The sequence below is a fragment of the Myxococcus sp. CA040A genome (assembly GCF_013336725.1).
Taxonomy (GTDB): domain Bacteria; phylum Myxococcota; class Myxococcia; order Myxococcales; family Myxococcaceae; genus Myxococcus; species Myxococcus llanfairpwllgwyngyllgogerychwyrndrobwllllantysiliogogogochensis.
Genome location: NZ_JABUMR010000003.1, coordinates 976,785 through 1,092,127, shown reverse-complemented (window position 1 = coordinate 1,092,127; position 115,343 = coordinate 976,785). Strand labels below are relative to the sequence as shown.

Here is a 115,343-nt window from a genome sequence, read left to right as displayed (position 1 = left end):
TGGCGCATCACGCCTGCTTGCACCGCGTCGTCACCCGAAGCCGCAAGGCCCTTCACACCTGCATGCGCCACGCCCCCGTCCGTGTGGCGCACCACGTCCGCCCGCACCGCGTCCTCGCCCGAAGTCGCGAAGCCCTTCACACCCGCATGCGCCACGTCCGCATCCGTGTGGCGCATCACCCCTGCGTGCGCCGCGTCATCACCCGAAGCCGCCGAGCCCGTCACGCCCGCCCGCACCGCGTCCTCGCCCGAAGCCGCGTGGAGCATCGCGCTTGCCCGCGCAGCAGCCTCGCCCGTGCCCGCCACCACGACCGTCCGCGCCTCGCCAGCATCCGCGACGCCCTCCACCCGAGCGGCACGCTGCCCGGTCCCCGCGAGAGGAGCGGGCGACTCAGCGAGCACGGATAGGAGGATTCGAGACTGCCGCTCGTAGCGTTCGGAGAGGAAGCGCCGGACGTTGGAGGGAACCTCGGAGGAATCCCAGCGAGTCAGCTCGGACAGGAGGAAGTGGACGTGAGCAAGCTCCGCTTCCAGCTCGGAACGGGGGCGCGAGGTCATCGCCGTACCGCACAAGGCGCACTGGCTGAATTGACCCAGGCGCTCCTGTCGGCAGTCAGGGCAGTACATGAGGTTCCCCCTCTACAACGGACATGCCACCCAGAATGCCTGGGTTCTCCCAGGGGAGGAAACCGGGGCCCCACTTCAGGGTGCGCCGGCTGTGTGCCACCTGTGCAGCCGGGTGCACAACAGGTGCGTGCACCCCGACGCACCCGTCAGCCCCCTGGGTCTCTCTGGCCCTCGGTCCGCATCCATGAAACCGTGTGCCCCGCATGAGTACTGACGAACTGCGACTGCGCCCCATTCAGCCCCAGGACGACAAGCACATCGCCTCCATCATCCGCGCGGTGATGCCGGAGTTCGGCGCGGATGGCCCCGGCTTCGCGCTGCATGACGCGGAGGTCGACACCATGTCCGCCGCCTACGCGCACCCCCGCCACGCCTACTTCGTGGTGGAGCGAGCGGGCCGCATCCTGGGAGGAGGTGGCATCGCACCACTGGAAGGCGGCGACCCCAGCGTGTGCGAGCTGCGCAAGATGTACTTCCTGCCCGAGGCCCGGGGCTTGGGAGTGGGCGAGCGCATGGTGCGCCGCTGCCTCGACTTCGCGCGCGAGGCGTTCTTCCACCGCTGCTACCTGGAGACCCTCGCCTCAATGACCCAGGCCCAGAAGCTCTACCGGCGCCTGGGCTTCACTCCGCTGTGCGCGCCCCTGGGAAGAACCGGGCACTTCGGCTGCGACCACTGGTACGCGCTGGACCTGACGAAGCCGCCCGGCTGACGCGCTCCCCTGCCCTGCCACCGGGCAGGAGGCACCCGCGGACCCGCTCCCGTGAAGGTCCTCATCTTCCCTCGAAACCCAGGGAGGAGAGGGATGGCGACGACACCCCGGAATCGCCGCGCGACAAGCCGTCAGGCCCCGTCCCAGACCAGCACGCGAACCGTGCGAGCACGTCCGGACAACACAGGCGTGGTCACCGAACCCGAGCCGCGCGCCGACAAAGTTCCCTTCGACATCGACGACGTGCTGGCGCGAGTGCGCGAAGCGGTGCGCGGCTTCGCGGACGCGGCGATGTTCGCGCTCGCGGCACGCGGCCACGACAGCCTCTTCGAGCAGCTCGTGGCCTGCATCCTCTCCATCCGCACCCTCGATGAAGTGAGCCTGCCCGCCGCGCTCGCGTTGCTCCAGCGCGCCTCCACCCCCGAAGCGCTCGCGAGCATGCGCCCCGACGACCTCGACGCCCTCATCCGCCCCGTCACCTTCCACGAGGCCAAGGCGCACCAACTCCACGCCATCGCCGTGCGCACCCGGGACGAGTTCGGCGGAAAGCTGCCCTGTGACGCCCAGATGCTCCAGTCCTTCAAGGGCGTGGGGCCCAAGTGCGCGCACCTGGCGCTCGGCATCGCCTGCGGCCACGAGGCCATCAGCGTGGACATCCACGTGCACCGCGTGACGAACCGCTGGGGCTACGTGAAGGCCGGCTCACCCGAGGCGACGATGGCGGCCCTGGAGACGCAGCTCCCGCGCAGGTACTGGGTGGAACTCAATCGCCTGCTGGTGCCCTTCGGCAAACACGTGTGCACCGGCTCGCGGCCCCGGTGCTCCACCTGTCCGGTGCTCGAGTCCTGTCGTCAGGTCGGCGTGACGAACCCGCGCTGACCGTCAGCGGTCATGGCCCACGAGCTGCGTGGCCCTGCGAGCCAACCGTCGCCACGGGTTGGTGCGGCCCCCGTTCTCCAGCGAGATTTCCTTGGAGACACGCAGGTCCTTCGCCCAGCAGCGCTCCATCTTGCGCACGAACTCCGCGTCGTTGATGACGAGCGAGCCCTCACCCAACTTGTTGAGCGACAGCGAGTCCATGTTGGTGGAGCCCACCACGGCGAGCCAGTCATCCACGAGCATCGTCTTCGCGTGCATCATCGACGGTTGGTACTCGTAGATGCGCGCGCCCGCGTCCAACAGTCGCTCGTACGTGGAGCGCTGCGAGGCACGGATGACCTTCACGTCATGGATGGGTCCGGGGCCCAGGATGCGAAGCTCCACGCCCTGCCGGCACTTCTCCTCCAACTGCTCCAGAATCTCGTTGGGCGGAGAGAAGTACGCGTTGGCGATCCACAGGCGCTCACGCGCGGCGGCGATGACCATGCGCACCATGCGCTCCGCATCCGTGATGCCCAGCTTGCCCGAGCTCTCCACGAAGCACGCCTCGGAGTCACCCACCAGCGCGGGCTCCGGGAAGGTGCTCGGAGGCAGCAGTCCGCCGCCCGACTCCTGCCAGTAACGAGAGAAGGAGAGCTGCATCTCGCGCGCGGCGGGGCCCTCGACACGGACGCTCGTGTCGCGCCACTCCTCGGGCGACTGACCGTTGCCCTCCCAGACCTTCCAGAAGCCGAAGCCGCCCGTGTACGCGATGCGTCCGTCGATGATGACCAGCTTCTGGTGCGTGCGCCCCAACAGGCGCCCCATCACCTTGCCCGCGAGCAGCCGGTAGTAGTGAACCTCCACCCCGGCCTCGCAGAGCACCTTCTCCACCTTCTGGTCGAAGTCCTTGTCGCCGCTGAGCTCCTCGCTGCCCACCGGGTCCACCACCACGCGGCACGCGACACCCGCGCGGGAGCGCTCCACCAGCGCCTCGATGATGCGGTCCGACACGTCACACGGCCGCCAGATGTAGACGAGGATGTGGACACTCTCCCGCGCCGCGTGGATGTCCTCCAGCATCCGGTCGAACACCGCGCCGTTGTCGAGCAGCTCCAGCCGGTGCCCCGGCATCAACGCGGCGCCGGTGGACTGATACAGGGAGAACGAGAAGCCCTGGGCCCCGGGGGGCAGCACGAAGGGGCCATGCATCTCGTGCCTGCCGCGCTCCCTGGCGCCGTCAAAGCCGTGGGCGCCCGGCTGGGGCAGAATCTCCGTCTCCGTGAGGTCCTGGGGCTCGTCCATGACGTGGCAAGCTAGGGACACTCTCCGGCCCCGGCATGCAGGGCCCGCCCGCCTGCCCGACAGCCGAGTGCTCTCTCCCATTGCCGCCCGGCGCCATGCTGTCCACACTGCGCCCGTTCCCTCGCCTGCTGGAGTGTCGACTTATGGTGGAAGAGATTCGTCCAACCGCGAAGGAGCTGCTGTCGCTGCCGCGCCTCGCGCCGCTGGTGCCCATGCTGTACGTGGCCTGGACGGACGGAGAGCTGACACCCGCGGAGATACGGATGCTCGGCAACGCGGCCCGCGCCCAGCCCTGGCTGGACCTGCGCTCCACCTCCGTGCTCGCGCGCTGGTTGGACCCGCTGCTGCCGCCCACTTCCAACGAGCTGGCGCTGGTGCGCGAGCACATCCGCGCCGCCGCCACGCGACTGGCCCTCAGCCCCCAGGACAGCCTCGCGGAGCTGGGCGCGAAGCTGGCCGAGCTGGTCTCCGGCACGAAGGAGCTGCCCCCGTCCGTCCCCGAACTGGTGCGCGCGCTGGCCTCTGTCGAGGCCGTGCTGGGGGTCTCCAGCCGGGACGCCGTGCGCGCCCTCGTCCCCTCCGCCGCGCACGAGCCACGCCGCATCGGCCCCACGGAGCCCACGTCCTTCGCCCCGGAGGCACTGCGCGCGGTGCTGGACCGCAAGTACCCAGAGGTCCGCTCGAAGGTGCGCACGTGGCTGGAGGACCCGGCCTTCCGCCAGCAGCCCACGCAGGACACGGCGAAGCAGCGCGAGCAGGTCTTCGACTGGCTCAAGCAACTGGCGGACGAGGGACTGGGCCGCATCGCCTTCCCGGAAGGTGACGAGGCGGGCGCGGACCTGGGCGCCTTCATCGCCGCGTTCGAGACGCTGGCGTTCTTCGACATGAGCCTCGTGGTGAAGGCGGGTGTCCACTTCGGCCTGTTCGGCGCCAGCATCCTCTTCCTCGGCACGGAGCGGCACCACCGCGAGTACCTGCCGAAGGTCGCCACGCTGGAATTGCCCGGCTGCTTCGCCATGAGCGAGCTGGGCCACGGCTCCAACGTGCGCGACGTGGAGACGGTGGCGCGCTACGACGCGGAGGCCGGGAACTTCCTCGTCCACACGCCGTCGGACTCCGCGCGCAAGGAGTGGATTGGCAACGCCGCGGTCCACGGCCGCATCGCCACGGTGTTCGCGCAGCTGGAGGTGGGCGGCAAGGGCCTGGGCGTGCACGCCCTCCTGGTGCCCCTGCGCGATGAGCGCGGCAGGCTGCTTCCCGGAGTGCGCATCGAGGACTGCGGCCGGAAGATGGGGCTCAACGGCGTGGACAACGGCCGCATCTGGTTCGACCACGTGCGGGTGCCTCGGGAGAACCTGCTGGACCGCTTCGGCCAGGTGAGCGCCGACGGCGAGTACACCAGCTCCATCTCCAGCGACGGGCGTCGCTTCTTCACCATGCTGGGCACGCTCGTCGCGGGGCGGGTGAGCGTGGCGTGCGCGTCGCTGAGCGGGGCCAAGAGCGGGCTGACCATCGCCGTGCGCTACGCGGACTTGCGCCGGCAGTTCGGCCCTCCGGGCGCAACGGAAGTCCGGCTGCTCGACCACCAGACGCACCAACTGCGCCTGCTGAGGCCGCTGGCGAAGACGTACGCGCTCGACTTCGCGCTGGAGTACCTGGTGGAGCGCTACGTGAAGCGCACCGAGGAGGACTCCATGGAGGTGGAGGCCCTGGCGGCGGGTCTCAAGGCGTATGCCTCGTGGAACGTGACGGCGGTGCTCCAGGAGGCGCGCGAGGCGTGCGGAGGCCAGGGTTATCTGGAGGCCAACCGGCTGCCAGGATTGAAGGCGGACACGGACATCTTCACGACGTTCGAGGGCGACAACACGGTGCTGATGCAGTTGGTCGCCAAGAGCCTGCTGACGGACTACCGGCAGCGCTTCGAGGATGACCGCGTCTTCGCGGTGCTCAAGCTCATCGCCGACAAGGCGACGTCGGTGACGGACCGAAACCCCATCGCGACGCGGCGCACCGGCAGCGAGCACCTGCGCGACGGCGACTTCCAGCTCCGGCTCCTGCGCTACCGCGAGGAGGACCTGCTGGCCTCGGTGGCGAAGCGGCTGCGCAAGCGGATGTCCGCGGGCGTGGAGGCGTTCAGCGCCTTCAACCAGGTGCAGGCGCACCTGGTCGCGCTGGCGCACGCGCACATCGAGCGGGTGGTGCTGGAGCAGTTCCTCCACGGCGTGGCGACGGTGAAGGACGAGGGGCTCAAGGTCGTCCTGGGACGGCTGTGCGACCTCTATGGCCTGTCGTGCCTGGAGTCGTCGAGCGGCTGGTTCCAGGAGAACGGGCTCATGGAGGGCAACAAGGCCCTGGCCATCCGCAAGGAGGTCGTGAAGCTCTGCACGGAGTTGCGTCCGGACGCGGTGGCGCTGGTGGATGCCTTCGGCATTCCGGACAGCTGCCTCGCCTCGCCTATCGGCCTGGGGCACCTGTCGCCCTGATGTGCGGTGAACACTCGGGGACCTCGGGGGGCTGACGGCCTGGGCGGCGCTGCGCAGCTTCCCAGGCCATGAAAAGCCCCACGACGACGATGTGGCTCTGCGTGCTCGGAATGTTGTCCGCGTGTGCGTCCGTGTCTCCGGTGGAGCGCGCCGCCGCGCTGGAGGAGCAGAACCGCCAGCAGGCGCGACTGCTCACCGAGGAGCTCTACAACCTGCGCAAGCTGGACCGCGTCGCGGAGCTGTTCTCCGAGGACTACGTGGACCACTCCACGGGAGCGCCCACGGACGTGGTGGGCCCGGCCGCCGTGCGCCAGCAGGCCGAGGCAACGTTCCAGGCCTTCCCGGACCTGCGCTTCGACGTCCTCCACGTGGTGGCGGACGGAGACATGGTGCTGGTGCACTGGAAGGCCGAGGGCACGGACGTGAAGCACCCGGACGACACGGGCAAGCCCCGTCCCCTCGCGCTGAACGGCCACTCGCTCTACCGGATGCGCGACGGCAAGGTGGTGGAGTCCTGGGACATCTCCGACCGCCTCGCCCCGCTTCTGCAACGCGGCTACAGAATCGTTCCGCCCCAGCAGTGACGTGGCGTCACTGCAGGACGGCGGGCGCCTGGAAGACCTCGCCGTCGCGGCCCTCCACGCGCAGGCTGGCGCCGTCGGCGGGGCTCACCTTCAGCTCCACGCGAGGCTGACCCCGACGGTCCACCAGCATCAGCCCCGGCGAGCCGTGCTCATCCGCGCCCAGAATCGCGCGAGGCCGCCCGTCCGCGTCCGCCAGCTCCAGCCGCGAGGAGCCGTCCACCTGGAGTCCCACCGCGAACAGGTCCACGCCACCGGGCTTGGACAGCGTCAGGCGCGGCGCTTCATCCGAGTACACGGTGAGTTCGGCCAGGGACTCGCCCCCGGCCGTGGAGAAGCGCAGCCGGGGCGAGCCATCCACCGCCACGCCCAGCAAGGCGCGCGGACGTCCCGCGCCGTCATGGAGCACCAGCCCCGCGGCGCCCGAGTCATCCAGCCCCAGCGAGGCCCGGCGCTGGCCCTGGGCATCGTTGAGCACCAGGCGCGAGGCCACCAGCTCTCCCCCCAGCGTCGGCGCGGGCTTCAACGCCGCGGTGCCCAGCCCCACTCCCGCCAGCGCGAGCGCCGAGAAGGTGAGTCCCTGCAACCGCCGACAGCGGCGCTCCAGTCGCTCCAGCCGCGCATCCACCGAGTCCATCTCGAGCCTCTTTCTGACCGGACCCTGCACGCCCGGAGCCGGGCAGGTTAGCGGAAGAAGGACGGGCGCGCGCCCCACACCCAGAGACAAGGACCATCATCCACCCACCGAGCCCAGGACAGCCGTTGCCCGGGCCCGAAGGGAAGCCACGTCAGATGTCGACGTCGCTCGAGTCGGCGGTGTTGTAGTCCCGCACGTCGCGCCGGATGGAACGACCGCGGCCGAAGAGGAAGCCCAGCTTGAACTGGACGAAGCCTCCCTCGAAGCCCGCGCCCAGCTCCGAGCTGGAATCCGTGGTGTTGAACTCACCGACGATGGGGACGGAGATGCCCACCTCGGGCATCAGGCGGAAACCCTCGGTGACGCGCAGCGCGTAGCCCACCGAGGCACCCACGCTCAGCAGATTCACCGCCGCGTTTTCGGTGGAGCTGCCCGCGGCGATTCGCGTCGCGGACACGCGAGGCCCCAGCACCAGCTCCGAGCCGCCCGCCGTCTTGAAGCCCACCAGCAGGGGCACCGCCAGGTTGACGTAGCTGCCCACGGCGGCGTCATCGTTTCCCACGAAGACACCCATCACCGAGGGCGCCAGGGAGATGGCCAGGTTCGGGTCATCGGGGGTGGTGAGCAGGAACTTCGACTGGAGTTCGGCCAGCGACGAGCCGAAGCGCACGCCCAGGTCCAAGCGCTCCGTCACGCCGAAGCGCGCCGCGAGGTCGATGTGTGGATAGTAGACGCCAGCCGCCCCGCTCTCACCAATGACGGCGGCGCCCCCGACGCCTGGCTCGATGGCGAACTGGAACTTGCCCGCGCCCAGCGTGTCGGCTGTCTGGACATGACTCACCGAAACACAGCCGGTCCCCCCCAAGCCCCCGCACAGCGCGGCGACGACCACGGCACGACGCATCATCTGGATCCGCCCCACGTCCAAACGCCCCCTCATTGGAACGTTGCGAGGGCACCAGACGTTGAGGGGTTCTGAACATTCACCGGGAATATCCAGACACCTTTTTGCCAGAACCTGTCGCCCCCGGGGCTGACAGCGGGGTGTCGGCAACGCGAGAATGAGGCGATGAGACAGCTCGACCAGGAGCGGTTGCTGGGAGCCTACCGGGCGACGCGGTATGTCATTCGCCCCCATGGTTCCACGGAAGGCGTGGAGCAGGTGCTGCGAGTTGGAAGGCTGCACCCCGCCCTCGACGCCGCCCTGGCGGCACGGGGGCATCGGGAGTGGGCCTTCCTGACAGCCTGGAATCCGGGTTCGCGCCCTCGGGGCAAGGACGAGAACCAGCGCGCGCAGGAGCGGCTGACCTCCCAGCTCATCGCGGGCGGCTGGGTGGTGGCGCCCGCCATCGGTGAGGCGGAGGACGGGAGCTGGTCCGAGCAGAGCCTCTTCGTGCCGGGCCTGCCCCGCGCGGAGGCGGAGCGCTTCGGCCGCGCCCACGGACAGGTCGCCGTCCTCGTGGGCCGCACCGGGGGGCCCGCGGAGTTGCTGCTGTGCGGCGGCGAGGCGCCGCCACCCGCTCCTTGAAGCAGGGCGATGAGTCGCAACCCCGTGTCGAGACGAAGTCGAGGCGCGAGCTTCACCGTGCCGCCATGAAGGGCGCGCCATCCTCCACGAACCTGAGTAGGCTCCCCCTCCCCGTTCGTTGGAGTTCCGTCGATGCCTCAAGCCACACCGCGCTCGTCACTTCCGGGAGCGCGCCCCAGCGTCTTCCTGCTCGCCGGAGCGTTTGTCACCGGCATGTTCCTCTTCGCCCATGGCGGCTGCGGAGGTGACGAGTGCCAGGACGCCGCCGACTGCCGTGAAGACAACGGCACACCGGCCGAGGGAAAGGAGTGGGTCTGCGACGACAAGCGCTGCGAGCAACACCCCGTCCTGCAGCCGCCTCCGGACGCGGGGACACCCGACTCGGGGACACCCGACTCGGGGACACCCGACGCGGGGGCGCCCGACGCGGGGAGACCCGACGCGGGGACTCCCGACTCGGGTCCCACCACGGTGAGCGTGCAGGTGCTCGCGTTCAATGACTTCCACGGGCAGCTCGAGGAGCCCGCGAGCCAGATTCTGGCGGGCGTGGCCCCCGACGGTGGGCCGGTGCGGGTGAACGCGGGCGGCGTGACGTACTTCGCCCGGCACATCGCGGCCCTGCGGGCCACCAATCCGAACACGGTGGTGGTGGCGGCGGGAGACCTCATCGGCGCCTCGCCGCTGGTGTCGGCGCTCTTCCACGACGAGCCCACCATCGAGGCGATGAACCTGATTGGTCTTGACCTGGTCGCGGTGGGCAACCACGAGTTCGACGAGGGCAGCACGGAGCTGTTGCGCATGCAGTCGGGCGGCTGCCACCCGGTGGATGGCTGCCTGGACGGGGATGGCTTCCCGGGCGCGAAGTTCAAGTTCCTGGCGGCCAACGTGGCCACGGGCGTGGACCGCACGCTGTTCCCCCGCTACGACGTGCGCGAGTTCGAGGGCGTGAAGGTGGCCTTCATCGGCATGACGTTGGAGAACACGCCGGAAGCCGTCATCCCCACGGGCGTGGCGGGGCTCACCTTCAAGGACGAAGTGCAGACGGTGAACGCGCTGGTGCCGGAGCTGCGGCAGCAGGGCATCGAAGCCATCATCGTGGTGGTGCACCAGGGCGGCAATCCGGCCCCGGGCTCGCTGGTGAACGAATGCAAGGGCGCGGGTGCGGACGGCCTCATCTCAGGTGCCATCGTGGGCATCGCCAAGGGCCTCAACGACGCGGTGGATGTCATCGTCAGCGGCCACACGCATCAGGCCTACAACTGCGTCATCGATGGCAAGGTCGTCACGAGCGCCTCGTCGATGGGGCGGCTCGTCACGGACATCGACCTGACGTTGAGCAAGGCGACGGGCGACGTCGTGGGGGCGCGAGCGAACAACGTCATCGTCACTCGCGACGTGCAGGAGGTCGGCGCGGTGAAGGAGCTGGTGACGAAGTACCAGGGGCTCGTCGAGCAGCGGGCCAACCGGGTCATCGGCTGGGTGGCGCAGACGCTCAGGTCACAGACGGACTCCGCGGGCCAGTCCACCCTGGGCTTCGTCGTCGCGGACTCACAGTTGGAGGCGACGAAGCCCGCGAACCTGGGTGGGGCGCAGGTGGCCTTCATGAACTCGGGCGGCCTGCGCGCGGACATCGGCCAGGGAGAGGTCACCTACGGCGAGGCCTTCACCACGCAGCCGTTCGGCAACAGCCTGGTCACCGTGACGCTGACGGGCGCGCAAATCGAGCAACTGCTGGAGGGGCAGTGGCAGCCGTCGGGAGCCACCATCATGCTGCTTCCGTCGGCGGGCTTCACCTATGCGTTCAGCGCGTCGGCGCCCATCGGAAACCGCGTCGACCCGGCGTCCATCCGGATCAACGGCGTGCCAGTGAGCCCGACGGCGGAGTACCGCGTCACCGCGAACAACTACCTCGCGAGTGGGGGTGATGGCGTCGAGGTGCTCCCCGAGGGGACGAACCGGCTGGGTGGCGCCGTGGACAGCGACGCGATGGAGGCCTACCTGAAGGCGCACAGCAGCGCGGCGAGCCCCTTGCCCGCCCCGGCGTTGAATCGCATCACCGCGCTGCCGTAGCGGCCGGCTCCGGCCGCGTCAGGGGACGGGTCCTCGCCCCTGACCGCCGGAGGGCACGTCCTCTCCCCGTCCGGGGACGTTGTCGGGGGTGGTGGTGGAGCCCGGGAGGATTTCAATCTCCTGGGCGCGCGTCACCCGGCGGGCAATCTCGTCGAACTCCAGCTCCACGCCCCGGCCGGGCTTGTCCTTCAAGCCGAAGCGGATGCGCCAGAGGTTGGGGCGGATCTCCACGGCCTCGCCGGCCTGGGCCAGGACGAAGCTGTTGTTGCGGGCGTATTCCTCACCGGCCTGGATGACGTCGCGCTCGCCCAGCTCCGCCTGCACGGAGGCCGAGGAGGGGGGAACGGGCGGGCGACCGGTAGGCCCCACGCAGCCCACTCCAAGCAGGATGGCGGCGGGTAGCAGGAGGCGACGGAGGGTGCGCGAGCGGGGCCAGGACATGTGTCCAAGTTTGGGCATCGGCCAGGACACTCGCAGCCGAGGGAGCGGGCACGGCGGCGCGCGGATTTCGCGCCTGCTCGGTGCACCAGCGGAGGACCTGCGCGCGGCGGGGGGCGGAATCAACGGGCGGAAGCCAGGGCACCCACCCGGCCCCCGCTCCGCCATGAGAGCGGGGGGCGGTGCGACGACGCGCCGTTACTTCGCGGACGGGGACGGAGAGATGATGCGCTGCTTCTCCACGACTTCGTCGATGAGGCCGTACTGCCGGGCATCCTCGGCGCTCATGAAGTAGTCGCGCTCGGTGTCCTTCTCGATGCGCTCGACGGTGTGGCCCGTGTGCTTGACGATGAGGCCGTTGATGTAGCTGCGCAGGCGGAGGATTTCCTTGGCCTGGATGTCGATGTCCGTGGCCTGGCCCTGAGCGCCGCCGAGCGGCTGGTGAATCATGATGCGGCTGTTGGGCAGGGCGTAGCGCTTGCCCCTGGCACCGGCCAGCAGCAGGAGGGCGCCCATGGAGGCGGCCTGTCCCACGCAGATGGTGGACACCGGACACTTCACGTACTGCATGGTGTCATAGATGGCGAGGCCGGCCGTGACGGAGCCACCGGGCGAGTTGATGTAGAGGTTGATGCCCTTGTCGGGGTCCTCGGACTCGAGGAAGAGCAGCTGGGCGACGATGATGTTGGCCACGTCGTCGTTGACGGGCGTGCCCAGCATGATGATGCGGTCCTTGAGGAGCCGGCTGTACAGGTCATACGCCCGCTCGCCGCGGTGCGTGGTCTCAATGACGAAAGGGACGTTCATGGCTTTCCTACCCTAATCGTCCTGTCGCCCTCGCGCCCGCTCGTTCTTCCCGCAGCGTGAGCTGGCCCACGGTTGGGACGGGGGATGGCCCCCCGGATGCCCCTCGGTGGGGCGTCCAGGCGGGGTGTAGGACACGGGCGGCCTACAGGCCGGTCATCTTCTCCGGGCGGACCCATTGGTCGAACTGCTCGGAGGTGAGCAGGCCCAGCGCCACGGCGACCTCCTTGAGCGTCTTGCCTTCCTTGTGGGCCTGCTTGGCGATTTTCGCGGCGTTGTCGTAGCCGATGTGCGGGTTGAGGGCGGTGACGAGCATGAGGCTGCGCTCCAGGTTCTCCTGGATGCGGGCGCGGTTGGGTTCGATGCCGACAGCGCAGTTGAGCCGGAAGCTGCGCATGCCGTCCGCGAGCAGCCGGCAGCTCTGCAGGACGTTGTGGATGATGAGGGGCTTGAAGACGTTGAGCTCGAAGTTGCCGGAGGCGCCGCCGATGGAGACGGCGACGTCGTTGCCCATGACCTGGGCGCAGAGCATGGTGAGGGCTTCGCTCTGGGTGGGATTGACCTTGCCCGGCATGATGGAGCTGCCCGGCTCGTTCTCCGGGATGGTGATTTCGCCCAGGCCGGAGCGGGGGCCGGAGGACAGCCAGCGGATGTCGTTGGCGATTTTGAAGAGGACGGCGGCCAGGCCCTTGAGGGCGCCGTGGGCCTGGACGAGCGCGTCGTTGGCGGCCAGCGCCTCGAACTTGTTGGGGGCGGTGACGAAGCCGAGGCCGGTGAGGCGGGCAATCTCCTTCGCGACGCGCTCGGCGTAGCCCTTGGGAGCATTGAGGCCCGTGCCGACGGCGGTGCCACCCAGCGCGAGCTCATGCAGGTGCGGCAGCGTCCGCTCCAGGTGGGAACGCGCGAGGTCCAGCTGGGCGACGTAGCCGCTCAGCTCCTGGCCCAGGGTGAGGGGCGTGGCGTCCTGGAGGTGGGTGCGGCCAATCTTCACCACGTCCATGAAGGCGCGGGACTTGTCGGCGAGGACATCGCGCAGGGCCTTCAGTTCGGGGAGGACGTGCTCGACGAGGGAGGTGGCGGCGGCCACGCTCATGGCGGTGGGGAAGACATCGTTGGAGCTCTGGCCCTTGTTGACGTCGTCGTTGGCGTGGACCTTGCGGCCCTCGCCGCGCTCTCCGCCGAGCAGCTCCGAGGCGCGGTTGGCGAGCACCTCGTTGGTGTTCATGTTCGTCTGGGTGCCGCTGCCGGTCTGCCAGACGGACAAGGGGAACTCGGCGTCGTGTTTGCCGGCGAGGACTTCATCGGCGGCGCGGACGATGGCATCGCCCTTCTCGCGAGCCAGGCCGCCGTTCTCCACGTTGACGAGGGCCGCGGCCTTCTTGACGAGGACGAGCGCGCGGATGAGGCCGGGGGGCATGCGCTCGGTGGAGATGGCGAAGTTCTGGAGGCTGCGCTGGGTCTGCGCGCCCCAGAGGCGGTCGGCGGGGACTTCGATGGGGCCGAAGGTGTCCTTCTCGATGCGAACGTTCTGGGTGCTCACGCGCGGGGCTCCTGGCGAAAAGTGTCCGTGAGCCCACGAATAACAGGCTGGAGCCGTTGGCACCCGGAAGGTGTGTGGACCGTCGCTCCGTGAGCAATCCGGGTGTCAGCCGTGAGCCCGGCGGCTGTCGTCGGGGGCCTGCTCGCGCGCGTGGGGTCCGTAGTCGCGAAGGACCGTGGCGACGCGCAGGCGGTAGTCGGCGAAGACGGACTCCCGGCCCCGGGCCTGGGCGGCGCGGTGGGCCTCGAGCTGTCGCCACTGCTGGACGGCGGCCTCGTCCCGCCAGAACGAGAGGGAGAGCAGCCGGTCGGGCGAGGACAGACTCTGGAAGCGCTCGATGGAGATGAAGCCGTCGATGCGAGCCAAGAGCGGCCGGAGCTGGTCGGCCAGGTCCAGGTACTCACGCTGTCCATCGGCGCTGAGCCGGGCCTCGAAGATGACGGCAATCATGGTTGAGCCTCCAGGAGAACAGGAGCAGCGAACACGGGGATGCGAGAGTTGAGCGAGGGCATCCAGGTGGCACCGAGGGCAGCCGCCCGAAGCACGCGAAGGTCCGAAGAGAGCAGCGCCAGGAGCGCGCCGTGGACAATGGACTTCGCGAGCCCATCACCCGGGCAGACATGAGCGCCCGCGCCGAACGCAAGCGCCCGGGGATGCGCCCGGTGGAGGTCGAACCGCTGCGGTTCCGGATGAAGGGCGGGGTCACGGTTGGCGGCGGCGAGGACGACGAGCACGGCATCCCCGGAGGCCATGGCCTGTCCGGCGACAACGGCGTCTTCGGCCAGGAACCGTCGGGTGTTCTGGACGGGGGACTCGAACCGGAGCACCTCGTCGAGAAACGAAGGAAGCAGCGACACGTCGTCCCGCACCTCCATGAGCAGCGAGGAGTCCGTGAGCAGGGCGCGAAGGGCCTGCCCCAGCAACCCCGCCGTGGCGTCATGCGTCTGCAAGAGCAGACCGATGGCATTGGCGACCACCACCTCCGAGGAGTCCTGGGGCCCCAGCGAGGCCGTCTCATGGGCCAGCACAGCCAGGGGGCCGCCGGACGAGCCCGGTGCGAGCTGGGCCTCCAGCGCGGAGCGAAACACCGAGAGCAGAGACCGCGCGGCCAGGGTCGCGGGCCCCAAGGTGTCCGGGTGGGCGCCGGGAACGATGCAGCGCACGAAATCCCGCGTCCAGGAGGCGACCTGGGGGAGCGACTCGGAGGAAAGCCCCAGCAGCTCACCGAGCACGTACACCGGGAGCAGAAAGGTCAGCGTGTGACTCGGAGCCGAAAGCGAAAGCTGTCGGGTCCAGCGCCCGGAGACCTCGATGCCCTGAGGCGGCTCCCACGTGCGCATCAGCGCGACGAGGGCGCGCCGTGCGAAGGCGTGAGAGGAGCCATCGTTCATGCGAGCAAGGCGTCGGAACACCTCGCCGGGAGCCGACCCGAGCAGGGCGCGAGGAACCGGTTCGGAGACAGGACGGACGCGACAGGAGGGGTGGGTGAGCACCGCCTGAACGGCCTCCGAGCTGGAGGCGACCCACAGGCGAAGGGAGTCATCCCAGTACAGGGGTCGTCGGGAGACGAGGTCCGCGTAGAAGGGGTACGGGTCCGGGTGGGTCGCGGCGGCGATGGGGTCCAGAGGGGGTGACATCCGGAGTCCTCGAACCGCCGTGCACGCCGGGATGGAGTGCGAAGCGGTGAGGAGCTTCTACGGGTCCCCGAGGACGAACGTTTCGGTGCGGACCGAAATGAGCCGAAGGGTGTGCACCAGCGCCATGTGACGCAAGGGAGCGGGACGGCCGGCGTGGGGGGCCCCGTCCGCTGACGGGGGGACCCGCGCCGAGCCGAGGGGCCCGCGAGCCGTGTCTACCGTGGCCGCGGGCCCGTGAATCCGCGCCCTCAAACCCGGCGCTCGACCCGAGAAGCTTCCGACTGCCCGAGTCCCGACAGCCACTCCATCGTGCGCTGCAGCGGGGCCTGCCCCACCGGAGACGAAGGAGTGAAGCCCCAGAGGAGCAGATAGACGAGGGGCAGCGTGCCGCCGGAGAACAGGGTGGCGATGACGAGCGCCACGCGGACCAGCGCCACGTCGATGCCCAGCTCGCGAGCCAGCATCGCGCACACGCCCGTCAGCGCCCGTCCTTCCACACCCCGGTGAAGCCGCTCCCCTCGCGTCCCGCAGCGAGGGCACTTCGCCGCTTCCGCCCTCATCTCCTCCGCGCATCCCGAGCACCGCTTCATCGCGTCCATGACCTGTCTCCCCAGAGGGGCAACCCCCTTGGCGTCAAGCACCCTCATCCCTACCTACGCACCCTGGCGTCGCTGATTGCATCCCTTCCGCCCGCCGCCCCCTCCCCGCCAAACCCGCGCCAAGTCTGTTGATTTACAGATTTAATCCGGCGGGTGTTGACAGCATTACAGCCAAGCAGGCACAAATTGACCGACACTTCCTTTCCTCCCTCGGAAGATCCATTTTCCGACCCGTCGAAGCTGATTTACAACGCAGCAAGCCAAGGAGTCGAGATGACCGCGGATGCCCCCTCCTCGAAGACCCCGGCCTTCAGCGCTGGCGTGGCCGTCAAGGGGCCGTGGCACCCCGATTACGCCGAGGTCCTCACCCCGGCCGCCCTCGATTTCGTCGCCCGCCTCGCCCGCGCCTTCGGCGAACGCCGTGAAGCCCTCCTGGAGCGCCGCAAGACGGTCCAGGCGTCCTGGCGCAAGGGCGAGCGTCCCCACTTCCTGCCGGAAACGAAGGCCATCCGGGACGGCCACTGGACGGTGGCTCCCCTGCCTCCGGACCTCCAGGACCGCCGCGTCGAAATCACCGGCCCCGTGGACCGGAAGATGATCATCAACGCGCTCAACTCCGGCGCGAACGTCTTCATGGCGGACTTCGAGGACGCCAACAGCCCCACCTGGGACAACGTCGTCCGCGGCCAGCTCAACCTCCGCGACGCCGTCCGCCGCCGCATCTCCTTCACCGCCGACGGCGGCAAGCACTACGCCCTCAACGAGAAGCCCGCCGTCCTCTTCGTGCGTCCTCGCGGCTGGCACCTGCCCGAGCGCCACGTCGAAATCGACGGCAAGCCCATCTCCGGCTCCCTCTTCGACTTCGGCCTCTTCTTCTTCCACAACGTCCGCGAGCAGCTCGCGCGGAACACCGGCCCCTACTTCTACCTGCCGAAGATGCAGAGCCACCTGGAGGCCCGCCTCTGGAACGACGTGTTCCTGCTCGCCCAGGACACCCTCGGAATCCCCCGCGGCACCATCAAGGCCACCGTCCTCATCGAAACGCTCCCCGCCGCCTTCGAGATGGACGAAATCCTCCACGAGCTGCGCGAGCACTCCGCCGGCCTCAACTGCGGCCGCTGGGACTACATCTTCAGCTTCATCAAGACGCTCCAGTCCGACACCAGCGTCGTCCTCCCGGACCGCGGCCAGGTCACCATGGACAAGGCGTTCCTCAACGCCTACTCCCAACTGCTCATCCAGACCTGCCACCGCCGCAATGTCCACGCCATGGGCGGCATGGCCGCGTTCATCCCCATCAAGGGTGACGCCGCCGCCAACGAGGCCGTCCTCGAGAAGGTCCGCGCCGACAAGCTGCGCGAGGTGAAGAACGGCCACGACGGGACGTGGGTCGCCCACCCCGGCCTCGTCGCCCTCGCTCGCGACATCTTCGACGCGAACATGAAGGGCGAAAACCAGCTCTCCAACAAGCGCGAGGACGTCCGCATCACCGAGGCCGACCTGCTCAAGGTCCCCTCCGGCACGCGCACCGAAGAGGGCCTGCGCCACAACCTCCGCGTCGGCATCCAATACACCGCCGCCTGGCTGGGCGGCCTGGGCTGCGTGCCGCTCTACAACCTGATGGAGGACGCGGCCACCGCCGAAATCTCCCGCGCCCAGGTCTGGCAGTGGATTCACCACGGCGCCCCGCTCGACGACGGCCGCAAGGTGACCACCGCGCTGTTCCAGACGCTGCTCGCCGAGGAGATGGCCGAGCTGGAGCGCGAAGGCGTCCAGCAGCGCTACGGCGCCGACCACGTGACGCGCGCCCGCGAACTCTTCGAGCGCCTGTCCACCGCCTCCACCTTCGAGGACTTCCTCACCCTGCCCGCCTACGCGGCGCTGGATGCCACCCGCTGAAACCTTTCGTTCTTCTTCAACCCTTCACCGCCGCACCGAGGAGCCTGCGATGTACGACGCCACCACGACGACCCCGGATGCCACTCCCCACGCCAAGCTCCACGCTCGACGCTTCGAGGGCATCACCCGCAACTACACCGACAAGGACGTGCTGAAGCTGCGCGGCACCCTGCCCATCAGCTACACGCTGGCGGAAGTCGGCGCGAAGCGGCTGTGGGAGCTGCTCCACACCGAGGACTACATCAACGCGCTCGGCTCGCTCACCGGCAACCAGGCCGTGCAGATGGTCCGCGCGGGCCTGAAGGCCATCTACCTCTCCGGCTGGCAGGTCGCCGCCGACGCCAACTCCGCCGGGCAGATGTACCCGGACCAGAGCCTCTACCCGGTGGACAGCGTCCCCACCGTGGTGAAGAAGATCAACAACGCCCTGCGCCGCGCGGACCAGATCGACCACGCCGAGGGCAAGAGCGACCGCTACTGGTTCGCCCCCATCATCGCCGACGCCGAGGCCGGCTTCGGCGGCCCGCTCAACGCCTTCGAGCTGATGAAGAGCATGATTGAAGCCGGCGCCGCGGGCGTCCACTTCGAGGACCAGCTCGCCAGCGAGAAGAAGTGCGGCCACATGGGCGGCAAGGTCCTGGTGCCCACCAACCACTTCATCCGCACCCTCACCGCCGCGCGCCTCGCCGCCGACGTCATGGGCGTGCCCACCCTGCTCGTCGCCCGCACGGACGCCGACAGCGCCAAGCTGCTGATGAGCGACTCGGACGAGTACGACCACGCCTTCATCGACCGCAAGAACGGCCGCACCTCCGAGGGCTTCTACCGCCTCAACGGCGGCCTCGACTGCGCCATCGCCCGCGGCCTCGCCTACGCGCCCTACGCGGACCTCGTCTGGTGCGAGACCAGCACCCCGGACCTCGCCCAGGCCAAGAAGTTCGCCGAGTCCGTCCGCGCGAAGTTCCCCAACAAGATGCTGGCCTACAACTGCTCGCCGTCCTTCAACTGGAAGAAGAACCTGGACGACGCCACCATCGCCAAGTTCCAGCGTGAGCTGGGCGCCATGGGCTACAAGTTCCAGTTCGTCACCCTGGCCGGCTTCCACGCGCTGAACCACTCGATGTACGAGCTGGCCCGCAAGTACAAGGACCGCGGCATGGCGGCCTACAGCGAGTTCCAGCAGGGCGAGTTCGGCTCGGAGAAGGACGGCTACACCGCCACCCGTCACCAGCGCGAGGTCGGCACCGGCTACTTCGACCAGGTCGCCGAGGTCATCTCCGGCGGCTCCGCCAGCACCCTGGCCCTGCACGAGTCCACCGAGGCCCACCAGTTCTAATCGGGCGCCTTTTTCGCTGATCCATCCGAAGGTCGTGGACCTGGGGCACCCTGCCCGTAAGTCCGCGGCCTTCGGTCGTTTTTCTGGCCAGCGGGCAGGCTCCGCGCGCCCGGACGCAACTTCCCGGGGCTTCGGGCGATAATGTGTGCAGACCTCCGAGAATCGCGCTTCGTGCGCCCTCGGTTTGCCAAGGAGCCCACCATGAGCCGCATCAACAACCTCACCGGTCCTCGGGTCCAGGTCCCCACGCCGCAGGCCAACGCCGCGGCCTCGCGCGCGGGCTTCGGCGCGGTGATGCAGCAGCACAACAACAACATGATGTCGGCGGCGAACCGCCCGGGTGATCCGCTGATGTCCACGGGCGGCCTCGTGGTGCAGTCGGCGCTCAACTCCGTGGGTGGCTCCTCGCACGGCGGGCTGCTGAACTCCTACCTGTCGGCCGTGGGCCGTCCCCCCGTCGCCAAGGACGCCAGCTCCGCGGACGGCGCGCAGGCCGCGTCCACGCCGGCGGCGGGCTCCAAGGAGGCGGAGGAGCAGAAGGTGATGATGGAGTTGGCGGAGCTGTCCGCCGCGACGCTGAGCAACTCCATCTTCCACATGGGCAACCGCACGAAGGTGTCGCTGGATTAGTCGCTAGCGCTTCTTCGTCGTCTTGCGCTCGGCGCGCTTGAGGTACTCGGCGCGCTGGCCCTGCTGGAGGTCCCCGGCGCCATCATACGGATGGCCCACCTCCGTGCGCTGACCGCCGTCCTGCCCCGTGATGTCGTTGAGGAACTCGGCGCGCCCTTCGGCGGGCACCCGGTCTCCATCCGCCTCCGGGTCCTTCTGCTTCTCGGGGTCCAGGGGGATTCCGAGCGGCGTCTGGAGATACTCCTTCGGGTCCATGGGGGTCGCTCCTTCGAGGGTGCACTCAGCCCGTGACTCGAAGGTGGGGACGACGGGCTGCTTCGCGCAGCCAGAGAGCCGGCGAGCAGCCCCCCGTCACCTCAGTTGAGGTACTTCGGGCGAGGCGGCGTCGCGGGCTGCTGGCGCATCATCTCCAGGCCCTGGCGCGTGAGGATGAAGCGCACCACGCCGGAGCCGCGCTCCGTCTCGATGTCCGCCTCGAAGGCAGGCCCGGCGATGCCGCCGAGCGCCACGTCCTTGCGCAGGTTGCGCACCTTGCCGCTCAGCATGTCCCCGGCGACGTCCTTCGCGCCCTCTCCCCGCTCGTGCAGCTCGTACGCCGTCTGGTGCAGCGTCATGGCGAGCGAGGGCGTCAGCGGCTGGGAGCTGAAGAGGACGGAGATGAGCAACCAGTAGGGAGGGGTCTCGTCGGAGGACATCGCGCACCCATCCTAAGCGCCTGAGCGCTCGCGGGCCCGAGGAAGTGACGCGGGCAAGGGACGCTAGCCCGCCCGGGGCCTTCGTCGCGAGGCGATGCCCTCCGCCAGCGCCACCTGCTGCTTCCAGTGGCCATACAGCCGGCCCTGGGAGGCGAGCGTGTCCAGCTTGCGCTGCGTCTCCTCATCCACCCGCCCTGGCGCGGCGTCGCGATAGGGCGTGCCGGGCAGCGGCATGAAGGTGTGTCCGTGGACGCGCGCGCCCAGCTTCCCCAGCTTTTCCATCAGGGAGACCGTGGCCTCCACGTCCTCGGGCGTCTCGCCCGGGAGGCCGAGGATGAAGTCCACGTTGGGGACGAAGCCGCCCTCCACCGCGAGCCGCGTGGCGCGCACCACCGTCTCCACGTCATGGCCGCGGCGCGTGGCCTGGAGGATGCGCTCGGAGCCGGACTGCCCGCCGATGATGAGGTTGTCGTTGTGGACGTAGCGCTTGAGGACCGCGAGCGCCTCCGGTGTGACGTGCTCGGGACGGACCTCCGAGGGGAAGGTGCCGTAGTACACGCGCCCATCGGGAGCCATGGCCTCGCGCACGGCGGCGAGCAGCTCCTCCACGGCGGCCAGGTTCATCGTCTCGTCGGCGGTGCCGTAGGACATGGACGTGGGCGTGATGAAGCGGATGTCCCGCCGCCCCGAGCGCCGCAGCTCGCGGGCCCAGTGCGCGATGTTGGCCACGGAGCGATGGCGGAAGCGCGCCTTGCTCATGAAGGGCGTCTGGCAGAAGCGGCACGCGTAGATGCAGCCGCGCGTAATCTCGATGGCGCCGAACATGGCGTGACGGGCCGCGAAGGGAGGAAAGTCGTCGAGCTTCACGCCCTCGCCCCGGCCGTGCTGCACCAGCTTGCCGTCCTTCAGGTGGGCCACGCCGTGCGTGTCACGCGGGTCTTCTCCGCGCTGCACGCGCCCGAGCAGCTCGCGCAGCGAGTACTCGCCTTCCCCAATCGCGATGAGGTCGAAGCCGGCCTGGAGCGTCTGGACGGGCTCGGCCGTCGCGTGGACTCCGCCCGCGATGCAGAGGACGGAGCGGCCCTCCAGTCGCTCGCGCACCCACGCGAGTTCCTCCGCGGAGACGGCGAAGCTGGCGGAGTAGAAGGACCACGCGGCCACCACCGTGTCGCCCGCGTCGGCGCGCTCCTTCACGGTGGAGAGCAGCGTCTGCCTGTCGCGAGGGAAGAACAGCTTCACGTCCGCGAGCGCGGGGTCGGATTCGACGGCGCCCGCCAGCACGGTGAAGGCGTACTTGCCCGGGTACTGATAGCTGAGGACGAGCGAGATGGGACGGTGCGGCACCATGAGCGTCCACCATGATGCCACATGGCCCCAGCCGCGAGGACTCCGAGAGAGCAGGCGACTCAGCGCGCGGCGGGGGCGGGCCGGACGAGGTCGAGCACCTTGCCGGTGAACTCGGAGAACTCCAGGGCCTCGTCGGGAACGCGCTCATCGGAGTCCGACATGCGCACGGCCACGAGGTCGTACTTCGGCAGCACGAGGACACGCTGTCCGCCCTGGCCAATCGCCGCGAAGCCGCTGGGCGGGCCCTCCACCTTCTGTTTGAAGTTGTAGGGAGCGGACTTCTCCATGAAGTCCGTGAGCAGGGAAGCGTCTCCCAGCTTCTCCACGAACGTGGCCAGGAACACGCCCTGCGGAATGGGGCGGTCCGCGATGTCCCGCAGCCGGGCCAGCGGAGCCTCGGGGAAGCCGTTGCGTCGAGCCTGCTCCAGCATGTCCGTGCCGAGCGTGACGGACATGCCCTGCTCGTAGAGGAGCCACCAGAGCAGTCCCGCCGTGGGCGTGTGCGGCTGAGAAGGAGCACCGCCCAACGCCTGGATGTACGACGCGCTCAGGATGCGCTGGCCCTTCCACGTGCCGCCCTGGAGCAGCATCTGCCCCACCTTGGCGAAGTCCACCGGATGGAGCTGCAGGCCCGCCATGCCCACGGGGTTGCCCGACGGGTCCTTGTCCCAACGGAAGTCGCGGATGCCGAGCGGCGTGAAGAGCTTCCGCGCGAGATACACATCCATCTTCTCGCCCGACGCGCGCTCCACGATGCCCGCGACGAGATTGGTGGCCTTGTTGTTGTACGCGTGCTTGCTGCCGGGCTCGTCCACCACCTCGGAGTCCAGCGCGTAGCGCACGAAGTCCTTGGACTCGTAGATGTCGAAGGCGGTGCGATTCGAGGCCAGTCCCGACGTGTGATTGAGCAGGTGCTTCAGCGTCACCTTGCCCTTGAGGCCGTCCTTCCACTCGGGAAAGAAGGTGGAGACCGGAGTGTCCACGGACGGAATCTTCCCCTCGTCGATGAGCAGGCCGATGGCCAGCGCCACCATGCCCTTGGTAGCGGACATGGCCTCGATGCGATGCGTCTCGCCGCCGAAGTACCACTCCCCCACCAGCTTGCCGTGACGCAGCAGCACGAGTCCCGCGGAGCCCGACTTCTCGGCGGCCTTCAGCAGCTCCTCCAACGCGGGCTCAGACAGTCCGGCCTCGCGCGGAGAGCTTCGCTCCAGACCTTCGCCCACGCCCCAGGTGCGCCGGACCTCCAGCGCGTTCTTCCGGGCGCGCTCCACCAACGCGTCGTAACCCGGCAGTGTGCGCAGCGAGGCCATCGCCTTGGCGTGAAGCAGGCCCGCCGGGTCGGCCAGTCCCTTGTCGAGCGCCCGCTCCAACCAGGTCATGGCCATGGCCGTATCGCCCGAAGCAGCGGCCATGCCCGCGGCGGCGCGAGCCACCTCCTCGAACTGGTGTCCCGCGTCCCACACCTGTCGCAGCTCGGCGTGCCCCTTCGCCGCGTCCCCCGCGTGCTGGGCCATCCAGGCCCGCGTCATCGCGGCGCTGGCCTCTGGAGAAGACACCGTCGAGGCCGCGGCGGCCGCTGGAGGAGAGACCGGCTGGGAGTGGGCGCAAGCCAGCAGCGCGCAGAGCGGCAGGAACAGGGCACGTCGTGACACGAAGGACTCCAGGAGAGCGACGGGGGTGTGGGGTACCGCGACAACCAGTTGCCTGGCTGGCGAGAGAACGCTTCGCCTTCCGTCGCATTTCATTACGCCGTGTAAAGGGACACACGGACGTGTCCCCTGGCGCGCGCCCCTCGGCCGTGTTCCTGGAGGACGTCAGCCGACGGACGACGCGAGAAGTTCCCACGCGGCGCGTACGTGTCGCTCCTGCGTCATCGAGGCCCCGATGGCCATCCGCAGCACGTAGCGAGCAGGCGCCCCCTCCACCGCATGCAGCACGGTGTGTGAGAGGAACACCTTGCCCGAGGCATTCACCCGCTCCAGCAGCTCCCGGTTGCGCGCGTCCGTGGCCTGAGGAGGCTCGCCAGGGAGCGGCTTCAAACGGAAGCACACCAGTGACAATGAGCGGGGCACGGCCACCTCGAAGCGCTCATCCTCGGACACCCACGACTCGAAGCGCTCCCCCAGCCGCACGTGCTCACGGATGTGGGCCCGCAGGCCCTTCGCGCCATAGTGACGCAGCACGAACCACAGCTTCAGCGCACGGAAGCGGCGCCCCAGCGGCACCTGCCAGTCGCGGTAGTCGATGACGGCGCCGCTCGCGCTCGCGGCGTTGCGCAGGTACTCCGGCGTCACGCTGAGCGCATCGAGCAGCGCCTTCCTGTCGCGCGTGTAGAAGGCATTGCAGTCGAAGTTGGTGAGCAGCCACTTGTGCGGATTGAACGCGAGCGAGTCCACCCCGGACATGCCATCGAGCAGGTCCCGGTGCTCGGGGCACACCAGCGCCGCGCCCGCCCAGGCCGCGTCGACATGCAGCCAACCGCCCGACGCACGCATGGGCGTGCGGGCCATCACCTCGCCCACCGCGCGAACCGGGTCCGCGGCGCCCGACGACGTGCTCCCCACGGTGGCGCACACGAAGAAGGGCACGCGCCCCGCATCGAGGTCCTCGCGGATGGTGCGCTCCAGCAGTTCCGGCCGCATCCCGTAGCGGGCACTCGTCTCGATGAGCCGCACATGCGTCGTGTCCTCGGCGCCATGGGCCACTCCGCACAACATGGCCGCCTTGAGCACGGAGGAGTGCGCCTGCGTGGACGCATAGGCCACCCACTCGGAATCAGCGGGAGCGCCGTGACGACGGGCGCGCTCGCGAGCGGCCACCATGGCGACGAGCGTGGCCTCGCTCGCGGTGCCCTGGATGACACTGCCTCCGGTGGCGGAGGTGGAACGGAAGTCCTCGGGCAGGCCCGTCAGCTCCGCGAGCCAGTCGAGCACCCGCGTCTCCAGCTCCGTCGCGGCGGGACTGGTGGACCAGAGCATGCCCTGCACGCCCAGGCCCGCGGACAGCAGCTCTCCGAGCACGGCGGGCCCTGAGGCATTCGCCGGGAAGTACGCGAAGAAGGACGGTGACTGCCAATGCGTGAGCCCCGGCAGGATGATGTCCTCCAGGTCCTTGAAGATGCCTTCCCAGCCGGCCTCGCCCGCGAGCCCCTCCTCGGGAGGATGCTCGGGTAGCTTCGACGCGACGCCACCAGGCGCCACCTGGGAGCGCACCGGGAAGGACTCCAGCCGCGCCTGATAGTCGGCAATCCAGTCCACCATCCGGTGACCGAGCTTCCGGAACTCCTCCGGGCTCAGGTGGGGCACGCCTCCATCACCGCCAGTCGAGTCATCGCGCATGCGCGGTTCCTGACACGGGCCCCGTGAAGCTTCAAGCGACGCACAGCGCCATCCTTTCAGGAAATGCACTTATTCACGTTTTCCCAGCATTGATATGGGAAGAGTCATGGTTTGCTCGGGGGCATGACTCCAGACACCACGAGACGTGCTCCGATGTTTCGAGGGCTCGGCCTGTACGGCGTGCTCGCGCTGACCTTCGCCGCGCTGTGCTGGCCCACGCAGGCCCACGCGCAGGCCTGGTCCCTGACGAGCGCACAGCGGCAGGCGTTCCTCCAGTACTACGCGCCCGTCATCCTCAAGCGCGGCAACGGGAACGATGGGCGGCACGGCTATGACTGGGTGACGAACTTCGACTTCGACCGGGATGGGAACTTCTCGAACAACAAGCTGAACTGGAAGCAGATCCCCCAGTACGTCGACGCGTCTCGTACAGGCCCCAGCGCCTATGACGGTTGGCGCATCCGGCCGACGCTGTACACGTCGCTCATCGAGTTCATGGACGGAGGCAAGAACCTCGTCCTCATCTACCACGTGTATCACGCGCTCGATAAGAACGCGGCCGGGGACTACCAGCTCCACGACTGGGAGCGGGTGGAGCTGCTCGTCCAGAACGTGGTGGGCAACCCGGGCAGTGGTGAGTCCGTTGCTTACGGAGTGGTGACGCAGCACAAGCGCAACGTCGTGCGCCGTGCGGGGCACGTGGACCTGAACTTCATGCAGACGGCCACGGGCAAGCACCTGCTCATCTGGCAGGCGGAGTGGTCCGACAAGCTGGCGGCGGCGCATGGGCAGGAGCTGCGCTTCTGCACGGACCCCTATTCGTTCTTCGCGGGCCGAATGGCGAGCGCGGGCAAGGCGGAGGCCGGGGTCAACAACGATGGTAGGAAGAACGTGCACTACGCCTTCGTGCCGGAGGGCTCGGCGGACGCGGTGGCGGCGTTCGGCGCGCGGGCGCTCACGTATGCGACGGCGGACGCGCTGGCGAGCCGCTACGACAACGGGAAGACCGTCACCTGGCCCAACGTGAAGCGAATCACGTACGAGCTTCAGGACCTCGCGGACATCCTGCCCACGCACTGGCAATACGGCGGCTACACGACGCACTGGAAGGACACGTCCCCCATCGACTTCTGGCTGGAGAGCGCCATCGTCAACGAGGCGGGACAGGCGGAGGTGAGCGCGGGGATGCAGCGGTTCTTCCCGCAGACGCGCGACATCGAGAACGAGGATGACCGCGAGGGCTACATCGCGAAGAAGTGGCTGCTGGGCACGTTCGAGTTGAACGACAGCGCTTCCGACTTCGGCGGGGGTGGCTCGAATGCGTTCCACGACAATGCCTATGCCAGCAGCGTGGCGGACTCTCGCGGCCAGACTCGGGCGAGCGCGAGCGGCTACGGCACATCACCGGGCTCGTTCTGGTGGCAGCACGACTACTTCGTGCACACGGGCTTCACGGACTCGAAGGATGGCGTGGAGCATGGCTTCTGGCTGCCGGGCGCGTGGTACTCGCCAACAAGCGGTGGCTTCGACGGGCGCTGGGTCCAGCTTTTCGAAGACCGGCCCGGCCTGGAATCAGGGCAGCGCTGAGCCGAGCCACTTCACTCGGCCACGACACCCCGCCGCACCAGCTCGCGGAAGAAGCGCGCGGCCGGGTCGGCGTGGGTGCGCTCGTGCCAGCACATCGAGATTCTGACGGAATGTGAGGGGTACGGCGCGTCGACCGTCTGCACCGTGAGACGCGCGCCGTGCTCGAGCACGAGCGACTCTGGCAACGTCGCGACCAGGTCGGTCGCGGAGACGACCGCCGCCGCCGCCGTGAACGTGGGCACCGTCATGACCACCTCCCGCGGGATGCCCGCACGTGCATAGGCGGCTCCGACGGCGTCGCCGAAGCCCTTTCCCGGCACCATCTCCACGCGGACATGCCGGAGTCCCCCCAGCGCCCGTGCCGACTGGCGCTTGCCCAGCACCGGGTGTCCTCGGCGCGCCACGAGCACGGTGCGCTCCGTCAACAACGGCTCGAAGTGCAGACCCGCTCCCTGTCCCGCCACGCCCAGGTGCAAATCCACCTGCCCCGACCCCAGGTCCCCTAGCGAGACGAGGGAATCGATACCGACCACGCCCAGGCGCGCGTTCGGCAGCTCCTTGCGCATCAGCGCCGCGATTCGCGGCACCCACGTGAGCTGTCCCGCATCGGCGATGGCCAGGGTGAAGGTCTGCTTGCACCGCAGCGGCTCGAATGGGACTTCATGGAGCGCGAGCTCCATCTCTCGAAGCCCACGGCCAATGGCGGGGGCCAGCGCGAGCGCTCTCGGCGTGGGGACGATGCCACGTCCCTTCCGCGTCACGAGTGGGTCCCCGAGCAGGGCGCGGAGCCGGGCCAGACTGTTGCTGATGGCCGACGGCGTGACATGGAGCCGCTCGGACGCTCGGACCACGCTGCGCTCGGTGAGCACGGTGTGGAGGACCAGGAGGAGATTGAGGTCGATGGCCCCTATCTGAATGCTCATGGTTCGTGAGGTTACTGCTCACGAATCATCACGGCCAGGAAGGTCTCACCGGCCGCATATTGGGCGCATGCACAGACTGCTCGGCTGGCTCGTCACCGGCACGCTCATCGCGTGCCACACGTCTCCACCTGTCCTCCCCCAGCGCACGCCCATGCCCGCCACCCACCAGGCCCCCGTCCTCGACTCCTTCATCTCCTACCGAGAGGAGGGCACCGGCTCGCCCATCGTGTTCCTCCACGGCAACCCCACGTCTTCGTACGTGTGGCGCAACGTGACTCCACAACTCGCCGACCGGGGCCGCTGCCTCGCGCCCGACCTCATCGGGATGGGGAGCTCCGGCAAACCCGACATCGCCTATCGCTTCGCGGACCACGCGCGGTACCTCGACGCCTGGTTCGACGCGCTCGACCTGCGCGACGTCGTGCTCGTCGGCTACGACTGGGGCGGAGTGCTCGCCCTGGACTGGGCCTCGCGACATCCGGACCGCGTGCGCGGCGTCGTGGTCTTCGAGACATTCTTCCGGTCGATGAACTGGAGCCACTCGACGCCACAGGGTGAGCAACTGTTCCGCGCGCTGCGTACGCCCGGCGTCGGCGAGAAGATGGTGCTGGAGCAGAACGAGTTCCTCGCACGCTCCCTCGCCAATGGCGTCAAGACGGGCCTCACCGAGAGCGCCCGCGAGGCCTACTACGCCCCCTACCCCAATGCCGCGTCACGGCGCCCCATGCTTCAGTGGCCGCGTGAGCTTCCCATCGAAGGAGAACCCGCCGATGTCATCGCCGTCATCGAGCGCTATGACGCGTGGCTTGCCCATCCCTCCGTGAAGCCCGCACTCCTCCTGACGTTCGGGGACACCGGCCTGAGCGCGCCGAAAGTCATCGAGTGGGTGCGCAAGTCCCTCCCGGGCCTCGAAATCGTTCCGCTCCCCCCGGCGGGACACCACGCGCCGGAGGACGCGCCCGACGACATCGCCCGCGCGCTCCGAAGCTGGCTCGACCGTCACGGCTGGTGAGCCCCATCGCGACGTGTGACTCGACTTGCACGCCAGCACCTCGAATGCTGGCGTACACACGCCGCGTCAGCGCAGGTCGAGCAGTCCCGCGTCGGTGACCTTCTCGAGGTTCGTCAACCAAGCCGACTCGTCCGTGTCGTTGTCGTAGACCTTGATGACACCGCCTCTCGCGTACAAGACGAGCGTTCGCCCGTCCTCGCTGATGTCGTGCACCCCCTCCATACCTTGAGCCTTCAGCTCACGGACCTCATCCCCGTCGAGCGAGTACTCATACAGTTGGGAAACGCCGGTGGAGAAGTAGTTGCTCTCGATGAAGTACGCCGTCCTGCGCCGCGCGCTCGCCGCCGCGATTCCGAAGCCGCTGCAGTACGTCTCATGGGTCCGCCAGACCTTCTCCTGACCGGTGCGCAGGTCGAGGCGACGATAGGTGGCCGAGTCCGCACCTTCGCAGTTCATACCCTCGTCCTGCGTCCCCTCGCGGTAGAAGATCATCGAGTCCCCGAGCACCACGGGTGTCAGCAGTCCCTTCCGATTCTGTTTCATGGGGGAGCCCAGCTTCCAGGGCTTCGTGCCCGTGGGGTCCAGCGTGGCGACCCGGACTCCGCCACGCTCGTGCCTCACCACGGTGCGCGACTCCCCCAGGACCAGGTCATTGCTCGCGGTGTCCGTCACATGCGCGGGCAACACGCGAACGCCCTCCGGCTTGGGCCCGAAGCTCCAACTCCACCAGTCCGCGGTGGTCAAGGTCCCGTTAGCGACGAGCACACGAGAGCCGTCTGCCGTGAACAACTCGGGACGCTGCGAGTGCTGGACCTGATTGCTGGTCCACTGCGCCGGGACTCCGGGGGTGATGGCCACGACGCCCTCCAGGTCCCCCATCACGAGCAGGTTGCCCTCCTTGGCGCGACCCGCTTTGTCGGTGGGCACATCGACCTTCCGACCCGACAGCGTCATGCTCACCAGTCGAGTCGTACCGATATCCCCGCTGACCGAAACACCCATCGCCCAGCGTCCCGTGGGTGGATGCACGGCGAGGTACCAGAACGAGCACGGCTCGGTCTCCCGAAACAACTTGCCCTTGTCGGGCCCACCCAACATCCGGTGCTCCTCGACCTGTTCGCAGTCCGCGAGGGTTCGCGAGCCCCGCGAGTCGATATGGAGGACCTTCCCAGGGACCAGGGCAATCAGTGGCACCGGGGACACGGTGGCGGCGGGAGACACAGGGGTTTCGGCCCACGCCGTCGCGGACGTGGCCAACAGTGCGGAGAGCACCGTGCTGCGCAAGATGTCGTGCATACACCTGATGACGGACTCACCTGTGCTGTATTCACCATGCGTGTGATTGTTCCACCGGAGCGGTTGAGCGCCCCGGGGTTCAGCGCACGCCGCGCGGCCCCTTCGGCGGCCGGGGTCGCCGCGCACCGTGCAGGTCCGCGAACAACCGGTCCGCGAGTTGCTTCAGGGTCCGCGGGTCATCGCCACCGAGCCGCAGCCTCAGCCGCGCGGGGTTCTCATCGAACCAGGCATGCACACTGAGCGGCCCCGCCTGCAAACAGGCCACGCGGCCCAGCAATGGCAGGACAGGCACGAACCCGGCGCGCTGCAGCAGCGCCACGGCCCGCGGCAACACCCCGCTTCCCTCGCAGCCCTGGGTCACCACTTCGTGGTGCGCACGGAGGCGCAGCTCGAAGTGGCTGAACACGCTCGTGGTGATGCGTTCGCCGAAGGTCTCGTGGGACTCGACGGGTAATTGCAAGTCGAGCGAAACACCCTGCTCCAGCACCACGAGCGGCACGTCATCATCCTCGGCGCGCCGCAGGTCGAGGTAGTGGTCATACAACGCCACCTGCGACTCGTCGGTTTCGAGGGCCACGGGGAAGAAGCGGCTGGACAGCGCGTCGTCGTCCTCGCCGAGCCGCTCTGCGATGGCGGAGAAGCGGTGGTCCTGCGTGGCGCCAAACGGACAGTAGTCGTTGCTGCTACCCCCCATCCGCCGCAGGAACTCCACATAGAACCCAGGCAGGGTGACGTCCCGTCCGGCGGTCAGGGTCGCGATGGCGGCGTCCGGCACCCCCTCCAGCCGGGACAGGAACACCGGGTCGCGCTGCCGGATGAACTCGAACACCAGGGACCAATCCATGAGAGGGTTTCTCCTGAGCAGCACGCCAACCGGACACGGAGCAACGGTTTCAGGCTTCGCTCGCCACGGCGACGTCCTGCTCCAACGCCTCCCGGACCTCCTGGAGCGCCCCCAGCGCGGTCTTCAGTGACGCCACGGACACCCGGCCTCCCACCTTGTTCGCCCAGGCCAGTTGACGCGCCTCCACCTCGCGCAGTCGCTCGCGCCCCTTCGTCGTCAGGGCGATGAGCTTGGCCCGGCGGTGGTGCGGGTTGTCCTGGTACTCGACCAGCCCGTCGGCCTCCAGCGCGTCCGCCGTCTGCTGCACGCTCTGCCGGGTCAATCCAATGGTGCGCGCCACGTTCGCCACAGGCGTCGGCTCATGGTCCACCACACCCAGCACCTGCCAACGCGCGCTCGTCAGCCCCGACGGCTCGGAGAGGCGCTCACCCGCCGCGAGCAGCAGGCCGTTGTTCCGGAAGATTTCGAGCACCAGGTCCGTGAACGTCGACCCGGCCGTCGTGTATTTCGCCATGGACAGAAGGCTGTCTGATTGACAGATGGCTGTCAATCAACCGCGTCTCCCGCGCTTCCGAAACTCCCGTGAATTTCCGGAGGCCCGTGACGTCCCAGGAGCGCACCCACGCCTCCAGGAGCCCGTGATGCTTCGCGCCCTCGCCGGACTTCTTCCCCTGTGTCTGCTCGCCACCGCCTGCGGAACCTCGGCTCGACAGCAGGCGCTGCTGGAGCGCCGAGAGGCCATCCGCGCTTCCAATGACGCCTTCGCCGCCGAGGAACTCGCCCACTACCGGGGCAAGAGCGGCTTCCAGGAGACCCGCTGGGGCATGTCCCCCGACGAGGTCCGCGCGCTCCATCCCGAGGCCCGGACGACTTCGTCCCAGGGAGACCTTCGCGTCACCACCCGCGTCACGGACCGCCTGGCGACGGTGGACTTCAGATTCACGCTGAACAAGCTCGCCACCGTGTCGCTGCGCTTCGACACCGACGCGCCCCTGCGCGAGGACTTCGGTGCGCTCTCGGAGCTGCTGAGCATGAAGTATGGCGCGCCCACCTCGCGTCGGGACACGGCCGAGGACGCGGACGAGCGCCTGCGCATGGCGGAGTCCCTTAACCTGAGCCTGGGCGAGGGCACGAGTTTCTCCCGGACCACCGGGGACGACCACGCCTATGAGGAGCGGCGGCGCATCGAGGCGCTCGCGGCCAGGACGGACTACCAGTTGGAGAAGACGTGGAAGGACTCGGAGACGAAGCTCCAGCTCTCCGGTTGGCAGCAGCCCGACTCCAAGCGGCTCACCCTGAACTATGTGAGCCGCTACCTCGAGCCCCACCTGAGCAAGCGCTCCGAGACCCAGGACCAGGACCTGGAGCTCAAGCGCGCGCAGGCCCAGGAGCTGTGAGCGCGGACCCCAGAACTCGGGAGCTTCAGCGGCGAGCCCCCGAGTCCGCGTCGATGAGCACAGCGTCCCAGCGCGAGCCTCAAGAGCGCCGGCGACGCACCCAGGCCAGGCCCATCAACCCCAGGAGCGCGAGCCCCGCGAGCGGCCCGCCGGCGCTGTTGCAGCCCGCGGCCTCCCCGTCCGTGCCATCGGGAGTCACACCCGTGGGAGGCAGCACTCCGCCAGGTCCCTCCTCCGGCAACGTGCCCGCATCGCTCCCAGGCGGAGTGCCTGCGTCCGTGGGCTCCTCCGGCTCCGGGTCGACCGGCGGACCCGCGTCCACCGTGGGCGTGCCCGCGTCCGTCGGGGGAGGAGTGCCCGCATCCACCGTGGGCGTCCCCGCATCCGTAGGAGGAGGCGTGCCCGCATCCGGCGTGGGCGTGGGCGTCGTGTCCAGCACGTCCGCCAGCGTCGTCGCCTGGATGAAACCGTCGTGGTACAGCACGCCCACCGGCTTCACCGTGTCGCTGCGATACAGGCCCAGCTTCAGATAGTTGTTCTGGCCCGCGTACATCGTCACGGCGCTCTTCTTCGCCAACACCTTCTCCTTGTTGTGCCAGAGCTCCACGAAGCCCGTGCTCGCCTTGGAGGACCACTTCACGTGCAGGATGAACTCGTGCCACACGCCGCGCTGGAGCTTGCCGCGCCATGGAATGGTGGAGTCGTAGTTGAGCGCCATGCGAATCTCCTCGCCGCGCACGTAGAACTCCAGCGGCGGTGAGCCGCAGCACCCGTCATGGTGCCACTGCGTGAAGAGCTGCCACGTGTCCACGCTGGGGAAGTCCGCCGCGAACATCACCTTCCAGCGGTAGAAATACTCGGAGCCTTCCTTCTCCTTGCCCTGGTACACCAGCTCGTTGCGATTGCCGCTGGAGTTGATGGGGTCGTCGCCCTGCTTCACGGTGACCTTGAGCGCGTACTTGCCCTCCGCCACCGGGTTCGTCACCACCAACAACCGGTCCGAGCTCACCACCTGCTCGCTCGAGTATTGCGAGCGGTTGCCCGTCTCGAAGTCACCGCGCCACACGACTCCGGCGAACGCCAGACTGGGGAGCATCCACATCGCAAGCATTCCAGGAACAAAGACTCTCAATGGCACGTGTCCTTGCGAAGGTTTGAAAGCCAACGGTCGACACACGGTAGCCGAAAGCATTCCACGCTTCATTCCCCCCACCGTTTCTTCCCACTCGCCTGACAACAGGGCGAGCGTCCAGTCAGGGGGTTGAACGTTTGATATATGTTTCACCCCGCGCGAGCCCGTGCGTGGGCCACGCGTGCCTGCCAGGGCGGATAGTTCACCTAATGACTCAGCGCGTCACGCGAGGAAACAAGCGAGCGTGAGCTGACCGCCGGCAGGTGGTGTGGTGTATGGTCCCCACCCCTTCCGGCGCCCATTCCAGGGGCGTCCCGGGTGCACCCATGCTTGTCCTGCGTGACGTCCAGAAGACCGACCTGGCCGGCCTCAAGCGGCTCGCCGCCGTGCTCAACACGGTGAACCTGCCGAACAACGAGGAGACGCTCGAGAACATCATCGACAAGTCGGTGAAGAGCTTCGCCGGGAAGGTGAAGAACCCCTTCGAGCGGGAGTACCTCTTCGTCCTCGAGGACGTGCGCAACGGGCTCATCATCGGCACGTCGATGATCATCGCCCAGCACGGCACGTACGAGGCGCCGCACATCTATTACGAGGTGAGCGAGCGGGAGCACTACTCCGCCTCCCTGGAGCGGCACCTGCGGCACAAGGTGCTGTCCATCGCCTACAACTACGAGGGCCCCACCGAAATCGGCGGCCTCGTGGTGGACCCGCCGTACCGGGCCACGCCGGACAAGCCCGGCAAGCAGTTGTCCTACGTGCGCTTCCTCTTCCTCGCCATGCACCGCCGGCTGTTCCGCCCGCGCGTGCTGGCGGAGCTGCTCCCGCCCCTGCTCCCCGACGGGCGGAGCCTCTTGTGGGAGGCGTGCGGCAAGAAGTTCACCGGCCTGACGTACCTGGAGGCGGACCGCCTCAGCCGGCAGAACAAGGAGTTCATCAAGGAGCTGTTCCCCGCGTCGGACATCTACGCGTCGCTCTTCCCGGACCGCGTGCAGAAGGTGCTGGGCGAAGTGGGCCCGCAGACGCGCGGCGTGCAGCGCATGCTGGAGCGCATCGGCTTCCGGTACGTGGAGCGCATCGACCCGTTCGACGGCGGTCCGCACTTCGAGGCCAACACCTCCGACGTGTCGCTGGTGCGCAAGTACCGCACGGTGAAGCTCGCGGACGAGGACTTCGAGATGGAGGGGGACGACATCCTCGTCGCCTACGAGCGCGAGTCCGGTCGCAACCGCTTCCGCTCGGTGCGCTGCCAGGCCCGGCTCGACAACACGGTGGCCTACCTGCCCGCCCGCGCCAAGGAAATCCTCGGCGCCGACGCGGGCGCGAAGCTGTCCATCATCCCCTTCGAATAACCCGCGCCCATCTCACGGCCGGCGCACCACCCGGTGCGCCCCGCGCAAGAGCGCCAACCACCGCGCACCAGCCTCCAGCGCCGGGCCGCGCGCCTCCGCCAGTGCCAGCGCCAGGTGAGTGTCCGCGCGGACGTCATCCAGCGACGTGGGGTCCAAATCCAGCGTGCCCCCGCCCACCAGCGCCACGCGCACCCAGGCGTGGGGCCGGGCCGGGCCGCCGTCCACCACCAGCAGCCCGTGCACCAGGGCCACCTTCACGCCCTTCTCCCGCGCCCACGCCGCGAAGCGAAGCGCGTGCGCCAGACACCCGCCCGCCTCCCCCGCCCCATCCTCGCTCCAGTCCGCCGCGCCGGGCCCCTTCTCCGGAAACGCCGCGTGTACCCTCGCCGACAGGGCCCGCGCCGCCCCCACCGACCAGGGCGTCATGCCATCCAGTGTCGAGGGAACCTCCAGCGGGGGCGCCAGGGCCAGCGCCCCCGTCTCGCCTTCCACCGGCAGCCCCTTCGCGAAGAAGTCCGGCGGGGCGCGCAGCCGCTCACCCGGCGCCGCCACGGTGAAGCGCGACTCGCCCACCTCCAGCACGTCCATGCGTCCGCCCGCGTCGTAGCGCGCCCGGAAGGGTGTTCCGAGCAGCGTGCCCTCCACCCACGGCGCCCTCCCCCCCGTGACGCAGTGCGGGCCCTCGCGGCCGGACAGCTCCTCGCGTCCCGTCACACAGCCCGGCGCGGGAGGCCCCCGCCACAGCCACAGCGCCTGGGGAACCACGGCCCGGCCCGGGAGCCGACCCGCGGCATCCACCTCCAGCGTCGCCTCGCGCCGACGCTCCCCGTGCTCACGTCCTCGCGTGTGCAGGTGCCGGCTCAGATACGTGAAACGTCCGGCGGCCTGCGTCAACGTCACCGTGCCCACCGGCACCCCGCGCCAGGAGAAGACGAAGCGCGCCTCCTCCCTCCGAGGCGGACCGCCGACACCCTCACTTTCAGGGCTGACGGGATTCACTGGGAGAGCGAGGACAAGGAGGGCGAGCAGGACGGACACGGGGCTCCCCAGTCTGCGGCGTTTTGAGGACCGGCGCGAGAAGGCGGGGTAGCCTCGGTCGGTCCATGGGCGCCAAACGGTATCTCTTCGCGTTCGGCCTGGCGGCCGGCCTGCTGTCCGCGCTCGTGTTGGGGGGCGTCCTTCAGTTGAGCGGCCAGCAACTGGAGTCCTCCTCCTGGCTGGCGCTGCTCCTGGCCACCCCCGCGCTGTACCTGACGGGCGGGTATCTGGCGTGGTTCCGGTGGGCGGCGCTGCGGCGGCTGGCGCGCCGGCGCGTCATGGCCCGGCTGGCGGAGGGCGACCTCACCACGACGGGCGGGCACAAGTACGAGGGGCACGAGGATGTGCGCCGCCTGGTGCTGTCCCTGCGCCGTGCCTTGTCGCAGGTGCAGCGGGTGACGGCGAACCTGCACCGCACCAGCACGGACGTGAGCGAGCAGGCCCGGATGCTGCTGGAGGCCGCGCGGCGTCAGGGTGGCGCGGTGGAGCGCACGCTGCACTCCGTCAGCGGCATGGGCGGCAGCCTCCAGGTGGTGGGCAAGCGGGTGCACCAGTTGGAGGTGTTCGCCGTCGACACCACGGGCGCGCTCCTGGAGATGACCGAGCGGCTGGAGCAGGTGGTGGAGTCGCTGTCGCAGGTGAACGACTTCGCCAATCACACCACCGCGCTGATGCAGGCGATGAGCGAACGGCTGGCCAACATCGCCTCCTCGGGTGACGAGCTGGCGCGCTTCGCGAGCGAGGCGGAGGACTTCGTGGCGCTCGTCGAGGGCGGCATCGACTCCGTGCGCCGCCGCGCCAGCGAGACGAACCAGCTGGCCCTGGCGGTGACGGCGACGGCCGAGCGCGGCGAAGTGCTGGTGGCCGACAGCGTCAAGGGCATGTACCGGGTGGAGGAGACGGTCCGCAAGGCCGCGGAGCTGATGGGCACGCTGGGCTCGCGCTCCGCCGAAATCGGCCGCATCGTCGACGTCATCCAGGAAATCGCGGACCAGACGAACCTGCTCGCGCTCAACGCCGCCATCATCGCGGCGCAGGCCGGCGTGCATGGCCGCCCCTTCGGCGTGGTGGCCAACGAGATTCGCAACCTGGCCGAGCGCACCACGCGCTCCACGCGCGAAATCGCGGCCATGGTGTCCGGCGTCCGCGACGCGGTGCTGACCGCCGTGGCGCTGGTGCACGAGGGCCGCGAGCAGGCCACCGCCGGCGTGGCCCTGGGAGACCGCGCGTCCGAGGCGCTGGTGGAGATTCGCTCGATTACCCGGCGCACCTTCAGCGCCGTGGAAGCCACGGTGACGGAGACGCAGCTCTTGGAGGCGCAGGGCGCCACGGTGGTGGAGGCCAGCCGCCGCGTGGCCCGCCGCGTGGAAGACGTCACGCGCATGGCCATTGAACAGTCCGGCCACGCGCGCGAGCTGGTACGGCAGACGCAGGAGATGGCCCGCGTGGGCCATGGCGCCTCGCAGAAGGCGGAGGACCAGGCGCGCACGGGCCGCGACTTGTCGGAGTCCGTGGTGCGCCTGAGCGCGGCGATTGAAGAGCTGCGCACCGCCAACGTGGTGCTCACCAAGGCGGACTCGTCCATCCGCGAGGAAGTGGCGCAGGTGCGCGAGGACGCGCGCCGGGTCATCCGCATCGGCGACGGGCTGACGCGCACGGTGGACCAGCTGAGCCACGAGGCGCTGGGCCTGGAGACGGAGGTCTTCCGCTTCCGGCTGCCCCAGCCGCGCACGGGCGGAATGCTGCGCGTGGTGCTGCATCAGGCGGCGTCGCTGCGCAACCGCCAGGCGGTGGACCCGCTGTTCAGCGTGGAGAACCAGCTGTCGGAGCTGACCGCGTGCGCCTTCTCCAGCCTCCTGCGACTGGCGGACGGCGGACTGGAACCGGACCTCGCCGAGCGTTGGGACGCGGACCCCTCCGCGCGCCGCTATCGCTTCTATCTGCGCCGGGGCGTCACCTTCCACGACGGCGCGCTCTTGACGGCCAGCGACGTGAAGCGCCACCTGGAGCGCCTGCTGGACCCGGCGGTGCGCTCACCGGACCGCAGCCTCCTGGAGGACGTGGAGGGCGCGTCCGAGTACACGTCCGGCCTCGCGCGCGAGGTGTCGGGCATCGAGGCGCTCGACGACGCCACGCTGGAAATCCGCCTGCGCGAGCCCAAGGCGTTCTTCCTGCACCTGATGGCGCTGACGCCCACGGCGGTGGCGCGGGTGGACTCCAGTGGCAGGCTGGTGGGCACCGGCCCCTTCCGCGTCGTGTCCCTGGAGCCGGAGCGCGTGGTGATGGAGCGCAACCCGTCCTACTGGCGCGCGGGCACGCCGCTGTTGGACCGGCTGGAGTTCCAGTTGGTGAACTCGCGACAGGAGGCCGTGGCGCGGCTGCGCGAGGGCGCCGCGGACCTGGTGTCCTTCCTCTCCGCCGAACACGTGGAGGTGCCGGGCCTGGAGTCCTTCCAGGTGCTCGCCAGCACCACGCCCTCCACGGCCTTCGTGGCCCTCAACCTGCGCGAGCCGCCCTACGACGACGTGCGCGTGCGACGCGCGCTGCGCGCGGGCATGGACATCGTCGGCGCGGTGGAGCAATTCCACCCCGGCGCCCGCGTGGCGCGCACGCTCACCCCACCGGAGCTCATCGGCGGCACGGAGGTGGGGCCCCTGCCCGCGCCCGACGTGGCGCTGGCCGAGCAGTTGTTGCGCGACGCGGGCCTGCGGCGGCTGCGGCTCACCCTGCACCACCCCGCGGGCCGGGACACCTCCGCCGAGGACGCGGTGCTCTTCCGCCCCTTGTTGCAGGCGGGCCTGCTGGAACTCAAGCACGTGGAGATGGCACCGGAGGAGTACTCGGCGCGGCTGCGCGACGGAAAGGTGCCGGCCTTCCGCACGCTATGGCTGGCGGACTTCCCGGACCCGGACACGTTCCTCTACTTCCTGCTGCACTCCAGCGCGCAGACGGTGTACCCGCTGGGCTATCGCAACCCGGAGCTGGACCGCATCACCGCCGAGGCGCGTGTGTCCATCGACCCGGGCCTGCGGCAGCAGCTCTACGTGCGCGCCGAGCACCTCTTCCGCGACGACTGTCCGCTCATCCCGCTGTACCACGAGCGCGTGCACGCGGCGGCCACCTCCACGGTGCAGGGCCTTCGCCTGCACCAGACGCCGCCGCAGGTCCGCTACGAGGACCTGTGGGTGGACCCGAACACGACCGAGTGACTCACGGCGACTCGCGCCGCGTGGCTCCCGGCGTCCCGTGTCGCAGGGGCCAGCCGCGCGCATCCACCTGGATGCCGGGCCCCATGCCGTAGGACTCCAGCTTCCACACGCCGTCGCGCTCCAGCACGACGAGCAGCTTGTCCTCGAAGAAGGACGCCCCCGCCACCACCGTCGGGCGGCCCGGCAGCGGGCACATCATCAGCTTCTGCCCCCGCGCGAAGAGCTGGAGCCACACCTGCCGCCCATCCGGGCGCGCCGCGTCCGAGAGCACCCCCACCGCGCCGCCCTGAATCAGCGTCGCGTCGTGCAGCGAGCCGGGCAGCGCGGTGAAGGGCAGCGCGTCCACCTCCCACGTCACCTGTCCCGTGGCCGAGTCCACCGCGCGAAGCACCGCGCGCTCCTCCTCGGGCGTGCACGGCAGGCCATCCGCGCGGTCGCAGGAATGGGCGAACAGGTAGCCGGGAGTCCCCTCCGCCGCGAGCAGCGCGGGCTCGGCCAGCGGAGTCAAAGTCCGCGTGCCCGCGTCCCAGTCCACCGCCACCTGCGTACCGCCGTCCGTGGACACGAAGGCCTGGGTGCCCACCAGCAGCGTCCCTCCCGCCACCGCCAGCGACGCGCGCCCGCCCGGCACACCCCCGTCGCCGAGCGCGGAGATGATGACTTCCGTGCCACCGTCCAGGTCGAAGTCCGCGCGCTCCAGTCGCCCATCCACCGTGTAGCGATAGGCCGAGCCCTCCACGTCGAGCGCGAGCCGCGCCTCACCGCGCCAGGGCTCCATGGGCCCCGCGCGCACCACCGAACCCGCATCCTCATGCCCCGCGAGCCAGACCCACCGCGCACCCTCCGGCGCCAGCGGCGGTGCCACTCCGCCATCCGCGCCCGCGTCCGGCACAGGGCCCCAGGCCACGTGAGCAACCACGTCTCCGTCTGGTGTCAGCGCGACCTGTCCCGCTTCCACGTGCCCCATCCAGGGCCCCGCATCCGAGGGCGCGCCCAGCGACGTCCAGGGGGCCTCCCACTGCCGCGCGCCCGGACCCCGAGGGGCATAGGACTCCAGTCCTTCCGAGGCGAGCACCACCACGCCCGCATCCGACGCGGCCAGCAGCGTGCGGGTGCCACCGTCGGGAAAGGGCGACTCGTAGCGCAGCAGACCGCCGTGCGTGAAGGAGACGAGCCGGCAGCCCCCGTCACCCCCGCACACCGAGGTGAACAGCGCGCCCTCCTGGACGAGCAGCGCGGGCTGGCCCATGGGTTCCCCTCCCAGGTCCTGGCTGAAGTCGACCGGGAGGTCTCCCGCGTCGGGCTTCTCACACTCGCCATCCTGGCAGGTGCCCTCACCCTGGCATGCGGTGGCGGGCGCGCAGAGCATGCCATCCGGCGTGGGCAATTCCTTGCACGAGCCCCCGAAACACAGGTTGGACTTCCTGCAGTCCACCGGCCCGCACGGGACGAAGTCCTCCGCGTCCACCTCCTCGCAGCCGTCGTCGCGGTCGCACACGCCCACCTTGCATGGGTTCTTCGGCACCGGACACGCGACGGGCGCCGTCACGCAGCCCAGGGTGGGCGAGCACGCATCCACCGTGCACGGGTTGTCGTCGTCACACGAGCGGGGGCTGCCCACGCACGCGCCCGACTCGCAGCGGCCGTTCGCCTGGCAGCGACTGGTGGGGATGCAGGTGGCGCCGTCCTCCAGGGGCCGCTCCACGCAGGCACCGGAGTCCAGGTCGAAGCGCGACTCGTGACAGGGACTGGAGGGGACGCAGTCGAGCGGCCTCACTCCCAGGCCCGTGAGTCGAACGGTCTCCGTGCGTCCCGCGCCCGTCAGCGTCAGCGTGCCCTGCGCCGCGCCGTTGCCCGCGAGGAAGTCCACGTCGACGGTGGCCTGGCCACTGCCCGGCACCGTCACCTCGGCGACGTCCACGGAGAAGGGAGAACCCGAGGAGGCCGTCACGGTGACACTGGAGCGCCCGGTGGCCAGCACCGTCACCTGACGACGCGTGAGGGAGCCCTCCAGCGCCCTGCCGAAGTCGACCTGTTCCTCCTGGGGACGGAAGCCCTGGCGCGCACCGCCCACGCCCGGGTCATCTCCACAGCGGCAGCCCGCCACGGACAACACGAGCGCGACGAGCAACGAAGTCCCTGGATGGATGCGCGAGGCCATGGAGGCGACTCAACCGCGCCGGGCCCTGGCCGCGCAATGTCGGTGTGGGAGGCCGTCCGACTGAAGACTCAGGGTTCGGAGGCGGGCGCGCGTCGCCGAGCGAACATGCGCACCAGCACCGCCACCACGCCCACCACCACCAACCCCAGCACCGCGTACTGGTAGCGGCTCATCAACGCCGACAACTTCTCGAGGTTTCCGCCCACCGCGGCGCCCAGCGCGAGCACCAGCCCGGTGTGCGCCATGGCAGACAGCGCGCCCAGGCCCAGCGCGTTGACGCGAGGCATGCGCGCGGCGCCCGCGGCGATGAAGATGAGGCCTCGGATGCCTGGAAGGAAGCGGTTGGCGAGCAGCAGCCACGGCCCGTTGCGCCGCATCCGGGACTGCACTTGCTCCAGGCGGGCGTGGGTGATGCCGAAGTAGCTGCGGCCCGGGTGCGCATCGAAGCGCCCCGCCAGCCAGTGGCCGACCATGTAGTTGATGGCCGCGCCCACCACGCTGCCCGCCGTCACCACGAGGAAGACGAGCACCCATGGGTGCGCGCCGCGCACCGCGTACACGCCGCCCAACAGGGTGATGGTGTCTCCGGGGAAGGGTGGGACGACGTACTCCAGCGCCGCCGCCAGCCCCAGCACCAGCAGCCCCAGGGGGCCGAGCGCTCCGATGAGCTGGTCGATGTATTCCACCATCCGCGCGAACGACCTCCTCCGGGTGCCAGACACCCGTCATAAGGCAGCACCCGTGAAGGGGAAAGCGTGGGTGGTCGATGGTGAACAGAGACAGGTGCGCGGACGCGAGGAGACGTCGGCTATGCTCCGCGCCCACCGCCATGATTCTTCCGCGCTATTGGGACAGGCTCACCGCCACCCTGCACGCCGTCGACCTCCACCGAAGCCCCGAGGAGGCGTGGCGGTTCCTCGTCTACCAGGGGTTCACGGAGGACTCGGCGGAGGGACTGCGGTTCTTCGAGGACGTCGTCCGTCAGAGCCGGGAGATGGACCACCCGACCGGTAGCAGCCCGGTGGGCTTCATCGCCACGGAGCTGATGCAGGAGCGCCTCGTGGAGCCCCGCCACCCCAGGGACCCGGATGGCCGCTCCTCGAACCGCGCGTTCCGCCTGTGGAAGCGCAGGGCTCTACCCGCCTGAGTCCTCGGGCGCATCGCGCACCGCCAGGAGCGCGAGCGAGGTCCCTCCGGGGCGAAGACAGACGACGCCCACGCCCCCGGACACGTTGAACTGGTACCACGTACAGGCGCCCCAGCGCTTCTCCAGGGCATCACCGGCCCACGAGGCCGGGAGACCCCCGAGCCCCTCGAGCGTGCGCCACAAAGCCAGACGCCCATACGCCGCGCCCAGCGCGCCCCGCCATCCTCGCGCGCCCGACACCGCCAGCGCATAGAGCGCCTCCGCCACGTCGGCCAGCCGCGCCCGCTCGCACACGACGGCGGTGGCGTCCTTCAGGAGCGGCAGGTCCAGGTCGACCAGCAGAGAAGTCACGGTATCGGCGGGCGCCTTGGGCAGCGCGGGGCGCAATCGGAGCACCCGCTGGTCGACTTCAGTGGGAGGGCCCTCCTCACCACGGCCCTCGACGACGGCCGCGAACCCCGGGGGCACGGGCTCGTCGTGCGTCACCAGCCGGACGTTCGGGGTGGTGTACTCGTCGTCTTCGTCCTCGCGAGACTTCGCGGCCCTCAGCTCCGCGAGCGAGTCCGCCGCCGAGGCGACATCGTCAGCACCCAGGAGGCGCCCCAGCGTGGACTCCCAGCGATTGCGCCGCGGTGGCAGCGCCGCCAGCGGGTGTCCCCGCCGCGTCAGCTCCGCTTGGAGTTCTTGCACCCCCGGCGCCGACGACAGGTCCGCGCCACGCATGACGTACTCCTGCACGCCGCAGGCGAACAGCTCGAGGAGGTCCTCGGGCCCCAGGCGATGGGACATGAGTTCCACGAAGCTCGACGCGGAGCGATGCGTGGCCAGCAGCGCCGCCAGGTCCTGCTCGCGTCGCGCGGCGGAGTGCCGCCCCTGGAAGCGCGCGGCGCGAGGTTGCCGGGCGACCTCCAGGAGGGCCAGGGCACTGTCCACGTCCTGGCCCTTGGCCAACACCTCTTCGAGGTGGTCCGACAGCGCATGCAGCCGCCACCGCGCGTCCACGAGTGTCGAGGCCTGACGCGCCTCCAGTTCGGCCGCGAGCGCCACCAGCGTCGGGCAGGCACTCTCTTCACCCAGCCGCTCCAGGCGCAGCCGGGCCTCGTTCAAGCCCTCACGGGTGTCGATGTCGTCGAGGAACGCGCTCACCGTCGAAGTCATGGAAGGAAAGCCTACAAGGAAAAACGTGGGAGTGGACCGACAAGCGGAGTCCGGGCTGGGCTCCGCGGCGTGGGGCCAAGGTAACTGGCACCCACCCTGCCCTGGCTTCGCAAGCAGGCGAGTCCCGCGCATTCACGCGCATGGCGCCCGCATGCGCACGCCCCGTCCCGAACACATCAACAATCTGGGTCACAGCGGAATGTCACGACCAGCTTGAACGCGTGCCTCCGTATGCGTTGCGGGGGGCACTCCTTCATCCCTGAGTCGAACCGCGCCCCCTCCGCATGGCACTCGCATGCCTGGTCGCGAGTTCATTCGTCGTCCACCACGAAAGCCCACCATGTCTCGACCTCCAGAGACCCGCGCACGCGCGTGGCGTCTCAGCCAGTCTGTATTGATATTGCTCACGGCCCTCGCCGTCGGCCCGGTCTTCGCGGCCCCGGCGAGCTCCGCCATCAGCTCCCAGCAGGAGCCGAACCTGCTGCCTCCGCCTGGATGTCCCGACTGTGAGCCGGAACCGGACTGTGACCCGGAGATCTGCGACGGGGAGGACAACGACTGCGACGGCCAGATAGACGAGGGCGTCAAGCGCAACGTCTATCGCGACGCGGATGGGGACGGCCACGGCACCGGGGCCGCGCAGCAGGGCTGTCTGGACCATGGCTGGGTCCTCAACAACAACGACTGCAATGACGCCAACGCCTCCATCTGGCAGGCCGGTCGCTTCTACCGGGACGCGGACGGAGATGGCTACGGGGCTCCAGGAAACTGGATCGACTCCTGTGGCCTCCCCGCGGGCTACGTCGCGGATGCCACTGACTGCAATGACGGCAATTCCACCGTCAAGCCGGGGGCCATCAAGCAATGCGGCCAGGGAGCCTGTGCCCGGAGCGTCCAGGCCTGTGTCAACGGCGTGGAGCAGGCCTGTGTCCCCTATGCCGCCTCCGCCGAGATTTGCGACCGCATCGATAACAACTGCAACGGGCAGGTGGATGACCTTTCCCCCATCTCCTGTGGCACAGGAGCCTGCCAGCGCACCGTCGCCGCCTGCGGCAACATCTGCGAGTGGGTGGTAGTCCAGGACGGCAAGCCGCCCGTCGAGTTCTGCGAGTGGGGTGACAACGCCTGCACGCCGGGCGTCGCCAAGGCAGAGACCTGCAACAACGTGGACGACAACTGCAATGGCACCATCGATGACGGGGTCCTGCTTACCTACTACAGCGACAACGACGCGGACGGCTATGGTGCCGGCGCTCCGATTGGCGCGGGCTGCAGTGTGCCGGGCGGCGCTTCCTCCAACAGCCAGGACTGCAACGACTCGAACTACGCCGTGAAGCCCGGGGCGTTGAAGCACTGCGGCCTCGGCGTCTGCGCCGCCAGCGTCCAGGCGTGCGTCAACGGCGCGGAGCAGACCTGCATCCCACGCCCATCCCAGCCGGAGATCTGCGACAAGTCAGACAACGACTGCAATGGGCAGGTGGATGACCTCCCGCCCATCAGCTGTGGCCAGGGCGCCTGCCGGCGAACCGCCCCCGCCTGTGGCGAGCTGTGCGAGTGGGTGGAGACCCATGACGGAAAGCCGCCCGTCCAGGTCTGCGAGTGGGGCGAGCACGGCACCTGCACCCCGGGCGCGCCCACGGCGGAAGTGTGTGCCAATGGCCTCGACGAGGACTGCACCGGCTTCGCCGATGACTCGAGCAACAGCGCGGCGTGGCTCACCTTCTATCCGGACCAGGACCACGACGGTTACGGCACGAGCTGGGGCGAGACCACCACGTGCCGCCAGCCCGCGGACACCTCCCGGGCACCGGGCGATTGCGACGACACGCGAGCCGACATGAAGCCGGGCGCCGCCGAGGTCTGCGACGGCATCGACAACAACTGCTCGGGCACCCTGGACGAGTCCGGTGTCTGCGACCAGTCCCTCTGTCAGTAAATCCCTTTCGACGCACCACGGTCATTCCCACATGAGACACGATTCAGAATCCCCGCGTCCGCCGGGACGCCGCAAGCGGTTCGCGGCGAACCTCACGCTGTTCTTCTATGGAGCCCAACTGCTCACCAGTTGCGGCCCCGCGCTGACGTCCTCCTCAGGAGACGAGGATGGGCAGCCACCAGCCCAGGCACGAAGCGCGCTCCTGGACGTCCCCATCGAGCTGCGCTCCGACACGATTCTCGACACGGCCTTTCCCGGCACGGAGGCACCCGGAGTCACGGCCTTCACGGCGGATGTGACACCGAGCGGAACGGCCACCGTGTCGCTCCCGCTCTGGGTTCCTCCGGGGCGCGCGGGCCTCCAGCCCTCGCTGTCCATTGTCTATGACAGCAACGCCAGCGACGGGCTCCTCGGCCCCGGCTTCAACCTGGCGGGGTTGTCACAAATCACGCTGTGCCCCAACTCGTTCGCACGGGACAACGCGCTGCACTCCGTGGACTTCATGCCGGACGAGGCGCTGGACGCGAAGAACCGCTACAGCAGGGCCTGGTGCCTGGACGGCGTCCGGCTCGTTCCGGCCGGCGGTTCCGACGCCCGGGCCTTCAAGACGGAGCACGACACCTACGCCTCCATCCGCATCCCGGAGGGCACCACCCTCCACGCGCCTGACACCTTCGAGGTTCGGGGGCGCGACGGACTCATCCGGACCTACGGCAAGGGGCCGGGCTCGCGTGAGGACGCGCTCGTCAAGGGCATCCATTCGCAATACGAGCGGGGGCCCAACGAGACCATCCAGACCGCGAACAACAACACGGTGCGCATCGCCTGGGCGCTCGCCTCCATCGAGGACCGCTTCGGCAACCGGATGGAGGTGTTCTACGACCAGGCGCCCCTCGGCGCTCCGTCCGGTGCATGGCACCGCCCTTCGCGCATCGTCTACACGCAGTTCCGCGACGCCTCGGGTGTCATCGAGCCAGGTCAGCGCGAAGTCACCTTCGACTATGAGGCCCGGACGGATGTCTTCACGGGTTATCTGGCCGGTGTGAAGGTCGGCCGCGACTTCCGGCTCTCCCGCGTCAACATGAAGGGCCCCGGGTTTGCCCCAGGTGCCAGCACCCTGTCTCAGGTGCTGCTGCGCTCCTACAAGCTGAAGTACTACCTGGGAACCCTCAGCAAGCGCAGCCTCCTGACGGAGCTGCGGGAGTGCGACGGCAAGGACATCTGCAAGACGCCCGTGCGCTTCGAGTGGGAGCAGGGTTCGTGGGACTTCGAGTATCCGCCGGCCCAGGGCGTGAGCGACGCCGCCGCCGGCGCGGGCCTGAATGCCTTTGGCCTGGGCGCGGGACGTCAGGGCCTCGCGTACTTCGTCCGGTCCGACATGACGCTCGAGGAGGAGCTCGACTTCCATGCCTCCAACGGAGTCACCGAGTTCACGCAGCAGAACTGGCGGGACACGATGCGCCTGTTGCAGTTCCCGGACGCCGCGTCCCCCTCGCTCGAGGCGTCCGACGTCACGGGGCTCTCCCTCTGGCACCCCTGGTTCAACATCCAGGGCACGGGCTGGCTGGAGGACATCTGGGACAGCATCTTCGGGAACGACAACCCGGGCGAGTTCTGTGGGAAGCGCAACGAGCGCGGCCTCTATCCGATGGTGACGGACTGGGATGGCTTTGGCCGCTCCAGCGTCACGCCGCTCTCCTGCTTCTGGACGGTGTTCTCCGGCTCTCCGTTCCCGGCGCCCGCGTATGCGCATGCCAACCGGGGGTCCGCCGAACTCAAGGTGGTCGGCTCCGAGCCGAACTCCCAGTACTGGATTGACGTCGACGGCGACGCCCGCAACGAGCGCGTGTGGATGGGGCAGCACGAAATCGACCTGACGGGAGACTCCGACTCGACGGTGACCGCCAAGCGCCGCGTCGTCGTCGAAAGGACGGCGCGCAACCGAATCACCAAGATGTCTCCGGTGGGCTACTTCCAGGCCGCCCGGCTCGGCATGCGCGTGGTGGACCTGGATGGAAGCGGGAAGATGAGCATGCTGGGCGTGGGTCCCAATGGGAACGCGTTCCTGGATGCGCTCACCTACCGGGAGGTCTCGACGACCAACGTCAACGAGGCGGAGCTGAAGGTCGTCCCGACCTCCGTGCGCACGCCCTTCACGATGCCGGCCCTCTTTCCGTCGCTCTACGCGTCCACGTTCGACTTCGTCGACGTCAACGGAGACGGCCTGCGGGACGCGGTGGCGCTGGGGGTGACGAGCATCTCCGACCCGGCCATCAAGCTCCGGGTCCAGTTCAACACGGGCAAGGGTTTCACCGAGGTCCGGGAGACCGTCATGCCTGGCAATGTCGCCACGATGCTGTTCGGCGCCAAGACGGAGCATGGCGACTTCGACGGGGATGGCCGGGTGGACTTCGCCATCTTCAAGAACGGCAGCCCGGTGCAGTTGCTGCTCGCCGGTCCGCAGGGCGACTTCACCACCCATGAGAACCTGTCGATCGTCCCGAGCGGCGACAACAAGGAGTGGGCGCAGGTCATCGACACCAACAACGATGGCCTGCTCGACTTCACGTTTCGCCAGGGGAACAACCTTCGTGTCGCGCGTCGCATCAAGGCGACCGACGTGCTCAAGAAGGTGCACGGGAACATCCAGCTCGCCAGCTACCTGGGCTTCTCCGGCCTGAGCTACTCCTTCGAGTACGCCCCGCTCTCGCAGGGCAATCCGCACGGAGCCGTCACGCCGCCCGAGGCGTTCTACGCCAGGAGCTACGTGGAGACCGAGACGAAGCCGTGGCTGCGCCTGGCCTCCGAGTCGATGCGCGTCGTCTCACGCATGTCGCTCAACTCGAATGACGAGCAGGTGCGGAGCTGGCGCTATCTCTACCGGGATGGCCTCTCCGATACCCGGGGCCTGGGCTGGCTGGGCTTCGGTCAGCGCATCGTCGTGGACGAGGTGACGGGCGCGCGCACGACGACGACGTACAACAACCGGCACTCGGTGGACAGCACGCTGGACCGCAAGGCCTCGGCGCCCCTGGCGCACTTCCCACAGGAGGAAACGACCGAGGTCGCCCTGGATGCCAACACGAGGCTCCAGACGAAGCGGACCTGGACCTATGCCCTGACTCCGGCGACCCACGCCTCCATCTGGCAGCAGTACGCCCGTCGCGTCGTGGAGACGGTGCGCGAGTTCAAAGGTGGCGCCGAGACGGTGGTGTCGGAGAGGGAGTCGCTCACGGAGCTCGATGACAAGGGCAACCCTGTCTACAGCACGACCCTCACGCACAGCGCGGACAAGACCGAGCAGGTGAAGGCAGTCACCACGGGGAGGGGGTTTGACTCCACGACGTGGCTGCCCACCGGAGTGTGGACTGTCTCCAGCTCGTGGCAGTCTTGCGCCAGGGCACTGGAGGTCGGCTGCACGGGCTCCGCGGACGCGGCGAACACCCGGACGGAGCAGGTCACCTACGGCACGAAGGGGCAGGTCGAAAGCACGGAACTGGAGCCCTCGCGGCTGAGTGACGCCGTGACTCCGACGACGTCCGAGACGTACCTGAAGACGCTCTTCGAGCGGAACGCGCGAGGCCTGGTCCAGCGAGTCGTCCAGCAGGGCAGTGGGACGGAGCGCGCGGAGTCGGTGACGTACGACACCGTCGACCAGACGCAGGTGGCCACGTCCACCGACGCGGGAGGGGCGACATGGCGATACCTGTACCACCCTGGCATGGGCGTGCTCGCGCAGACGGCGGACCCGAACGGCGTGAATACGCGCTACCAGTACGACGGCTTCGGCCGCCCGCGCGTGGTGACGCCGCTGTACATGGGGCCCTCCGTGGCGCCGGCGGACCAGTCCATCGTTCGCACGTACTACGAATGGAACGGCCCGTTGCCGCAGCACCGCACCCAGGTGGCGACGGACACGGGGACGGTGGATGAAAGCATCACCCGCTTCGACACGCTGGGCCGGCCGGTGGCGACGCAGGGAGCACGCTTCGATGGACAGCCGGTGACCTCCAGCGTCACCTATGACGTCCAGGGGCGTGTGCAGAAGTCCGAGGCGCCTCGCACCAGCACCGAGCAGCCGACGTGGGAGTCCTACGAGTACGACCCCCTCGGCCGCGTCACGGCGCGCCGCTTCGGGGACGGGACGACGGGGCCTTCCGGAAGGCTCGTGGAGCGCATCGCATACACGGTGCCCGCGCCCTACTCCACCCAGACGGTGGTGACGGACGCCATCAACCAGGCGAGGAAGACGCTGCTCGACTTCCGCGGGCTGATGGTGCGGTCGACCGAGGCGGTGGGGACGTCGAAGGAGGCGACCATGACGTATGGGTATGGTCCCTTCGGTCGGCTGGAGTTCACGGATGACCCGCAGGGCCATCGCAGCGCGAACTTCTATGATGGCTTCGGTCGGCTCGAGCGGACGGTGGACCCGAACGCGGGGACGCGGACCTTCCTCTACAACGCGTTTGGCGAGGTGAAGAGCGACTCGGACGGCCCCGTCGGCATGCCCGGCCTCATCACCACGTCGTACGAGCGGGACGTGCTCGGCCGGGTCCGTACGGCCACGAACGAGAAGGAGAGCCTGTCCTATCTCTATGACCAGGGCCCGGGTGCCATCCGGCGCCTGTCGCGTGCGACGCGTACGCCCACCGGCAATCCCGCGGGCGTCGTCATCACGAACCATGTCTATGACGACTTCGGCCGCGAGACGAACACCTCGCAGGAAGTCGCCGGCGGCACGCAGGTGATGAGCCGGCAGTACGACGCCTACGGAAGGGTGAGCCGGCTCACCTACCCCGTCATGTTCAACGGGCAGCCGGTGTCGATTGGCTATTCGTACACCTCGCGAGGCGACCTCTCGAGCATCTACCGGACGAACTCCATCACCAGCTACTGGTCGGCGCTCGCGCGAGACAGCGCGGGGCGGCTGACGCAGGCGCGGTATGGCAGTGGGGTGGTGCGCGACTTCCGCTACGACACCATGGGTCGTCTGCGGTTCCTGGACGCGAAGCGCAGCGGCACCAACGTCCAGCGACTCGCCTACGAGTACACGGACAATCACAACCTCTCCGCCCGGCACGACCTCATGGTCGGCGCGACGGAGAAGTTCACCTACGACGCGTTGGACCGGCTGGAGCGCTGGAAGGTCCAGCAGAACTGCCAGACGCTGGACGTCCAGTTCCAGTACGACGCGCTCGGCAACCTGCTCAGCCGCTCCCCTGTCACCGGCTGGGAGCCGACGTCCACGCTGAACTACACCCTGGGCGCGACGGGTGGACCGCACGCCGTCAAACGGGCGCAGTTCGGAGCGGACTCGCTCACCTACGAGTACGACCACCGGGGCAACCAGACGGCCTCGCGCGACGTTTCGAACAACGAAGTCCGGACCGTCACGTACACGCCCTTCGATTTGCCGGAGTCCATCACCCAGGGGGGCCAGACTGTCCGCTTCGACTACGACGCGTCTGGAACGCGCGTGCGCAAGCAGAAGAGCGACGGCCTGGAGGAAGTGCTCTATGTCGGCGGCCTCTACCAGCGACGCAAGCAGGGTCTGACGACGACGCACGTGCTCAGCATCCCCAGCCCCGAGGGCATCATCGGAGAGCTGTCGTGGGACGAGGGGTCGAGCACGGAGAGCGCCCGGTACTTCCTCAACGACAAGCAGGGCAGTCCGGACACTGTCACCAACGCCGCGGGCGCGGTGGTGGAGCGCATCAAGTTCGAGCCCTACGGCGGACGACGAGACGCGACCAACCTGTTGCAAGCGTCCAGCGCGAGCTACAGCGGCGCGAAGCGGGGCTTCACCGGGCATGAGCAGGATGAGGAACTGGGTCTCATCAACATGCGCGGGCGCATCTACGACCCGCGGTTGATGCGATTCATCAGCGCGGACCCCGTCATCGCGGATGCGGGCTCGGTGCAGGCGTACAACGCGTACTCCTATGTGTTGAACAACCCGATTCGCTACACGGACCCCAGCGGGTACACGCCCTACGGTGGAACGCTGGTGGGTCAGTGGGGAGGCAGCTCGGGCGGTGGGCATGTGCCGGGACCGAACCTGGTGGCGGAATCACTGCTGCGGCACGAGTCCGCACCGGGGGCCACGCCGTTCCTGCCCTCGGTCGACCTCCGTGTCCCCAGCGTGGAGAGTCTGGATGACGCGAAGGCGCAGCCGGATGCCCACCACACGAACGACATCGGGCAGAGCTCCGGCGAGTCCAAGGCCAGCCTGACGTCGCTGATGACGACCGCCGCGGGGAAGATTGGGGCCGCCTACGACCAGTTCCCATGTGGCTTGTCCCTCGGGTGCCATGTCGGCAGGTCCCTGGCCAAGGGCCAGCTCGACAGCATGGTCGCGGCCGCGACGTCGTATGAGCGCTACGAGCCAGTCAGCAAGCTCGCCGCGGTCAGCTACGCCGTCAACGAGTTCATCCCGTTCGTGACGGCGGGAGAGAGCTATCTCCAAACCAAGTCAGCCTGCGGCAACGGAGAAACAGGCGGCTGCGTCGTCGGCGCGGGGAAGACGGCCTTCTACACACTCGCCTCTGGCGCCAGCATCTTTTCCATCATCGAATCGGGAGGCGGCGTTGCATCCGTGCTCAGAGCCCCCGTCACGAAAGTTCGTGGCGTGGTGGACGATGTTGCTCGAGCCTTCGGGACTCGAGCCCCCCCGCCCAGTGGCTCCTTCTCCATGACCAAGAACGCGGCAGGTGGAGAGGTCTGGACCTCCAATGGGGAGATCATCCAGTTCCATTTCGCCCCGCACGTGAATGACGCCCTCACCAAGGGAGATGTACACATTCTCTCGGGGGCTCACGGCTCACGCGGGGGCAGAATCACTCCGGCGCCAAATTTTCTCAGGGATGACAAACTTCGTTGGAGAAAGAACCCCAACGTGAAAATCCATGACATCACCAAGATGACGCCCGACGAAATCACGAACATCCTCCGAGGCGAGGGAACCATCGTCGGCGGCTTTTGCTATAGTGATATCTGCCTCGCACCCTTCAAGTAGACACGACATGACCGAAAAGAACTTGAGAGAGTACCGAGCAATCATCCTGCTCGAGGGCCCCGCTCAGACTCAGCCGGGTCTGCAGGTCACCGTGATGGCAACTGACGGTGACGAAGCCTACACGCTTCTCGAGGAGAAGTATGGCGACGGCACCGTCTTCGACCTGCACAATGAAGAGGATGCGAGCACGATTCGATAACCCTGCCGGCTGAATGTTCGGCTTGGAGTAGCTGAGGCTGGGCTCGCGATCTTCCAGGTCGCGGGCCCTCCTCCTCGGGGTAGGCACAATGGGCGTCCTCCCATGCCGTCCTCCGGTCGCCCATCCGTGGGAAGACGTGAGCACTGGCACCGATTCTGGGAAGCAGCCAGAGGCCAAGAGCCCGCACCGTCCAGACAATCCGCCGATTCAGCCTGAATCCCCGCCCTACCGGACTGGCCTGCCGACGCGCATCCTCGAACAATCGCCCGCCTTCAGCGGGCCCATCGAGGACACGTCATGGCCCATGAACACCTCACTCACTCCGCCCACCACATCGTGCCGGGCTTCGGCGCCGACCGAGCCGCCCACTACGACGCCCAGGCCGCCATCAACCTCGCTGGCGCCCAGGCCATGTATGAGCTCGGTGTCAGCGCGCTGACCGCACAGCTCGACGGACAGGAGGCTGCCTCCCTGCTGTTCGTGGGCATGGGTACGGGCACGGAGCTGATGCCCTATCTGCGCTTCGATGTTCCCGGCTGGAGCTTCACGGGCGTGGACCCGTCCGAGGCCATGCTCGACGTCGCCCGTAAGCGCCTGGAGGCCGAGGGCCTGCTTTCTCGGACGCACCTTCACGTGGGTGAGCTGCGAACCCTGCCTCCCGGCCCACCCTTCGACGGCGCGCAGATGATGGGGGTGCTGCACCACGTGGAGGGCGAGGAAGCCCGCATTGAGCTGCTGCGGGAGGTGACCCGGCGACTCAAGCCCGGAGCGCCGTTCGTCGTGGGCTGCCGCGTCGGCAATGACCCCGAGCTGACGAACGTGGAGTTCCGGCGGCTCCGAGCCCATGGAATCCCCGCAGAGGCGCTGGAGCATCGGCGCAAGCGCATGACGGAGATCCGCCCCATCGAGTCCGACGAGGCCATGTTCGCAATGCTCGCACGAACCTCACTGGTGGCTCCGCGCCCCATCTTCGTCTCCTTGCAGTTCAAGGTGTTCCTCACCCGCTTCGAGCCTGGAGGAATGCGCTGAAGCCCTGTCAACGACGCTCGTGAGCGAAGGGCAGGCGCGCATCGCATGCCGCACCTGCCGTCCCATTGAGGTCGACCTCCATAGAGGTGGTGCCAGGTGGAAGAACGTCCCTGGCATGGACTCATGTGGGCGTATGCTGGTCGCTAGATACAGGTCAGCCTTCGAGAGGAGTTCCTTGCATCCCACCAGCGCCATCGAAGCAGATGCCGTGAAGCGGCCCATGCTGTTCCGCTGGAGGAATCCCCTCCCCGAAGACACCATCCTCCGCTGGGCAGGGAGACACGGAAGTGTCCCCACGGACTTGCTGCGATTCTGGTCGTCGACGGGAGGAGGAGAGGCGTTTGAAACGGAGACGTTTCTTTCACCCGTTGGCGATCCTGCGACTGGCGACGACATCGACAGCGTCACTTCCAGCTATCGACAGGCCGGGCTCGCACCCGGATGGGTCGTCTTCCATGTCGGTCTTGGTCTCTCCGCCTTCCATCCTATCGACGGGCGCTTCGCATGGTTCGACCAGCGGACAGGTGAGCCGACTCAAGTCTTCAAATCTCTTGATGACTGGTATCGAGGCACTCTTCGCCACGAGTACGCGGTCCGCTACGCTCTCTAGAAGGTGATACTGGGAAGCACCTTCATTGCCGCTGCCCGCCACGAAAGCCCCATGAGCCAAGAGACCCAGGATTCCATTCAGGGATTTGAATATGACTGGTTGGCCTGCGACCAGGACGGGTTCGTGGGCTTCTTCAGCACCGCTGGCGGCGGCTACGCGCCGGACGCGTTCCTCCAGGATGTCGACGCACACGACCAGGCGATTTCCATCATCCGGCACATGGCGCCCAGCACGGCGCCGGTCCCCGAACCTGGCCAACTCTCCGAACCGGGCGACCCCTGGCAGCAGATGGCTGCGCGAGGGCTCTATGCTTTCGACTCGTCGTTCCACGGCGGCCCCTATCGGCTCACCGCCGCACCCACGGCCCCCGTGCGGCTCAGCGACCTCCCCGAGGCGGCGGCACGCGTCGCGGGCAAGCTCATCTACAACGGCCTTCGCTTCTCGGAACTCAAGTCCATCAGCGAGGACCTGCTGCTATTGTGATGTCTGCCTCGCACCCTTCAAGTAGACAGGACATGACCAAAAAGAACTTGAGAGAGTACCGAGCAATCATCCAGCTCGGGGGCAGCGCTCAGACTGAGCCGGGTCTGCGGGTAACCGTGATGGCAACCGACGTTGAAGAGGCCTACATGCTTCTTGCGGAGAAGCATGGCAAGGGCACCGTCTTCGACCTGCACAATGAAGAGGATGCGAACACGATTCGATAATCATGCCGGATGAAAGATCGGCTCCGAGGTAGCTGAGGATGGGCTCGCGGTCTTCCAGGTCGCGCGACCTTCTCCTTCCCAGGAAGGACACAGGCCACGGTTCCAGCTCAGGCCTATGCCCCCAACATCAGGAGCAGTGAGGACCCACTACGCGCGGCCCGTACAGCGGCTGACCTGCGTGTGAGTTGGCGCCCACACCGAGCCACCGCCCAGGGCAAGCAAGGGCTCCATCGATTCGAGCAGTTGAGCGAGCAACCTCGCCCCTCATTGCCCGTGCCCATTCCATCTCTCGAATGAGCACGTCAGAAGGCTTCGTTACCCCTTCCAGCTTCGGGAGCCGCTGAGGAACGCCGGAATCCTGGAAGGTCCACCCCAGGTCATCTCGGCCCCATCGCGCGGCCGATTCAGCCATCCCACGTGGGCTGGATGCAGGTCCCGTCTCGTGGACGGACTGCTCGCCTGCGACGTGGACAGGCCCCTCCACGAGCCTTCGGCGCGTCCATTGCAGAACACGTGGACTCCGCGAACGCACCCGGCACCCACCGAGCCACTCACCTGCAAGAGCCAGCCAGGCTCGGTCTACAGCCACGCGTCTCGCGAGACAACTTCTCGCAAGCCTTGAAAGCTCACCATGCCTCGACCCTCCTGTGCCGCTAAGCGGCTGTGGCGCCTCCATGCCTATCGGCTGGCACTGCTCGCCATCATCATCGCCCTTCCCACGCTCGCGGCGGCACCGGCAGCCACAGCGCCCTCACTGGATGCTGGAGCAGCCGTGTCCCCCATGGCTTGTAACGGCTGCGATCCGCCTCCGGACATCTGCGAACCAGAACGTTGTGACGGGTTCGACAATGACTGCGACGACCTCATCGACGAGGGAGTCCTCCTCACACTCTACCGAGATGCGGATGGGGACCGAAAAGGCGCCGGCCCCGGACGACAAGGCTGTCTTGCACAGGGGTGGGTCACCAACAACAGTGATTGTGACGACAGCAATTCCTCCCTCTGGCAATGGGTGCGGTACTACCGCGACGCGGATGGAGACGGATTCGGAGCTGCCGGCAACTGGAAGGATGCCTGCGGGATTCCCGCTGGCTACGTCACTGACGCCACCGACTGCAACGATGGCTCGGCATCCGTCAAACCAGGTGCTTTCAAGTCCTGCGGCATTGGGGCCTGCGCCACCAGCGTCCCGGCCTGCGTCAACGGCGCCGAGGCAGCTTGCATCCCCAGGCCCGCGACGCAGGAAGTGTGCGACCAGGTCGACAACAACTGCAATGGGCAAGTGGATGACCTGCCACCTGTCTCCTGTGGTGTGGGCTTCTGCCGGCGAACAGTCGCTGCCTGCGCCGACCACTGCGAACTGGAGGAGTCGCGCGACGGGAAGCCGCCCATCGAGGTCTGCACCTGGGGAGCCAACACCTGCTGGCCGGGCGCACCTCGAGCCGAAGTCTGCAACGGCACGGACGACAACTGTAACGGAACAACGGACGAAGGCGTCCTGCTGACGCTCTATCGCGATGGGGACGGAGACGGTCATGGAGCAGGAGCCCCGACTGGAGCCAGTTGCAATGTACCCGCGGGAGCCTCCTCCAGCGGCCTGGATTGCAACGATGCGAACGCGGCGGTGCACCCAGGGGCTCTGAAGCACTGTGGCGTGGGCGCCTGCGCAGCCAGCGTCCAGTCCTGCGTCAACGGGACCGAGCAGACCTGCACCCCGTTCCCTCCTGAGCCGGAGTCATGCGACCAGTTCGACAACGACTGCAACGGGCAGGTGGACGACGCTCCACCCAAGACCTGTGGCGTCGGCGCATGCATGCGCAGCGTTCCCGCATGCGCCATGGCGTGCTGGTACGAGGAAGCCAGAGACGGCAAACCGCCAAGGGAAGTGTGCGAATGGGGCGACTATGGCGTCTGCACTCCAGGTCAACCTCGTCCCGAGGTCTGTGCCAACGATCTGGACGAAGATTGCAACGGCTGGCCCGACGACAACAGCAACACCTCCACATGGGTCCAGTTCTTCGCGGACCAGGACCATGATGGTCATGGGGCCAATTGGGAGCCCCAGAGCGCCTGTCGACAACCAGCGAATACATCCCGCACTCCTGGGGACTGTGACGACACCCGGGCTGACATGAAACCAGGCTCCGTTGAGGTCTGCGACGGCATCGACAACAACTGCTCGGGGACTCCGGACGAAGGCAACGTCTGTGACCAGTCCTTGTGCCAATAACCCCGCATTCTCCTTTCGACAATCTCCATCATGAGACACCACTCACAAACCTCACGTCCCCCGGGGCGCCTCAAGCGCTTCGCGGCGAACCTCATGCTGTTCTTCTACGGCACGCAGTTGCTAAGCAGTTGCGTGCCCGCGGGCTCACCTCCGGAAGGAGGCGACGCCTTGGAGGTCGCGCGCGCCCGGGCCACGCTCGACGCCATTCCCTTCGAGCTGCGCCCCGACACGATTCTCGACACCACCTCCGCCACGCCCGAAGCACCTGGCATCACCCCCTTCACCGCGAACGTGACGGCCGACGGTTCTGCCGCCGTTTCGATTCCGCTCTGGGCTCCTCCAGGACGCGCGGGCCTCCAGCCCTCGCTCTCCATCGTCCATCACAGCCAGGGCAGTGACGGACTGCTCGGCCCGGGCTTCAACCTGGCGGGCTTGTCTCAAATCACCCTCTGTCCCAACTCCTTCGCGCGCGACGGCATGCTCCAGGCCGTGGACTTCCGCCATTGGATGTTCGCGACGGGGTCCGACACTCTCGACTTCTACAAGCGAGTCTATTGTCTGGACGGCGAGCGACTGGTGCCCGCTGGCGGCACAGGTGCGTTCAAGACAGAGCAGGATGCCTACGCATCCATCCGCATCCCCGAAGGCAACAGTCCCGCCAATCCAGAGACCTTCGAGGTGCGGGGACGAGACGGACTCATCCGGACCTACGGCAAGACGACCCAGGTCAATGGGACGCAACGAGAGGACGCGCTCATTCGGGGCTTCGACTCCGGTCGCAAGCGCAACGTCGACGGCACCATCTCGATTGAAAACAACGGGATAGCGACCATCACCTGGGCGCTCGCATCCATCAGGGACCGCTTCGGCAACCAGATGGATGTGTATTATGAACAGGCGCCCGCCGTTGACGAGACGTCCGTCGCCTGGCATCGCCCGAAACGCATTGCCTATACCAGCTTCCGCCGCGAAGGCGTCAACCCGGAGACTCAGTCGCCAGAGGTCACCGTCGAGGACGGCCGACGTGAGGTCACCTTTGAATACGAGTCCCGGCCGGATACTTTCACCGGCTACCTCTCGGGAGTGAAGGTCGGACGCGACTTCAGGCTGTCACGCATCAACATGCGAGGCCCGGGCCTCGCTCCTGGTGGCAGCACGGTCACCACTGTCCTGCTGCGCTACTATCGGATGAAGTATTACCAAGGCGCGGTCAGTCGCCGCAGCCTGTTGACCGAGCTGCGCGAATGCGATGGCCGCGACATCTGCAAGACGCCCATTCGCTTCGATTGGGAACAGGGCTCCTGGGACTTCGACTCCCTCCCTGCCGTCAACGTGAGTAACGCCAAGTCTGGGACGGGTCTCAATGCTTTCGGGCTGGGCGCCGGCCGGCAGGGCCTCGCGTACTTCACAGGCTCCGTCCTCATCGACGAGAACGATTCCAGCTTCCCCACGGACAACACCGTGCAGCACTGGGAGGACCGGATGCGGCTGCTGCAGTACCCGGACGCCACCTCCACTACGCTCGACCTTTCCGACATCAGCGGCCTCGTCCGCTGGGATCCCTTCTTCAATAATGATGGGAACCCCGTCGGCGGAGGGGACGCGAACCACTTCTGCGGCGACCGCGAAGACCGCAATCTGTATCCCATGGTGACGGACTGGGATGGCTTGGGCCAATCCACCGTCGTCGGCCTCTCGTGTTTGTGGGGGGTATTCCGGGGCAGCCCCTTCTTCACTCCCGTCTATGCCCATCAAGTCAATCACCTGTCCGATGAGACGCATGTAGTCGGCTCCGAGCCGAATCCGCAGTACTGGCTGGATTTGGATGGTGACCGGCGCAATGAGCGCGTGTGGGTGGGGCGACATGAGGATGATCTCAATAATCCGAACTATCCGGACCCCTCCGTCAGGCGTCGCGTCGTCATCGACAATCCCATTCCGCCCTCGACACTCAGACCGCCCATGGTGCCCAGCACCAGGGCGAGCCCCATGTCGGAGTCGCTCATCTACCAGAGTTCCCGCCTCGGCTTGCGGGTAACGGATCTGGCTGGCACCGGCAAGATGAGCCTGGTGGGCCTGGGCCCGAGCACGAGCCCGAGCATGTTCCTGGATGCGGTCAGCTTCCGGGAGGTCCCGTCAGGCTATTCGACCGCAGGTGAGCTGAAGGTCGTACCGACCACGTTGCGCAGGCCACCCAACTTTGCCCCGGTCTTTCTGAACCTGTTCGCCTTCACCTTCGACTTCATCGACGTGAACGGTGACGGCCTCCAGGACGCTGTGACGCTTGGGCAGCTCAAGGCGACCGACGTGACGCTCAAACTCCTGGTCCAGCTCAACACCGGCAGGGGCTTCACCGAGGTGCGTGAGACGGTGCTTCCCAGCAACTTCAGCACCGTGCTGCTGAACGCCAAGACGGAACACGGCGATTTCGACGGCGATGGCCGCGTGGACCTCGCCATCTTCCGCCCAGGCTCTCAAGTCCAACTGCTGCTCGCGGGTCCCCAGGGTGACTTCACCCAGCTCATGACCCTGTCGAGTGTCCCCAGCGGGGACAACAAGGAGTGGTCTCAGGTCATCGACGTCAACAACGACGGCATCCTGGATTTCACCTACCGCGTGGGCAACGAGCTGCGCATCGCGCGGCGGCAGAAGCCCGTGGACGAACTCAAGCGGGTGCACGGCAACATCCAGCTCGCCACCTACCAGGGCTACTCCGGCTTGAGCTACTCGTTCGAGTACGCGTCGCTCGCCCAGAGCAACCCGCACGGCGCTGTCACACCAAGCGAGCCTTTCTACGCCAAGAGCTACACGGATACGTCGGCGAAGCCGTGGCTTCGGCTGTCGCCAGAGACGATGCGGGTCGTATCGCGCATGTCCATCAACTCCAATGAGCAGCGAGTGCAGAGCTGGCGCCACCTCTATCGAGATGGCCTCTCAGATGCACGAGGACTGGGCTGGTTGGGCTTCGGGCAGCGCATCGTCATCGACGAGGTGACGGGGACTCGCACCACCACGACCTACGACAACAGGACGACGGTCGAGGGCTCGAACCGTCTTGCGAAAGCGCCCCTGGCACACTTACCCAAAGAGGAGCTCGTCGAAGTGCCGACGGATGCGAACACGCGCATCCAGACGCAGCGGCAGTGGTTCTATATCCGCACGCCAGAGGTCCATGCCTCGACGTACCGGCAGTACGCCAGACGCATTGTCGAGACGGTTCGCGAAATCAGGAACGGCTCCGCGACGGTGGTCTCCGAGTCGGAGGCGCTCACTTCGCTGGATGACTACGGCACCCCGCTCTCGCAAACGGTGCTCATCCACGGGGCGGGCACGACCGAGCAGGTGAAGACGGTCACCGTGCCGACCTTCAACACCACCACCTGGCTTCCCCAGGGGACCTGGACCATCACCACGTCCTGGATGTCCTGCGCCAGGGCTCCCGTGGTCGGTTGTTTGGGACAGCCCGATGCCGCCAACGTTCGCACGCAGCAGGTGACCTACGACTCGCGCGGTCAGGTTGAAAGCGCCGAGCACGAGCCGTCGCTCATCGGCGAGGCCGTGACACCCTCCACCTCGGAGACGTACCTCAAGACACTCTTCACCCGAAACACCAAGGGCCTCGTCGAACAGGTGTCACAGCAAGGCAGCGGCGTCACCCGCACCGAGTCGGTGACGTACGACAGCCTCGACCAGACGCAGCTCACGACCACCACGGACGCCGAGGGCGCCACCTGGCGATATCTCTTCCATCCGGGCCTGGGAGTCCTCGCGCAGACGGCCGACCCCAATGATGTCCACATGCGCTTCCAGTACGACGGCTTCGGCCGCCAGCGCATCGTCACACCGATGTACCAGGGGCCCTCCGTGGCACCCGCGAACAAGTCCATCGTCGAGACGCACTACGAATGGAACGGTCCCCTACCACAGCATCGGACCGAGGTGGCCACGAGCGCCTCCGTGAAGGATGAGACTGTTACGCGCTTCGACGCGATGGGGCGTCCGGTGACGACCCAGTCCGCGCGCTTCGACGGCAAAACGGTGACCTCCACCGTCACCTACGATGTCCTTGGGCGCGTGGTGAAGCGGGAGATGCCCCGAACCAGCAACGAGCAAGCCACGTGGGAAGGCTACGAGTACGACGCGCTCAACCGAGTCGCTGCTCGCCGCTTCGGAGATGGCACCACGGGTCTCTCTGGCAAGCTCATCGAGAGCTTCAACTACTCCGCGCCCGCGCCCTATTCCTCGCAGGCAATGTCTACAGATGCGCTCGGCCAGGTGAAGAAGACGCTCGTCGACTTCCGTGGACTGATGACCCATGCCACCGAGGCCGTGGGAACCTCCAAGGAAGCGACCATGACGTATTCCTACGGCCCCTTCGGCCGCCTGGACTTCATGGACGACCCGGCTGGCAACCGTAACGCTCTCTTCTACGATACTGGGGGTCGCTTGGAGCGCACCGTCGACCTCAACGAAGGGACTCGCTTCTTCCACTACAACGCCTTCGGCGAGCTCAAGAGCCAGTCAGATGCAGCCACGGGCGCGACCGGGCGCATCACCACCACCTACCAGCGCGACCTCCTCGGTCGCGTCCTCTCCTCCACCAACCAGAAGGAGAGCCTGGAATATGTGTACGACGACGGGCCAGGTGCCATGCGCCGCCTGACGCGCGCGACTCGTACCCCTGTCGGCAACCCCAGTGGGGTCGTCATCACGGACTACATCTTTGACGCCTTCGGTCGCGAGACGGACCTCGCGCAGCGCGTGGGCGGCGAGACACTCGTGATGAGCCGGCAGTACGACGACTACGGCCGAATGAGACGCCTCACCTATCCCGCGGCGATCAATGGCGCGCTCTTCTCAATCAACCGCTCCTTTTCGGACCGAGGGGAACTGTCAAGCATCTACCCGAGTAACTCCATCACCAATTATTGGCGGGCTTACGAGCAGGACAGCATGGGCCGGCTCAAGACAGCCCATTATGGCAATGGTGTCGCACGCCTCTTTCGCTACGACACCCAGGGCCGTCTGCGCTTCACGGAGGCCAGGCGCGGAGGCACCCACATCCAGCGGCTCGCCTACGAGTACACCGAGAACGACAATCTCTCGGCGCGTCACGACCTCGAACTCGGCATCACCCAGAAGTACACCTACGACGCGCTCGACCGCCTCGAGCGCTGGAAGGTTCAGCAGAACTGCCAGAACCTCGACGTCCAATTCCAGTACGACAAGCTCGGCAACATGCTCAGCCGCGCTCCCGTCGCCGGCTCGGAGCCCTCCGCCACGCTCGACTACACGTCTGGCACCACAGGAGGTCCTCATGCGGTCAAACAAGCCCAGATTGGCGCTGAGTCCTTCACCTACGAGTACGACCATCGCGGAAACCAGATTGCCTCGCGCAATGGCCAGGGAGCCCTGGTTCGCGCGACGCAGTACACCTCCTTCAACCTCCCCGAGAGTGTTACCTCGCCGAGTGGCACCGTCTTCTTCGATTACGACGCCTCCGGCACCCGCGTCCGCAAGCGTTCCTCGGACGGCCAGGAGGAGACCGTCTATCTCGGGGGCCTCTATCAGCGTCGCAAGAAGGGGCTGACCACCACCCACATCCTCAACATCCCCAGTCCCGAGGGCGTCATCGCCGAGGTCTCCTGGGATGAGGGCTCCACCACGGAGTCCACGCGCTACTTCCTTAACGACCCGCAGGGCAGCCCTGACACCGTCACCGACGCCTCGGGCACCGTCCTTGAGCGCATCAAGTATGAGCCCTTTGGGGCCAGGAGGCAGGCCAGCAATCTGGCTCAGTCCTTCACTTCAGGCCACTTCGGGGCACGAAGGGGATTCACAGGGCATGAGCATGACGACGAGCTGGGCCTCATCAACATGCGTGGGCGTATCTATGACCCACGGCTGATGAAGTTCCTCAGCGTGGACCCGGTCATCGCCCAGCCGGGCTCAGCGCAGGCGCACAACGCCTACTCCTACGTGTTGAACAATCCCACGCGATACACGGACCCAAGTGGCTTCGCGCCTTATGTGGGAGGACTTGTGAGCCGATGGGACGGCGGCTGGACGGGGGCGCCACAGTCAAACCAAAGCATGATGATGAGCGCGCTGGAGCGGCACATGTCCGCGCCAGGGCCCTCTTTGTATCTGCCCAGCATCGACCTCAAGGTTCCCAGCGTCGAGACCCTCGACGATGCGAAGGCCCAGCCCGATGCGCGCCACACGAACGACATCGGGCAGAGCTCCGGCTCGTCCACGTCAGCCCTAACGTCCCTTCTGACCAAGGCCTCTGCGACCTTTAACGAAAGCTCGGAGATGGTCCCCTGCGGACCACATCTGGGTTGCCGCGCAGGCAAAGCCCTCATTGGTTCGCAACTCGACAGCATGCTGAATGCGTCGGCGGCGTATGACAGGTACGCCCCTGTCAGCAAACTCGCCGCAGCCAGCTTCGCCGCTAATGAGTTCATTCCGTTCGTCTCCGCAGGCGAGAGCGTCATGGAGGCCAAGTCGGAATGTGGGAGCGGCGCTGTCGGCGGATGCCTCATCGCAACAGGAAAAGCAACCTTCTACACGCTTTCGTCGGGGCTTTCCCTCTATTCAATGGGCCGCAGTGGCGCAGGACTGGCAAACAGACTGCGACCTTCATCCACTTCCCTTCCGCGCCGGCTCAGCATCGATCTGGGGCCTGCGGGAGCAAGCGCCAAGGCGGCAGGCAAGCCTGGAGCGATGGTTGCTCAGCTCACTGAGAACACCTGCGGGCCAGCCTGCGGTGTCCAGCTGCTGAGGGAGGCTGGAATCGAGGTTTACCAGTCCAACTTGACGTCAGGATGGTACCGAGGGCTCAGGCCTGAGTTTTTGGCGGACAATCTCAACAAGTTCCAGTCGGGCTGGCGGGGGGGGATGCAATATCTGACGGAGGCGCAGGTCAGGGGACTGGCATCGCGAGGTTCCTACATTGCGCGTATCGGCAGCCTACCAGGCCACTTCGTCATCGTTGACAAAGTCACGAAGGCCAAGGTCTTCTTCCGAGACCCAGCCGGAGGGGTTGCCCGACAGATGGATATCGCCGAGTTCCTCGACCTAGTGAGTGGATTCGTCTTCAGAGAATGATCTCCCCACACATTCGAATCAGTTACCACAGCATCAAGATACTCTTGACCGTCGACCTGAACACCTTGATGGAGGTCTTGCTTGAGCAATTTGGCCCTCGCGTCACGCTGGAGGTTCAACCCATGACAGAATCGGAGAAAGCCCTGGCAGAGGAGAACCTCGGCATCGTCACGGCTGTCAGGTCTCGATTCATCCTCACGGAAGTGCGCTCTGACCAGGAATCGATTCGACATAAGGACCTGGAAGAAAGGATCATTCAAAAAGGCCGGAAGTAGCTTCATGACCCAGGAAGGGATGCGCGAATCCCCTTCAAGGACATCAGAAACTGCTTCACTCACCACCTGGCGGTTCCAATCCGTCAGGTGGTCTTATCTGCGTCTGCACCGCGTCGAATTATTGAAACACCAAGTTGGTAATGATCGGGGCGCCTGCTTCTGCATCAACTCCTGACGGGCCCGACTCAGCGAGAGGAAGTCGTAGCGCTCCAGCAACCAGTGCTCGTTGCACCGGTGAGCATACTCCCCCGCGCGGGTGTGGAGTTGATGCTTCGAGGGGACCTGACGGACGACGAGCTGGGTGCGTTCCTCGAGCCGCTCCTGCTACGCTGATGGGAGTCGCGGGCACCCGAGAATGTCACGTGGCCCGACAGGTGCATCCAGGCGTCACCATGAACACCCCCAAGAACCCCTGGCGACGACTCAAGGCGGAACGGGCCAGGGCTGGCAGCCTTCCTTATCCAGTCCAAGATGAATTCACCTCGCTGAAGGCCGAAGGCTTCGACTTCGTGATGAACATCGTCGAGCAACGTGACGGGTCGACGCGTCAACTCGTGAATGCGCTCTTGATGGCATTCACGATGCGGAGTTGGGACCGGATACGTCTCGCGAGAGCACTCCCCAGTCTTTGCATCCACAACGAGTCCGGACTGAGGGAGACTGCGGTACGCATCCTGGTCGTCCTGCTCAATCTGAACAGGCGGGCCCCCGGTGAACGAATCCCGTACGATGATGCTCGTTCGTGCGCGGCGCTCCTTCGCGAGGCCCTCGCCTTGGGCGTCCAAGAAGACACAGCGGCTTTCGCACTCGAATACCTCGCACTGACTCCCTGACACAGGGTGCATCCTACGAACTGATGCCGGAAGCTCTCACGAATACTCTTTGGGAGAAGCCTTGGTTCACTCGATCATCACTTCCATCAACACCATTTAAACAGGGCTCTACGAGGTCACTTTTTAGAACGAAGGAGTCCTGACCACTGCTCAATCCTCCGTCAAACTCACCAATAATTTGCAGATAGTCAACCCCGTCCCGGACATATTCACGAGGGGGGGGGCTGGTTGCCTACCCACGCGACATCTGCGCTGCCGTTGTCGCCTTTGATCGAGCACGAATCAGAGGAGAGGAGTTCAATGAATCACAGCGCCAGGAATCCGAACCGTGAGACCCGAATACAATTACCCTTGAATCTACGTCGCATGGCTCGATGGCCGCACAGGGATGACGACTGTACTCTTCAGCCCTCTGGATGACTGGAATCAAGACACTCCACTAGCACCTCCGACGCCCTGGAACACTCGCGCCGAGTACACCTTTCACCGCATCCTGGGAAACTCCCACCGTGCCGCCATCCACTCCACATCGCCGAGGCAACAGCAAGAAGAGTACGTCCTCGGCTTCTCCTCGGCGCAATCCCTCACACCTACCCGATGTCCTGAACCACGTCAGAAAGTTTCCGAAGATGTATCTCGCACACCCAAGTTCTGACGCCTGCGCCAACTTCGTTCATGGATTCGACGCCGCGTGGGGTGGTGGGCTCCTTTTCGGATTTCGTGAGTGGCTGATCGTCAAGGTCGACAGTGGGTCCAACTTCGGTTGGTCATGGCTCGTGGTTCTCCTGGCACGCAAATCGGGTCACCCGAAGTTCGACCCCACGGAAGAGAAGCCCGAGAACGTCGCCTTCCTGCTCGACACCCTCGAGACCTTCCTCGCCGAGCGAGAGACCATGGACGGCCCCAGGACCCTCTTCCTTCGCTTCGACGACTGGCTCAGAAAGCAGGAGTGGTACGACTCCGAATCCCCCGGGTGGGTGCCGCGACAGTCAGACCTCGCCAAAAAGCCACGAAGCACCAAGGGAAGTCGAAATCGCGCCAAGAAGCCCAGCCGCCAGGCTCCGTGAAGCCGGTCGTCCGGTGTGAAGCACCCGCAATCACTTCACACCGTCACCAACACCGAAGTACACGCCCGGCACCGCCGGGCCTCCACCGGAATCGTCTCACGGCACTCCGGGCACACCTTCGTCGCGACCGGCGCGGGCTCACCCTTCTTCCCGCGCTTCGCCCACGCCTGCCCCACCTTCGCCACCACGATGAACAGCACCGACGCGATGATGAGGAAGTCGAGCACCGCGCCCAGCAGGTGCCCCAGCCGCAGGTTCAGGGGCGTTGCCGTCGCGTTGCGCCAGTCACCTCCAGGCAGCACCGCGCCGACCACTGGCATCACCAGGTCCGCCACCACCGCGGTCACAATGGCGGAGAACGCGTTCCCCATCACCACCGCCACCGCCAGGTCCACCACGTTGCCCTTCAGGGCGAACTGCTTGAACTCCGAGAGCAGGGACACGGGTACGCGCCTCCGTCACCGGATGGCCTGCTCCCTGAATGCCTTGGCACCAGCCGGAGGGCCCCGGAAACCCACGCACCCTACCCGCCCCACCCCGCACCCTCGGCTCGTCCGACAGGGCCGATTGTCACGTGGTGGTCGAAGTCGACTCGGACACGGGCGCCGGCATCACCGTGCCCCCGTACTGCGTCGCCGCCAACGTGCCGCACGCCGCCCCAATCTCCTTGCCCCCTGAATACCGCCGCGCCACCGGCGCCTTCAGGATCTGCAAGTAATCACGGAACGCGCTCAGCTCCTCCGCCGTGGGCGGCTCGTACTTCCCCGTCGGGTCCGTCACGTCGATGAGGTCCACCTTGATGGGAATCCCCTCGAAGGCCACCTTCAACGCCTCCGCGTCCTCCCGCTCCAGGTTGAACCCGCGAATCGCCACATAGGCAATCATCGCCCGCTCGCGCCGCACCTGGCTGTACTCGCGAATCGCCTCAATCAACTCCGGCAACGGATGCGTCTTCTCAATCGGAAGCACCTTCATCCGCTTCTCCGGAATCGCGCTCGTCACCGAGAAGGCCAGCCGGTACGGATGCCCCTCCCGCGTGTAGCGCCGAATCGCCGGCACATGCCCCGCCGTGGAGAAGGTGATGGACTGCCCCGAAATCGAGAAGCCCGCCGGATTCGACAGGATGCCCGCCGCTCGCAACGTCTCCTTGTAGTTGAGCAGCGGCTCCCCCATCCCCATGAACACCACACCCCGCACCGGCCGGTCCGCCTCCGCCCTCACCTGAAGCACCTGGTCCAGAATCTCCCAGGTCTGGAGGTTCCGTTTGAAACCCAACTTCCCCGTCATGCAGAAGTCGCACGCCAGCGCGCAGCCCACCTGGCTGGACACGCAGACGACGTACTTCTCATCGAAGATGGGAATCCGGACGGCCTCAATCCGCCCGCCCAGGGGCGAGTCGAAGAGGTACTTCACGAAGCCGTCGTCCGCCCGACGCCGCTCCACCACCTGGAGGCTGGGCATCTCGGCGTGGGCCTTCAGGTGGTCGGCCACCCGCCGGGGGACCTGCGGCGAGCGCGCCACTTCCTCCACCGAGCCGAGCCCGTGGGCGAAGACGGCGGCGAACACCTTGCGGACCGCGGTGGGGGACGGGGAGAAGGGCGCGAGCGCCTCCGCCAGCTCCGGCAGCGACAGTTGCTTCAGGTTCACGAGGCGGACTTGATTTTGGTGCGAAGGAACTCCGTCAGCTTGGAGCTGACCTCCTTCGGCATCCTCGCCGCCAGCGCGCGCTTGCACAGACTGGGCGTCGCCCGGTACGTGTTCAAGAACTCCTCACAGGGCGAGCACCCCGACAGGTGCTCCTGAAGGTGGCGCGACTCCTCGGGCGACATCTCGCCCTCGAGGTATTCCAGCAGGAGGTTGATTGAGTCTTTACAGGTGTACATCCGAACCTCGGCTGGCTGCGGCACGCCCTCGTCCTCGCTTCGGAAGATGCGGAGCCCCCCAGTTGCGTTTCACGGCCCGCGATTGTCCCGGTTGTAGAAGGCGTCAATGGCCTCCCGGAGCGCGAGACGAGCCCGGTGCAGGCGGCTCTTGATGGCGGGAATGGAATCCCCCGTCACCTCTGCAATCTGTTCGTAACTGAGGCCGTCCACGTCTTTCAAGAGGAAGACCTCACGATACCCCTCAGGCAGCCTGTCCGCCGCTTGTCGGATGGCCTGCCCCAGCTCGGCGTCCAGCGCCTTCTCCTCGGCGTCCCGGCTCCAGTCGGACACCGGGTAGTCCGCGAGCGTACCCCGGGGGGTGAATTCCGGCCCCTGGAGCTCCGCCTCGGCGGCCTGCGTCACCCGGCGGTGGCGCAGGCGCATCAGCGCATGGTTGGCCGCTATCCGGTGCACCCACGAGCCGAAGGCCGCATCCCCGCGAAAATCCTTGAGATGTTGGTAGGCCGACAGGAAGGTGTCCTGGGTGATTTCGGCGGCGTCCGCCTCCGAGCGGGTCATCCGCAGGGCGAGACCGTACACCTTGTCCTGGTGGGACTCCACCAGGGCCTCGAAGGCGGACATGTCCCCATCCTGCGCGCGGGCGAGGAGCTGGCGATCATCTTCCGTGGCGACCTCGTCAGGCATGGCGGGGCGCACCCAACCAGCCGGAAGCGCCTTCGTCAAGGCCGGTTACGAGCCCTCGTCGCCGGCCGCTTGCTGACGTGTTGACTGTCCCGGACCCAGAGTCGGAAGGGCTCCTGGGCCCACGCCCCCGCGTAGTCCACGCCGATGCGCGGCCCGCGCTCCACCCGCGCCTCGGCGATGTCCACCCCCGGCAGCAGGTGCAGCCCGGGGGAGGCCAGGTCCATCCGGTTGTGCGTCAAGGTCAACCCCAGGGCCTTGCACAGCTTGCCGGGCCCGTCCGTGCGCGCTCCGGCCTCCAGGCCCTCCACCGGCTCCACCGCGCGCACCAGCACCGCGGCCCCCACCCCGGGCGCGTCCGTGACGACGTTGAAGCAGTGGTGCATGCCGTAGATGAGGTACATGTACGCCCGCCCCGGGGGCCCGAACATCACCTCCGTGCGCGGGGTGAGCCCCTTGGCCGCGTGACAGGCCAGGTCGTGTTCACCGATGTACGCCTCCGTCTCCACGATGCGCCCCACCCGACGAAGTCCGGTGGCGTCTCGCACCACGAGGAGGGTCCCGAGCAGCTCCCGCGCCACCACCAGGGCCGGCCGCGCATAGAAGGAAAGGGGCAAGACAGTCACGCTCACCCCAGGATTGTACCGGCCAACAGACGGGTGCGCCGGGGAAGGTGAATCCGTCCTCCAGCGAAAACCCGCCGCGCATTTCCTGTCACGGGACCAGTTCACTCCGGGGCAGGGGTGGTGCAGATTGCGCCGCACCATGTCCACCCCCGGCCGGCTCTCCGGTCTCCTGCTTCCGCTGTTCTCACTCCGCGCCCCGACGGATTTCGGCATCGGCGACTTCGGCGCGCTGGATGGCCTGTTCTCCTGGATGAAGGTCGCGCGCCAGCGTCTCTTGATGCTGCTGCCGCTGCTGCCCACCGCGCCTGGAGACTCCAGCCCCTACGCCACCCGCTCGGCCTTCGGACTCAACCCGCTCTTCATCGACCTGCACGCCCTGCCGGAGTTCATCACCTCCGGCGGCGAGGGCGCGTTCTCCGAGGAGCAGCGCCGGCAGCTGGCCGAGGCCCGCTCCGCGCCCCGCGTCCGCTACGACCTGGTCTTCCCCCTCAAGGACGCCGCCTTCGCGCGCGCCTTCGACACCTTCGAGGAGCAGCACCAGTCCCGCCAGTCCGAGCGCGCCCGCGCCTTCCACCAGTGGCGCGAGGCCCAGGCGGACTGGCTGGAGACCTACGCCCTCTTCACCGCCATCAGCGAGCAGGAGCAGCGCCGCGCGTGGTGGGAGTGGCCGGAGGGCCTGCGCACGCGCCAGCCCGAGGCCCTGCGCGCGAAGGCCACCGAGCTGGAGCGCCGGGTGCGCTACCACGCCTGGCTCCAGTGGGTGGCCGAGCAGCAGTGGGACGCGGCGCGCGCCAGGGCCAAGGCCCAGGACGTGCTCCTGTGCGGCGACGAGCCCTTCATCATCGGCCAGGACAGCGCGGACTGCTGGGCCAACCCCACCATCCTCCGTCGCGACGCGCGGCTGGGCGTACCGCCGGACGACTTCTCCGCCACCGGCCAGGACTGGGGCCTGCCCTACTTCGACTTCGTCGCCATGCAGAAGGACGACTACGCCTGGCTGAAGGCGCGCGCGAAGAAGGCGGCCAGCTATTACGACTTGCGCCGCGTGGACCACGCGGTGGGCTACTTCCGTCAGTGGATTCGCGACGAGAAGACGCCCACCGGGCGCTTCACGCCGCCGGACGAGGAGAGCCACAAGCGGCTGGGCCGCAAGCACTTCGAGCTGCTCTCGGAGGGCGCGGGCATCGTCGCCGAGGACCTGGGCGTGATTCCTCCCTTCGTCCGCCACATCCTCGCGGAGCTGAAGCTGCCCGGCTACCGGGTGATGCGCTGGGAGCGAGACGACAGCGTCTACCGCGACCCGCACCAGTTCCCCCCCGTGTCCCTCGTCACGACAGGCACCCATGACACCGACACGATGGCCGAGTGGTGGGAGGGCGCCCGCGACGACGAGCGTCAGGCCGCCGCGCGCGCCTGGCCGGAGCTCAAGGGCGTGACGGTGACGCGCGAGTTCACCCCGGAGGTACACCGGGGCCTGCTGGCCTCGGCGCTCAACGCGAGCAGTGACTTGTGCGTGCTGCCCTGGCAGGACGTGCTCGGCACCCGGGACCGCATCAACCTGCCGGGCTCCATGAGCGACTCGAACTGGGCGTACCGCATCACCCAGGACGTGGGCGCGCTGATGTCGGATTCGACCACGCGGGAAGCGGCCGAGAAGCTGGCCTGGCTCACCGCGTCCGCCCGGCGCTGAAGGCCGGACTCCGCTCGCCCGGGGACGTCCTCCCGGGCGTGGCTCCACTCAACTCGCGCCGCTTACTTGATGCACTTCACCTGACCGGGGAAGCCATCGAAGATGGCGCAGCGGCGGTTGGTGTTGGCGCACTCCAGCCGTTCGCACACGTCCTCGGTGATGCAGATGGGCGGCGAGCGACCGAATTCCAGGAAGACCTCGGCGCAGAACTCGTTGAGCTGGTCGCAGCCGAACGAGCCGCAGTACTCGGCGTCGGCGAGGCTCTCGCCCTCCTTCACGCGCACGACTTCGTCGTCATCCACGCCGCAGGCGGTGGCGAGCGCCGACACCACGCAGAACACCAAGACTCTGATTCGCCGGGACAGGAGCATGGCCCCCAATCTGGCGCACCTTGGCGCGGCTTGCACGTCTCCGTGTGTATCCAGCAAGGACCAGCCGACAGGAACCGCCGACGAGACGTTGGAATGCGACAAAGGGATGGGGGCGTCCGACAGGAGACGCGTCAGGCGCTTGCCTTCCGGGTATGAACAGTCCGTGGCCGTTGACCTGCTCCGACTCCTTCGCCTCGCCACTGTCGCCGCGCTCCTGAGCGTCGCGGCGTGCGCCACCACGTCCACCCCGCCCCCGGGGCCCAAGGTCTCCCGGCTGGAAATCGAGGGCACGAAGCAGGTGAAACAGGGGGACATCAAGGACCGCATCCTCACCTCGGAGACCCCGTGGTGGGCGTTCTGGCCCTTCGGCAGCCCCCACTACTTCGACCCCAATGCGTGGCAGGCGGACCTGCGCCGCATCGAGCGCTACTACCAGGCCCAGGGCTTCTACCAGGCGGAGGTGGTGGACAGCGCGGTGAAGCCCAAGGGCAAGAACGAGGTGGAGCTGGAGGTGCAGGTGAGCGAGGGCGAGCCCACGCGCATCAGCGAAATCCAGGTGGAGGGCCTCCAGACGCTGCCGGAGGAGCACCGCAAGGAACACCACGAGCGGGTGAAGTCCGAGCTGCCCCTCAAGGAAGGCGACATCTTCCGCGAGGCGCCCTGGGAGGAGGCCAAGGCCCGGGTCCAGGAGCAGCTGCGCGAGCTGGGGTACGCGGAAGCAGAGGTGTCGGGCGAGGTGCAGGTGGACGTGGACACCCGGAAGGCCCGGGTGCGGTTGGACGTGAAGCCGGGGCTGCGCTACCGCTTCGGCAACACGTTCGTCGCGACGGACGCCAATCCCCAGGTGCCGCCGCGCCGCATCATCGAGCAGGTGCAGGGCGCGCTGAAGAAGGGGGACTGGTACAGCGAGACGGCGCTGGCGGAGGCCCAGGCCCGCGTGTTCCGCATGGGCGTGTTCGGCGCGGTGAAGGTGAACCGCGGGGCGCCAGACCGGGAGTCAGCCACGGTGCCCGTCGTGGTGGACGTGCGCGAGGCGCCGTTCCGCTCGGTGCGTCTGGGCGGCGGCATCGGCGTGGACGCGGCCCGCCAGGAAGCGCGCGTGCTGGGGGAGTGGACCAACCGCAACTTCCTGGGTGGTCTGCGCCGCGTCACCGTGCGAGGCCGCGCCGGCTACGCGTTCATCCCCCACGTCCTGTCGCCGTCGAAGCAGGGACCCGTCTTCGAGATAACGGGAGAGTACGAGCAGCCGCGGTTCCTCTTCCGGGATTTGCGCCAGCAGACGTCCCTGACGCTGGAGAAGGGCCTGGAGCAGGCCTACGACTTCTATGGCGGCAGGTTGCAGACGGGCGTCATCTGGCAGCCGCACCGCAACTTCTCCGTCTTCCCCTCCTACAACCTCCAAATCTATCGGCTGTCGGGTCGGGTGAGCGCGGACTCGCGCGTGCCGCCCGTCGTGCTGGGCTGCGGCGAGGACACCATCCAGTGTGACGTGGCGCTGAGCTTCCTGGAGGTGGCCTTCGCGTGGGACCGGCGGGATGACCCGGTGGAGCCTCGGGATGGCTACTACCTGAGCCTGTCCGTGCAGAAGGGCGGCAGCATCTTCTTCGGCGACTTCAACTACATCCGTCTGCTGCCGGACCTGCGCTTCTACCACTCGTTCGACGAGGACAAGCGCGTGGTGCTGGCGGCGAAGCTGCGGATGGGCACGCTCAACCCCGCGGGTGGCTCACAGAGTTCCATCGTCACGCGCTTCTTCTCCGGTGGCGCCACCTCCATGCGCGGCTTCAACGGCCAGCGCCTGTCGCCCCTGGCGGCGCTGGCCAAGGAGGAGGACACCGACGGGGACGGGGTGCCGGAGACGACACAGACGGAGGAGTGGGAGACGGTGCCGGTGGGCGGCAACAGCCTCTTCGAGACGACGGTGGAGCTGCGCTACCAGATTTCCACCAGCATCGTGCTCGCGGCGTTCTGGGACACGGGGCTGGTGGGCGTGGAGGGCTTCGACTCGAGCGACTCGCCGCGACTGTTCGGTCCCGACCACTACCACGCGGTGGGCGTGGGCCTGCGCTACCTCACGGTGGTGGGGCCGGTGCGCCTGGACATCGCGCGCCGACTGAATCTGGGCCAGGGATTGCCCGTCGCCACCCCGGGGTACATCTATCCGACCTCTGGAGGCTGCTTCGGCATTGGCAGCAAGTGGAAGCCCGACGGCCCCACGTCTCGCGGGGCCACCTTCGCGGGAGCGCCTGACGGTCAGTGCGCGCTGCACCTGTCGATTGGAGAGGCGTTTTGAGAGGGCGACGCTGGGCACGACGACTGCTGTGGGGCCTGCTCGGCGTCGTGTGCCTGGGAGTGGTCGCCGTGCTGGGCGTGCTCCTCTGGGCGACGTCGTCACCGGGTGAGGGCTGGCTCATCCGCAAGGGCCTCCATCTGGCCAATGAGCAGTTCTCCGGTCGGCTGGAAGTCGGAGGGCTGGACCTGGCACCACCGGGCGCCGTCCTCACCGGCGTGAAGCTGTATGACCCGGAGGGTGAGCTGGTGGCGGAAATCGCGCGCGTCGAGGCGCGCGTGCGCCTGGGCGGCCTCATCCACCAGCAGGTGGAACTCACGGACGTGCGCGTGGAGAAGCCGCGCCTCTATCTGGCCCAGGACGAGCGCGGGTTGAACCTCGCCCGGGCCATCGCGCCTCGCGTGCCCAAGCCCGAGGAGCCGCCCTCTCCGCGCGGCAAGCTGCGGGTGGAGCTGCACGAGTTGGAGCTCGAGGACGGCTACGTCGACTTCAGGCAGGAGCTGGAAGAAGGCGGCGAGCGACACGTGCGCCTGGAAGACTTCGACGCGAAGGCGTCCGGCCACTACGCGGCGGCGACGCAGGGCTTCGGCGCGACGCTGGAGTCCACCGGCGCGCTCGCGCTGCCCGCGAAGGGGCCCCTGCGGCTGGCATTGAAGGGCGGCGGCGAGGAGGGCGCGCTCAACGCCGACGTGGACCTGGACCTCGCGGGGCTGCTGTTGGACGCGAGCGCCACGGCGCGACTTCCTCCCGAGACTCCGCCCGGCCAGCCCCCGGGCACCCTGAAGGCGGACGTGGACGTGCGGCGCCTCACCGTGCCGCCGGAGCTGACGCGCGGCGTGCTGCCCACCTGGCCGCTGCTGGTACCGGTGAACCTCGCGGGCAAGGCGGGCATCGACGGCGAGCTGGCTCAGGTGGACCTCCAGGGGACGGCCGCGGACGCGAAGCTGGACGTGAAGGGCGACCTGGACCTGGAGCGGATGCGCTCCACCGGCGTCTCCGTGAAGGCTCGCGACGTGGACCTGTCCGCGCTGGTGAAGGAAGGGCCAAAGACGAGCCTCTCCGCGGACCTGTCCGCGAAGGGCGGCGGCACCAGCCTGGAGACCCTCGACGGCGAGGTGGACCTCACCGTGTCGCCCTCGCGCTTCCGGGGTCAGCCGCTGGGGCCCGTGGAGCTGCATGCCCGCGCGAAGGACGGCCGCTACACGCTGTCGCGCCTGCTGGTGCTGGTGCCGGGCGCGTCGCTTCAGGCCAAGGGCGAAGGCACCACCGAGGCGATTCGCGTGGACGGCGGCCTGACGGCGGGCAACCTCGCCATGCTGTCCGACGCGCTGACCCGGCTGCTGCCTGGCACCGTGCCTCCGCTGTCTGGCAGCGGCACGCTGGAGTTCCGCGTGGAAGGGCCCGTGCGCGCGCCGGGCGTCGTCGCCCACGGCAACTTCACCTCGCTCTCCTATGGGGACTTCGCGGTGAGGAACCTCACGCTCCAGGCCGAGGTGCCGGACATCACCCGCCCCCTCACCACGGACGCCACGCTGGTGATGGGTGAGCTGCGTTCGGGCGAGCGCTCCTTCCAGGACGTGTCCGCCACCATCACCACGCACGAGCGTCACCTGGAGGTCAGCGTGAAGGCCCTGGGGGGCGCGACGCTCGGCCTGGCGCTGAACGGGCTGGTGGATGAGGACAACCAGGGATTGGAAGTCCAGGCGCTGGTGCTCTCGTGGCCGGAGGCCACCTGGAAGCTCCAGGCCCCCACGCACGTGGGCTTCGGCGGCGGACGCATGGAGGTGGAGCCCGCGCTGAAGCTCGCGTCGGGGGCGCAGTCGCTGGCGGTGCGCGGCTCGCTCGCCAACGAGCAACTGACGGCGCGCGTGGACCTGGAGGCGGTGGACCTCACGCTGCTGCCCCGCATCGTCATCCCGGAGTCGCTGGGCCTGGGCGGCACGGTGTCGGGCTTCGTCACCGCGAAGGGCAGGTTGCCCCGGCCGGACGCGGAGACGAAGCTGCGCTGGCAGGACGGACGGGTGAGCGGCTACGAGAACCTCCAGGTGGCGCTCGACGGGCGCTACGTGAAGGACCGCGCCACGGGCACGCTGTCGGCGGGGCTGCCGGTGGCGAAGGTCGTCGCGGACTTCGACGTGCCGGTGCAGGGCGTGCTGAAGCGGCGCAAGGACGCGCTCTCCCTCAAGGTCGACCTGGATGACCTGGACCTCGCCGGGGTGATGAAGCTCCTCGGACGCACGGAGCCGGTGAGCGGCATGGTGGCCGGAGAGCTGCGCATCGACGGCACCGCGCGCGAGCCCCGGCTGGACTTCGTGCTGCGCGGCCAGAAGCTGAACTACGCCGCGCCGCCTCCGGGCTTCGCGCTGAAGCAGCCGCTGGATTTCGAACTGCGCGCGGCGTCGGACCGCGAGGACGCCACCCTGGACGCGCGCCTGGACGTGCAGGGGCTGGGCACCCAGACGTACGTGGTGCTGCACACACCCTTCACCCTGGGCGGGATGCTGGCACGTCCCCCCAAGGCGGACGACCTCCTCTCGGCCTCGGTGGACCTGGAGGCCCGCGTCGCGGACCTGTCCCTGGCGCAGTTCGAGGGCGTCAATGGTCTGCAGAAGCCCGCGGGCACCGTGTCCGCGCAGCTGTTCCTCTCCGGCTCCGCGCTGGTGCCGCAGGCCCGCCTGAGCGTGAAGGCCGTGGGCCTCACCGCGTACGGCCTTCCTCCGGTGAACGGACAGCTCGGCGTGGTGGGCGATGACCAGGACGTGAAGGTGACGCTGGCGGCGCAGCGGGACGAGGGGCCGCTGGCGCAGCTCGACGTGACGCTGGACGCTCCGCTGGGCGCGCTGCAGGACCAGGAGGTCTACGGACACATTCCCTTCCAGCTCAAGGGCCGCCTGGGGCCGGTCGCTCTCCAGCATCTGCCCGGCGTGGCGAAGGCCCGCGCGACAGGCGCCGCCGCGCAGAAGGCGAGCGCCGCGTCCAAGGGCATCCAGGGCGAGCTGTCGGTGGAGTTGGCCGCGCGCGGCACGCTGGACACGCCTCGCATGGAGCTCACCGCCGGCGTACAGAAGCTGGGCATGGGCGAGCTGGCCTTGGGACAGGCGCGCCTGCACTACGGCTACCAGAACGCTCGCTCCGCCTTCGACGTGCTCCTCACCGCGCCGGCGGGCGGCACCTTGATGGTGGAAGGAGGCGTGGAGCTGGACGTGTCCCTGCCCGCGATTCAGCGCGGCCTCGACACCTCCCGCGCGCCGCTGGACGTGACGCTCAAGGCGCGCGACTTCGACCCCTCCTTCCTCTCTGGCGCGGTGGAGATGCTGCGCAGCGTGGGCGGGCTGATTCAGGCGGACGCGAAGCTGGCGGGCACTCCCGCCGTGCCCACGTTCCAGGGTTCGCTTTCGTGGAAGGACGGCAAGCTCGGGCTGATGGGCCTGGGCGAGTACCGCGAAATCCAGCTCGCGCTGGAAGCCAGTCGCGAGGCGCTGGCCATCAACACGCTGTCCGCCAAGGCCGGAGGCGGCACGCTGTGGCTCGACGCGCCGCTGACGGCCACTCGCACCCAGAATGGCGAGTACGAGCTGAACAGCCCCGCGGGGAAACCCTACCCGCTGATGGCTCGCGACTTCCCCATCGTCTTCGACGACCAGCTCATCGCCGTGCTGAGCATGCGCGCGAAGGTGGAGGGCACGCTGTCCGAACGGCTCGTCAACCTGCGCAACGTCTCCATCCCCGAGGCCACCATCGAGCTGCCGGAAGTCAAACGCAAGGACCTCCAGGACCTGGAGCGGCCCAGTGACGTGGTGCTGGTGCGCAACGGCACGCCCATCGAGCGGCGCAAGCGCAGGCAACAGCAGCAGCCCTCACCGGGCGCGCCCGAGCCGAACCAGCAGCCCTCCACCGAGCCTCCTCCCGTGGCCGACTCCGCGGAGGACCTGGAGCCGGGCGAGACGCCACCCGGGCGCGCGTACTGGGTGAACGTGAATGCGCCGCGCAACATCTGGGTGAAGGGCTCTGACGTCAACGTGGAGCTGGGGCTGTCGGAGGACTTCCGCGTCGAATACACCGACGTGGCGCGCCTCTTCGGACAGGTGCGCGTGCTGCGCGGACGGGTGGACGTGCTGGGCCGGCGCTTCGACGTGCAGCGCGACAGCATCGTGAGCTTCACCGGGCCGCCCACCGTCCCGTACATCAACGTCACCGCCGAGCACCGCAACGACAGCGCCAACATCACGGTGTTCGTCACCATTCGAGGCCAGGGCCGGGACATCACCCTGAAGCCCACCAGCGAGCCGCCGCTGCCCGAGTCCGAAATCTACACGCTGCTCGCCACCGGCCGCCGCACGCTGGAGCGCGGCTCCGGCGCGTCGATGACGGCCAGCGCCCAGGCCGCTTCCGTGGTGGGCTCGCTCGTCGCCAACGAGGCGCGCAAGGCCCTGGCCGCGAAGCTGCCGCTGGACGTGATTTCGATTGAAGCCGGCGGCGCGGGCATCGCCGGCACCAAGCTGGAGGTGGGCACCTACGTCACCGACAAAATCTACGTCGGCTACACCGGACGCGTGGGCGCCAACATCCAGCAGGGAGAGAACTCCAACGCGGTCCGGTTCGAATACCAGTTCGGACCGCGCTGGAGTCTGGAGGGCCAGTACGGCGACGCGCGCTCGGGTGGTCTGGACCTCATCTGGACCAACGAGTACTGACGCCGCGGGCTTACAGCCAGTACATCTCGAAGCACGCGCCCACGGGGCCCGCGCCGCTGTTGGGCGCCATGGGCGAGCTCACCCACGCGCCGCCCACGCCGCACTGGCTCCACTGCTGGTCCGACGAGGACTGCACGCACGTGCGCGCGGGCACCGTGCGGCCCAGCGTGGCGGAGGAGCACCACGGCCACGACTGGGTGCAGTTGGTGGGCTTCGTCGTGGTGCCCGCGGTGAAGACACCGGACACGCACTGCCGCCACACCGCGTCCGACGAGCTCTGCACGCAGCCCAGGTTCGGCACCGTCGTGCCCGCCGTCTCCGACACGCAGCCCGACGTCGTCGGCGCGTCCCAGTTGAAGCCGCCGTCCGCGTACCGGTGGTAGATGACCGCCACCAGCGACGAGCCGCCCACCGTGGTGCGGCCACACTGCGTCGCGTACGCGCCCACCCAGGGCGTGTACGTGTACAGCGCCGCAGTGGCCTTGTTGGTCGGCTTGATGGAGCACGGGTCCAACGACGCCTTCGTCGTCCCCACCTTCCAGCCAGACACGGTGGTCCGCCCCGCATCCAGGTCCGTGAAGTAGCCGCGCAGCTTCTTCGCCGAACACTCAATCTGCTTTCCGAAGCCCGTGTATTGCGCGTCACACCCGCTGCTGTCCGGACAGCCACAGCCGGTGGCCTTCGCCAGGTTGGTGGAGGTGCCGCTCTGCACCAGGCTCGACTCCACCTGGATGCGCGCCAGCATGTACAGCGGGCTGATGTTGTACGCCTTGGAGCGCTCGACGATGAGCGCCGCCGCCGTCTTGTTGCTGAAGGCCGGGTCCTTGTACGTTGCCAGGTACGAGCCCTGCTGCGTCAGGAACGCCTGCACCTGCTCGGTGGTAATCCACTGATGCCCCAACAGATGCGTGTCCTCCAGGAGCCGGTGCATGTCGTACTTCACCGTGGCTTCCTGGAGCACCTGCCCGGTCAGCTCGTCGATGACCTCGCCCTGTCCGTCGTCGACAGGACCACAGCCAACCGCCAGCAACGCGGGCACCACCAGCCACCACAGTCGCGTCTTCATCACGGCCTCGAGGGGATGTGCCGCGCCCGCGAGGAAGCCCAGACCACCCGGCGGGCTCGGCAGGGGGGAACCCTGACGTGTAGTCGGCGCGAATACCGAGTTTCAAGAATTTCTTGAATTGAAAGATTAACAGATTGTTATCGCGAGGCTGGATGTCGAGCGAGGAAGCAGTCAGGACGGCCCCCTGTCCCGGAGTCCCAGGCCCTTGAGCCGTGCAGGGCGTGGCGAGGTAGCGTGACTGTCGTCATGCGCATGCACACTTCGACGTGGCTGAAGCGACTCGCTCCGCTCACCCTCTGCCTGCTCGTGCTGGGAGGCTGCTCCGACTCGGGCACGGACGGCACCAACACCCCAGACGGCGGCAATGGCATACCGGACGGTGGCGGCGGGACGCCGGACGGTGGCCCTGTCGGTACCGGGTGCATGGGCGAGACGTTCCTCGCGTCCCTGGGGAAGAACCGGCTGCTCGTCGGCGCGCAGATGGAGCCTGGCACGGCGGCGGGCGCGCCCTTCGATGTGCACTACCTGTACGTCGCCAGCGGGCTGGTCGACTCGACGAACGTGTGCACGTCCTGCACGACGGGCTGCACCACGTCCGGCACCTCCTGCGCGGGCGCGGCATGCGCGTGGTGGGGCTGCTGGCAGGACGTGTCGGATCCGCCAGGTGCCTACGTGCGCGGCCACGTGTCCGGGGCGAAGGGGCGCCAGCAGCTTCCCTTCATCACCTACTACCAGCAGCTCCTGGGCGGCGTCGGGCCCGCGGGCGAGGGCGAGCAGCAGCTCCAGGCGCTCAACGACGTGGCCATCATGCGGCGCTACTTCGCGGACTATCGCTTCACGTTGCAGCAGGTGGGCAGCGAGCCCGCGCTGCTGCACCTCGAGCCGGACCTCTGGGGCTATCTCCAGTTCTTCTCCAATGGAGACCCGGCCACGGTGCCCGCGCAGGTGGCGAGCGCCAACGCCACGGACTGCTCGGGGATGGCCAACAACGCCGTGGGCGTGAGCCGGTGCATGATTGCGATGGCTCGCAAGTACGCACCCAACGCGAAGGTGAGCCTGCACGCCAGCCCCTGGTCGACGCGCACGGACGTGTACCTCAACACCAACGCGTCCTTCGACATCGCCGGTGAAGCGCGCAAGGTGGCCGACTTCCTGTTGAAGCTCGGCGCGGCGGACACGGACTTCATCGTCGTGGAGGCGTCGGACCGTGACGCGGGCTTCTACGACAGCATCGGCGAGGACACGTGGTGGGACGCGAACAACACCACCCTGCCCCACTTCCGTCAGGCGTTCACCTGGGCGAGCGCCATCTCCGAGCGACTCAACAAACCGAACTTCTGGTGGCAGCTCCCGGTGGGCAACATGAACCTGCCGAACACCAACGAGCGGTGGAAGGACAACCGCGTGGACTACTTCTTCTCGCACACGTCGGAGCTCGCCGCCGCGCACTCGGTCGGCTTCTCCTTCGGCGCGGGTGAAGGCCGGCAGACCTCGCCGGAGACCGACAACGGCAACCTGTCCAACCGCGTGAGCGCCTACAAGCGCGCCGGCGGTCAGGCGCCCTGCGCGCCGTAGCGAAGCGTCCGTGTCGCAGGTGTCCTCCGAGCGTTCTTCTCGGAGGCACCGACGCGCGGCTCAGAACAGGCGCGAGTAGGTGGGTTTCGCCTCGGGACGCGGCACCCATCGCTGACCGTCACGCGGGAGCCACAGGAGGTGCAAGCGCCCCTCGGGGCCCTCGTACCGCACGGTGTGCTCACCTCGCGACAGGGTGAGCTCCGCCTCCGTGACGCGGGCCCCGTCGACGAACAGCGCGCCTGACTCCAGCATCGACGCGGGCTCGACGAAGTAGCGCCCATCACTCACCGCCAGGAAGCGGTCCTCCAGCGCGCTCCCAGGGGACACGTCGTACCGCTGCCCCCACAGGAACAGGTCTCCGTCGTAGGGCTGGTAATACGTGTCGAGGAAGCCTCGCAGCGACGGCGGCAATCCCGACGTCCGCAGGTCATCCACGCGCAGCACACAGCCGCGTTCCACCAAGGCCTGGGGCACCTCGCGCGCCAGCACGTCCGGGATGGAGCCCCGTAGATAGGCATCCGTGTAGAAATAGAAGTGGGCGTGTGGCCGGCTCACATAGCCCCCCGAGTTGTCGTAGACGACGTCCTCGGGCCCGGTGAGCATGGCGATGCGCGCGAGCACGTCTCGCTGTCTGGCATTGCCCCCTCCGTCCACCAGGGCTTCCAGCCTCCAGAGCTGAAGACAGAGCAACACTCCGAGCGCCAGGGCCGCGACGACTCGCGGCAAGGGCGTACTCCAGCCGCTGAAGATTGCCACCGTGCCTCGCGCCATGAACGGCGCGAGCACTCCCAGGAAGGGCAGCAGGCTGTACGGAAACGGCGCGCGCTGGAGCGCATACGAGCCAAACGTCGCCAGCACCGCGAGCAGCAACGACAGGTCCGCGCTCCCCCAGCGCTCCGCGCCCGAACGCCACCACGCGCGCACGGTGACGAGGAACCCCAGCACCGCCAACGCGAAGAGCCAGGGCTGCTCGCGAACCATGGGCAGCAGATAGTCCCGCCACGAGAAGCCGGGGTAGTGCCGCTGATGCTCCGCGGCCCACGCGAAGCACCACTGCCACCAGGCGCCCCACGAGCCCGTCACCGTCAGATACGACGCCACCGCCGCGAGCCCCACCCCCGCGCCCGCGAGAAACGCGACGGGCCGAGCCACGAGCGCCGGTCCCCTGCCCCGCCGCCAGACGATATCCACCGCGAGCACCGCGCCCACCACGCCGCCGTGAAACAACACCTTCTGCGAGGACCAGAACGCGGCGGAGAACAACACCCCCGCCACGAAGCCGAACCCCCGGGTGCCGGGCCGCACCGACAACGCGGCGAGCCCTCCCAGGAACAAGGCACAGGCCAATGCGTCCGGACGAATCTCCACCGCGAAGCGCGTGAAAGGCGTCAGCGCCAACAACAACACCGGAGCCAGCCACATCGACACGCGGCCCTCGCGTCGATTGAGCACGGCCACCGAGACACACGCACCCGCCAGCGGTACGAGCATCGCCAGACGCAGCGCGAGCACACCCCGAGGCGCATCCCCCACGAGCCAGAACAGCGGCGCCAGCCCTTGATAGACAAGCGGGAAGTGGACCTCGAAGAAGTCCCGGTAGGGCACCTGCCCTTTCGACACGAGCCAGGCCGCGTGCGCGTACTGGAACTCGTCGATGCTGAAGCCCTTGTGCAACGCCAGGCGCGCGGCCTGGAGGGCAAGTACGAGGAGCGCCAGCGTGAGTCCCAGGCGCCCCCAACGTGCAGACGTCATTGGCGCCTCATACCTCGAAAGAGCCATTCCCATATTCTGGTAGGGGGGAATTTTTTTGACCCAGTTGTGGCACCCATTCTTTCCGTGTATCTCTTCTTTACCCTGTGAGCTTCATAGGGAGCGGGCCGCCCTCCTCATCGTGATGACACCTCCAGGTCGGGGGCGGCCCGTGCCACATCCGTAGAGGGGGAACCACCGAAATGACTCAGACCCATCCGTGGGGCGCCTGGCGCTCCGCGATTGCTCGCTCATGTCGTAATGCTGGCGGCGCCGCGCTGTTGGTATTGGGAGTGGCCGCGCCGGGGAGCGCCCTGGCCACCCTGAACCTGCCGGGCATGAACCTCAATGCGTATTGCGCCTGGCAGTACGGCGCAGGCGCCTTCTCCACGCTGACGCAGCAGAATGCCTTTGGCTGGTCTTGCTACAAGAATGGGCAGTACCTGTCCATGGACCTCACCCAGGCCTGTCTGACGCAGCACCCGAACTCCAACATCTATCAGGCCGCCTACCAGACCTTCAGCGACCCCTATTCCTGGTACTGCCAACGCCGGGGGACGTACACCTCACAGCCGGGCGCCCAGCACACGCTCTACATCTGGAAGGGCCAGAAGGTCACGCTGCACACCCCCGATGTGACGACCTGCACGGTGTCGCAGATCAAGCTCGTGGTCGACGGGCTGGACAATGGCTACACCTTCTACCAGGACATGACCGGCCGGACGCCTGGCTCGGGCCGCAACTACCAGGGCACGGACAGCCTCGCCATCCTCCCCTCGGGCGTCGCGACGGGCTGTGGGAGCGCTTCCGACCCTGCCTGCGGTGACCTCGGCACGCATGGCATCGAGTTCAAGTTCGACCTGTTCCAGCTGAACATCTGCACCGATGCCGCCGCGGGCAAGCACAACCAGGTCGGCTTCTACGAGCTGGGTCGCAACTTCTGGTTCTACGGGCCCCAGCTCGCGTCCAACAATGGCAACTACGGCCACGCCATGGTGACCGGCTACGCGGTGCTGAATCGCTTTCTGGCCATGGAGTACTACGGGCTGCCCGTGTCCTCCAGCCACACCACCCTCTACACCAACGTCAAGAACCTGATGACCGCGTACCAGGCCGACGTGGCCTGCGGCACGGCGGGCGCCACCAGCACGCCCATCAGCCCGGGGAGCACCCGCTGCTTCAAGCATGACTGGGCCAACACGCTGCTGGTGAGGCAGGGCATCGGAGGGTTCGACACCACGGACCTGTTCGCGTCCTTCGTGCTGAAGCTCAAGAGCGTCCACAACTGGAGCTTCATCTTCCAGCTCTGGCGCAAGGTCGAGCAGCTGGGCAGCGTGACGAGCCCGTACTCGTCCGCGGACAACTTCGTGCTCGCGGCCAGCCGCGCCGCGAACGTCAACCTGTCCGACGTGTTCCAGTACACGTGGCGGTGGCCGGTGAGTTCCTCCATCCGCATCACGCTCCAGAACGAGCTGGGCAACCCGGTGAGCGGCACGCCGTACCTCTAGCCGCCACTCACCGGTCCAGTCGACGACGAGAGCGGGCGCGCGCGGCCTCCAACGCGGAGTCCACGCCGCCCTCTTTCGGCTTCGCTTCACCTTCGGGAGCGCGGGGCCCCGCCTCGGGAGCCGCTGGGGCCGACGTCACGGAAGTCACCGTGGAGGGCGCGGGAGACGACGGCGCCAGCACGCTCCCCGCCACGGACACCTCCGACACGGCTCGAGCCTTCACGCGCTGCCGAGGCGCCGAGAGGAAGCGGCGCACGGCCACCTCCGACAGCAGCACGGCCACGGCCAGCGCCACCAACCACGGAGCCAGGGCCAGGTGTCCCTCCGACTCGGGGGCTTCCTCGAAGAGGCCCGTCATGGACAGGCGCTCCACGCCCCCTCCCACGGCGGCGACGGCTCGCAGCAGCACGAGTCCTTCCTTGGGACTTCCCGGCTCGAACTCAGGGGCATACGGCAGCGCGACGGGTGGCGCACGCAGGGCGCGCGTGCCCACTCGCACCACCGGGTGCCACGTGCCGCTTCCTTCCAGCGGGAGCTCCGCCACCAGCCGGTCGTCTTCCTCCCAGCGCATCGGATGCTCGGTGGGCGCGGACGTCCCGTCGCCAGACAGCAACATCAGCGTGGGCAACGTCGCGGGCAGCGGCTCGTCCGGAGGCAGGTCCAACGTCACGCGCAGCAGGTGACCGCGCCGCTCCGAGCGCACCACCGCTTCTCCCAGGGGAGAGCTGCCCGCCAGCGTCCAGCGCACCATCGCCTCCAGCGTCGCGCGCAGCGAACCCCACTGGCGCAGCTCGCCGGTGAACGGGCCATCCACCTCCGCGGTGAAGGCCACCGTGCGTCCCGCGCCGCGCGGCCACATCGCGAGCAGGGGCGCGGCATGCGTGTCGAGCGTGCGCAATGCCACGCTGGCCCGGGGTCTCAGATAGGTGAGGTTGTAGCCGCCCACCTGGGGCAGTCCCTCGGAGGGCAGCTTCCCCAGGAGAGGCAGGTCCGGCGCGGCCTCTATCGAGACGGGCTCGTCGATGAACGTCGCGCGCGCGACGGCGAGCGTCTCCTGGCTGAAGATGCGCGGGAGGCTCATCGCGTCCTCCGCGAAGTAGATGCGCCCGCCGCCGCGCTGGGCCACTTCCTTCAGCAGCGCCGCGTCCACGTCCTTCGGCGTTCCCAGGCCGATGACGGACACCGTCACGCCCTCGCCCTGCAGCTCCGACAGGGTGCGACGGTAGTCGTCCGGCTCCTCGGAGTCGGCCGCGTCGGAGAAGAGGAGGACATGGCGGGTGGGCTTCTCGCTCTTGAAAATCTGCTTGCGCCCCGTGCGCAGCGCTTCGCCCACGTAGATGCCACCGCCGCCGCTGAAGCCCTTCGCCACCTTGTCGTACGGCAGGCCCGCCTGCACCGAGCGAAGGGGGAAGATTTCATGGGTCTCCGTGTCCACCATGTGCACGGAGGCTTCGTCCTGGGGATTGAGCAGCGTGAGCGCGGCCACGACACCCTCGGCGGCGACCTCCATCTTCGTGCGGCCGTCGGGCACCGTGGCGCCCATGGAGCAGGAGCAGTCCATCAGGATGCTGATGGCGATGGACGCGCGCCGCTGCTCCTCTCGCATCTCCAGCGACACGGGCAGCAGCGGCTCCACGGGTGAGCGGCGATAACCCCCTTCGCCGAAGCTCTCACGCCCTCCCGTCATCACGAGCCCCCCTCCCGCTTGCTCCACGTAGGCCGCGAGCGCGTTGAGGCCCGGCTCGCCCAGGGTGTTCGCGTCCACGTTCTCCAGGACGACGGAGCCCACGCCGTCCAGGTCATCGAGGGTGAGGCGGAAGGGCGCGCGGACCTCCAGCACCAGCCCCGTCGCTTCGAGCGCCTTCGCGAGGGTGCCCTTGGGCTGGTTCGTCACCAGCAACACGCGGCGGGGTCCTTCGACTCGCAGGACCGCGAGCCCCTTGTCGTTCTCCACCACGCCGTCTCCCGGGACTTCGACAGTGAGCTGGTAGCGCGCGAGGCCGGGCTCCTCGATGAGGTCCCTCAGCGGGAGGACGTTGGGGCCGGGCTGGAAATCGAAGGGGCCCTTCACCAGCACGCGGCCATTGCGCTCCAGTCGCACCGTGCCCGTCACCGCCGAGGAGGCGTACACGCTGGCGGAGAACTGGAAGGGCTCGCGGGAGGACACGGCGGTCGGCACGTCCAACGAGACGACGGCGACATCGAGCGGAGGCTCGGGCCGCGCGAGCTGGCGCCAGTCCACGGCGATTCCCCGGGCCGCGAGTCTTCGCGCGGAGCCTCGTGCATCCGTGCCCGTGGCGCGGCCATCGGAGAGGACGAGCACCCGGCCGGTGCGCTCCTGGGGGATGAGGGCGTTGGCGGCATCGAGCGCGGCGGACAGGTCCGACGACTCCGCATCCACTGGACGGGTGAAGCCGCCGAAGGCTCCGCCCGAGGACAGGGGTTGCTCCACCCGGGGCTCACGGCCGAAGACGATGACGCCCACCCTGTCACCGGGTCGGCGCTGTGACTCCAGATGGGAGACGAGTTCCTGCGCGGTGCGGTCGATGTCCCGAGGCATCGAGGCGGAACGGTCCACCACCACCACCACGTCGCTGCCCGCGTCGGCCCGCCGCAACTCCGGCCCCGAGAGCGCACCCACGGTCAGCACCAGCAGCGCCGCCCGCAGCCACATGGGCGGACCGGGCCGCCGGCCGAACTTCCAGAGGAAGAGGCCCAGCGGCAGCAACAGCACCCACGCCTGGGGGAGGGAGAAGGTCATGACACCCGCCTCGTGACGTAGAAATCTCCCACCAGCGCGAGGAGCAACAACACCAGCGGCCAGCGCGCCCGGTCCGAGGCATTCGCGCGCGCCTCGTCGCCTCCCGATTCACGCGCCGGCACGTCCGCGCGGCCACGTCCCCGCAGGTCCGACTCGCGTGCGTCCAATGCGAGGACTTCCGCCGCGTCCACCACCTCCGCGTCATCGCGTTCCAGGACGTAGCGCCCCGGCATGGCAGGGGGAGGAAGGCTCACCGCGCCCGCGCCGAACACCGGCTTGCTTCCACTCGGGCCCGTCAGCGTGTAGCGCTTCCCGGGCAGTGTCACCAGTTGGAGCGGCTCGCCCAGGGTGAGCTGTCGTCGGACGAAGCCCTCGCGGGCGCGACGCGACTCTCGCACCACATTGCCCAGCAACACGGGCCAGGCGGACACGCGCTGCACGTTGGAGCGAGACAGGTCCACGTTGAGGTGCAGCCGTCCGTCGTCCTCCTCGGAGACCAGCACCGCGTCACCCGCCGTGATGAGGGGATGCCCCGGGGGATTCTCTCCCGCCGACCACCTCACGCCCGCGAGCTGTACGTCGTCCAGCAACGGGTGTCCCTTCTCGGAGAAGAAGGGCCCCACGAAGGTGCGCACCTTTCCCGTCGCGCCCACCGTCACCTTTGCATCCGTGCCTCGTGGGCCCATGAGCAATGTTTCGCCCGCGGCGCCGTCTCGTGCCACGTCGGGGGAGGCCGCGAGGAAGCGCTCCAGGGCGTCACGTTCGAGCGGACCCAGGCCCTGGGCCAGACTCACCGCGAGGGGCCGTGTCGGAGAGGCCGTGAGCCGGGCCTGACCGTCTTCGAGCAGCGCGTCGTCCGGCAGGGAGACCTCGACGTCGCCCGCGTTCTGGAAGGTGAGGCGCACCGTGGCGGAGCCCTCGTCTTGGAGCGAGACCTTCTCCACGCGCTCCGTGCCTTGCTTCGCGTCGGCACCTGGGAGCGCGCGCAGCCGTACGGACACGGACTCAGGGCCCGCGCCGAAGCGGGCCACTCGCAGCGTCACGGTCGCCGTGCCGCCATCGTCCTTGCGCTGCGCGGAGACGAACGCCACGTTTTCGCGCGCGGTGCCCAGCGCCGTCCACCGCACGGGGGCTGGGATGACCAGTCCCTCCACGGGGGCGGCGTCGGTGAAGAAGGCCACGTGTTTGCCCGCTCCCGCGAGTTCCTGGGCCCACAGGAGCGTGGGCATCGGGTCGTGGTCCGCGCCTCGAGACTGGAAGGACTCGAGCGCCGCCAGGGCGCGGGACGGCTCTGCTTCCGGACCCGCGACGACACGCGGACTCAGCCCGGTGGCCAGCACCGTCACTCGCGTGGCGGCTTCGTCTTCCACCCGCTTCGCGGCCTCGCGGCGTGCGAGTTCCAGCACCGTCACGCCATCCGGCCCTCGCGCGGACATGGACAGGCTTCCGTCCACCACCAGCACCAGGTGCTTCGTCCGCGCCGTCTCGCCCAGGCGCACATCCGCGAGGTACAGCGCCGCCGCGATGACCGCGAGCGCCTCCAACAGCAGCGAGGCCTCCCGCGTGAAGCGCTCCCAGCGAGGTCCTGCCTCCGCGCGGGGACGCGGCGTGCGCCACAGGAACAACGCACTCACCACGACCGGCTTTTGCCGACGCCGCAGGAAGTACGCCGCCACGAGGGGCACCAGCGCGCCCAGGGCGAGCAATCCCCACGGGAAGCCGAAGCTCATGCCACACCTCGCGCGACGGCACGGGAGCACGACGCACAGGCCCGCAATCTCCACGAGAGGTCGGCGCTCATGCCGCACCTCGCGCAACGACACGGGAGCTTCGCGCGCCATGCGTCCCTGAGCGGTCGAAGCTCACGCTCGACCTCCAGCGACGAACAAGGGCCGCAGCGGGCCCATCACCAGGGCGTTCAGTGACTCCGTGGCGGGCGCCGTCAGGAGCGCTCCACGCGAGCGCAGGGCCGCCGCCCTCAACACGCGCTGGTGCTCCGCGAAGCGCCGTGCATACGCGGCCAACACGTCCTCGGTCAGCAACTCCTCCAGCGCCGCGCCAGTCTCCGAGTCCACCAACCGCGCGCCCTCGCCCCCCGTCGGAGCCAGGTCCTCCGCGTCCAACACCTGCACCAGGAAGACCCCCGCCGCGCCCCGCGACAACCGCGCCACCATCGCGGGCAGGTCCGCCTCGAACAGGAAGTCGCTCACCACCACGCGCAGGCCACAGGACCTCGGCGGAGGCATCCGCCCCAGCGCCGTCACGAGGTCATCCTTCGCGTCGAACTCCAGCGCGCGCAGCGCCGCCCGACAAGCCGCCCCCTGCACCCGCTCCGACCGCACCCCCGTCGCAAGCAACGTGGGACTCAATCCCTGACGAGCCCCCACCTCACACGCGAGCAACGCCAGCTCCCGCGCACACGCCGCCTTGCGCGGTGACAACGCCATGGAGCGCGAGCCATCCAGCACCACCTCCACGCGCGGCGACACCTCGTCCTGCCGCACCCGCAAGATGAGCTCATCGGTCCGCGCCACCGCGTTCCAGTCGAGCTGCCTCAGGTCATCGCCCGGCTGATACGCCCGGAAGTCATGCAGCTCCAAGGCGCTCCCGGTGGACGCCGCGCGGACCTCACCCACGCGGCCCCGGTGAGGCCCTCGCGGCAACGCCAGCCCCAACCCGGGCGCCAGTCGTCCCACCGCCGCTTCATCCAGACGCTCGCTCACGGCAGATGGGCCCGCTTCTCACGCTCAGCGAGCACCCGGTCCGCCATGAAGGCGACCAGCAACGCCACACCCACCACGAAGGCGACCAGCGGCCACGCCATCCCCGGCTCGGCCGTGGCGTAGTCATGCGCCCCGAAGTTCGCGATGCCCACCACCGGATTCAGGAGGTTCAGCAGCGGGTCTCCCATCTCGATTCCCACCAGCGCGGCCACCAGCGGAGGCAGGCCCGCCGCCACGCCCACCGCCGCCACGAAGAGCAACCGCACCGAGGCCGGCGACGAGAACCGGTCCGAGCGAGGCATCCTCCCGAGCACCAACGCCAGGGACAGATAGAGGATGACGTAGGCCGGCATCACCGCCATCAGCATCCGCATGGACTCGCTGCCGTGGTTCGTCTTCCCCGACACCAGCGCCAGCGCCCCCCACACCCCGGCCCACCCCACCAGCAGGAGCATCGTCAGTCGGAAGCCACGCAACGCGCCGGGCCGGAACAGGGACACCGGGCCGGTGGCCGCTCGCAACGCGCGCGCCTGCCCGTCCACGTCCGTCACCACGAAGAGCCCCACGACGGCGAGATGCAGCGTGCCGCAGACGGCGAAGATCTCCGTCACCACGTGCCCCTGGTCCTCGTGCCACCAGAACCCCAGGCCCACCACCAAGGCCACCAGCATCTGCACCACCATCACCCGCCGGGGGCCACGCGTGTAGTCCTCCGTGGAGAGCGACAGTCGCGACGCGGCCACCTCGAACAACAACCAGCCATCCAGGAGCATCAACCCCAGCCCGATGCCCATGGCCAGATGAACCCCATCGTTGCTCAGGAGCCTGTTGCCCGAATCACTCAACGCGCCCGAGACGCCCAGCGCCGCACTGAAGGCAAGTCCCAACACCCCCAGCACCACGAAGTGCACGAAGGCGCGCCCCATGCGGCTGTCCGCCAGCGTCGCCGCGCACACCGCCACCACGGTGAGGAACACCAGCCACGCCCCACCCAACCCCAGCACCGCGAGGATGGACGGCAGGGAGATGCCATTGAGGTAGTAGCTGAACAACAGGAAGGGCCCCACCGCCGAGGCATACAGCGCCGCCTGCACCAGGAAGGAGGACACCTTGCCTCGCAGAATCCTCCGAGGCCCCAGGCCCGTGAGCACCAGCAGCACCCACGTGTCGTCCTCCCGCTCGCGCGCCAGGGAGCGATACGCGCTGTAGGGAATGACGAAGAAGTGCACCACGGCCAGGCAGATGAAGAACGCGAAGAAGTAGCCCTGGCCATGGTGGGCGAACGCCTCCTCCCGCGTATGCACGAAGGCCACGAGCGCCAACACCAGACAGGCCAGCAACATCAAACCGAAGCACGCCCAGAAGACACGCGTGCGCAATCCCTGACGGACCTCCTTCACCACCAGCGGATTGAGGCGATCTCCCCACCGCTCCTGGAAGGACAGGCCCGCGGTGCTCGCGTCCGCCGTCTCCACGGATGCGGACACCTCCGTCCCCGCCCCCGTGCTCGTCTCCACCGGCGCGCTCACGCCAGCCTCCCCTTCGTCACCGTCATGAACGCATCCTCGAGGTTGCGCTCCCGCATCCCGAACGAGCACACCGGCAGGCCCGCCGTCACCAGCGCCGACAACAGCCCCGCCGCCGCGGCGTCCACCTGCCCCGCGCCTGCTCCCGCCTCCAACTCCAGCCCCACCCTCAAGGACTCTCCCTCTCGCGAGACGCGCGCCACGCGCGGCTGCTCCAGCAGGAGCCGCTCCGCTCGCGCCCACGCCGCGTCCGCTTCCGCGCCCACCGCCAGCCGGACCATCAGCTCCACGGCGGCGACACTGGCACCCTGCCGGAGGATGTCCTCCACCCTGCCCGTGGCCAGCAGGCGTCCCTGCTCGATGATGGCGCACGTGTCACAGATTTCAGCCAGCTCCGTGAGGATGTGGCTGGAGATGATGACGGCCTTGCCCTGGTCCGCCAGGGCGCGCAGCAGCTCGCGCAGCTCGATGCGCGCACGCGGGTCCAGGCCATCCGCGGGCTCGTCCAGCAGGAGCAGTTGCGGGTCGTGCAGCAACGTGCGCCCCAGCGCCACCCGCTGCCGCATGCCCTTCGACAGCGCGGTGGTGAGCTTGTCCGCCAGCGGGCCCAGCCCCGTGAAGCCCATCACCGACTCCACGCGCTGGCGCCGCTTCGCGCCCGTCAGCCCATACGCCCGCGCGAAGAAGTCCAGGAACTCGAAGACGGTGACGTCGTCATAGGTGCCGTACCGGTCCGGCATGTAGCCGATGAGCGGACGCACCCGGTCCGGCGTGTCCACCAGCGAGTGGCCCCCCAAGAGCACCTCTCCCGCCGTGGGCGAATCCAGCGTCGCGAGGATGCGCAGCGTGGTGCTCTTGCCCGCGCCATTGGGGCCGATGAAGCCCAGGATGCTGCCCGGCTCCAGATGGAACGACACGTCGTCCACCGCCCGCAGCGCGCCGTAGTCACGCCGCAGCCCCTTCACCTCCAGCAACGGACTCATGGCCTCACCTCGCCGCGGACCAGATGCACGGCGGTCTCCACTTCGGAGGGCATGCCACTGCTCGGCAGCGGCCCCTGCCCGCTCAGTCGCGCGATGAAGCCTCCCTCGGAGAGGTCCGCGCTGAAGGGCGTCAACGCATTCGACAGCCGGAGCCCCGCGCCATCTCCCAGGTGCCGCCCGACCAGGGTGTCCGCCACGTTCCCCGGCTCCGGCTCGGGAGCCCCCAGCGCGCCTTCCTCACCGTCGGACAAGGCAGGCAGCCGGCGCACCGCCCCGTCCAGCCGCACGTACCCCTCCTCCAGTCGCGCGCCCAGCGCGTTCTGGACCCGGGGCGCATCACCCTCACGCTTGAGCACCAGCCGGGCCCGCGACGGGAGCACCGCGACCTCACCCCACTCGCGATAGGTCCTCGGCGGAAGGAAGCCGTCCCCCACCGTGAGGCCCGCCGTCCAGTCCAGGTCCGCCAGCGCGTCGTCCAGGTCGGGCGGCGGCAGGAGCACGCTGGAGGCGGGCAGGTGCAGCGCGTCGGGCGACAGGTTGGCGTACCAGGCGCTCAAGCCCGCCGTCACCGCACGAGCCCGCGCTCCGTCCAGCCACGTCAGGCTGTAACGCGAGGTGTGCACGGCGAAGCCATCCACCAGCACGGACCAGAAGATGAGCGCCAGACACGTCACCACGGAGACGGCCGGCACCATGATGAGAACCGACACCGGCCCCCGGCGTCTCGCCAGCCACCAGGCCCCGGGGCCCACCACCAGCGCGAAGGCGGTGATGACCAGCAGGAAGCGCCCCACGGGCGTGCTGGCATTGGACAGCAGCGGCCGCGGGTCTTTCGTCTGCATCAAGGGCGCCACCCAGCGCTGCGTCATGCCCAGGGGAATCACCACGCCCCGCTGGTAGGCCTCGATGCCGACGGAGCCCCCTTGAATCAGCGACGCACACTCGAACTCGCTTTCCAGGCACCTCCACACCTGGCCAAAGCCATACCGTGCCTGGGTGCTGGCCGCTTCCGGCAAGAGCGGCAGGCGCTCACGCAGGTCGCGGGAGGGGCGCGTGACGACCAGCGTTCCTCCCGTCGCGGCGTAGGCTTCGAGCACGGCCCACACATCCGCCGGAACCGCCGCGGCCTCCGCCGTGACAACCACCAGTTGGAAGCCCACGTAGGCGGCCAGCTCACGAGGAGCATCCTTCGCGTCGAGGAAGCGGATGGAGAAGTAGGGCTCGTCCCGCTCCCCCGTCTTCGTCAATCCCGTGGCGGTCTCGAACTCCGACACCGTCCCCACCGACAGCACCGGCTCGAAGCGGTCGGAGTCGGCGTAGAGGGACTCCACGATGGGCTTCAATCCAGGTGAATCGACCCGCAGGGTGACGGAGTGCCACGCCACGGGCAACGGCACCCAGGTGACGACGCGCTGCCGGGGCCCCACCTCCACATGCCGCATGGCGGAGCGCGAGGTGTCTCCGTAGGCGGGAGAGAAGGCGATGCGCACCGGGAGCGCCTGCGCCCCGCTGTTGTTCAGCACCACCTGCGCCGCCCAGTACCCGCGCTGGGGCTTCAGCACGGCGCCGTGCATGGTGACCCGCAGGGGGCCCTCCGTGACGGAGTCCACGGTGCCCGTCGCGTCGCGATAGCCGTTCGGAGCGTTGGCCTCGACCGCGTCCTCGGCCTCGGCCACGGCCTGTTCGACGGCGACGGCCGCCGGCGGGGGCGACGTGCCCAGCAGGAGCCACAGCGAGAGCATCGCGACGCTAGTCACGCGGCACCTCGGGCACGGCCTGGAGCAGCGCGCGCACCACGTCCGGAGCGGACACCTTCTCGAGCGACGCCTCGTACGCGAGCACCAGCCGGTGATTGAGCGCGGCGGGAGCGGCGGCCACCACGTCGTCGAAGCTCACGTTGGGCCGTCCACTCAACAGCGCACGCGCGCGGCCCGCGGCGGCCAGGGCAAGCGCGGCGCGCGGACTCGCGCCATAACGCACGAAGCGGCGAACGGCCTCCGGCGCGGAGGCCTGGCGCGGGTCGCTGGCCTCCACCAGCCGCCCGATGAAGTCCGCCACCGGCCCCGGCAGATGCACGCGGTCGGAGGCGGCGAACAGGCGCGCGAGCCCCTCCCCATCGAGGACGGGAGACAGCTCTGGCGGCGCGCCGCGCACGCGCGTGGTGAGCAGCGCGCGCAGCGTCTTCGCGCCCACGGGCGGCACCTGGATGCGGAAGAGGAAGCGGTCCAACTGCGCCTCCGGCAGCGGGTAGGTGCCCTCCAGTTCGATGGGGTTCTGCGTGGCCAGCACGAAGAACGGGTCCGGCAGGGTCCGCGTCTGGCCGAGCACCGTCACCCGGCGCTCCTGCATCGCCTCCAGCAGCGCGGACTGCGTCTTGGGACTGGAGCGGTTGATTTCGTCCGCGAGCACCAGGCTCGCGAACAGCGGCCCCTCGCGGAAGACGAACTCGCGGCGCCCCTCGCCCTCCAGCACGTAGGTGCCGGTGATGTCTCCGGGCAGGAGGTCCGGGGTGAACTGGATGCGACGGAAGGGCAGCGCGAGCAGCTTCGCCAGCGACTTGCACAGCTCCGTCTTCCCCAGGCCGGGCAGGCCCTCCAGCAGCACATGCCCGCGCGCGAGCACGGCGACGACGACCTGCTCGACGACGGACTCCTGGTCCAACAGCACCGTGTTCAGGCTGTCCCTGAGCCGGGCCGCCACCTCCGCCGCCCCCTGTGCCTCGGCGGGACTGAGAAGCTCCGCTGCCACGTGTGTCTCCCCTTCCAGACTACTCGCCACCAAAGTACCGCTTCACCAGGTCGCGGTTGCGCGGCAACAGCGGCTGCGCACCAGGCCCCGCCGTCGCCTCACCCCGCGCGCTCGTTCCCCGCGAGCCCGCCGCACCCGCCGACCCCGTGCCGCGCCGAGGGTCCGCCGCCTCGAGCCCCCAGAGCTCTCCGGCCTCGCCGCCATGCCCCTCCGGAAGCGGCTCGAACGAGAGTCGGTCCGGGTCCATCTCCGCCGCACCGCCGAAGACGAGCGGACTCGGCCCTCCGCCCTGTGTCCCCGTACCACGACGAACGCCCCGGCTCGCATGGCCCTCATTGCCTGGCTGCCCCTGTCCCTCGCCCTGCCCCTGTCCCTCGCCCTGCCCCTGTCCCTCGCCCTGCCCCTCGCCCTGTTGCTCGCCGTCCTGTCCGGGTCGCGACGCACCTTCGCTCCGCTGGCGCGCGCCCTGCTTCCGACGTGAGCCCGACCGTTGTGAGCTCGCCTGGGCGCCTTGCCCTTCGCGGGGCTCGAAGCGTTGCGAGAGTGACTGCTGTCGACGCTCCAGCGACCGGCGGAGTTCCGAAATCTGGTCCGGAGCACCCGAGGCCTGGGCGCGGGCCTGGGCCTGCCGCCGCGCCTGGGCCTGCTCTTTCGAGCCCTCCGACTGCGAGGTGCCCTGCTGTCCCGACTGCGAGGTGCCCTGCTGTCCCGACTGCGAGGTGCCCTGCGTCCCGTTCGGGTCCTCTCCCTGAGGCCCCTGTTGGCTCTCGCCCGAGTGGGCCGATGCCTCACCCGGTCCCTGGGAGTCCTCACCCTCGCCCTCACCCTCCAGGCCCATGAGCGCGCGCTCCAGGGCCTCGCGCTCACGAGACGAGGACTCGGCGCCGCCCGCCGCCCCCAGGGCTTCCTCCAAGTCACGCGCGGCTTCGGAGGCCTGGGCCAGCTCGGCGGCGGCCTCCGCGGCGCGCTCGGCGAGTCGCTGCTCCAGTGAATCAGCAGCCTCCCAGTCGCCCGAGTCGAAGCGGCCCGCGGCCACCTCCTCGGCCAGTCGGCGCAGTTCGTCCTCCACGGCCTCGCCCAGAGGTTCCTCCCGGGCCAGGGCCTCCGCCTGGGCCTTCACCGCATCCACCTTCGCGGCGGCAGCGGCATGAGGCGCGCGCGGGCCCTTCGGCGCGGGCAGCGGGAGCAGGAAGCCGACGAGCAGGAACAGCAGCGCGCCCAGGAGGGCCCCCACGGGACGCCGCCACGCCACCACGGGGAGCTTCACGTCACGCACGAGCTGATTGACGCTGAGCTCCCATTCCCCCATGGGCCGCTCCAGCCGGGTGAGGAGCAGTCCCCCCGCGTTGGCCGAGCGGTCCGCGAGCACGGCTGCATGCTCCAGCGACACGCCCCGCGTCCGTGCGCGGAGGAAACACCACGCCAGTCCCGCGAGGACCAGCGGAGGCAGGGCCCAGACCACCGCGCCCCGCAAGAGCAGCCGGGCAAGCACACACGCCGTGACGGTGGCCCACAAGGGAACGAGGCTGGCCTGTGCCCAGGCGAAGGCGTTGAGGCGCCGCTGCACACGCCGCACCGGGGCGAGCACGAGAGCCTGGAGGCGACGTTCTTCGCTGGCGGCCATGGGGAGGGGCCAGTGTCGGACACTCGGCCGGCCCCCACAAGCCACGCGGAGCGGTAACAACCGGCCAGGTCCCCCGTGAAGGATGACCCGGCCGTGGAAGACAGGGACTACCGGGCGCGGCTCGGGTCCACGGTGAGGCAGGGCTCCATCTCATCCGGGGCGACGAGGAACAGCTCCTCGCGGTTCAGGCTCTGGAGGAAACCCAGGGCGGGGTCGCCAATCTGCCCGCCTCCGTCATAGAGCAGGGCCGTCCAGTCGTTCTGTGACGCGGGAAACACATCCGCGACGCCATTGCGATTGAAGTCCCGGGAGTAGCTCGCGGTCGAGATGTCCTCGTCGCCATTGAAGTCGATGTTGGTGCTCGCGTTGCCGATGACCTGGACCTCGTTGAAGCGCAGCCCGCTGATGCGCGCGAGGTCCGCCTCCCTGGCGGGAGCGACCGGCGCGAAGGCCGCGACCTCGTTGATGGTCGCTTCGTTGAAGGAAGCAACCCGCACGCGCGAGTAGTCGAGCACATTGGCCACGCCGCCAATGGTGAAGCCGTAGAACTGGTACTCGTAGTTCATGATGCTCAGGTAGTTGGGCTTGTAATTGGCGTTGTCGGTGCCGCCGTGGCGCAGGCCGATGTTGTGCCCCAGCTCGTGCATGATGGTCCCGGCCAGCTCCAGCGCCGTGCTGTCTCCGGCGTAGCCCAGGGTCACCACCAGGTCATGGGCGGGGATGCCTCGAGAGATGCCACTGGAGTAGTCCCCGTTGTAGTGGTTCGCGATCACCATGTAGTGGAAGAACGGCCCCCGGCTCGCCGCGAAGTACTTGGACTTGAGCTTGTCGAAGTCCTTCCAGACGGGGTTCAGGTCCGGGTCCGCGTCCGCCGCGGCGATCTGCTGGTCCACCACCAGGTGCAGCGAGACGCCCGTGGAACCATCCGGGTTGCTCACCGGCGCGTTCGCGAACGCACTGATGACCCGGTTCAGCGCGGCCTGTGCGGGCCGGAGGCCGGGGTAGTAGTCCACCTCCACGAAGATGTCCTTCTTGAGCGCGTTCGCCCCGAGCGCGGCCAGGTCGAGACGGCCGAAGCCGAACAACTCCGCGTAGTCACTCAGGCGGTCGCCGTCCGTGTCGGAGCTGTTGGGGTTGGTGCCCCATACCATCTCGATGAAGTCGCAGATGCCATCCTTGTCCGCGTCCGGTGAAGAGGGCAGACACCCCACGGGGAGCGGCAGGGGCGCGGCTTCGGCGGACGCCATCTCCCGAGCGGTGGTGGTCGTCTCTTCCTCCCGCACGTCGGCGACGCCACAACCACTGACCCCCAGGAACATCAGGAAAGATGACAACAGGTTCTTCTGAAGCGGACTCATACCCATCCTTTGCGCTGCACCCATTTGCATCACGCCATGCAACACCTCGCTTACGCCTCACGGACACGCTTCGATTTATCGCATCCGCCGACGACAAAGAAATCCCACAATCCTGTATCACGGAGTGCCAGGGATTGGACAGGCACGAACCCTCCAGGACACTGCCGCTCCAACGGCGCGCTCAATGGCAGACAAAAGGCCGGGCCCTCGGAAGGAGGACCCGGCCTTGGGATGCGAAGGCTTCCGCGAAACGAGGGACTACGGCATGCGGCTCTCGTTCACGGTCTGGCAGGGCTCCAACGTTTCCGGGGCGTCGAGGAACCGCGCCTCGCGGTTCAGGCTCCGGAGGATGCCCAGCCCGGGGTCACCAATCTGCCCGGCCCCGTCATAGAGCAGGGCCGTCCAGTCGTTCTGCGACGCGGGATACACGTCCGCGACGCCATTGCGATTGAAGTCCCTGGAGTAGGTCGGGGCATCGGTGACGCCATTGCCGTTGAAGTCGGTGTTGTTGCTCGCGTTGCCGACGACCGAGACGTTGTTGAAGCGAAGTCCGCTGATGCGGGCCAGGTCCGCCTCGGTGGTGGGGGCGACAGGCGCGAAGCCCGAGCCCTCGTTGACGGCCAATTCGTTGAAGGAAGCGACCTGCACGCGCGAGTAGTCGAGCACGTTGGCCGCCCCGCCGATGCTGAACCCATAGAACTGGTACTCGTAGTTCATGATGCTCAGGTAGTTGGGCTTGTAGTTGGCGTGGTCGGTGCCACCGTGGCGCAGGCCGATGTTGTGCCCCAGCTCGTGCATGATGGTTCCGGCCTGGTCCAGTGACGAGCCACCTCCGGCGAAGCCCAGGGTCATCACGAGGTCATGGCCGGGGATGCCGCGAGAGATGCCGCTGGAGTTGCCCCCGTCGTAGCGGTTGGCAATCACCATGTAGTGGAAGAACGGCCCCCGGCTCGCCGCGAAGTACTTGGACTTGATCTTGTCGAAGTCCGTCCAGACGGGGTTCAGGTCCAGGTCCGCGTCCGCCGCGGGAATCTGCTGGTCCACCACCAGGTGCAGCGTGATGCCCGTGGAACCGTCCGGGTTGGCGATGGGCGCGTTGGCGAACGCATTGATGACCCGGTTCAGCGTGGCCTGGGTGGGCTGGAGGCCGGGGTAGTAGTCCATCTCCACGAAGACGTCCTTCTTCCGCGCGTTCGCCCCGAGCGCGGCCAGGTCCAACCCTCCGAAACCGAACGACTCCGCGTAGTCGCTGAGCCGGTCACCATCCGTGTCGGTGCTGTTGGGATTGGTGCCCAGCAACGCCTCGACGATGTCGCAGATTCCATCCTTGTCCGTATCCAGGGAGGCGAGCAGGCACCCCACCGGGAGAGGAAGGGGCACGGCCTCCGCGGTCATCTCCTGGGCGGTGCTGTCCGTCTCTTCTCCCTGCACGTCGGCGACACCACATCCGGTCAACCCCAGGAACACCAGGGAGGCTGACACCAGGCTCTTGCGAAGAGGGTTCATACACGTCCTTTGTGCTGCGAGGAATTGCATCGCATCGTGCAACGACTTACTTACGACTTGCGGCATTTTCAGGTTTTAATCTATTTGCTGCTTCTGACAAATCTTTGGAGACGGGAGGCCCCAGGGATTGGAGCAGGGTGAAACGCGGGGGCCACTGCCTGGAATTGAACGAGGGCCGGCCCTCCAGGGAGGATTTACCCTCGGGTCCTCCCGCTGTCGGAATGCGGCACATCGCGCGACGTCCGCGGTGCGGGGGAATGAATGTCGAACCGAGAAACGAATCCGAACGAAGCACGTTCGCCGCGCAAGGACTTCAGCGAGTCCGCGTGCAGGGCTCGCGGAAACCAGGTGGCGGAGCGCACCGCGCGTTCTCGCGCCGCGCCGGAGTTGTTCGGCCCCGCGGACCAGCTCCAGGCTCCCGGCTTCCTCACGGCCTTCGTCCCGCTGGAGCCCCAGCCCGAGCCCTCATGGCGTCCCGGCATGGGCGCCATCCCCTTCGATGGCGGCGCGACGTTCCGCGTGTGGGCGCCTCATGCGCAGCGCGTGCAGGTGGTGGGTGACTTCAGTCACTGGCACGCGGTGGAGCTGGCGCGCGAGCCCTCCGGCAACTTCTCCCGTGACATCCTTGGCGCGGGCAACGGCCAGCAATACCAGTTCATCATCCAGGGCCGCTACGGCGACTGGCGCTGGCGCAATGACCCGCGCGCCGCGGACGTCACGAACTCCACGGGCAACAGCGTCATCCTGGACCATCGCGACTTCGTCTGGCGCTACGACGGCCTCTTCCGGATGCCGGACTTTCGCGAGGCCGTCATCTACGAGCTGCACATCGGCACGTTCAATGACTCGGCCGGGTGGGGACCGGGGCATTGGCTGAGCGCCATCGACAAGCTCGACTACCTTCGCGAGCTGGGCGTCAACGTGGTGGAGTTGATGCCCTCGGCCGAGTTCGCGGGGGACTTCTCCTGGGGCTACAACCCCACCTTCCCCTTCGCGCCGGAGAGCTCCTACGGCACGCCCAACGACTTGAAGCGCTTCGTGGACGAGGCGCACCGGCGAGGCATCGGCGTCATCATGGACGTCGTCTACAACCACCTGGGGCCCAGTGATTTGCCGCACTGGGACTTCGATGGCGAGACGTTCGGACGGGGTGGCGTGTACTTCTACGCGGACTGGCGCGCGAGCACGCCGTGGGGCGACACGCGTCCGGACTACGGCCGCTCCGAGGTGCGCGACTACCTGCGCGACAACGCACTGATGTGGCTGCGCGAGTACCACATGGATGGCCTGCGGCTGGATGCGACGAAGGAGATTCGCACCGCCAGCGGCGTGGACAATCCGGCGGGCTGGGAGCTGTTGCGCTCCATCACCGAGGCGGTGAAGCGCGAGTTCCCGTGGAAGCTGCTCATCGCGGAGGACATGGCGTCGGACCCCGCCGTCACGCATTCCCAGGGCGCGGGCTTCGACGCGCAGTGGGACGCGGCCTTCGTGCACCCGGTGCGCGCCGCGCTCACCGCGCCCTTCGACGAGGGGCGCGACCTGAACGCCGTCCGCGACGCGCTGTACTTCCGCTACAACGGCCAGGCCTCCCAGCGCGTCATCTTCACGGAGAGCCACGATGAAGTGGCCAACGGCCGCAGCCGGCTGCCCACGGAGGTGTCGCCCTACAACCCGGGGGACATGCTCGCGAAGAAGAAGGCGCTGCTCGGCGCGGTGCTGACCTTGACGGCGCCGGGCATTCCGATGCTCTTCATGGGACAGGAGTTCCTGGAGGACGGGCACTTCGACGACGGAGACCCGCTCGACTGGAACAAGGCGGGCTGGTTCGGCGGCATCCTCCAGGCGCACCGGGACCTCATCCAACTGCGCCGCAACTGGCATGACACCAGCGCGGGCCTGCGCGGCGAACACGTCCACGTGTTCCACCTGAACCACGAGGACAAGGTGATGGCGTTCCACCGCTGGGAGCACGGCGGCGCGGGCGACGACGTCATCGTCGTCGTGAACCTGGGACACCGGACCTTCACGGGGTACGAGCTGGGGCTGCCCACGGATGGCCTCTGGCGGGTGCGCTTCAACGGAGACTGGCGGGGCTACTCACCGGACTTCGGCGACACCTCCGTGCACGATTTCTGGGGCGAGTGGGGCGGACGGGACGGACTGCCCGCGCGCGGCGCGCTCTCCCTGGGGGCCTACAGCGCGGTCATCCTCTCGAGGAATCGCTGGTAGCGTCCCCGCTGAATGCTGCTCGCGCGACCGCCCGACCTCGCTCCCCGTGCCCCGTGGCCGGACATGCCCCTGGTGGTGTGGCCGGCCGCGCTCGCCATGTGGGGCCCGGGCGACGCGTCGTCCAGGCACGCCCACCACGCGATGCACCTGCTGCTCCGTCGCGAAGGCACCCTGACCTTCCGCGCGGGCACGGCGAAGGGGGACTCCCGCGCGGCGGGGGTGCTCGTGGGCCCGGACGTGCCCCACGCCATCGACGCGACGGGGGGCGAGGTCCTCCTCCTGTTCATCGAACCGGAGAGCCAGGACGGCGAGCGGCTGCGCGCCTCGCTCGATTCCCCCGCGCGACTCTTCGACGAAGCGGCACGTGACGCCCTGCTCGCCCGGCTGCCGCGCAAGGGCCCCATCGCGCACGAGGCCATTGGCCCGTGGATGGAGGCCACGCTGGAGGCCCTGGCCGGTCCCACGGAGGCCCCCGCGCCGCGCATGCACCCGCGCGTGCGCAAGCTCCTGCGTCACCTGCGCGCGGAGCCCGCTCCCGAGGACACCTCCCTGGAGGCCCTCTCCGAGGTCGCCGGCCTGTCCTCCGGTCGCCTGATGCACGCCTTCACGGAGTCCACGGGCGTTCCCCTGCGCCCCTATCTGCTCTGGCTGCGACTGCAGCGAGCAGCGGGCGCCCTCGCCTCGGGCCGCACCGCGGGAGAGGCCGCGCACGCCGCGGGCTTCTCCGACGCGGCCCACCTGACGCGCACCTTCCGCCGCATGTTCGGCACCACGCCCTCGTTCCTTCAACGTCGCAGCCAGTTCGTTCAAGCGAAGGCCCGCCCCACCGACGCATCTTGAGCATCGACCCGCCGGACCAGTCTCCGGCTCGCTGCTCTCGAGGTGCCTCGCCATGTCCTTCGCCCTGATACTCATCTCCACCTTCCTGTTGCTCCACCTGCCTCCGCTGCGCCGCCTCCCCTCGCTCTCCACGCCCACCCGTCGCGCCGCCGTGGCCGCGGGCCTCTTCTTCATCGGCGCCGGCGTCATGCACTTCGTCGTGCCCGCCCAGTACGACGCGATGATTCCGCCGCAGCTCCCCTCGCCGCGCTTCTGGACGCTGCTGTCCGGCGTGTTCGAGGTCGCGGGCGGCGTGGGCATGCTGATTCCCCGGACGCGGAAGCTCGCGGCCCTGGGGCTCATCGCGCTGCTGCTCGCCGTCCTCCCCGCCAACATCCACGAGGCGGCGTCGAACCAGGGCTCCCACGTGCTGCCCTTCCCGGAGTGGTACTTCTGGCTGCGCATCCCCTTCCAGCTCATCTACCTTGCGTGGGTGGCATGGGCCGGTGGACTGTGGCCGCTCGGAAGCCGTGCGAGCCGACCTGTCACTGGTTAGGCTGGCGCCCCATGCACTTCCGTCATCTTGGTCGCAGCGGTCTGGCCGTCAGTGAGATTTCCTTCGGCAACTGGCTCACGCACGGCTCCCAGGTGGAAGAGGACGCCGCGCTGGCGTGCGTGAAGGCGGCGCAGGACGTCGGCATCACCACCTTCGACACGGCCGACGTCTACGCCGGCACCCGCGCGGAGTCCGTGCTCGGCCGAGCCCTGAAGGGTCAGCGCCGCGCCGGCTATGAGCTGTTCACCAAGGTGTTCTGGCCCACCGGGCCCGGAAAGAACGACTGGGGCCTGTCGCGCAAGCACATCATGGAGTCCATCGACGGCTCCTTGAGCCGCCTCCAGACGGACTACGTGGACCTGTACCAGGCCCACCGCTTCGACACTGCGACGCCGCTGGAGGAGACGATGGTCGCCTTCGCGGACATCGTCCGTCAGGGCAAGGCCCACTACATCGGCGTCTCCGAGTGGACCGCCGACCAGATTCGCCAGGGCGCCGCGCTCGCCCGCGAGCTGCGCATCCCCTTCGTCTCCAGCCAGCCCCAGTACTCCATGCTCTGGCGCGTCATCGAGGAGAAGGTCATCCCGGCGTCCCTCGAGGAAGGCCTGGGACAGATTGTCTGGTCTCCCCTGGCCATGGGCGTGCTCACCGGAAAGTACCTTCCCGGCCAGCCTCCTCCGGCCGGCAGCCGCGCCACCGACCCCACCGGCTCGCGCTTCATCGCCCGCTTCATGAAGGACGACGTGCTCAACCGCGTGCAGCAGCTGCGTCCCCTGGCCCAGCAGGCGGGACTCACCATGGCGCAGCTCGCCGTCGCGTGGGTGCTCCAGAACAAGGGCGTCTCCTCCGCCATCATCGGCGCCTCGCGGCCCGAGCAGGTCCACGACACCGTGAAGGCCTCGGGCGTGAAGCTGGAGGCGGAGTTGATGCGCCGCATCGACGAGGTGCTCGGCCCCGTCGTCGAGCGCAACCCGGCCCTCACCGAAGTGCCCGACCGGAAAATCTGAAGCAGGGCTGTCATGCATCAACCCAGCTCTGTCCCCTCTCCGACACTTGAGAGGGGATTGAGTTGAAGGCGACAACCCCAGACATGGCCTAATCCCTCCCCAGGCGCGCCCGTGTGGGACGCCCTGGACGCAATCACAGCCACACGTGACGAGGGATACATGAAGAAGACTCTGTTGATGGGACTCCTGGGCGCGCTCATCGGCATCGGCACCTCCATGGTGTCAGGGACCGCGGCGGCCTCGGAGGATTCGCTCGTGCCGTGCTGCTCTGACTGTGATGCCGGCTATGACAGGTGCATGGCCAACTGTCAGGGCGAAGACTGCGATCTCTCCTGCTTCAGCAGGTGGAGGCCTTGCTACAACGTCTGCTCCCACGCCTGCTAGGTGAGGTCGTCATGATGTCGGAGGGCGCGGGCACGAAAGCCCGCGCTCTTCGATTCAAGGACCTCCGCCGCCGCCCTATACTCGTCCCAGGCTCTTCACCTGGAGGTGGCGTATGCGCTGGTTCGTGGTCACCGCAGTGCTGTTCGCGTCGAGTGCGTCCGCCCAGTCTCCTGAATGCAAGTCGGCGAAGAAGGAGTTCGCGGAGCGCGAGGAGCAGCTCACCACCTTGAAGAAGGCGCGCAAGGACATGCGCGACGTGCTGGTGACGGCCAAGAAGGGGCGCGCGCACAGCCGCGCCCTGGACTCACTGGAGAAGGCGGATGATGCCCTGGAGGACGCCGTCAAGCGGGCGATGGCGGAGCAGCTCCAGCGCGACAAGCTGACCCGGGAAATCTGCAAGTAGCCGTCGCGCTGTCCAGGCGGCGTGAGGGCCTCACGCCGTCTCTCACGTTCTCAAGTTCCTGATGTTTCAGGGCTACAGCTTCGTCCCCCTTGGGATTCAGCGGGGATTGAAGCATGGTCCTCGCCATGAATCGGCAAGAGTCCGCGATGTTCGTCGGGGTGGCGGTGCTGTGGGTCCCCTTGCTGCTGGGCGTGTTCATCGGGACGTGGCTCAGGAAGCACGTGCATCCCAAGGTGATGGCGCACTCGGAGCTGCTCAGCAGGACGGCGAACTCCAGCGTCACCCGGCTGTCGAACATCGTGTTCATCATCTTCTGGGTGGGAGTGACGCTGGCCTGCAGCGGCATGATGGCCCCGAGGACTCTCACGTGGCTCCAGTCAGTGGGAGGGCTGCCCTTCGTGCCCACGCTCGAGCTGCTGCGAGGGGTCTCCCTGTTCGCGGCCTTCATGATTGGCTACACCGTTGGGGCCATGCCCCGGGGAGACTCCGCGCGGCAGGCCTCACAGGCGCACGGCAACGCGTCAGGAGCGACCGCGTCCGGTCCCAGCAACGGCCAGCACGTCAACAAGTACCCCAGCATGCGGGTGCTCGCCATCATCGGAGGCACGATTGCCGTCGGACTGGGCGTGGGCGCGCTGAGCACGGGGCTCAAGAAGGGTGGCTTCCTGACGACCTCGGACGTGGGCGGGCTCCCCGAGCTGGCGCGCATCCAGGAGCAGCTGAGGCCGCTCGAGGCCTGCTCGCTCAGCTACATGAAGCGGGACCGGCGAGGCTCACGCAACTACCCGACCACGGTCTGGCTCAGGACCTGTACGCACAACGAGTACTTCTCCGTCATGATCACCGTCCCTGGGACCTGGGCGAGCCGGGGCGTCGGTTTCGAGATGGAGCGCGGTTCCAGCTCGGAGCCCTGGGAAATCCTGGTCGAGAAGAACGATGTGCCCTTCCCCGACCTCAAGGAGGCGCTGGAGCACTTCGCGCCCATCATCGCCGCGCAGTATCCGGAGGAGCTCCGAAAACGACGCACGAGCTCGGATGAGATGGACCGCCACCTGGAGGAACGCTCGCGGCTGGAGAAGGAACGCAAGGAGCGCGCGAAGACCTCCTATCCGGAGTGAGTTCGCTCACTGGCGTGGACTCCTCCAACCCCGCTTCTCCAGCACGCGCACGTTGGGGACATCCGCGAGCGTGGCCAGGTAGTCTGACAGCGCCAGCAGTTCGATATCGTCCACCTGCCCCTCGAAGGGCCGCACGTAGATGGCATTGCCGTAGTTGTGCAGACACTTCGCGGGGGTGTCGTCGACGATGAGCACCCGCTCCAGTCGGAAGCCCCTGCGCTTCAGCTTGTGGAGCTTCTTCGCATATTCGTAATGCGAGGACGGGTCCATGAAGCCCTCCTCCAGCACGCGCGCGCGGTCCACGCTGAAGGTGCACCGGCTGCGGCCCCAGACCAGCTCGGGGCGGAGTTCCGGAGGGAAGAGGTGATGGACGATGGCGGCGACGTAGGCGTCCGCCGCGGATGACCAGACGGCGAGGCGGAACCGGGCCGCGCACTCGGTGAGGAACCGCTCCAGGTGGGGCCTCGCGTAGACGTGGAAACCGAACACACGGAAGTCCGCCGCGCGCTCCAGCGGGGCCTCGCGGGCGTGAATCAGCGTCTCGTCCAGGTCCAGCACCAGGAGCAGCTTGTCCGGGTCCATGCGGGTCACCACTCGTCGCGCTGCGGGATGCGCCACATCGCCAGGAGACACATGCCAGGGACGCCTCCGTGCCTCCAGTGCTGACTCTTCCACGCATGCCCTGTTGGAACGCGCACACCCCGCCGTGTGGCCGGGCGGCACGCCGCGCCCCGGGGCTAAGTGCTGTCGGGTTCATCCCTCTCATCCGCCCCCTGAGGAGCCCCATGCACCTGCGCGTCTTGTTGACGACCCTGGCCTGCGCCGCCGTCCTGTCCCTCGCCGGACCCGCCCGAGCCCAGGACGCCACGGAGAGTCCTCCGTCCGAGCCCGGCGTGTCCCCGTTCGACCCGGCCTTCCCCGGCCAGACGCGCGCCCCCGCCGTGCAGACGCAGACGCCCTATCAAGTCACTGAAATCGCCTCCGGCTTCAACTACCCCTGGGCCGTCGCCTTCCTGCCGGACCGGCGCATGCTCGTGACGGAGAAGCCCACCGGGAAGCTCTTCATCGTCACACCCCAGGGAGTGAAGTCCGCGCCCGTCGCGGGCCTGCCTCCCGTGGACGGCCGCGAGCAGGGCGGCCTGCTCGACGTGGAGGTCGACCCCGACTTCGCCACGAACAGCCTCATCTACTGGACCTATTACGAGCCACGCGAGAACGGCAACGGGCTCGCGGTGGGACGCGGGAAGCTCAAGGACGGCCCCCAGCCGCGCATCGAGGCGCTGCGAATCATCTTCCGCATGAAGCCCACCCTGGACTCGCTGTGGCACGCGGGAGGCCGCCTCGTCTTCGCTCCCGACGGCACCCTCTTCGTCACCCTGGGCGAGCGCTCCATCCTCACCGGCCGCGTCCAGGCCCGACAGCTCAACAGCCACTTCGGCAAGATTGTCCGCATCCACACCGATGGCACCGTGCCCGCCAACAACCCCTTCGTGAACAACCCCGCGGCGCGTCCGGAAATCTACTCACGCGGCCACCGCAACGTCCTCGCCGCAGCGCTCGACGGCCAGGGCCGCCTCTGGGAAGTGGAGATGGGACCGCTGGGCGGCGACGAGCTCAACCTCGTCGAGCCAGGCAAGGACTACGGCTGGCCCACCATCGGCTATGGCAAGGAGTACTCCGGCGCGCCCATCCACGAGAGCTCCCAGGGCCCAGGCATGGAGCAACCTGTCTACTACTGGGACCCGGTGATTTCCCCCTCGGGGTTGACCATCTATTCCGGGAACCTCTTCCCCGAATGGAGGGGCAACTTCTTCATCGGCGGGCTGTCCAGCCACGCCCTGGTGCGGCTCGTCCTGCGCAATGACCGCGTCGTGGGCGAGGAGCGCCTCAAGCCCGCGGGGAACAACCGGGTCCGCGACGTCGTCCAAGGCCCCGAAGGCGCGCTCTACCTGCTCACCGACGCGCCAAACGGCCGGCTGCTCAAGGTGACGCCCCGCCAGGCGCCGCCGCTCTAATCGGGCCTCCCGCGAGGGGCGCTGGAACCAGAGGCGACGGCCAGGCGACAAATGTGTTTCCAGCCGTTGCCAGACGGCCCGGGAAGCGGACAAACCGGCCGATCCATTTGACTTTCAGGGCGGACGGAACAACAGATGGGCGCGCGAGTTGGCAACCGGGTTACTGACACCCGTCACCCACTTCCCCCCAGGCTTCCCTTCATGACGCTCTCCCTCCTCCTGGCCCAGACAGGGCAACCCGAGCTCGGCTGGCTCAGCAGCAAGCTGCTCGGTGTCACGCTCACCTCCGCCGAGTGGGTCCTCTGGATTCTGGTCGTCCTCTCCGTGCTCTCCATCGCCATCATGCTGGAGCGCACGGTGTACTTCGCCCGCAACCGCCTGCCGGACTCGGAGGCCCTGGCGGTCCGGCTGGCGCGCGGCGACTTCGAGGCGGCGCGCAAGGCCGTGGAGGGCAAGACGGGCATGGAGGCCGCCATCATCCGCGAGGCGCTCGCCTCCGCCTCGCAGGGCGCGGACACCGTGGAGCAGGTGATTGCGTCCACCATGTCCCGCGAGCGCCCCCAGTATGAGCGCTTCCTGTCCTTCCTGGGCACGCTGGGCAACAACGCCCCGTTCATCGGCCTGTTCGGCACGGTGCTCGGCATCATCAAGGCGTTCCACGATTTGGGCTCCGCCAACGTGAAGGGCGCGGCGATTCAGCAGACCGTCATGGCCGGCATCTCCGAGGCGCTCGTCGCCACCGCCGTGGGTCTGGCCGTCGCGATTCCCGCCGTCGTCGCCTTCAACATCTTCAACCGTCAGCTCAAGACGCTCACCAGCCGCGCCAACGCCCTGGGCTACGCGCTGGTGGGCAGCATGCGCGCCGAGGGCCGCACGCCCGATGCGGCCACTCGCACGGCGGAGGGCCGCTAGCCCATGGCCGGAGGCGCGCAGCAAGACGACGAGGAAATCACCGGCATCAACGTCACCCCGCTGGTGGACATCGTGCTGGTGCTGCTCATCATCTTCATGGTGACGGCCAACTTCATCGTCCGCGAGACGGTGGAGGTGGACCTGCCCCGCGCGGCCAACGGCGGCGAGACGGTGCAGGGGCTCGTCAACGTGGTGCTCGACAAGGAGGGCAAGCTCTACTTCGACGGCGCCGCGGTGAGCGAGGCGGACTTGAGGGCGAAGGTCGCCGAGGCCATCGCCAAGGACAAGGACACCCGCGCCATCATCAGTGCCGACCAGAGCATCGCGTATGGACAGGTGATGCGGCTCATCGACACGGTGAAGGGCCAGGGCATCGCCAAGTTCGCGCTCAACATCGAGAAGGACGTGGCCCCCGCGGCCGCGCCCGCCACACCCTGACGCAAGGCCCAGCGCATGAGCCAGGCGGTCGTCGACTCCCCTCCCCCGATGTTCCCCCGCCGTGAGCGCTCGCTCTGGGTGGTGGGCATCTTCCTGCTCACCTCGCTGGTGCTGCACGGCGTGGGCTTCTGGTACCTCAACCGCATCGCCGAGCGCCCGCGCCCCGTCGCCCAGCGCCCGGTGGAGCTCGTCATGGTGGAGGTCCAGAAGCCGCCTCCTCCGCCTCCTCCCGAGGAGAAGAAGGAAGAGCCCAAGCCGCCTCCGCCCAAGCCCAAGGCGGTGAAGCCCCCGCCCATCAAGGTGGCCGAGGTGCCCAAGCCCCAGCCGCCTCCGCCGGAGCAATTGCCGCCTCCGCCCAACGAGCCGCCGCCCACGCCGCAGGCCAAGCCGCCGCCGCTCGTGGTGGGCATGACGATGTCCTCCACCACCAGCGCGGGCTCGTTCGCCGCGCCCGTGGGCAACACCGCCTACGGCAAGGCGGACGGCGTCGCGAAGGACCCCAAGGACGTGAAGGGCTACTCCGCGCCCAAGTACACGCCCATCTACCAGGTGGACTCCGAGCCCACCGTGGCCTCCGAGGTGAAGGTCCCCTATCCGGAAGAGGCCCGTCGCGCTGGCATCGAAGGCACGGTGACGCTGTCCATCACCATCGACAACGAGGGCCGCGTCGTCGCCGCCAAGGTGCTCTCCGGCCCCGGCTACGGCCTCAATGAAGCGGCGCGCGATGCCATCAAACGCTTCCGCTTCAAGCCCGCCATCAAGGGCGGCGAGGCGGTCTCCACGGAGATGAAGTACTCGTACACGTTCCTGCTGGACTGAAGCACGCCGGGGCCCCACCTCCCTGCTGGAGGGACGGGGCCCGCGCGAGCCTCACTGCGAGCGCAGCGCCCGGCGCATGATGTCGCGCAGCGCGCGCAGGTCATCATCCGACAGCGCGGCGATGAGCTCCGGCGGCTCCGCCAGTCGCTCCAGGAGCCGCTCGCGCAGCGCCACACCCGAGTCCGTCAGCACCAGCATCTTCACCCGCCGGTCCTGCTCGCTGCTGCGCCGCTCCACCAGGCCCCGCGCCTCCATGCGGTCCACCAGGCCGGTGACATTGGACGCGTCACACGACAGGTAGTTGGCCAGCGTGCTCATCGCCAGCGGGCCCTCGCCCAGCTGACGCACCACGTGCGCCTGCACCGGGGACAGCTCGAACTCGGCCGCCAGCGCCGGGAAGTTCCGCATGTGGGCGTGCATCAGCTCGAACAGCAGCGTCCACGCCTGCTTGGGCAGGTCCCCCTCCAGGGCCTCCGGCCCGGAGTTCGGCGGCTTGCCCCGTCGCTCCAGATTCTCGCTGCTTCCACTCATACCGCTCATGGTAATTCACCCCCATTACCTAAACAATTGACTTCATCAAATATTGAGGGTTACTACATTCCGGAGCTTCCAAAATCGAACGACATGGCCTATGTGGGGCCCGACCCGAAACAGGACCGTGGAAGAAGCCATGCGGCGGCGGATGACCTTCATAAGAGCCGGTTCGGCCCTTCGCGCTGAATTCCTGTCGTTCATGACGCGCTCGGGCAGAACGCCCGGAACGCGGACCCAAGACACACCCCCGTAGTGAATCCATCTAGGACCATTGGGGTTCGCGCCGGCGCGGACCCCACGAGGAGGCAGAGGCGGTTATGAGCTCACTTCTGGCGTTGACCCTGGCGGCCACCCTGGCCGCGGCACCGCCCCCCGTGCTGACCCTGGAAGACGCACTCATCCAGGCGCGAAAAGAGAACCTGGACCTGAAGGCGGCGCAGGCGCGGCTGCGTCAGGCGGACACGGCGTCCCGCAAGGCGTGGGCGGGCTATCTGCCCACCATCACCGTGGGCGCGGCCATCGTCCGAAACTCCAATGCCGCCGTCATTCCCCCAGGCCCCCTGGGTCCCGAGCCCGTGGTCATCCAGCCCCTGGTGCAGCGGCAGTTCCAGGCGGAGCTGCGCCAGGCCCTCATCGCGCCCCAGCTGTGGGCGGGCATCCAGGCGGCCTACAAGAGCGAGACGGTCGCCGCGCTCAACGTGGAGCAGGCGCGCCGGGAAATCCTCTTCGGCGTGGCGCAGGCGTACTACGGCGCCGCCGCGCAGGCCCAGGCCGTGACGGTGCAGGAGCGGCTGGTGGAGCTCAACGGCGCTCGCTCGAAGGACACCAAGGTCCGCTTCGACGCCGGCACGGTGACGCGCGTCGCGCTCCTGCGCGCCGAGCAGGATTTGTCCCGCGCCGAGCAGGACCTCATCCGCGCCCGCAACGCGCTGGCGTCCGCGAAGCTGGTGCTGACCACGCTGCTGGCGTTGGACAGCCCGGACTTCGAGGTGGCCCCGCCGCCGGAGCCGCAGGTGCCGGTGAAGACGGAGTCGGAAGTCCTCGTGGAGCGCTCGCTGGAGCAGCGCGCGGACGTGGCCGCGGCCCGTGAGACGACGGAGCTGGCGCGCATCAACAAGCGCGGCGTGTGGTTCAGCTACCTGCCCACCGTGGGCCTCACCGGCACCTGGCGCATCGCCAACGCCGCGGGCTTCGCGGGCCGGGCGGACGTGTGGCTCATCACCCTCGGCGCCAACTGGACGCTGTGGGATGGCGGTCTGCGCGAGGCCAACCTCGCGGACACCTCCGCGAAAATCGTCGAGGCCCAGGCCAACGCCCGCAAGGCGGAGCTGACGGCGCGCGAGGAAGTGAAGCGCTCGCAGTTGGATTTGGAGAGCGCCCTGGCCAATCGCCTCAAGGCGGAGCAGACGGTGGAGCTGGCGCGGGAGTCCCAGCGCCTCACCGACGTCTCCTTCAAGGCCGGCGTGGCCACGTACCTGGAAGTCGCGGACGCGAACACCGCGCTGACCAACGCCGAAATCGGCCTGGTGAGCGAGCGCCTCCAGGCTTCGGTCGCCGCCCTGCGCCTCTTGCGCTCGGTGGGTGCGTTCGAGGCTCGCCCGCTCGACTCCGACCTGAAGGACGAGAACGCGGTGCCGCCCACGGTGCAGCCGCTGCCCGGCGCGACGGAGCAGAACCCCGCGCAGATGCAGCAGCCGGAGCAGTCGCAGCCGGAGCAGCCGCAGCCCGCGCCGCAGCCCTAGAGACTCACCCGTCCGGCGCCTGAACTCCAGGCGCCGGACCGACCGCCTCCCGGGGCGGTGGCGCGTCCCCGCTTGTGAGGCTTCGCCACCGACCCCACCCTCGGAAGGAAGACAGCAGCACCCCTTTTTCCGAGGAGGTCATCATGGCGGAAGGACAGTGGGGCAACTGCAAGAGTTGTCGCTACTTCGCCAGCGGTAATGCGAACCCCAGTGACAACGAGACGCAGCGCTGCATGCAGGCGGACCTGCGTGCGTACGACCTGAAGGTCTCTGGCGCCAGCGGCTGCAATGCGTTCGAGGCCCGCACCGGCGTCGGACCCCAGCAGCGGCAGGAGCCCGCCCAGCCGGCGCACTGACACCGGCAAGCGGTTCCCGTCGAGACTTCGTGGAGCACAAGACTCCACGAAGCAAGACGGCCACGGCCCGTCGGGCCGTCCTCCCTCTCAACACCCTTTGACACCCGCTCCGTGAGAGCGAGCAAATCCTGCTCGTTTACGAGCAGGTGACGCATGGACTGCTTTGGGGCCGCCTGGAGTCTGCCCTTGGAAGCGCCGTGCGAAGGCGTCAGCGCGACATGGTAGGAGCCTGCCGGGCCATTCACGAAGGTCCCCGTTTGGATTCCCCCATGAAAAGACTCCTGCTGCCGTTGTTGATGACAAGCATGGCCTGTACCCAGTCCACTCCTTCTGACCCCGTCGAGACGGCCCAGCGCCGTGATGCCGTCCTGACGGACGCGCAGATTGGGAATGCCTGGAAGGACCCACCCCTGCCGTACCGGACCGTCTCCTTCACCTTCGATGACGGTCCGGATGACAATCCGGAGGCCAGCTTCAATACCAGTTGGCAGATCGCGAACTACCTGCAGCAGCAGGGGATTCGCGCGACCTTCTTCATCAACGGGTGCCGCATCGACGCGGGTTGTCCGCGGTTCGACGGCGACCTGGGCAACACCACCTATCTGTCCCAGATTGTCGAGATGGGCCACCGGGTGGCCAACCACACGTATGACCACGAGGCGCTCACCAACCCTTCGCTGGGGGCCGCGGGGCAGATCGCCGAGCTGAAAGTCAACCAGGCCATCCTGGACCCCTACATCACGGATGGCATGTTTCTCTTCCGGGCCCCGGGCGACAACTGGGGGCAGTCCCCCACCGGTGGAGTCCACGCGTGCGACGGCTCCTCCTCGATCGCGAACAACGTCCGGAGCGACCCCGCGCTGTCCAAGATGAGTGGCCCTTTCTGTTTCGACTGGGACGCCCACGATTGGGCTTGCACGAATGACGATTTGACGCCGGAGGCCTGCGCGGACCTCTACGTCGCCAAGAGCCTCGAGCTGGATCCTGCTGGGGACAGGACGGTGAACGGGCTCGAGCGAGGCATCATCCAGATGCATGACTTCAATCCCACGGGGGACATCGCTGGGACGGACTGGGCCTACCGCTTCGTGGTGTCCCTGGTCGGAAAGCTCAAGGCCGTGTCTGGCGCCCCGTACGTCTTCGTCCCGCTCGACGCGCATCCCGGCGTCCGGGGAATGTTCAGCTTTCCCGCTCCGACCCAATGGACCACGACCTACCTGTCCGACTGGGAGACGTGGAACAGCGACGTTGGCTACTACGGGACGGTCCGGCTGGGTGACATCAATGGCGACGGCAAGGCGGACGTGTGCGGGCGTGGCTCCGGGGGGATTCGGTGCGCGCTGTCGCTCGCGGACGGCTCCATGGACACCGCGACCAACTGGCTGAGCCTGGTGGCCGACACGGATGGCTACAAGCCGGCCCAGTACAGCACGACGTTCCAGTTGGCGGACATCGACAATGATGGCAACGCCGATGCTTGCATCCGTGCCGTGGTTGGCTACCTGTGCTTCAAGTCGAACGGAACGACGGCGTTCGCGACGTCGGCCTGGAACGCGGCTGAGTTCTCCAATGCGAACGGGTGGAATGCCTCGGAGGCGCTCTATGGCTCGATCCGGATCGGGAACGTCGACGGGGACATCGATGGCTATGCCGACATCTGTGGCCGGAACGCGGCGGGTGAAATCGTGTGCAGCCTCTTCAATGGGACGACCTTCGAGGCCGCGACGTCCTGGAGTTCGGACTTCACGGCCCCGTCGTGGGCCCTGGCGAAGCACGCCACGACGTTCCAGTTGGCGGACCTGGACAACGACGGCAAGGCGGACATCTGCGCGCGTGGGGCGGACGGCATGTGGTGTGGACGGTCCGAGGGCGTCCCCACGGGCTTCGCGACGGCGTCGCGCTGGACGCAGATGTCCTTCGATGACGCCCAGGGCTGGGGAACCCTGCCGTCGCGCTACAAGTCCATCAAGCTCGGCGACGTCGATGGAGACGGCAAGGCGGACGTCTGCGGCCGGCACTCGACGGGGCTGGTCTGTTCTTTCTCGACAGGGACCTCCTTCAGGAACTACCGCTACGTCACCAACATGCACTTCGCTGACTCCGGAGGGTGGTCCGCCGAGGAGTACGGCTCGACGCTCGCCCTGGGAGATGTCAATGGCGATGGCCGGGCGGACCTCTGTGCTCGCGCGAGCACGGGGTTGACCTGCACCCTGGCCCCCATGCTTCTGGCCACCTACAACACGACGCGACAGACCGGGCTGTGCTCGACGGCGCAGGCCTCCTGCGACTCGGGGATGTTCTATGAGGGCCGGGGGACG

Annotated in this window: 90 protein-coding genes (2 of these 90 cut by a window edge); 46 read left to right on the top strand and 44 right to left on the bottom strand. The window is 68.1% G+C overall.

What is annotated here, in order from left to right:
- Positions 1-626: the 5' portion of a hypothetical protein gene (locus HUA75_RS16525; protein ID WP_174486932.1), read on the bottom strand. Its footprint begins 5,692 nt before the window's first position; the window shows 626 of its 6,318 coding nt (coding positions 1-626); its start codon is at positions 624-626; its stop codon lies beyond the left edge, outside the window.
- A gap of 203 nt (positions 627-829) precedes the next feature.
- Here HUA75_RS16525 and HUA75_RS16520 point away from each other — a divergent pair, with 203 nt between their 5' ends.
- Complete coding sequence (locus HUA75_RS16520) at positions 830-1,336, top strand: GNAT family N-acetyltransferase (protein WP_141642960.1); 507 nt, start codon at positions 830-832, stop codon at positions 1,334-1,336.
- Positions 1,337-1,525: 189 nt separating this feature from the next.
- Complete coding sequence (gene nth / locus HUA75_RS16515; RefSeq protein WP_371746125.1) at positions 1,526-2,215, top strand: endonuclease III; 690 nt, start codon at positions 1,526-1,528, stop codon at positions 2,213-2,215.
- Positions 2,216-2,218: 3 nt separating this feature from the next.
- On the opposite strand, the gene HUA75_RS16510 is transcribed toward nth, so the two are convergent.
- On the bottom strand, positions 2,219-3,499 hold the full coding sequence (locus HUA75_RS16510; protein ID WP_174486930.1) for a phosphatidylserine/phosphatidylglycerophosphate/cardiolipin synthase family protein: 1,281 nt from the start codon (positions 3,497-3,499) through the stop codon (positions 2,219-2,221).
- 143 nt (positions 3,500-3,642) lie between these two features.
- Between HUA75_RS16510 and HUA75_RS16505 the strand changes: the two genes are divergently transcribed.
- Both HUA75_RS16505 and HUA75_RS16500 read left to right on the top strand, forming a co-directional pair.
- On the top strand, positions 3,643-5,982 hold the full coding sequence (locus HUA75_RS16505) for an acyl-CoA dehydrogenase (protein ID WP_174486929.1): 2,340 nt from the start codon (positions 3,643-3,645) through the stop codon (positions 5,980-5,982).
- A gap of 68 nt (positions 5,983-6,050) precedes the next feature.
- A complete protein-coding gene (locus HUA75_RS16500; RefSeq protein WP_174457891.1) occupies positions 6,051-6,566 on the top strand; it encodes an ester cyclase in 516 nt (171 codons plus the stop codon).
- A gap of 7 nt (positions 6,567-6,573) precedes the next feature.
- Here the strand turns inward: HUA75_RS16500 and HUA75_RS16495 are convergent, their stop codons facing one another.
- Positions 6,574-7,200 (bottom strand): hypothetical protein, encoded by a 627-nt coding sequence (locus HUA75_RS16495; protein ID WP_174457890.1) that lies wholly within the window; start codon positions 7,198-7,200, stop codon positions 6,574-6,576.
- Between the two features lie 151 nt (positions 7,201-7,351).
- On the bottom strand, positions 7,352-8,107 hold the full coding sequence (locus HUA75_RS16490) for a hypothetical protein (protein ID WP_174461037.1): 756 nt from the start codon (positions 8,105-8,107) through the stop codon (positions 7,352-7,354).
- A gap of 162 nt (positions 8,108-8,269) precedes the next feature.
- On the opposite strand from HUA75_RS16490, the gene HUA75_RS16485 reads away from it, so the two are divergent.
- A complete protein-coding gene (locus HUA75_RS16485) occupies positions 8,270-8,728 on the top strand; it encodes a DUF3293 domain-containing protein (RefSeq protein ID WP_141642953.1) in 459 nt (152 codons plus the stop codon).
- A gap of 132 nt (positions 8,729-8,860) precedes the next feature.
- Positions 8,861-10,798, top strand: coding sequence for a bifunctional UDP-sugar hydrolase/5'-nucleotidase (locus tag HUA75_RS16480; protein WP_174486928.1), 1,938 nt, complete (start codon positions 8,861-8,863; stop codon positions 10,796-10,798).
- A gap of 18 nt (positions 10,799-10,816) precedes the next feature.
- Here the strand turns inward: HUA75_RS16480 and HUA75_RS16475 are convergent, their stop codons facing one another.
- From HUA75_RS16475 to HUA75_RS16450, 6 genes are all read right to left on the bottom strand, one after another.
- Positions 10,817-11,239, bottom strand: a complete 423-nt coding sequence (locus tag HUA75_RS16475) for a hypothetical protein (protein WP_174457887.1) — start codon at positions 11,237-11,239, stop codon at positions 10,817-10,819.
- A 195-nt stretch (positions 11,240-11,434) separates the two neighbouring features.
- The gene (clpP, locus tag HUA75_RS16470) at positions 11,435-12,043 is read right to left on the bottom strand and encodes an ATP-dependent Clp endopeptidase proteolytic subunit ClpP (protein WP_174486927.1); all 609 of its coding nucleotides are present in this window, start codon (positions 12,041-12,043) and stop codon (positions 11,435-11,437) included.
- Positions 12,044-12,185: 142 nt separating this feature from the next.
- Positions 12,186-13,580, bottom strand: coding sequence for a class II fumarate hydratase (fumC, locus tag HUA75_RS16465; RefSeq protein WP_174486926.1), 1,395 nt, complete (start codon positions 13,578-13,580; stop codon positions 12,186-12,188).
- 105 nt (positions 13,581-13,685) lie between these two features.
- A complete protein-coding gene (locus HUA75_RS47730; RefSeq protein ID WP_174486925.1) occupies positions 13,686-14,030 on the bottom strand; it encodes an antibiotic biosynthesis monooxygenase in 345 nt (114 codons plus the stop codon).
- The gene (locus HUA75_RS16455) at positions 14,027-15,217 is read right to left on the bottom strand and encodes a cytochrome P450 (RefSeq protein ID WP_174486924.1); all 1,191 of its coding nucleotides are present in this window, start codon (positions 15,215-15,217) and stop codon (positions 14,027-14,029) included. Before HUA75_RS16455 ends, HUA75_RS47730 begins: the two co-directional genes overlap by 4 nt.
- A gap of 248 nt (positions 15,218-15,465) precedes the next feature.
- The gene (locus HUA75_RS16450; RefSeq protein ID WP_246137195.1) at positions 15,466-15,816 is read right to left on the bottom strand and encodes a PspC domain-containing protein; all 351 of its coding nucleotides are present in this window, start codon (positions 15,814-15,816) and stop codon (positions 15,466-15,468) included.
- A 273-nt stretch (positions 15,817-16,089) separates the two neighbouring features.
- Between HUA75_RS16450 and aceB the strand changes: the two genes are divergently transcribed.
- The 3 genes from aceB to HUA75_RS16435 all read left to right on the top strand — a co-directional run bounded on the left by aceB (position 16,090) and on the right by HUA75_RS16435 (position 19,681).
- Complete coding sequence (aceB, locus tag HUA75_RS16445) at positions 16,090-17,715, top strand: malate synthase A (protein ID WP_174467424.1); 1,626 nt, start codon at positions 16,090-16,092, stop codon at positions 17,713-17,715.
- Positions 17,716-17,764: 49 nt separating this feature from the next.
- Entirely contained in the window at positions 17,765-19,051 is a 1,287-nt protein-coding gene (aceA, locus tag HUA75_RS16440; RefSeq protein WP_174486923.1) for an isocitrate lyase, read from the top strand.
- 201 nt (positions 19,052-19,252) lie between these two features.
- Positions 19,253-19,681: a hypothetical protein gene (locus HUA75_RS16435; protein ID WP_141647273.1), complete on the top strand. Its 429-nt coding sequence runs from the start codon at positions 19,253-19,255 to the stop codon at positions 19,679-19,681.
- 3 nt (positions 19,682-19,684) lie between these two features.
- Here the strand turns inward: HUA75_RS16435 and HUA75_RS16430 are convergent, their stop codons facing one another.
- The 5 genes from HUA75_RS16430 to HUA75_RS16410 form a co-directional block, all read right to left on the bottom strand.
- Positions 19,685-19,936, bottom strand: a complete 252-nt coding sequence (locus HUA75_RS16430; protein ID WP_141647274.1) for a hypothetical protein — start codon at positions 19,934-19,936, stop codon at positions 19,685-19,687.
- A gap of 101 nt (positions 19,937-20,037) precedes the next feature.
- Positions 20,038-20,376: a hypothetical protein gene (locus HUA75_RS16425; protein ID WP_141647275.1), complete on the bottom strand. Its 339-nt coding sequence runs from the start codon at positions 20,374-20,376 to the stop codon at positions 20,038-20,040.
- 63 nt (positions 20,377-20,439) lie between these two features.
- Complete coding sequence (locus HUA75_RS16420) at positions 20,440-21,723, bottom strand: TIGR04013 family B12-binding domain/radical SAM domain-containing protein (RefSeq protein ID WP_141647276.1); 1,284 nt, start codon at positions 21,721-21,723, stop codon at positions 20,440-20,442.
- Between the two features lie 59 nt (positions 21,724-21,782).
- Positions 21,783-23,378, bottom strand: a complete 1,596-nt coding sequence (locus tag HUA75_RS16415; RefSeq protein ID WP_371746124.1) for a serine hydrolase domain-containing protein — start codon at positions 23,376-23,378, stop codon at positions 21,783-21,785.
- Between the two features lie 162 nt (positions 23,379-23,540).
- Complete coding sequence (locus HUA75_RS16410) at positions 23,541-25,064, bottom strand: pyridoxal-dependent decarboxylase (protein WP_174486921.1); 1,524 nt, start codon at positions 25,062-25,064, stop codon at positions 23,541-23,543.
- Positions 25,065-25,217: 153 nt separating this feature from the next.
- Here HUA75_RS16410 and HUA75_RS16405 point away from each other — a divergent pair, with 153 nt between their 5' ends.
- Positions 25,218-26,651 (top strand): hypothetical protein, encoded by a 1,434-nt coding sequence (locus tag HUA75_RS16405; RefSeq protein ID WP_246137648.1) that lies wholly within the window; start codon positions 25,218-25,220, stop codon positions 26,649-26,651.
- A gap of 11 nt (positions 26,652-26,662) precedes the next feature.
- Here the strand turns inward: HUA75_RS16405 and HUA75_RS16400 are convergent, their stop codons facing one another.
- The gene (locus HUA75_RS16400; protein ID WP_174486920.1) at positions 26,663-27,574 is read right to left on the bottom strand and encodes a LysR family transcriptional regulator; all 912 of its coding nucleotides are present in this window, start codon (positions 27,572-27,574) and stop codon (positions 26,663-26,665) included.
- 67 nt (positions 27,575-27,641) lie between these two features.
- Between HUA75_RS16400 and HUA75_RS16395 the strand changes: the two genes are divergently transcribed.
- Positions 27,642-28,586 (top strand): haloalkane dehalogenase, encoded by a 945-nt coding sequence (locus HUA75_RS16395; protein WP_174486919.1) that lies wholly within the window; start codon positions 27,642-27,644, stop codon positions 28,584-28,586.
- A gap of 66 nt (positions 28,587-28,652) precedes the next feature.
- On the opposite strand, the gene HUA75_RS16390 is transcribed toward HUA75_RS16395, so the two are convergent.
- The 3 genes from HUA75_RS16390 to HUA75_RS16380 form a co-directional block, all read right to left on the bottom strand.
- On the bottom strand, positions 28,653-29,882 hold the full coding sequence (locus HUA75_RS16390) for a hypothetical protein (RefSeq protein ID WP_174486918.1): 1,230 nt from the start codon (positions 29,880-29,882) through the stop codon (positions 28,653-28,655).
- Between the two features lie 79 nt (positions 29,883-29,961).
- Complete coding sequence (locus HUA75_RS16385) at positions 29,962-30,726, bottom strand: hypothetical protein (protein ID WP_174486917.1); 765 nt, start codon at positions 30,724-30,726, stop codon at positions 29,962-29,964.
- A gap of 49 nt (positions 30,727-30,775) precedes the next feature.
- Complete coding sequence (locus HUA75_RS16380) at positions 30,776-31,240, bottom strand: MarR family winged helix-turn-helix transcriptional regulator (RefSeq protein WP_174457873.1); 465 nt, start codon at positions 31,238-31,240, stop codon at positions 30,776-30,778.
- Between the two features lie 127 nt (positions 31,241-31,367).
- Here HUA75_RS16380 and HUA75_RS16375 point away from each other — a divergent pair, with 127 nt between their 5' ends.
- Positions 31,368-32,123, top strand: coding sequence for a hypothetical protein (locus tag HUA75_RS16375; protein ID WP_174486916.1), 756 nt, complete (start codon positions 31,368-31,370; stop codon positions 32,121-32,123).
- A 79-nt stretch (positions 32,124-32,202) separates the two neighbouring features.
- On the opposite strand, the gene HUA75_RS16370 is transcribed toward HUA75_RS16375, so the two are convergent.
- Positions 32,203-33,225: a polysaccharide lyase gene (locus HUA75_RS16370; protein ID WP_254627581.1), complete on the bottom strand. Its 1,023-nt coding sequence runs from the start codon at positions 33,223-33,225 to the stop codon at positions 32,203-32,205.
- A gap of 356 nt (positions 33,226-33,581) precedes the next feature.
- Here HUA75_RS16370 and HUA75_RS16365 point away from each other — a divergent pair, with 356 nt between their 5' ends.
- Positions 33,582-34,607 (top strand): arginine N-succinyltransferase, encoded by a 1,026-nt coding sequence (locus HUA75_RS16365; RefSeq protein WP_141647287.1) that lies wholly within the window; start codon positions 33,582-33,584, stop codon positions 34,605-34,607.
- 12 nt (positions 34,608-34,619) lie between these two features.
- Here HUA75_RS16365 and HUA75_RS16360 read toward each other — a convergent pair whose 3' ends face one another.
- Positions 34,620-35,645, bottom strand: coding sequence for a lasso peptide biosynthesis protein (locus HUA75_RS16360; protein ID WP_174486914.1), 1,026 nt, complete (start codon positions 35,643-35,645; stop codon positions 34,620-34,622).
- A 65-nt stretch (positions 35,646-35,710) separates the two neighbouring features.
- Here HUA75_RS16360 and HUA75_RS16355 point away from each other — a divergent pair, with 65 nt between their 5' ends.
- The gene (locus tag HUA75_RS16355; RefSeq protein WP_174486913.1) at positions 35,711-38,854 is read left to right on the top strand and encodes an ABC transporter substrate-binding protein; all 3,144 of its coding nucleotides are present in this window, start codon (positions 35,711-35,713) and stop codon (positions 38,852-38,854) included.
- A gap of 1 nt (position 38,855) precedes the next feature.
- On the opposite strand, the gene HUA75_RS16350 is transcribed toward HUA75_RS16355, so the two are convergent.
- Both HUA75_RS16350 and HUA75_RS16345 read right to left on the bottom strand, forming a co-directional pair.
- Complete coding sequence (locus HUA75_RS16350; protein ID WP_174486912.1) at positions 38,856-41,015, bottom strand: hypothetical protein; 2,160 nt, start codon at positions 41,013-41,015, stop codon at positions 38,856-38,858.
- Between the two features lie 68 nt (positions 41,016-41,083).
- Positions 41,084-41,704, bottom strand: a complete 621-nt coding sequence (locus tag HUA75_RS16345; RefSeq protein WP_141640569.1) for a DedA family protein — start codon at positions 41,702-41,704, stop codon at positions 41,084-41,086.
- 140 nt (positions 41,705-41,844) lie between these two features.
- Here HUA75_RS16345 and HUA75_RS16340 point away from each other — a divergent pair, with 140 nt between their 5' ends.
- A complete protein-coding gene (locus tag HUA75_RS16340; protein WP_174486911.1) occupies positions 41,845-42,162 on the top strand; it encodes a hypothetical protein in 318 nt (105 codons plus the stop codon).
- Here HUA75_RS16340 and HUA75_RS16335 read toward each other — a convergent pair.
- A complete protein-coding gene (locus tag HUA75_RS16335) occupies positions 42,151-43,320 on the bottom strand; it encodes a DUF6183 family protein (RefSeq protein WP_174486910.1) in 1,170 nt (389 codons plus the stop codon). The two genes, HUA75_RS16340 and HUA75_RS16335, sit on opposite strands and share 12 nt — an antisense overlap.
- A gap of 340 nt (positions 43,321-43,660) precedes the next feature.
- Here HUA75_RS16335 and HUA75_RS16330 point away from each other — a divergent pair, with 340 nt between their 5' ends.
- The 12 genes from HUA75_RS16330 (at position 43,661) to HUA75_RS16275 (ending at position 66,331) form a co-directional block, all read left to right on the top strand.
- Complete coding sequence (locus HUA75_RS16330; protein ID WP_174486909.1) at positions 43,661-45,256, top strand: putative metal-binding motif-containing protein; 1,596 nt, start codon at positions 43,661-43,663, stop codon at positions 45,254-45,256.
- A gap of 31 nt (positions 45,257-45,287) precedes the next feature.
- Positions 45,288-52,271 carry an RHS repeat-associated core domain-containing protein gene (locus tag HUA75_RS16325; protein ID WP_174486908.1) on the top strand — a complete coding sequence of 2,328 codons (6,984 nt, stop codon included), beginning with the start codon at positions 45,288-45,290 and terminating at the stop codon, positions 52,269-52,271.
- A 7-nt stretch (positions 52,272-52,278) separates the two neighbouring features.
- Complete coding sequence (locus HUA75_RS16320; RefSeq protein WP_174461015.1) at positions 52,279-52,470, top strand: hypothetical protein; 192 nt, start codon at positions 52,279-52,281, stop codon at positions 52,468-52,470.
- Between the two features lie 297 nt (positions 52,471-52,767).
- On the top strand, positions 52,768-53,499 hold the full coding sequence (locus HUA75_RS16315) for a class I SAM-dependent methyltransferase (protein WP_174486907.1): 732 nt from the start codon (positions 52,768-52,770) through the stop codon (positions 53,497-53,499).
- A 175-nt stretch (positions 53,500-53,674) separates the two neighbouring features.
- The gene (locus HUA75_RS16310; protein ID WP_217446087.1) at positions 53,675-54,109 is read left to right on the top strand and encodes a hypothetical protein; all 435 of its coding nucleotides are present in this window, start codon (positions 53,675-53,677) and stop codon (positions 54,107-54,109) included.
- Between the two features lie 51 nt (positions 54,110-54,160).
- Positions 54,161-54,592, top strand: coding sequence for a hypothetical protein (locus tag HUA75_RS16305; protein WP_174486905.1), 432 nt, complete (start codon positions 54,161-54,163; stop codon positions 54,590-54,592).
- Positions 54,593-54,624: 32 nt separating this feature from the next.
- Positions 54,625-54,816, top strand: a complete 192-nt coding sequence (locus HUA75_RS16300) for a hypothetical protein (RefSeq protein ID WP_174457859.1) — start codon at positions 54,625-54,627, stop codon at positions 54,814-54,816.
- A gap of 781 nt (positions 54,817-55,597) precedes the next feature.
- Positions 55,598-57,046 (top strand): putative metal-binding motif-containing protein, encoded by a 1,449-nt coding sequence (locus HUA75_RS16295; protein ID WP_174486904.1) that lies wholly within the window; start codon positions 55,598-55,600, stop codon positions 57,044-57,046.
- 291 nt (positions 57,047-57,337) lie between these two features.
- Positions 57,338-64,156: an RHS repeat-associated core domain-containing protein gene (locus HUA75_RS16290; protein ID WP_174486903.1), complete on the top strand. Its 6,819-nt coding sequence runs from the start codon at positions 57,338-57,340 to the stop codon at positions 64,154-64,156.
- A 44-nt stretch (positions 64,157-64,200) separates the two neighbouring features.
- The gene (locus HUA75_RS16285) at positions 64,201-64,431 is read left to right on the top strand and encodes a hypothetical protein (protein ID WP_174486902.1); all 231 of its coding nucleotides are present in this window, start codon (positions 64,201-64,203) and stop codon (positions 64,429-64,431) included.
- Between the two features lie 392 nt (positions 64,432-64,823).
- Positions 64,824-65,264, top strand: coding sequence for a hypothetical protein (locus HUA75_RS16280; protein WP_174486901.1), 441 nt, complete (start codon positions 64,824-64,826; stop codon positions 65,262-65,264).
- A 629-nt stretch (positions 65,265-65,893) separates the two neighbouring features.
- A complete protein-coding gene (locus tag HUA75_RS16275; RefSeq protein ID WP_174486900.1) occupies positions 65,894-66,331 on the top strand; it encodes a hypothetical protein in 438 nt (145 codons plus the stop codon).
- 35 nt (positions 66,332-66,366) lie between these two features.
- Here HUA75_RS16275 and mscL read toward each other — a convergent pair whose 3' ends face one another.
- The 5 genes from mscL to HUA75_RS16250 all read right to left on the bottom strand — a co-directional run bounded on the left by mscL (position 66,367) and on the right by HUA75_RS16250 (position 69,521).
- Entirely contained in the window at positions 66,367-66,774 is a 408-nt protein-coding gene (gene mscL, locus HUA75_RS16270) for a large conductance mechanosensitive channel protein MscL (RefSeq protein ID WP_217446086.1), read from the bottom strand.
- A 127-nt stretch (positions 66,775-66,901) separates the two neighbouring features.
- Positions 66,902-67,978, bottom strand: a complete 1,077-nt coding sequence (locus HUA75_RS16265; RefSeq protein ID WP_174475921.1) for a radical SAM protein — start codon at positions 67,976-67,978, stop codon at positions 66,902-66,904.
- Complete coding sequence (locus HUA75_RS16260; protein ID WP_141640579.1) at positions 67,975-68,214, bottom strand: anti-sigma factor; 240 nt, start codon at positions 68,212-68,214, stop codon at positions 67,975-67,977. The genes HUA75_RS16265 and HUA75_RS16260 overlap by 4 nt, the downstream gene beginning before the upstream one ends.
- Before the next feature lie 69 nt (positions 68,215-68,283).
- Positions 68,284-68,898: an RNA polymerase sigma factor gene (locus tag HUA75_RS16255; protein ID WP_174486899.1), complete on the bottom strand. Its 615-nt coding sequence runs from the start codon at positions 68,896-68,898 to the stop codon at positions 68,284-68,286.
- Between the two features lie 35 nt (positions 68,899-68,933).
- A complete protein-coding gene (locus HUA75_RS16250; RefSeq protein ID WP_174487048.1) occupies positions 68,934-69,521 on the bottom strand; it encodes a DNA-3-methyladenine glycosylase in 588 nt (195 codons plus the stop codon).
- Positions 69,522-69,660: 139 nt separating this feature from the next.
- Here HUA75_RS16250 and HUA75_RS16245 point away from each other — a divergent pair, with 139 nt between their 5' ends.
- A complete protein-coding gene (locus tag HUA75_RS16245) occupies positions 69,661-71,211 on the top strand; it encodes a 4-alpha-glucanotransferase (protein WP_141640551.1) in 1,551 nt (516 codons plus the stop codon).
- Positions 71,212-71,273: 62 nt separating this feature from the next.
- Here HUA75_RS16245 and HUA75_RS16240 read toward each other — a convergent pair whose 3' ends face one another.
- Positions 71,274-71,552 (bottom strand): hypothetical protein, encoded by a 279-nt coding sequence (locus HUA75_RS16240; protein ID WP_371746123.1) that lies wholly within the window; start codon positions 71,550-71,552, stop codon positions 71,274-71,276.
- Between the two features lie 193 nt (positions 71,553-71,745).
- Between HUA75_RS16240 and HUA75_RS16235 the strand changes: the two genes are divergently transcribed.
- Positions 71,746-73,875, top strand: coding sequence for an outer membrane protein assembly factor (locus HUA75_RS16235; RefSeq protein WP_371746122.1), 2,130 nt, complete (start codon positions 71,746-71,748; stop codon positions 73,873-73,875).
- Entirely contained in the window at positions 73,872-78,566 is a 4,695-nt protein-coding gene (locus tag HUA75_RS16230; protein WP_141640548.1) for a translocation/assembly module TamB domain-containing protein, read from the top strand. The genes HUA75_RS16235 and HUA75_RS16230 overlap by 4 nt, the downstream gene beginning before the upstream one ends.
- Before the next feature lie 10 nt (positions 78,567-78,576).
- On the opposite strand, the gene HUA75_RS16225 is transcribed toward HUA75_RS16230, so the two are convergent.
- Positions 78,577-79,632: a hypothetical protein gene (locus HUA75_RS16225; RefSeq protein ID WP_174486897.1), complete on the bottom strand. Its 1,056-nt coding sequence runs from the start codon at positions 79,630-79,632 to the stop codon at positions 78,577-78,579.
- 246 nt (positions 79,633-79,878) lie between these two features.
- On the opposite strand from HUA75_RS16225, the gene HUA75_RS16220 reads away from it, so the two are divergent.
- Complete coding sequence (locus tag HUA75_RS16220; RefSeq protein ID WP_174486896.1) at positions 79,879-81,207, top strand: hypothetical protein; 1,329 nt, start codon at positions 79,879-79,881, stop codon at positions 81,205-81,207.
- A gap of 60 nt (positions 81,208-81,267) precedes the next feature.
- On the opposite strand, the gene HUA75_RS16215 is transcribed toward HUA75_RS16220, so the two are convergent.
- Positions 81,268-82,959: a hypothetical protein gene (locus tag HUA75_RS16215; RefSeq protein WP_174486895.1), complete on the bottom strand. Its 1,692-nt coding sequence runs from the start codon at positions 82,957-82,959 to the stop codon at positions 81,268-81,270.
- 200 nt (positions 82,960-83,159) lie between these two features.
- On the opposite strand from HUA75_RS16215, the gene HUA75_RS16210 reads away from it, so the two are divergent.
- Positions 83,160-84,464 (top strand): calcium-binding protein, encoded by a 1,305-nt coding sequence (locus tag HUA75_RS16210; RefSeq protein ID WP_254623598.1) that lies wholly within the window; start codon positions 83,160-83,162, stop codon positions 84,462-84,464.
- Positions 84,465-84,471: 7 nt separating this feature from the next.
- Here the strand turns inward: HUA75_RS16210 and HUA75_RS16205 are convergent, their stop codons facing one another.
- The 10 genes from HUA75_RS16205 to HUA75_RS16160 form a co-directional block, all read right to left on the bottom strand.
- On the bottom strand, positions 84,472-87,225 hold the full coding sequence (locus tag HUA75_RS16205) for a VWA domain-containing protein (RefSeq protein ID WP_174486894.1): 2,754 nt from the start codon (positions 87,223-87,225) through the stop codon (positions 84,472-84,474).
- A complete protein-coding gene (locus HUA75_RS16200) occupies positions 87,222-88,955 on the bottom strand; it encodes a BatA and WFA domain-containing protein (protein WP_174486893.1) in 1,734 nt (577 codons plus the stop codon). Before HUA75_RS16200 ends, HUA75_RS16205 begins: the two co-directional genes overlap by 4 nt.
- Positions 88,956-89,087: 132 nt before the next feature.
- Positions 89,088-89,948, bottom strand: a complete 861-nt coding sequence (locus tag HUA75_RS16195) for a DUF58 domain-containing protein (RefSeq protein WP_174486892.1) — start codon at positions 89,946-89,948, stop codon at positions 89,088-89,090.
- Positions 89,945-91,477: an ABC transporter permease gene (locus HUA75_RS16190; protein WP_371746121.1), complete on the bottom strand. Its 1,533-nt coding sequence runs from the start codon at positions 91,475-91,477 to the stop codon at positions 89,945-89,947. The genes HUA75_RS16195 and HUA75_RS16190 overlap by 4 nt, the downstream gene beginning before the upstream one ends.
- Positions 91,474-92,457, bottom strand: coding sequence for an ABC transporter ATP-binding protein (locus HUA75_RS16185; RefSeq protein WP_141640541.1), 984 nt, complete (start codon positions 92,455-92,457; stop codon positions 91,474-91,476). The genes HUA75_RS16190 and HUA75_RS16185 overlap by 4 nt, the downstream gene beginning before the upstream one ends.
- The gene (locus tag HUA75_RS16180) at positions 92,454-94,214 is read right to left on the bottom strand and encodes a hypothetical protein (protein WP_174486891.1); all 1,761 of its coding nucleotides are present in this window, start codon (positions 94,212-94,214) and stop codon (positions 92,454-92,456) included. Before HUA75_RS16180 ends, HUA75_RS16185 begins: the two co-directional genes overlap by 4 nt.
- Positions 94,207-95,205 carry an AAA family ATPase gene (locus HUA75_RS16175; protein WP_174460998.1) on the bottom strand — a complete coding sequence of 333 codons (999 nt, stop codon included), beginning with the start codon at positions 95,203-95,205 and terminating at the stop codon, positions 94,207-94,209. The genes HUA75_RS16180 and HUA75_RS16175 overlap by 8 nt, the downstream gene beginning before the upstream one ends.
- A gap of 19 nt (positions 95,206-95,224) precedes the next feature.
- On the bottom strand, positions 95,225-96,829 hold the full coding sequence (locus HUA75_RS16170; RefSeq protein WP_174486890.1) for a hypothetical protein: 1,605 nt from the start codon (positions 96,827-96,829) through the stop codon (positions 95,225-95,227).
- A 107-nt stretch (positions 96,830-96,936) separates the two neighbouring features.
- Complete coding sequence (locus HUA75_RS16165) at positions 96,937-98,187, bottom strand: hypothetical protein (RefSeq protein ID WP_174486889.1); 1,251 nt, start codon at positions 98,185-98,187, stop codon at positions 96,937-96,939.
- Positions 98,188-98,445: 258 nt separating this feature from the next.
- Positions 98,446-99,693, bottom strand: coding sequence for a hypothetical protein (locus HUA75_RS16160; RefSeq protein ID WP_141640538.1), 1,248 nt, complete (start codon positions 99,691-99,693; stop codon positions 98,446-98,448).
- A gap of 261 nt (positions 99,694-99,954) precedes the next feature.
- Here HUA75_RS16160 and HUA75_RS16155 point away from each other — a divergent pair, with 261 nt between their 5' ends.
- From HUA75_RS16155 to HUA75_RS16125, 7 genes are all read left to right on the top strand, one after another.
- Positions 99,955-101,922, top strand: coding sequence for an alpha-amylase family glycosyl hydrolase (locus HUA75_RS16155; protein ID WP_174486888.1), 1,968 nt, complete (start codon positions 99,955-99,957; stop codon positions 101,920-101,922).
- 63 nt (positions 101,923-101,985) lie between these two features.
- Complete coding sequence (locus HUA75_RS16150) at positions 101,986-102,762, top strand: AraC family transcriptional regulator (RefSeq protein WP_254627580.1); 777 nt, start codon at positions 101,986-101,988, stop codon at positions 102,760-102,762.
- 52 nt (positions 102,763-102,814) lie between these two features.
- Entirely contained in the window at positions 102,815-103,297 is a 483-nt protein-coding gene (locus tag HUA75_RS16145) for a DoxX family protein (RefSeq protein ID WP_174486887.1), read from the top strand.
- An 11-nt stretch (positions 103,298-103,308) separates the two neighbouring features.
- Entirely contained in the window at positions 103,309-104,304 is a 996-nt protein-coding gene (locus HUA75_RS16140) for an aldo/keto reductase family protein (protein WP_141640534.1), read from the top strand.
- A gap of 159 nt (positions 104,305-104,463) precedes the next feature.
- Positions 104,464-104,688, top strand: a complete 225-nt coding sequence (locus HUA75_RS16135) for a hypothetical protein (protein WP_174460992.1) — start codon at positions 104,464-104,466, stop codon at positions 104,686-104,688.
- A gap of 112 nt (positions 104,689-104,800) precedes the next feature.
- Complete coding sequence (locus tag HUA75_RS16130; RefSeq protein ID WP_174486886.1) at positions 104,801-105,091, top strand: hypothetical protein; 291 nt, start codon at positions 104,801-104,803, stop codon at positions 105,089-105,091.
- A gap of 125 nt (positions 105,092-105,216) precedes the next feature.
- Complete coding sequence (locus tag HUA75_RS16125) at positions 105,217-106,209, top strand: hypothetical protein (RefSeq protein ID WP_174486885.1); 993 nt, start codon at positions 105,217-105,219, stop codon at positions 106,207-106,209.
- Between the two features lie 6 nt (positions 106,210-106,215).
- Here HUA75_RS16125 and HUA75_RS16120 read toward each other — a convergent pair whose 3' ends face one another.
- A complete protein-coding gene (locus HUA75_RS16120) occupies positions 106,216-106,791 on the bottom strand; it encodes an NIF family HAD-type phosphatase (protein ID WP_174486884.1) in 576 nt (191 codons plus the stop codon).
- A gap of 203 nt (positions 106,792-106,994) precedes the next feature.
- On the opposite strand from HUA75_RS16120, the gene HUA75_RS16115 reads away from it, so the two are divergent.
- The 4 genes from HUA75_RS16115 to HUA75_RS16100 all read left to right on the top strand — a co-directional run bounded on the left by HUA75_RS16115 (position 106,995) and on the right by HUA75_RS16100 (position 110,393).
- The gene (locus tag HUA75_RS16115) at positions 106,995-108,224 is read left to right on the top strand and encodes a PQQ-dependent sugar dehydrogenase (RefSeq protein ID WP_174486883.1); all 1,230 of its coding nucleotides are present in this window, start codon (positions 106,995-106,997) and stop codon (positions 108,222-108,224) included.
- Positions 108,225-108,425: 201 nt separating this feature from the next.
- Positions 108,426-109,136 carry a MotA/TolQ/ExbB proton channel family protein gene (locus HUA75_RS16110; RefSeq protein ID WP_141640529.1) on the top strand — a complete coding sequence of 237 codons (711 nt, stop codon included), beginning with the start codon at positions 108,426-108,428 and terminating at the stop codon, positions 109,134-109,136.
- Positions 109,137-109,139: 3 nt separating this feature from the next.
- Positions 109,140-109,574 (top strand): biopolymer transporter ExbD, encoded by a 435-nt coding sequence (locus tag HUA75_RS16105; RefSeq protein ID WP_141640528.1) that lies wholly within the window; start codon positions 109,140-109,142, stop codon positions 109,572-109,574.
- 15 nt (positions 109,575-109,589) lie between these two features.
- The gene (locus HUA75_RS16100) at positions 109,590-110,393 is read left to right on the top strand and encodes an energy transducer TonB (RefSeq protein ID WP_141640527.1); all 804 of its coding nucleotides are present in this window, start codon (positions 109,590-109,592) and stop codon (positions 110,391-110,393) included.
- A gap of 51 nt (positions 110,394-110,444) precedes the next feature.
- Here the strand turns inward: HUA75_RS16100 and HUA75_RS16095 are convergent, their stop codons facing one another.
- Complete coding sequence (locus tag HUA75_RS16095; RefSeq protein ID WP_174454297.1) at positions 110,445-110,933, bottom strand: MarR family winged helix-turn-helix transcriptional regulator; 489 nt, start codon at positions 110,931-110,933, stop codon at positions 110,445-110,447.
- Between the two features lie 311 nt (positions 110,934-111,244).
- Between HUA75_RS16095 and HUA75_RS16090 the strand changes: the two genes are divergently transcribed.
- The 3 genes from HUA75_RS16090 to HUA75_RS16080 all read left to right on the top strand — a co-directional run.
- On the top strand, positions 111,245-112,669 hold the full coding sequence (locus HUA75_RS16090; protein WP_174486882.1) for a TolC family protein: 1,425 nt from the start codon (positions 111,245-111,247) through the stop codon (positions 112,667-112,669).
- 143 nt (positions 112,670-112,812) lie between these two features.
- Positions 112,813-113,025 carry a hypothetical protein gene (locus tag HUA75_RS16085; protein ID WP_141640524.1) on the top strand — a complete coding sequence of 71 codons (213 nt, stop codon included), beginning with the start codon at positions 112,813-112,815 and terminating at the stop codon, positions 113,023-113,025.
- Between the two features lie 269 nt (positions 113,026-113,294).
- Positions 113,295-115,343: the 5' portion of an FG-GAP-like repeat-containing protein gene (locus HUA75_RS16080; protein WP_174486881.1), read on the top strand. The gene runs 435 nt beyond the window's last position; the window shows 2,049 of its 2,484 coding nt (coding positions 1-2,049); the start codon lies at positions 113,295-113,297; its stop codon lies off the right edge, out of view.

Excerpts from the sequence above, each read along its gene's own strand:
- HUA75_RS16500 (WP_174457891.1), top strand. The coding sequence starts at position 6,051 with ATGAAAAGCCCCACGACGACGATGTGGCTCTGCGTGCTCGGAATGTTG.
- HUA75_RS16495 (WP_174457890.1), bottom strand. The coding sequence starts at position 7,200 with ATGGACTCGGTGGATGCGCGGCTGGAGCGACTGGAGCGCCGCTGTCGG.
- HUA75_RS16170 (WP_174486890.1), bottom strand. The coding sequence starts at position 96,829 with ATGGCCGCCAGCGAAGAACGTCGCCTCCAGGCTCTCGTGCTCGCCCCG.
- HUA75_RS16095 (WP_174454297.1), bottom strand. The coding sequence starts at position 110,933 with ATGAGCGGTATGAGTGGAAGCAGCGAGAATCTGGAGCGACGGGGCAAG.
- HUA75_RS16320 (WP_174461015.1), top strand. The coding sequence starts at position 52,279 with ATGACCGAAAAGAACTTGAGAGAGTACCGAGCAATCATCCTGCTCGAG.
- HUA75_RS16105 (WP_141640528.1), top strand. The coding sequence starts at position 109,140 with ATGGCCGGAGGCGCGCAGCAAGACGACGAGGAAATCACCGGCATCAAC.
- HUA75_RS16345 (WP_141640569.1), bottom strand. The coding sequence starts at position 41,704 with ATGGTGGAATACATCGACCAGCTCATCGGAGCGCTCGGCCCCCTGGGG.
- aceB (WP_174467424.1), top strand. The coding sequence starts at position 16,090 with ATGACCGCGGATGCCCCCTCCTCGAAGACCCCGGCCTTCAGCGCTGGC.
- aceA (WP_174486923.1), top strand. The coding sequence starts at position 17,765 with ATGTACGACGCCACCACGACGACCCCGGATGCCACTCCCCACGCCAAG.
- HUA75_RS16275 (WP_174486900.1), top strand. The coding sequence starts at position 65,894 with ATGTATCTCGCACACCCAAGTTCTGACGCCTGCGCCAACTTCGTTCAT.
- HUA75_RS16205 (WP_174486894.1), bottom strand. The coding sequence starts at position 87,225 with ATGACCTTCTCCCTCCCCCAGGCGTGGGTGCTGTTGCTGCCGCTGGGC.
- HUA75_RS16490 (WP_174461037.1), bottom strand. The coding sequence starts at position 8,107 with ATGATGCGTCGTGCCGTGGTCGTCGCCGCGCTGTGCGGGGGCTTGGGG.
- HUA75_RS16220 (WP_174486896.1), top strand. The coding sequence starts at position 79,879 with ATGCGCATGCACACTTCGACGTGGCTGAAGCGACTCGCTCCGCTCACC.
- HUA75_RS16135 (WP_174460992.1), top strand. The coding sequence starts at position 104,464 with ATGAAGAAGACTCTGTTGATGGGACTCCTGGGCGCGCTCATCGGCATC.
- HUA75_RS16510 (WP_174486930.1), bottom strand. The coding sequence starts at position 3,499 with ATGGACGAGCCCCAGGACCTCACGGAGACGGAGATTCTGCCCCAGCCG.
- HUA75_RS16125 (WP_174486885.1), top strand. The coding sequence starts at position 105,217 with ATGAATCGGCAAGAGTCCGCGATGTTCGTCGGGGTGGCGGTGCTGTGG.
- HUA75_RS16120 (WP_174486884.1), bottom strand. The coding sequence starts at position 106,791 with ATGGACCCGGACAAGCTGCTCCTGGTGCTGGACCTGGACGAGACGCTG.
- HUA75_RS16255 (WP_174486899.1), bottom strand. The coding sequence starts at position 68,898 with ATGCCTGACGAGGTCGCCACGGAAGATGATCGCCAGCTCCTCGCCCGC.
- HUA75_RS16130 (WP_174486886.1), top strand. The coding sequence starts at position 104,801 with ATGCGCTGGTTCGTGGTCACCGCAGTGCTGTTCGCGTCGAGTGCGTCC.
- HUA75_RS16305 (WP_174486905.1), top strand. The coding sequence starts at position 54,161 with ATGAGCCAAGAGACCCAGGATTCCATTCAGGGATTTGAATATGACTGG.
- HUA75_RS16160 (WP_141640538.1), bottom strand. The coding sequence starts at position 99,693 with ATGAACCCTCTTCGCAAGAGCCTGGTGTCAGCCTCCCTGGTGTTCCTG.
- HUA75_RS16410 (WP_174486921.1), bottom strand. The coding sequence starts at position 25,064 with ATGCGCGATGACTCGACTGGCGGTGATGGAGGCGTGCCCCACCTGAGC.
- HUA75_RS16425 (WP_141647275.1), bottom strand. The coding sequence starts at position 20,376 with ATGTCCTCCGACGAGACCCCTCCCTACTGGTTGCTCATCTCCGTCCTC.
- HUA75_RS16315 (WP_174486907.1), top strand. The coding sequence starts at position 52,768 with ATGGCCCATGAACACCTCACTCACTCCGCCCACCACATCGTGCCGGGC.
- HUA75_RS16480 (WP_174486928.1), top strand. The coding sequence starts at position 8,861 with ATGCCTCAAGCCACACCGCGCTCGTCACTTCCGGGAGCGCGCCCCAGC.
- HUA75_RS16385 (WP_174486917.1), bottom strand. The coding sequence starts at position 30,726 with ATGGATTGGTCCCTGGTGTTCGAGTTCATCCGGCAGCGCGACCCGGTG.
- HUA75_RS16145 (WP_174486887.1), top strand. The coding sequence starts at position 102,815 with ATGTCCTTCGCCCTGATACTCATCTCCACCTTCCTGTTGCTCCACCTG.
- HUA75_RS16365 (WP_141647287.1), top strand. The coding sequence starts at position 33,582 with ATGCTTGTCCTGCGTGACGTCCAGAAGACCGACCTGGCCGGCCTCAAG.
- HUA75_RS16165 (WP_174486889.1), bottom strand. The coding sequence starts at position 98,187 with ATGAGTCCGCTTCAGAAGAACCTGTTGTCATCTTTCCTGATGTTCCTG.
- HUA75_RS16100 (WP_141640527.1), top strand. The coding sequence starts at position 109,590 with ATGAGCCAGGCGGTCGTCGACTCCCCTCCCCCGATGTTCCCCCGCCGT.
- HUA75_RS16485 (WP_141642953.1), top strand. The coding sequence starts at position 8,270 with ATGAGACAGCTCGACCAGGAGCGGTTGCTGGGAGCCTACCGGGCGACG.
- HUA75_RS16355 (WP_174486913.1), top strand. The coding sequence starts at position 35,711 with ATGGGCGCCAAACGGTATCTCTTCGCGTTCGGCCTGGCGGCCGGCCTG.
- HUA75_RS16215 (WP_174486895.1), bottom strand. The coding sequence starts at position 82,959 with ATGACGTCTGCACGTTGGGGGCGCCTGGGACTCACGCTGGCGCTCCTC.
- HUA75_RS16475 (WP_174457887.1), bottom strand. The coding sequence starts at position 11,239 with ATGTCCTGGCCCCGCTCGCGCACCCTCCGTCGCCTCCTGCTACCCGCC.
- HUA75_RS16370 (WP_254627581.1), bottom strand. The coding sequence starts at position 33,225 with ATGTGGATGCTCCCCAGTCTGGCGTTCGCCGGAGTCGTGTGGCGCGGT.
- HUA75_RS16245 (WP_141640551.1), top strand. The coding sequence starts at position 69,661 with ATGTCCACCCCCGGCCGGCTCTCCGGTCTCCTGCTTCCGCTGTTCTCA.
- HUA75_RS16405 (WP_246137648.1), top strand. The coding sequence starts at position 25,218 with ATGTTTCGAGGGCTCGGCCTGTACGGCGTGCTCGCGCTGACCTTCGCC.
- HUA75_RS16435 (WP_141647273.1), top strand. The coding sequence starts at position 19,253 with ATGAGCCGCATCAACAACCTCACCGGTCCTCGGGTCCAGGTCCCCACG.
- HUA75_RS16300 (WP_174457859.1), top strand. The coding sequence starts at position 54,625 with ATGACCAAAAAGAACTTGAGAGAGTACCGAGCAATCATCCAGCTCGGG.
- HUA75_RS16350 (WP_174486912.1), bottom strand. The coding sequence starts at position 41,015 with ATGGCCTCGCGCATCCATCCAGGGACTTCGTTGCTCGTCGCGCTCGTG.
- HUA75_RS16200 (WP_174486893.1), bottom strand. The coding sequence starts at position 88,955 with ATGAGCTTCGGCTTCCCGTGGGGATTGCTCGCCCTGGGCGCGCTGGTG.
- HUA75_RS16115 (WP_174486883.1), top strand. The coding sequence starts at position 106,995 with ATGCACCTGCGCGTCTTGTTGACGACCCTGGCCTGCGCCGCCGTCCTG.
- HUA75_RS16090 (WP_174486882.1), top strand. The coding sequence starts at position 111,245 with ATGAGCTCACTTCTGGCGTTGACCCTGGCGGCCACCCTGGCCGCGGCA.
- HUA75_RS16455 (WP_174486924.1), bottom strand. The coding sequence starts at position 15,217 with ATGTCACCCCCTCTGGACCCCATCGCCGCCGCGACCCACCCGGACCCG.
- HUA75_RS16280 (WP_174486901.1), top strand. The coding sequence starts at position 64,824 with ATGAACACCCCCAAGAACCCCTGGCGACGACTCAAGGCGGAACGGGCC.
- HUA75_RS16110 (WP_141640529.1), top strand. The coding sequence starts at position 108,426 with ATGACGCTCTCCCTCCTCCTGGCCCAGACAGGGCAACCCGAGCTCGGC.
- HUA75_RS16295 (WP_174486904.1), top strand. The coding sequence starts at position 55,598 with ATGGCTTGTAACGGCTGCGATCCGCCTCCGGACATCTGCGAACCAGAA.
- HUA75_RS16450 (WP_246137195.1), bottom strand. The coding sequence starts at position 15,816 with ATGGACGCGATGAAGCGGTGCTCGGGATGCGCGGAGGAGATGAGGGCG.
- HUA75_RS16150 (WP_254627580.1), top strand. The coding sequence starts at position 101,986 with ATGCCCCTGGTGGTGTGGCCGGCCGCGCTCGCCATGTGGGGCCCGGGC.
- HUA75_RS16395 (WP_174486919.1), top strand. The coding sequence starts at position 27,642 with ATGCACAGACTGCTCGGCTGGCTCGTCACCGGCACGCTCATCGCGTGC.
- HUA75_RS16260 (WP_141640579.1), bottom strand. The coding sequence starts at position 68,214 with ATGTACACCTGTAAAGACTCAATCAACCTCCTGCTGGAATACCTCGAG.
- HUA75_RS16330 (WP_174486909.1), top strand. The coding sequence starts at position 43,661 with ATGTCTCGACCTCCAGAGACCCGCGCACGCGCGTGGCGTCTCAGCCAG.
- HUA75_RS16185 (WP_141640541.1), bottom strand. The coding sequence starts at position 92,457 with ATGAGTCCGTTGCTGGAGGTGAAGGGGCTGCGGCGTGACTACGGCGCG.
- HUA75_RS16420 (WP_141647276.1), bottom strand. The coding sequence starts at position 21,723 with ATGGTGCCGCACCGTCCCATCTCGCTCGTCCTCAGCTATCAGTACCCG.
- HUA75_RS16340 (WP_174486911.1), top strand. The coding sequence starts at position 41,845 with ATGATTCTTCCGCGCTATTGGGACAGGCTCACCGCCACCCTGCACGCC.
- HUA75_RS16380 (WP_174457873.1), bottom strand. The coding sequence starts at position 31,240 with ATGGCGAAATACACGACGGCCGGGTCGACGTTCACGGACCTGGTGCTC.
- HUA75_RS47730 (WP_174486925.1), bottom strand. The coding sequence starts at position 14,030 with ATGATTGCCGTCATCTTCGAGGCCCGGCTCAGCGCCGATGGACAGCGT.
- HUA75_RS16390 (WP_174486918.1), bottom strand. The coding sequence starts at position 29,882 with ATGCACGACATCTTGCGCAGCACGGTGCTCTCCGCACTGTTGGCCACG.
- HUA75_RS16400 (WP_174486920.1), bottom strand. The coding sequence starts at position 27,574 with ATGAGCATTCAGATAGGGGCCATCGACCTCAATCTCCTCCTGGTCCTC.
- HUA75_RS16335 (WP_174486910.1), bottom strand. The coding sequence starts at position 43,320 with ATGACTTCGACGGTGAGCGCGTTCCTCGACGACATCGACACCCGTGAG.
- HUA75_RS16140 (WP_141640534.1), top strand. The coding sequence starts at position 103,309 with ATGCACTTCCGTCATCTTGGTCGCAGCGGTCTGGCCGTCAGTGAGATT.
- HUA75_RS16210 (WP_254623598.1), top strand. The coding sequence starts at position 83,160 with ATGACTCAGACCCATCCGTGGGGCGCCTGGCGCTCCGCGATTGCTCGC.
- HUA75_RS16155 (WP_174486888.1), top strand. The coding sequence starts at position 99,955 with ATGTCGAACCGAGAAACGAATCCGAACGAAGCACGTTCGCCGCGCAAG.
- HUA75_RS16085 (WP_141640524.1), top strand. The coding sequence starts at position 112,813 with ATGGCGGAAGGACAGTGGGGCAACTGCAAGAGTTGTCGCTACTTCGCC.
- HUA75_RS16430 (WP_141647274.1), bottom strand. The coding sequence starts at position 19,936 with ATGGACCCGAAGGAGTATCTCCAGACGCCGCTCGGAATCCCCCTGGAC.
- HUA75_RS16325 (WP_174486908.1), top strand. The coding sequence starts at position 45,288 with ATGAGACACGATTCAGAATCCCCGCGTCCGCCGGGACGCCGCAAGCGG.
- clpP (WP_174486927.1), bottom strand. The coding sequence starts at position 12,043 with ATGAACGTCCCTTTCGTCATTGAGACCACGCACCGCGGCGAGCGGGCG.
- HUA75_RS16225 (WP_174486897.1), bottom strand. The coding sequence starts at position 79,632 with ATGAAGACGCGACTGTGGTGGCTGGTGGTGCCCGCGTTGCTGGCGGTT.
- HUA75_RS16520 (WP_141642960.1), top strand. The coding sequence starts at position 830 with ATGAGTACTGACGAACTGCGACTGCGCCCCATTCAGCCCCAGGACGAC.
- HUA75_RS16505 (WP_174486929.1), top strand. The coding sequence starts at position 3,643 with ATGGTGGAAGAGATTCGTCCAACCGCGAAGGAGCTGCTGTCGCTGCCG.
- HUA75_RS16375 (WP_174486916.1), top strand. The coding sequence starts at position 31,368 with ATGCTTCGCGCCCTCGCCGGACTTCTTCCCCTGTGTCTGCTCGCCACC.